Annotated in this window: 93 protein-coding genes and 2 tRNA genes (2 of these 95 running past the window's edge); 63 read left to right on the forward strand and 32 right to left on the reverse strand. The window is 40.8% G+C overall.

Annotation, left to right across the window (positions count from 1 at the left end; translation table 11 throughout):
- The 3 genes in view from DC487_RS09305 to DC487_RS09315 are tightly spaced (at most 18 nt apart) and all read right to left on the reverse strand, a layout consistent with a single transcriptional unit that may run on beyond the window.
- Window positions 1–117: the beginning of an alpha/beta fold hydrolase gene (locus tag DC487_RS09305; RefSeq protein WP_116775705.1), read on the reverse strand. Its footprint begins 711 nt before the window's first position; only the first 117 of its 828 coding nucleotides appear in the window; its start codon is at window positions 115–117; its stop codon lies beyond the left edge, outside the window.
- Window positions 118–135: 18 nt separating this feature from the next.
- On the reverse strand, window positions 136–573 hold the full coding sequence (locus DC487_RS09310) for a DoxX family protein (protein ID WP_239016355.1): 438 nt from the start codon (window positions 571–573) through the stop codon (window positions 136–138).
- 14 nt (window positions 574–587) lie between these two features.
- Window positions 588–2,720, reverse strand: a complete 2,133-nt coding sequence (locus DC487_RS09315; protein WP_116775706.1) for a catalase — start codon at window positions 2,718–2,720, stop codon at window positions 588–590.
- A 326-nt stretch (window positions 2,721–3,046) separates the two neighbouring features.
- On the opposite strand from DC487_RS09315, the gene DC487_RS09320 reads away from it, so the two are divergent.
- Window positions 3,047–3,946: an SDR family oxidoreductase gene (locus tag DC487_RS09320; RefSeq protein ID WP_116775707.1), complete on the forward strand. Its 900-nt coding sequence runs from the start codon at window positions 3,047–3,049 to the stop codon at window positions 3,944–3,946.
- Window positions 3,947–4,065: 119 nt separating this feature from the next.
- Window positions 4,066–4,347, forward strand: a complete 282-nt coding sequence (locus tag DC487_RS09325; protein WP_116775708.1) for a hypothetical protein — start codon at window positions 4,066–4,068, stop codon at window positions 4,345–4,347.
- 11 nt (window positions 4,348–4,358) lie between these two features.
- Here DC487_RS09325 and treY read toward each other — a convergent pair whose 3' ends face one another.
- From treY to glgX, 3 genes are read right to left on the reverse strand one after another with little or no spacing between them, the layout of a single operon-like run.
- A complete protein-coding gene (gene treY, locus DC487_RS09330; RefSeq protein WP_116775709.1) occupies window positions 4,359–8,549 on the reverse strand; it encodes a malto-oligosyltrehalose synthase in 4,191 nt (1,396 codons plus the stop codon).
- Between the two features lie 22 nt (window positions 8,550–8,571).
- Window positions 8,572–10,389, reverse strand: coding sequence for a malto-oligosyltrehalose trehalohydrolase (treZ, locus tag DC487_RS09335; protein ID WP_116775710.1), 1,818 nt, complete (start codon window positions 10,387–10,389; stop codon window positions 8,572–8,574).
- 11 nt (window positions 10,390–10,400) lie between these two features.
- Window positions 10,401–12,527 carry a glycogen debranching protein GlgX gene (gene glgX / locus DC487_RS09340; RefSeq protein WP_116775711.1) on the reverse strand — a complete coding sequence of 709 codons (2,127 nt, stop codon included), beginning with the start codon at window positions 12,525–12,527 and terminating at the stop codon, window positions 10,401–10,403.
- A 625-nt stretch (window positions 12,528–13,152) separates the two neighbouring features.
- Between glgX and DC487_RS09345 the strand changes: the two genes are divergently transcribed.
- From DC487_RS09345 to DC487_RS09355, 3 genes are all read left to right on the forward strand, one after another.
- Window positions 13,153–13,644: an adenylyltransferase/cytidyltransferase family protein gene (locus DC487_RS09345; protein WP_116775712.1), complete on the forward strand. Its 492-nt coding sequence runs from the start codon at window positions 13,153–13,155 to the stop codon at window positions 13,642–13,644.
- A gap of 15 nt (window positions 13,645–13,659) precedes the next feature.
- Window positions 13,660–14,091 carry an adenylyltransferase/cytidyltransferase family protein gene (locus DC487_RS09350; protein ID WP_116775713.1) on the forward strand — a complete coding sequence of 144 codons (432 nt, stop codon included), beginning with the start codon at window positions 13,660–13,662 and terminating at the stop codon, window positions 14,089–14,091.
- A gap of 141 nt (window positions 14,092–14,232) precedes the next feature.
- The gene (locus DC487_RS09355; RefSeq protein WP_116775714.1) at window positions 14,233–17,094 is read left to right on the forward strand and encodes a M16 family metallopeptidase; all 2,862 of its coding nucleotides are present in this window, start codon (window positions 14,233–14,235) and stop codon (window positions 17,092–17,094) included.
- Between the two features lie 62 nt (window positions 17,095–17,156).
- Here DC487_RS09355 and DC487_RS17415 read toward each other — a convergent pair whose 3' ends face one another.
- Window positions 17,157–17,336: an LPXTG cell wall anchor domain-containing protein gene (locus DC487_RS17415; RefSeq protein WP_116775715.1), complete on the reverse strand. Its 180-nt coding sequence runs from the start codon at window positions 17,334–17,336 to the stop codon at window positions 17,157–17,159.
- 67 nt (window positions 17,337–17,403) lie between these two features.
- Entirely contained in the window at window positions 17,404–19,110 is a 1,707-nt protein-coding gene (locus tag DC487_RS09365) for a M3 family oligoendopeptidase (protein WP_116775716.1), read from the reverse strand.
- A gap of 133 nt (window positions 19,111–19,243) precedes the next feature.
- Between DC487_RS09365 and lepA the strand changes: the two genes are divergently transcribed.
- The 6 genes from lepA (at window position 19,244) to DC487_RS09395 (ending at window position 24,047) form a co-directional block, all read left to right on the forward strand.
- Window positions 19,244–21,034 carry a translation elongation factor 4 gene (gene lepA, locus DC487_RS09370; RefSeq protein ID WP_116775717.1) on the forward strand — a complete coding sequence of 597 codons (1,791 nt, stop codon included), beginning with the start codon at window positions 19,244–19,246 and terminating at the stop codon, window positions 21,032–21,034.
- Window positions 21,035–21,065: 31 nt separating this feature from the next.
- Window positions 21,066–21,950 (forward strand): bifunctional 5,10-methylenetetrahydrofolate dehydrogenase/5,10-methenyltetrahydrofolate cyclohydrolase, encoded by an 885-nt coding sequence (locus tag DC487_RS09375; RefSeq protein ID WP_116775718.1) that lies wholly within the window; start codon window positions 21,066–21,068, stop codon window positions 21,948–21,950.
- A 25-nt stretch (window positions 21,951–21,975) separates the two neighbouring features.
- Window positions 21,976–22,452 carry a hypothetical protein gene (locus tag DC487_RS09380; RefSeq protein ID WP_116775719.1) on the forward strand — a complete coding sequence of 159 codons (477 nt, stop codon included), beginning with the start codon at window positions 21,976–21,978 and terminating at the stop codon, window positions 22,450–22,452.
- Between the two features lie 26 nt (window positions 22,453–22,478).
- Entirely contained in the window at window positions 22,479–22,898 is a 420-nt protein-coding gene (locus DC487_RS09385; RefSeq protein WP_116775720.1) for an SH3 domain-containing protein, read from the forward strand.
- Between the two features lie 82 nt (window positions 22,899–22,980).
- Window positions 22,981–23,340, forward strand: a complete 360-nt coding sequence (locus tag DC487_RS09390) for a DUF6686 family protein (RefSeq protein WP_116775721.1) — start codon at window positions 22,981–22,983, stop codon at window positions 23,338–23,340.
- 179 nt (window positions 23,341–23,519) lie between these two features.
- The gene (locus tag DC487_RS09395; RefSeq protein ID WP_116775722.1) at window positions 23,520–24,047 is read left to right on the forward strand and encodes a ferritin; all 528 of its coding nucleotides are present in this window, start codon (window positions 23,520–23,522) and stop codon (window positions 24,045–24,047) included.
- A gap of 84 nt (window positions 24,048–24,131) precedes the next feature.
- Here the strand turns inward: DC487_RS09395 and DC487_RS09400 are convergent, their stop codons facing one another.
- The 6 genes from DC487_RS09400 to DC487_RS09425 form a co-directional block, all read right to left on the reverse strand.
- Window positions 24,132–25,403: a glutaminase gene (locus DC487_RS09400; RefSeq protein WP_116775723.1), complete on the reverse strand. Its 1,272-nt coding sequence runs from the start codon at window positions 25,401–25,403 to the stop codon at window positions 24,132–24,134.
- A 99-nt stretch (window positions 25,404–25,502) separates the two neighbouring features.
- Window positions 25,503–26,390, reverse strand: a complete 888-nt coding sequence (locus DC487_RS09405) for a helix-turn-helix domain-containing protein (RefSeq protein ID WP_116775724.1) — start codon at window positions 26,388–26,390, stop codon at window positions 25,503–25,505.
- Between the two features lie 8 nt (window positions 26,391–26,398).
- A complete protein-coding gene (locus tag DC487_RS09410; RefSeq protein WP_116775725.1) occupies window positions 26,399–27,403 on the reverse strand; it encodes an aldo/keto reductase in 1,005 nt (334 codons plus the stop codon).
- Between the two features lie 95 nt (window positions 27,404–27,498).
- Window positions 27,499–28,611: a Gfo/Idh/MocA family protein gene (locus tag DC487_RS09415; protein ID WP_116775726.1), complete on the reverse strand. Its 1,113-nt coding sequence runs from the start codon at window positions 28,609–28,611 to the stop codon at window positions 27,499–27,501.
- 54 nt (window positions 28,612–28,665) lie between these two features.
- Window positions 28,666–29,076 carry a nuclear transport factor 2 family protein gene (locus DC487_RS09420; protein WP_116775727.1) on the reverse strand — a complete coding sequence of 137 codons (411 nt, stop codon included), beginning with the start codon at window positions 29,074–29,076 and terminating at the stop codon, window positions 28,666–28,668.
- 11 nt (window positions 29,077–29,087) lie between these two features.
- Entirely contained in the window at window positions 29,088–29,663 is a 576-nt protein-coding gene (locus DC487_RS09425; RefSeq protein ID WP_207774357.1) for a TetR/AcrR family transcriptional regulator, read from the reverse strand.
- Between the two features lie 177 nt (window positions 29,664–29,840).
- On the opposite strand from DC487_RS09425, the gene DC487_RS09430 reads away from it, so the two are divergent.
- The 3 genes from DC487_RS09430 to DC487_RS09440 are packed head-to-tail and all read left to right on the forward strand — an operon-like array spanning window position 29,841 to window position 30,718.
- Complete coding sequence (locus DC487_RS09430; RefSeq protein ID WP_116775729.1) at window positions 29,841–30,086, forward strand: DUF3253 domain-containing protein; 246 nt, start codon at window positions 29,841–29,843, stop codon at window positions 30,084–30,086.
- 13 nt (window positions 30,087–30,099) lie between these two features.
- Window positions 30,100–30,588 carry a DUF4385 domain-containing protein gene (locus DC487_RS09435; protein ID WP_116775730.1) on the forward strand — a complete coding sequence of 163 codons (489 nt, stop codon included), beginning with the start codon at window positions 30,100–30,102 and terminating at the stop codon, window positions 30,586–30,588.
- On the forward strand, window positions 30,575–30,718 hold the full coding sequence (locus DC487_RS09440) for a DUF2256 domain-containing protein (protein WP_116775731.1): 144 nt from the start codon (window positions 30,575–30,577) through the stop codon (window positions 30,716–30,718). The genes DC487_RS09435 and DC487_RS09440 overlap by 14 nt, the downstream gene beginning before the upstream one ends.
- Before the next feature lie 458 nt (window positions 30,719–31,176).
- Here DC487_RS09440 and DC487_RS09445 read toward each other — a convergent pair whose 3' ends face one another.
- Entirely contained in the window at window positions 31,177–32,088 is a 912-nt protein-coding gene (locus tag DC487_RS09445; RefSeq protein WP_116775732.1) for a HEPN domain-containing protein, read from the reverse strand.
- Window positions 32,089–32,462: 374 nt separating this feature from the next.
- Between DC487_RS09445 and DC487_RS09450 the strand changes: the two genes are divergently transcribed.
- The 5 genes from DC487_RS09450 (at window position 32,463) to DC487_RS09470 (ending at window position 36,790) form a co-directional block, all read left to right on the forward strand.
- Complete coding sequence (locus tag DC487_RS09450) at window positions 32,463–32,783, forward strand: hypothetical protein (RefSeq protein ID WP_116775733.1); 321 nt, start codon at window positions 32,463–32,465, stop codon at window positions 32,781–32,783.
- Between the two features lie 414 nt (window positions 32,784–33,197).
- Window positions 33,198–34,166, forward strand: a complete 969-nt coding sequence (locus DC487_RS09455) for an AbiH family protein (RefSeq protein ID WP_116775734.1) — start codon at window positions 33,198–33,200, stop codon at window positions 34,164–34,166.
- Between the two features lie 265 nt (window positions 34,167–34,431).
- Window positions 34,432–35,277 carry a hypothetical protein gene (locus DC487_RS09460; protein ID WP_116775735.1) on the forward strand — a complete coding sequence of 282 codons (846 nt, stop codon included), beginning with the start codon at window positions 34,432–34,434 and terminating at the stop codon, window positions 35,275–35,277.
- 93 nt (window positions 35,278–35,370) lie between these two features.
- Window positions 35,371–36,060 (forward strand): Ig-like domain-containing protein, encoded by a 690-nt coding sequence (locus tag DC487_RS09465; protein ID WP_116775736.1) that lies wholly within the window; start codon window positions 35,371–35,373, stop codon window positions 36,058–36,060.
- 52 nt (window positions 36,061–36,112) lie between these two features.
- Window positions 36,113–36,790, forward strand: a complete 678-nt coding sequence (locus tag DC487_RS09470; protein WP_116775737.1) for an Ig-like domain-containing protein — start codon at window positions 36,113–36,115, stop codon at window positions 36,788–36,790.
- Window positions 36,791–37,168: 378 nt separating this feature from the next.
- On the opposite strand, the gene DC487_RS09475 is transcribed toward DC487_RS09470, so the two are convergent.
- The 4 genes from DC487_RS09475 to DC487_RS09490 all read right to left on the reverse strand — a co-directional run bounded on the left by DC487_RS09475 (window position 37,169) and on the right by DC487_RS09490 (window position 40,386).
- Window positions 37,169–37,241: transfer RNA gene (locus DC487_RS09475), tRNA-Lys, on the reverse strand.
- A 108-nt stretch (window positions 37,242–37,349) separates the two neighbouring features.
- Window positions 37,350–38,045, reverse strand: a complete 696-nt coding sequence (locus tag DC487_RS09480; protein WP_116775738.1) for a carboxypeptidase-like regulatory domain-containing protein — start codon at window positions 38,043–38,045, stop codon at window positions 37,350–37,352.
- 2 nt (window positions 38,046–38,047) lie between these two features.
- On the reverse strand, window positions 38,048–40,006 hold the full coding sequence (locus DC487_RS09485; protein WP_116775739.1) for a M1 family metallopeptidase: 1,959 nt from the start codon (window positions 40,004–40,006) through the stop codon (window positions 38,048–38,050).
- Window positions 40,007–40,020: 14 nt separating this feature from the next.
- A complete protein-coding gene (locus tag DC487_RS09490) occupies window positions 40,021–40,386 on the reverse strand; it encodes a Spx/MgsR family RNA polymerase-binding regulatory protein (RefSeq protein WP_116775740.1) in 366 nt (121 codons plus the stop codon).
- 158 nt (window positions 40,387–40,544) lie between these two features.
- Here DC487_RS09490 and DC487_RS09495 point away from each other — a divergent pair, with 158 nt between their 5' ends.
- From DC487_RS09495 to DC487_RS09505, 3 genes are all read left to right on the forward strand, one after another.
- The gene (locus DC487_RS09495; RefSeq protein WP_116775741.1) at window positions 40,545–40,973 is read left to right on the forward strand and encodes an SRPBCC family protein; all 429 of its coding nucleotides are present in this window, start codon (window positions 40,545–40,547) and stop codon (window positions 40,971–40,973) included.
- Between the two features lie 2 nt (window positions 40,974–40,975).
- Window positions 40,976–41,257 carry a GNAT family N-acetyltransferase gene (locus DC487_RS09500; RefSeq protein WP_116775742.1) on the forward strand — a complete coding sequence of 94 codons (282 nt, stop codon included), beginning with the start codon at window positions 40,976–40,978 and terminating at the stop codon, window positions 41,255–41,257.
- An 89-nt stretch (window positions 41,258–41,346) separates the two neighbouring features.
- Window positions 41,347–42,162 (forward strand): ZIP family metal transporter, encoded by an 816-nt coding sequence (locus DC487_RS09505; protein ID WP_116775743.1) that lies wholly within the window; start codon window positions 41,347–41,349, stop codon window positions 42,160–42,162.
- A 19-nt stretch (window positions 42,163–42,181) separates the two neighbouring features.
- Here the strand turns inward: DC487_RS09505 and rpoN are convergent, their stop codons facing one another.
- On the reverse strand, window positions 42,182–43,645 hold the full coding sequence (gene rpoN / locus DC487_RS09510) for an RNA polymerase factor sigma-54 (protein WP_116775744.1): 1,464 nt from the start codon (window positions 43,643–43,645) through the stop codon (window positions 42,182–42,184).
- Between the two features lie 220 nt (window positions 43,646–43,865).
- Between rpoN and DC487_RS09515 the strand changes: the two genes are divergently transcribed.
- The 11 genes from DC487_RS09515 to DC487_RS09560 all read left to right on the forward strand — a co-directional run bounded on the left by DC487_RS09515 (window position 43,866) and on the right by DC487_RS09560 (window position 64,433).
- On the forward strand, window positions 43,866–46,181 hold the full coding sequence (locus DC487_RS09515; RefSeq protein WP_116775745.1) for a transglycosylase domain-containing protein: 2,316 nt from the start codon (window positions 43,866–43,868) through the stop codon (window positions 46,179–46,181).
- Between the two features lie 87 nt (window positions 46,182–46,268).
- Window positions 46,269–49,379: a basic secretory protein-like protein gene (locus DC487_RS09520; protein ID WP_116776046.1), complete on the forward strand. Its 3,111-nt coding sequence runs from the start codon at window positions 46,269–46,271 to the stop codon at window positions 49,377–49,379.
- 742 nt (window positions 49,380–50,121) lie between these two features.
- Window positions 50,122–50,295, forward strand: a complete 174-nt coding sequence (locus DC487_RS17230; RefSeq protein ID WP_165799057.1) for a hypothetical protein — start codon at window positions 50,122–50,124, stop codon at window positions 50,293–50,295.
- Between the two features lie 153 nt (window positions 50,296–50,448).
- Window positions 50,449–52,299: a fimbrillin family protein gene (locus DC487_RS09525; protein WP_165799058.1), complete on the forward strand. Its 1,851-nt coding sequence runs from the start codon at window positions 50,449–50,451 to the stop codon at window positions 52,297–52,299.
- 706 nt (window positions 52,300–53,005) lie between these two features.
- Window positions 53,006–53,200, forward strand: coding sequence for a hypothetical protein (locus tag DC487_RS09530; protein ID WP_116775747.1), 195 nt, complete (start codon window positions 53,006–53,008; stop codon window positions 53,198–53,200).
- 24 nt (window positions 53,201–53,224) lie between these two features.
- Window positions 53,225–55,231, forward strand: coding sequence for a hypothetical protein (locus DC487_RS09535; protein WP_116775748.1), 2,007 nt, complete (start codon window positions 53,225–53,227; stop codon window positions 55,229–55,231).
- A 277-nt stretch (window positions 55,232–55,508) separates the two neighbouring features.
- Window positions 55,509–56,075 carry a sigma-70 family RNA polymerase sigma factor gene (locus DC487_RS09540; protein WP_116775749.1) on the forward strand — a complete coding sequence of 189 codons (567 nt, stop codon included), beginning with the start codon at window positions 55,509–55,511 and terminating at the stop codon, window positions 56,073–56,075.
- An 84-nt stretch (window positions 56,076–56,159) separates the two neighbouring features.
- Entirely contained in the window at window positions 56,160–57,212 is a 1,053-nt protein-coding gene (locus DC487_RS09545; protein ID WP_116775750.1) for a FecR family protein, read from the forward strand.
- A gap of 7 nt (window positions 57,213–57,219) precedes the next feature.
- On the forward strand, window positions 57,220–60,441 hold the full coding sequence (locus tag DC487_RS09550; RefSeq protein WP_116776047.1) for a SusC/RagA family TonB-linked outer membrane protein: 3,222 nt from the start codon (window positions 57,220–57,222) through the stop codon (window positions 60,439–60,441).
- A gap of 11 nt (window positions 60,442–60,452) precedes the next feature.
- Window positions 60,453–61,943, forward strand: a complete 1,491-nt coding sequence (locus DC487_RS09555; RefSeq protein WP_116775751.1) for a SusD/RagB family nutrient-binding outer membrane lipoprotein — start codon at window positions 60,453–60,455, stop codon at window positions 61,941–61,943.
- A gap of 24 nt (window positions 61,944–61,967) precedes the next feature.
- Window positions 61,968–64,433, forward strand: coding sequence for a phosphocholine-specific phospholipase C (locus tag DC487_RS09560; protein WP_116775752.1), 2,466 nt, complete (start codon window positions 61,968–61,970; stop codon window positions 64,431–64,433).
- Between the two features lie 124 nt (window positions 64,434–64,557).
- On the opposite strand, the gene DC487_RS17370 is transcribed toward DC487_RS09560, so the two are convergent.
- The 3 genes from DC487_RS17370 to DC487_RS09570 form a co-directional block, all read right to left on the reverse strand.
- Entirely contained in the window at window positions 64,558–64,680 is a 123-nt protein-coding gene (locus DC487_RS17370) for a hypothetical protein (RefSeq protein WP_262508158.1), read from the reverse strand.
- Between the two features lie 131 nt (window positions 64,681–64,811).
- Entirely contained in the window at window positions 64,812–65,579 is a 768-nt protein-coding gene (locus DC487_RS09565) for a DUF3050 domain-containing protein (RefSeq protein WP_116775753.1), read from the reverse strand.
- A 136-nt stretch (window positions 65,580–65,715) separates the two neighbouring features.
- Window positions 65,716–66,534, reverse strand: coding sequence for a DUF4394 domain-containing protein (locus DC487_RS09570; protein WP_165799059.1), 819 nt, complete (start codon window positions 66,532–66,534; stop codon window positions 65,716–65,718).
- A 429-nt stretch (window positions 66,535–66,963) separates the two neighbouring features.
- Here DC487_RS09570 and DC487_RS09575 point away from each other — a divergent pair, with 429 nt between their 5' ends.
- On the forward strand, window positions 66,964–69,699 hold the full coding sequence (locus DC487_RS09575) for a TonB-dependent receptor (protein ID WP_165799060.1): 2,736 nt from the start codon (window positions 66,964–66,966) through the stop codon (window positions 69,697–69,699).
- Between the two features lie 118 nt (window positions 69,700–69,817).
- On the forward strand, window positions 69,818–71,395 hold the full coding sequence (locus DC487_RS09580) for a calcineurin-like phosphoesterase C-terminal domain-containing protein (protein ID WP_116775756.1): 1,578 nt from the start codon (window positions 69,818–69,820) through the stop codon (window positions 71,393–71,395).
- Window positions 71,396–71,439: 44 nt separating this feature from the next.
- Here the strand turns inward: DC487_RS09580 and DC487_RS09585 are convergent, their stop codons facing one another.
- The gene (locus tag DC487_RS09585) at window positions 71,440–71,760 is read right to left on the reverse strand and encodes a GIY-YIG nuclease family protein (RefSeq protein ID WP_116775757.1); all 321 of its coding nucleotides are present in this window, start codon (window positions 71,758–71,760) and stop codon (window positions 71,440–71,442) included.
- Between the two features lie 117 nt (window positions 71,761–71,877).
- On the opposite strand from DC487_RS09585, the gene DC487_RS09590 reads away from it, so the two are divergent.
- The 5 genes from DC487_RS09590 (at window position 71,878) to DC487_RS09610 (ending at window position 80,181) form a co-directional block, all read left to right on the forward strand.
- Window positions 71,878–72,651, forward strand: a complete 774-nt coding sequence (locus DC487_RS09590; protein ID WP_116775758.1) for an XRE family transcriptional regulator — start codon at window positions 71,878–71,880, stop codon at window positions 72,649–72,651.
- 323 nt (window positions 72,652–72,974) lie between these two features.
- Window positions 72,975–75,440 (forward strand): glycoside hydrolase family 31 protein, encoded by a 2,466-nt coding sequence (locus tag DC487_RS09595; RefSeq protein ID WP_449441374.1) that lies wholly within the window; start codon window positions 72,975–72,977, stop codon window positions 75,438–75,440.
- A 100-nt stretch (window positions 75,441–75,540) separates the two neighbouring features.
- A complete protein-coding gene (gene glgB, locus DC487_RS09600; protein WP_116775759.1) occupies window positions 75,541–77,481 on the forward strand; it encodes a 1,4-alpha-glucan branching protein GlgB in 1,941 nt (646 codons plus the stop codon).
- Between the two features lies 1 nt (window position 77,482).
- A complete protein-coding gene (locus DC487_RS09605) occupies window positions 77,483–78,916 on the forward strand; it encodes a glycogen synthase (protein ID WP_116775760.1) in 1,434 nt (477 codons plus the stop codon).
- Window positions 78,913–80,181 carry a glucose-1-phosphate adenylyltransferase gene (locus DC487_RS09610; RefSeq protein ID WP_116775761.1) on the forward strand — a complete coding sequence of 423 codons (1,269 nt, stop codon included), beginning with the start codon at window positions 78,913–78,915 and terminating at the stop codon, window positions 80,179–80,181. Before DC487_RS09605 ends, DC487_RS09610 begins: the two co-directional genes overlap by 4 nt.
- Before the next feature lie 68 nt (window positions 80,182–80,249).
- Here DC487_RS09610 and DC487_RS09615 read toward each other — a convergent pair whose 3' ends face one another.
- Entirely contained in the window at window positions 80,250–81,041 is a 792-nt protein-coding gene (locus DC487_RS09615; protein WP_116775762.1) for a Cof-type HAD-IIB family hydrolase, read from the reverse strand.
- Window positions 81,042–81,122: 81 nt separating this feature from the next.
- Here DC487_RS09615 and DC487_RS09620 point away from each other — a divergent pair, with 81 nt between their 5' ends.
- Window positions 81,123–82,328, forward strand: coding sequence for a class I SAM-dependent methyltransferase (locus DC487_RS09620; protein ID WP_116775763.1), 1,206 nt, complete (start codon window positions 81,123–81,125; stop codon window positions 82,326–82,328).
- On the opposite strand, the gene DC487_RS09625 is transcribed toward DC487_RS09620, so the two are convergent.
- Genes DC487_RS09625 through DC487_RS09635 form a run of 3 tightly spaced genes read right to left on the reverse strand, consistent with a single transcriptional unit; the run spans window position 82,325 to window position 86,644 of the window.
- On the reverse strand, window positions 82,325–84,424 hold the full coding sequence (locus tag DC487_RS09625; RefSeq protein ID WP_116775764.1) for a TonB-dependent receptor family protein: 2,100 nt from the start codon (window positions 84,422–84,424) through the stop codon (window positions 82,325–82,327). The genes DC487_RS09620 and DC487_RS09625 overlap by 4 nt on opposite strands.
- Before the next feature lie 22 nt (window positions 84,425–84,446).
- A complete protein-coding gene (locus DC487_RS09630) occupies window positions 84,447–85,742 on the reverse strand; it encodes a BamA/TamA family outer membrane protein (RefSeq protein ID WP_116775765.1) in 1,296 nt (431 codons plus the stop codon).
- A gap of 17 nt (window positions 85,743–85,759) precedes the next feature.
- The gene (locus tag DC487_RS09635) at window positions 85,760–86,644 is read right to left on the reverse strand and encodes a 1-aminocyclopropane-1-carboxylate deaminase/D-cysteine desulfhydrase (protein WP_116775766.1); all 885 of its coding nucleotides are present in this window, start codon (window positions 86,642–86,644) and stop codon (window positions 85,760–85,762) included.
- 63 nt (window positions 86,645–86,707) lie between these two features.
- Between DC487_RS09635 and DC487_RS09640 the strand changes: the two genes are divergently transcribed.
- The 7 genes from DC487_RS09640 to DC487_RS09670 all read left to right on the forward strand — a co-directional run bounded on the left by DC487_RS09640 (window position 86,708) and on the right by DC487_RS09670 (window position 93,388).
- Entirely contained in the window at window positions 86,708–87,739 is a 1,032-nt protein-coding gene (locus DC487_RS09640; protein WP_116775767.1) for an RluA family pseudouridine synthase, read from the forward strand.
- Between the two features lie 22 nt (window positions 87,740–87,761).
- Window positions 87,762–88,619 carry an aminotransferase class IV gene (locus tag DC487_RS09645; protein WP_116775768.1) on the forward strand — a complete coding sequence of 286 codons (858 nt, stop codon included), beginning with the start codon at window positions 87,762–87,764 and terminating at the stop codon, window positions 88,617–88,619.
- Between the two features lie 111 nt (window positions 88,620–88,730).
- Complete coding sequence (locus DC487_RS09650; RefSeq protein ID WP_116775769.1) at window positions 88,731–89,717, forward strand: glycosyltransferase family protein; 987 nt, start codon at window positions 88,731–88,733, stop codon at window positions 89,715–89,717.
- Between the two features lie 3 nt (window positions 89,718–89,720).
- Window positions 89,721–90,386: an FKBP-type peptidyl-prolyl cis-trans isomerase gene (locus DC487_RS09655; RefSeq protein WP_116775770.1), complete on the forward strand. Its 666-nt coding sequence runs from the start codon at window positions 89,721–89,723 to the stop codon at window positions 90,384–90,386.
- Between the two features lie 306 nt (window positions 90,387–90,692).
- On the forward strand, window positions 90,693–91,568 hold the full coding sequence (locus DC487_RS09660; protein ID WP_116775771.1) for a helix-turn-helix domain-containing protein: 876 nt from the start codon (window positions 90,693–90,695) through the stop codon (window positions 91,566–91,568).
- Between the two features lie 4 nt (window positions 91,569–91,572).
- The gene (locus DC487_RS09665) at window positions 91,573–92,019 is read left to right on the forward strand and encodes a DUF983 domain-containing protein (protein ID WP_116776049.1); all 447 of its coding nucleotides are present in this window, start codon (window positions 91,573–91,575) and stop codon (window positions 92,017–92,019) included.
- 121 nt (window positions 92,020–92,140) lie between these two features.
- Entirely contained in the window at window positions 92,141–93,388 is a 1,248-nt protein-coding gene (locus tag DC487_RS09670) for a TlpA disulfide reductase family protein (RefSeq protein WP_116775772.1), read from the forward strand.
- Window positions 93,389–93,494: 106 nt separating this feature from the next.
- Here the strand turns inward: DC487_RS09670 and DC487_RS09675 are convergent, their stop codons facing one another.
- Window positions 93,495–95,024: a family 43 glycosylhydrolase gene (locus DC487_RS09675; RefSeq protein ID WP_116775773.1), complete on the reverse strand. Its 1,530-nt coding sequence runs from the start codon at window positions 95,022–95,024 to the stop codon at window positions 93,495–93,497.
- A 122-nt stretch (window positions 95,025–95,146) separates the two neighbouring features.
- On the reverse strand, window positions 95,147–95,635 hold the full coding sequence (locus tag DC487_RS09680; RefSeq protein ID WP_165799061.1) for a MepB family protein: 489 nt from the start codon (window positions 95,633–95,635) through the stop codon (window positions 95,147–95,149).
- A gap of 39 nt (window positions 95,636–95,674) precedes the next feature.
- Here DC487_RS09680 and DC487_RS09685 point away from each other — a divergent pair, with 39 nt between their 5' ends.
- The 9 genes from DC487_RS09685 (at window position 95,675) to DC487_RS09730 (ending at window position 102,692) form a co-directional block, all read left to right on the forward strand.
- A complete protein-coding gene (locus DC487_RS09685) occupies window positions 95,675–95,890 on the forward strand; it encodes a hypothetical protein (protein WP_116775775.1) in 216 nt (71 codons plus the stop codon).
- A gap of 165 nt (window positions 95,891–96,055) precedes the next feature.
- Window positions 96,056–96,433 carry a hypothetical protein gene (locus DC487_RS09690; RefSeq protein WP_116775776.1) on the forward strand — a complete coding sequence of 126 codons (378 nt, stop codon included), beginning with the start codon at window positions 96,056–96,058 and terminating at the stop codon, window positions 96,431–96,433.
- 46 nt (window positions 96,434–96,479) lie between these two features.
- A complete protein-coding gene (locus tag DC487_RS09695; RefSeq protein ID WP_116775777.1) occupies window positions 96,480–96,848 on the forward strand; it encodes a hypothetical protein in 369 nt (122 codons plus the stop codon).
- 127 nt (window positions 96,849–96,975) lie between these two features.
- Window positions 96,976–97,830, forward strand: a complete 855-nt coding sequence (locus DC487_RS09700; protein ID WP_116775778.1) for a LytTR family DNA-binding domain-containing protein — start codon at window positions 96,976–96,978, stop codon at window positions 97,828–97,830.
- Window positions 97,831–97,904: 74 nt separating this feature from the next.
- Window positions 97,905–98,675 (forward strand): CPBP family intramembrane glutamic endopeptidase, encoded by a 771-nt coding sequence (locus tag DC487_RS09705; protein WP_165799062.1) that lies wholly within the window; start codon window positions 97,905–97,907, stop codon window positions 98,673–98,675.
- Window positions 98,676–99,052: 377 nt separating this feature from the next.
- Window positions 99,053–99,637, forward strand: a complete 585-nt coding sequence (locus DC487_RS09715) for a hypothetical protein (protein WP_116775781.1) — start codon at window positions 99,053–99,055, stop codon at window positions 99,635–99,637.
- 3 nt (window positions 99,638–99,640) lie between these two features.
- Window positions 99,641–101,764: a cation:proton antiporter gene (locus DC487_RS09720; RefSeq protein ID WP_116775782.1), complete on the forward strand. Its 2,124-nt coding sequence runs from the start codon at window positions 99,641–99,643 to the stop codon at window positions 101,762–101,764.
- Window positions 101,765–101,771: 7 nt separating this feature from the next.
- Complete coding sequence (locus DC487_RS09725; protein WP_116775783.1) at window positions 101,772–102,485, forward strand: hypothetical protein; 714 nt, start codon at window positions 101,772–101,774, stop codon at window positions 102,483–102,485.
- 119 nt (window positions 102,486–102,604) lie between these two features.
- A tRNA-Ser gene (locus DC487_RS09730) sits at window positions 102,605–102,692 on the forward strand.
- 417 nt (window positions 102,693–103,109) lie between these two features.
- On the opposite strand, the gene DC487_RS09735 is transcribed toward DC487_RS09730, so the two are convergent.
- Together DC487_RS09735 and DC487_RS17235 are read right to left on the reverse strand one after the other, a co-directional pair.
- Window positions 103,110–108,068, reverse strand: coding sequence for a hypothetical protein (locus DC487_RS09735; protein ID WP_116775784.1), 4,959 nt, complete (start codon window positions 108,066–108,068; stop codon window positions 103,110–103,112).
- Between the two features lie 415 nt (window positions 108,069–108,483).
- On the reverse strand, window positions 108,484–108,660 hold the full coding sequence (locus DC487_RS17235) for a hypothetical protein (protein WP_165799063.1): 177 nt from the start codon (window positions 108,658–108,660) through the stop codon (window positions 108,484–108,486).
- 520 nt (window positions 108,661–109,180) lie between these two features.
- On the opposite strand from DC487_RS17235, the gene DC487_RS09740 reads away from it, so the two are divergent.
- The 6 genes from DC487_RS09740 to DC487_RS09765 form a co-directional block, all read left to right on the forward strand.
- Window positions 109,181–110,851, forward strand: a complete 1,671-nt coding sequence (locus DC487_RS09740) for an RNA-binding domain-containing protein (protein ID WP_116775785.1) — start codon at window positions 109,181–109,183, stop codon at window positions 110,849–110,851.
- An 827-nt stretch (window positions 110,852–111,678) separates the two neighbouring features.
- Complete coding sequence (locus tag DC487_RS09745; protein ID WP_116775786.1) at window positions 111,679–112,731, forward strand: patatin-like phospholipase family protein; 1,053 nt, start codon at window positions 111,679–111,681, stop codon at window positions 112,729–112,731.
- Window positions 112,732–112,854: 123 nt separating this feature from the next.
- Window positions 112,855–113,820, forward strand: coding sequence for an ROK family protein (locus tag DC487_RS09750; protein ID WP_116775787.1), 966 nt, complete (start codon window positions 112,855–112,857; stop codon window positions 113,818–113,820).
- An 88-nt stretch (window positions 113,821–113,908) separates the two neighbouring features.
- Window positions 113,909–114,094, forward strand: coding sequence for a CsbD family protein (locus DC487_RS09755; RefSeq protein WP_066751133.1), 186 nt, complete (start codon window positions 113,909–113,911; stop codon window positions 114,092–114,094).
- Window positions 114,095–114,354: 260 nt separating this feature from the next.
- Entirely contained in the window at window positions 114,355–115,329 is a 975-nt protein-coding gene (gene sbnA / locus DC487_RS09760) for a 2,3-diaminopropionate biosynthesis protein SbnA (RefSeq protein WP_116775788.1), read from the forward strand.
- A gap of 10 nt (window positions 115,330–115,339) precedes the next feature.
- A protein-coding gene (locus DC487_RS09765; RefSeq protein WP_116775789.1) for an FAD/NAD(P)-binding protein crosses the window boundary here: on the forward strand, window positions 115,340–115,343 show its 5' end (the start). 1,838 nt of this gene lie beyond the right edge of the window; the window shows 4 of its 1,842 coding nt (coding positions 1–4); the start codon lies at window positions 115,340–115,342; its stop codon lies beyond the right edge, outside the window.

Raw genomic sequence — 115,343 nt, forward strand, 5'->3', positions numbered from 1 at the left:
CCACGATGTATGACTTAGTGGCCATCCATGTATTAAAACGACGGGTTTACCCGATCCTTGATCTTGGTAATGAATATCTACTAGCTGTCCGTTACTCTTATTTGTTATTTTTGCCATATTGATGCTGTTAAAAGTTTAAATTTCAATTCGTTTCTGCGATGATGTGTGTATTGCGCCCATGCTCCACAATGCTAGCCAGATCAGTGGCGGCTGGAAAAATAGCCGGATAAAGCGTGCTGTGTCAGTATTGAGACCAAATGCATTTCGTTGATTTTTATATTGAGCCCAATTGCCTGGGAATACAGCCAGCAAGAAGGCACCAATCATCCAACCAATTTTCGGGTCGCGATGTCCCCGAAAGAGTACAAGTAATCCAAGTAGAATCTCAACATAACCAGACCAGAGCACTGTCTGATCTTTTGTTGCCGGCATCCAATTAGGAACTTGCGCTCGAAAGGCTCGACGGCCAAAGGTGAGATGTGCTATGCCGGCATACACAAAAAATACGCCTAGCGCTATTCTGCCGAGATTCCTACCAATTCCTAGTTTTTGCTTATTTTTCCCTTTCATCATGCTGCTTTTTAAATTTATGCAGGCACTTTTCGAAAACATTCACGTGCCCAGATCCGATGTTTCGCCACCGTTTTTACAAACTCGTCTAAGTGCTGATCGGCCGTTTCTACTAAGATTCCCCAATCGTCATCATTTTTTTTGATATAGGTATGACTTAAAATTTCTTCTGCGCCAGCACCAAAAGCCATCGGCTTGCAATGTCTATACACCTCATTAACAAATTGAAACACATCTGGTTCTGCGGATAATACTTTAATTGATCCATCGCCACTTGGTATAAATAATGCATCGTATAAAACAGAAGATTCTGTCAAGAAACTATGCTCTATCGCGAGTATATTGCCCTGTTTACTTTTTACGGAACCTACTTTAGGCCCGATCAATACCGGTGTAGCACCACCTTCTTCCAATGGGATGGTCAATTTCTCCAAAGATTCTTCACAAACACCATCCGCTACAAGTACAGCGACTTTTTTTGTCTTAATACTTTCCACTTTATTGAATTCCATACTCAATGCTTCTGATTTTTCTACTTCGGGCTTGTTTGGGGTTATTGGGTAATCTGCGTGATTCTGCTTGGCGTAAAACAAGGTTTCTTCCGCCAAACCATTTGGCACTTCCAGTCCCAAATTGTCTGCTACTTGCTTTGCTAAGTCTTTGTTTACTTGCGAAAGGATTCCCAAATAGCGTTTTCGTACTTCAACGAGATTTATCTTTCCCAATTCAAAGCTAAACGCGCTGACGATATGCGATTTTTCTGGCTCAGATTGGCTATTATAAAACAAGGTAGCTTGTGTGAAATGATCCGCAAAACTATCCGACCTGCCGCGTACTTTGGTTTCCGTTGTTTCTTCAGGGAAAGAATCAAAACCTTGCCCTTGTATCATCGCGTGGAACGGGCATCCGCCACCCATACTATTCGGAAAGTAATTGGCTTTGCCTTTTGCAATATCATGGCGCATGTGTCCGTCCCGCTGATTGTTGTGTACAGGAGCGACCGATCTGTTGATTGGTAATTCGTGAAAATTAGTGCTTCCTAAGCGGCTGAGTTGTGTATCTGTATAAGAAAACAAACGACCTTGCAAAAGTGGATCACTTGAAAATTCTATACCGGGCACAATATGACCTGGATGAAAGGCAACCTGTTCTGTCTCCGCAAAGAAATTATCTGGATTGCGATTCAAGGTGAGTTTACCAACGCGTTGTACAGGAATCAATTCTTCTGGAATAATCTTGGTAGGATCTAGCACATCAAAGGAAAAGCTATCTGCTTGCTCTTGCGTAAAGATCTGTAAGCCCAATTCCCATTCGGGATAGTTTCCGGCTTCAATGTTTTCCCACAGGTCACGACGATGAAAATCGGGATCAAATCCAGAAATTTTCTGTGCTTCATTCCAGGCTACACTTTGCATACCTAGCAAAGGCTTCCAATGAAACTTGACAAAATGTGATTCATTTTGTTTATTGATTAGGCGGAAGGTATGCACTCCAAAACCTTCCATCGTACGATAATTCTTCGGGATGGCACGATCTGACATCGCCCACATCATCATATGTGCCGATTCGGGCATAAGCGATACAAAATCCCAGAAGGTATCGTGCGCAGAGGCAGCTTGGGGAATCTCATTATCTGCCTCTGGTTTTACCGCATGTACGAGATCAGGAAAGTTCATCGCATCCTGTATAAAAAAGACAGGTATGTTATTCCCGACTAAATCGTAAATTCCTTCATCGGTATAAAACTTTACGGCAAATCCACGTACATCGCGTGCCATATCGGTCGATCCTTTTGAACCAGCAACGGTCGAAAAACGCACGAAAACGGGTGTTTCTTTCGCTGGATTTTGTAGAAAATCGGCTTTGGTATATTTCTCTAAAGACTCGTATACTTGAAACACACCATGCGCGCCGCTACCGCGAGCATGCACTATGCGCTCTGGAATGCGTTCATGATCGAAGTGGAAGATTTTTTCTCTTAATATAAAGTCTTCTAGTAAGGTTGGCCCACGTTTTCCGGCTTTTAGCGAATTGTTGTTGTCATGAATATTTAACCCTTGATTGGTGGTCATGTTGGTCATATTGTTATTCACCAAGTGTGCATCCATCTGTTCTTTCTTCGGGTTTCTTCCGTTTTTATCAATTGCCATATGTTTATTAGGTTTTGAAAGTGTATTTCCTTATCTCTTTTCTACTATTGAGCGCTTGTTATTAATAAAAAATTCCTGACAGACTTTATTATTAATGAAGCTTGTACTATATCATCAAGAAACCAACAGTTGCTACCTACAATAGTTTGAGAATTCAACCATCTAAAACGTATACGGGTAGTATTACGCCTGTATCTGGCGTACATGCCGCAAAATAGAGGAGGTGACTTCGTGATCTGTACTATCTCAAAAACATTCGAGAAGCAAAAGCGTCTATTGTTTCAGAGACTCGTATACTATGATGTACAAACATAAAATTGAAAAACATGGAGAATAAAGAAACACAAGGATTAGTCAATCCACTTACCCGATTTCAACAGCCACCATATCCAAAACAGCAACAACCATTTCCGGGATTAGCCGGTAAGATGGATCCAATTCCAGATCACGGCGAGACATCGTACGTAGGATCGGGGAAGTTAAAAGGTCGTAAAGCTTTAATCACGGGCGGCGATTCTGGGATTGGCCGCGCAGCGGCTATTGCTTATGCTCGTGAAGGTGCTGATGTGGCTATCAATTATTTGCCGCATGAAGAAGAAGATGCACAAGAAGTGATTCGCTATATCGAAGAAGCAGGACAGAAAGGTTTTGCCATTCCGGGTGACATCACAGACGAAGCTTTCTGCGTACAGTTAGTGGAAGATGCCGTAGCGCATTTGGGCGGATTAGATATATTGGTTAATAATGCCGGTAAACAAAAAAGCCACGATTCCATCGAAGATATTGATTCTAGTGATTTCGATCTGACGATGAAAACCAATATTTATGCTCCGTACTGGATTACCAAAGCGGCTTTAAAGCATTTGAAACCCGGTTCTGCGATTATTGCGACTTCGTCGGTACAAGCGTACGATCCGTCGGCTAATCTTTTTGATTATGCGCAGACAAAAGCTGCGAATGTGGCTTACGTCAAAGCATTATCCAAACAATTAGGACCTAAAGGTATTCGCGTAAATGGTGTTTCACCAGGTCCAATCTGGACGCCATTACAGATTTGTGGCGGTCAGCCATCTGATGCGATTCCAGAATTTGGCGCAACGGCACCATTAGAACGCGCAGGGCAGCCGGTGGAGTTAGCTGGAGTATACGTACTATTAGCAGATACGAGCTCAAGCTACTCACACGGACAAATTGTTGGCGTAGCCGGTGGCTATGGCCATCCGTAAAAAAATAATTAGGAGTGATTATTAATGTTGTCTATACGACTGGGTAGTCGGTATGTGGTACGCCCACAGCCGACTACTTTTTTGGTATACTATATGCTGTAATAAAAGAAAGGATTTGCATGAATAACAATCAAACGGTGTTAGATAAGGCAATTGCCAAAGCATTGTCTTTCGTAGATAGTAAACACAACGAGGAATTGGACAATAGCAGTTGTGTACGGGTTGGAATCTATGTACATCGGCGACAACCACCGCTACCACCGTTGGGCATCAATTATATTATCACGTTCAAACGTGGACAAGATCGCGCATGGCAGTATGAAAGCCACGAACGGCACATTCCATCCGTGGATTATGCGAAGGTTACTAACGTAGATCCCATATTGCATTATTGCGGATAATGCACCAAGGATTATCCGCGATTAAATACTTTAACCGTTTCTCTCAGCTCTTTTATTCTGCTTTCGTCAAAATCTCCCGATTGCATTTGCCAGCTCCAGTTTCCTTCGGTCGTTGCCGGCGTATTCATTCGAGCACGCTCATCCAGATCTAAGATATCTTGCATGGGTACGATGGCCATATTTGCGGTAGAGCCGTAAGCTAATCGGAGCAGGGCTTCATTGATTGAGTTTGCATTAACTTGTTGCCCAGCGTAGCGCTTAATATTCTGACGCAGGCTTTCATCCGTTTCCGTCTCGTACCAGCCACGCGTTGTATTATTATCATGCGTACCGGTATACACCACGTAATTCTGCTCATATTGATGTGGGATATGTGGCGATGATGCGATATCATCGCCAAAGGCGAACTGTAATACTTTCATGCCCGGCATATGCTGCTCGTCGCGAAGATCGTAGACCGCATCGTCAATGTCACCCAGATCTTCTGCAATGAAGGGCAGCTCGCCTAATGCCTGGCGGATTTTGGCAAAAAGAGCTTTTCCGGGTGCTTTTTTCCAAGCGCCTGACTTGGCAGATTCGGCACTAGCGGGCACTTCCCAATAAGCAGCGAATGCCCGAAAGTGATCCAGCCGCACCATATCGAACAAAGCAACGTTGCGCGCGATGCGTGCTATCCACCATTTGAAACCTGATTTTTTGTGTGCTTCCCAATTAAAGACCGGCATGCCCCACAATTGGCCATCTGCATTGAAATAGTCAGGCGGCACACCTGCTACCGCTTTGAGACTGCCATCTTCTTCCAGTGCAAAAAGTGACGGATTAGCCCACACATCAGCCGAATCGTGGCTCACGTAAATGGGAATATCACCTAAAATGGATATATCGCGCGCATGACAATAGCGGCGTAATTTTGCCCATTGTTTGTCGAATATATATTGTAACCATTTTTGAAACAAGATGGCAGATTGATGCTGATTGGTAAAGCTTTCCAAGGCGTCTGAATCACGCATGCGATAAGCTTCGTCCCAAGAGTACCAGGCCACATCTCCCTGTTTTTCGCGCAAGACAACGTACAGCGCATAATCATCCAACCATTTGCTTTCTGCTTTGCAGAATTGCTGAAATTGGCGGTCGCTTCTCACATCCGATTGGTCGAAGGCAGCTTGCAAAAGGGACATTTTATAAGCCGCTGCCTGTTCAAAATCTACTCTCTGATGCTTAGACTTCTTTTTTTTCTTTGATAATGATTGACCGTTTTGTGGAATAATCCCAAGCTGTTCCAGATCAATTAATAATGGATTTCCAGCCATCACACTCCATGTACTGTAGGGCGAGTGAAACTGATCTTTTGCGGTAGGCCCGAGTGGCAATACTTGCCACCATCGCTGTCCGGCAGCAGCTAATTGATCAGCAAAGTTATAAGCTTCTTTACCTAAATCACCAATTCCATTTTCGGATGGGAGCGATGTGATGTGCAATACGACGCCTGCACTGCGCTTGTTAACGGTAGATTTTCCTTGTAGCACAGCGATCGGTAAATCTCCGAACAGCGTATTGATGTCCATCTGTTTTGCATCTGTACGCACATCAGACCATGCATGTTGCCAATGGATTTCCTGATCTTCTGGTAAGATAATATGCGTATCCTCCCAATCAAATTTTCGAATATCTTCGGAAGCTGATTTAGCAATAGCAGCAAGGTGTAATGGGATAACAACCACTACCCAGTCTTGGCGATATTTGCGCGCATATGCCAATACATGACGTTTGTATTTGCCAGACACCTCCAAAGGTTGGTACAGGCCATCGCGAAATACATCGGCATGATCGGCTCTCATTCGCAATAAATGATGTAGTAGCGCTAGCTTAATTTTGCCTGAATGCCGTTCTTCCCACAATACAGAAGTTTGATCTTGTAACGGGGAAGCCTTGATTTTTTCCAAATATGTTTGTCGCAGCGCATAATCTACTGGCCGACGGTTATCTGGATCTACAAATCCCAATTCCCACAATTCCGAACCTTGATAGATATCAGGAATACCCGGACAGGTCAATTTTAGCGCTAACTGATTCAATGAATTACTGATACCAAAATCAAGATATTTCAGCAAGAAATCGTGAAATTTCGGAAAGAATACCTGCTTTTTATCCAATAAATAGCTGGCAAAAGATTTGAAACTATCTTCGTATGCTTCATTGGGCGCAGCCCAATCGGAGCGTTCTTTGCCTTCTCTTAAGTACTTCTCTAGATAAGCGTGTAAGCGCGTATCATAATCGTCATACGGTGTATCTGGCATAGGATACGAACCAAATAGGGTCTGATACAAGAAATAACGATCGTTCGCATGTGGTAAATCTTGCATGTAGCTGTCCGCTATATCTGCTTCCCAACATTTCACCGCTTCGATCCATTGCTCAGGTATGGCACTAAGCACTTGTAGTCGTGCGCGTTGATCTTCCCCGCGCTTCGTATCGTGCGTAGCACTACCATTCAGTGCTTCTGGCCATTTGGCTTGTCGATCAAGCATTGCTTGGTGAAATTGCTTTTTCGATAAACCGAAATTCTCCGGATGATCGCCGACCTCATGTCGACCAATATGTCGGTGGTAGGTATACATCAAGGTATCCTCCACACCTTTGGCCATTACCGGACCTGCAAATTGCATGCATCGTGCAAAAAACAACGTAGTTTTTTTGCGTATTTCGCCATCGTCACTCCTTTGCGCCGTATCGAATATGGCTGCAAGTGCTTTTACCGCTTTTTTCTTCGCCGCCTTATCTTTTAACATATGCTCGAAGACAGAATCCATAAGTTTTACAGACGTATCTGCTAGTGGAAATTGCTCATCGTACAAACGATACACGGGAAAGTAAACCAAAAAGCCAGCAATAGCTTCTTTCAGGTCGCTCACCGAGAGGGAGGTTTCTGCGGGTAGCAGCTCCAGATGAAGCAGGTAATGGTACAGATTATCCATTTCACCACCCATATGGTTTTGCAATATGGCGGCCTTTTTTTGGAGTTGTAGCGTAAGCACATCCGCTGTGATACCGGTCAGCTCTTGATAATACGACGTCAGCAACTTTTCGCTTTTCTCGTTCGTTAGTACGTTATTGCATAAGGACAAAAACTCATACCCTGTCGCCCCTTGAATCGGCCATTCCTCTGGCAATTCTTCGCCCGCTTCTAGGATTTTTTCGGCGACGATGTAGGTTTCAGAACCGCATAGCTTGCGCAGATCGCGCAAATACTTGGATGGATTGTACAATCCATCAATATGATCAATACGAAGTCCGTCGAAAACACCTTTATCTACTAATTCTTTGATGAGTGAATGCGTATCTGCAAATACTTCTGGACGATCTACATGCATACAAATCAGACCATTCACCGTAAAGAATCGTCGATAATTGATCTGCTTATCCGTCTCTTGCCAATGGCAAAGACGGTAATGTTGCTGTTCTAATAAGGTGCTCATTGCATTTGCATCCAATCGGAAATGAGCTAAATGTCGCTGTAATTGGTTACGGGCTTTTGCGCCAGCAAATAATTTAGCCAGGGATTGATACACGTTTTTTTGTGCTGACATTTCCGAACTAGGCTCTCCTTGCAATCGTTGCATCAGCTCCGCCAAATCATCATTTTTATCGCTATCATCGGACAATCCCTGTAACAGGTACGTGTAGCTAGATGGAGCGAGTGGAAAAGACTGATCGTAATACTGAATTAAGAATTTTCCTTTATCAAATTGGATGCTTAATTCTTCCTCTTCGCATGCTTGACGCAAAGATTTCCCTAATACAGGCACCATCATCTTGCCGTCCATCAGCTCGCTGCTAAAGCTGGTATCGAAGTACGATTGATAGGCAGAATCCATGCCATTTTCCAACAAATCCATCAACCACGTATTGTCCGGATGAAAAGCCATATGATTGGGCACGATGTCTTGCAACCACGCCATTTGATGCTGGCTTAGTTTCTTTTTAAGCTGGATCAATTGATTTTTCGTGCCGATCTCAGGGTTGATGCGGTGACTACTGATACCATCATAACCGTGCGTGCTACCCGGCGTAGCAGCTAATAACGGAGATGCATAAATAGTATGAACGCCTAATTGTTGTAAGTAGGACGTGATTTGCTCCAAATTGGATAAATTGAAATTCTGATGGAATTGAATGCGATACGTATTGTGAGGATGAGGCATGACAAAGTCCTAAATAAATAATTTATAGTTGTTGAAAGAAAACGCCAGTAGCTGCAGGAATTGTAATTTCGCCATTAAAGAGATCAGCTGTTGGTCCAGTGCCGCCCCATGCTGGATCAGAAGTATCCCAAATCCGTTCCCACGAGTAAGCACTATCTAAACTCACCGTTTGTGCTGCTGATGAAAAGTTGAGTAACCCGACCATTAATTGATCTTCAAAGGCATAACTTAAAACAATGACCGATTTGGATTCATCGTATTGGACGGTAACCAATGATCGATCTACTTGACGAAGGATGCTATTTGCTTTGCGGAAACTGATTAGGGCTTCGTAATAAGCCAACATCTGCTGATGTACCCCTGAATCTACTTCATGCCATTTCAAAACACAATCGGCAAAAGTGGTCTCCGACTGCGGATCGGGCGCTTCGGCATCCGATTGAAATGATTTGAACTCTTCTTTGCGACCTTTTCGTACGGCTTCGATCAGCTCTTCATCGCTATGATGTACGAAGTATTGGAATGGGGTAGAAGCCGACCACTCTTCGCCCATAAACAACATCGGTACAAACGGTGAAGCCATCACGGTGAGTGCCATTAATCGCTGCATATCGGCGGAGAAAAGCATACTAGAGCGTTCGCCCAACATGCGATTGCCTGTCTGATCATGGTTTTGAGAAAACACCACAAAATGGTCTCCCGTAATACCAATAGTATCCGTTCCGAAAAATTTCTGCCGATGTTCAGAGTATTGACCAGTATATACATACCCATGCTGCAAGGATTTCGCCAAATCTGCGACACCGTGAAAGTCGCTGTAGTAACCTTCGGGTTTTCCACCAGCTGCTACGCGTAAAGCATGGTGAAATTCATCGACCCATTGCCCATCCATCGCAAAGCCATTTTTCTCCAAAGATTCCAAATAACGTTTGTCATTTAGGTCGCATTCCACGATGAGATAATGATCTCGCTCTTGTTCCTCGATCCAAGCATTGGTCTCTTTCCGAATATCTTGCAAAATATGCGAGGCGCTCCAATCCTTTAAGGCATGAGCCGCATCGATCCGCAAGGCATCAACGTGATAATCCGCAAACCACATACGCACATTTGCCAGTACAAAATCGCGCACGCCATGGCTATAAGCATCATCAAAATTGATTGCGCTACCCCAAGGTGTGCCATATTTATCGGTAAAATAAGGGCCGTAGTTGGGTGCGTAATTTCCTTCTGGTCCGAAGTGATTGTATACTACATCCAATACAATAGCGATGTCCTGGGCGTGCGCCGCATCAACGAGCTGTTGAAATCCTTTTGGCCCACCATACGAGTCTTGCACCGCAAAAGGGAATACGCCATCGTAACCCCAATTGCGTTCGCCAGGGAATTGTGCAATCGGCATGATTTCAATCGCATTAATCCCCAATTTTTTAAGGTAAGGCAATTTGTCGATCGTTCCTTGGAAATCGTGTGTATTAGTAAAAGTGCCTATATGCAGTTCGTAGATGATCAAATCTTTCATCGCTGGCACTTTATATTCTCCGTCCGTCCAATTAAACGACAGATCTACTACTTGCGATGCGCCATGTACGCCATCTGGTTGATAGTACGAGGCAGGATCTGGATAAGCTTCGCCATCTAAGACAAATTGGTATTGATCGCCCGCTTTCAAGGCATTGGTCTTGGTTTCCCAATAACCGTATTCTTTCCGATCAAGTGTGATAAGCGTTTCTTGATCTTCCACTTGGCATTGCACCGCTTCTGCCTCTGGCGCCCATACCGAAATATGGGTGCCGTCGGCTGTGGGACGAACACCGATTTGATGTCTATTTGGTGTATTCACAACTACTTGCTTTAAAGGTTGCTATTTGCTTTCAGTACGATGATGGAGCGACCTTGTACGGTTACTTCATCTCCGGGATAAAAAGTATCGTGCTCATCAATGGTGTCATATTCGGTGTTGATCACCTTCGTCCATTCTTTTCCGTATTTGTCTGAAGGCAATTTGTAATTAATTGCTTCGTGATACGCATTGAATAGGATATAGAAGTGGTCATCGGTAATCTTTTCGCCATCGTCGTTGAGGGAGCGGATACCATTACCATTTAAGAATACCGCTAAAGAACGCGCAAAGTCATTTTGCCAATGTTCGTCGCTCATCTCGTCACCTTCTGGTAAGAACCAAGCAATATCTTCTAAACCGATTCCTTTGATCGGCATGCCTTGAAACCACTTACGGCGGCAAAAAGAAGGATGCGCCTTGCGGAACGCAATCAATTGCGCGGTGAAGTTTTGTAAGCTTTCATCCCGATTTGCCCAGTCCAACCAAGAGATCTCATTGTCTTGACAATAGGCATTGTTGTTACCGTCTTGTGTGCGTGCAAATTCATCTCCCGCCACGATCATGGGGACACCTTGTGATAGCAACATCGTGGTGAGCATATTGCGCATTTGTTTGCTACGTAAAGCATTGATTTCGTTATCTTCCGTTGGTCCTTCAGCACCACAGTTCCACGATCTATTGTGGCTTTCTCCGTCTTGATTGTTCTCACCGTTGGCATCGTTATGCTTTTCATTATACGACACCAAATCATGTAAGGTAAAACCATCATGTGCTGTGATGAAATTAATACTGGCAGTCGGCCGGCGATAATCATCTTGATATAAATCAGAAGAGCCCATAAAGCGCTCCGCAAATTCACCCAACATAGAATCTGCTCCAATCCAATAATCACGCATACAATCGCGGTATTTACCATTCCATTCTGCCCATCCAGCTGGGAATTTGCCCACTTGATAACCACCTTCTCCAATATCCCAAGGCTCGGCAATTAATTTGACCTGAGAAATGATCGGGTCTTGATGAATCACATCAAAAAAGGAACTTAATTTATTCACCTCGTGCAGTTCACGCGCCAATGTAGATGCCAAATCAAAGCGGAATCCATCGACATGCATTTCCTGAATCCAATAGCGTAAACTATCCATGATCAACCGTAAAACATTGGGCATCATCGCGTTTAGCGTGTTACCCGTACCAGTATAGTCCATATAATAGCGTGGATCTTCGGTCAAACGGTAATACGCCGCATTATCAATTCCGCGGAAAGAAAGCGTTGGTCCCATTTGGTTACCTTCGCCTGTGTGGTTATACACCACATCAAGGATCACTTCTATACCTGCTTGGTGCAATGCTTTGACCATTTCTTTAAATTCGCGGACTTGCTCACCTTGTATACCATTCGCAGCATAACGAACATCCGGAGCGAAGAAACCAATCGTATTGTAACCCCAATAGTTGGTTAAACCTTGATCTTTAAGATGGCGATCGGTGATAAAATGATGAATCGGCATCAATTCGATCGCAGTTACGCCCAGATTTTTCAAATATTCAATAGTTGCAGGATGCGCCATAGCCAAATAAGTTCCGCGTATTTCTTCCGGAATATCTGGATGCATTTGGGTGAAACCTTTGACGTGTGTTTCATAAATAATGCTTTTGTGCATCGGAATTTTTGGTGATTTTACACCTTCCCAGTCAAAAGATTCATCCACCACCACACACTTTGGTATATATGGCGCGCTGTCTAATTTGCTAAAACTTAAATCTTCTTTTTCATGGCCAACTTCATATCCGAATAGCGAGTCGTCCCATTCTAAGGTGCCTGCGATGGCTTTGGCATAAGGATCAATTAATAACTTATGCGCATTAAATCGATGACCGGATGCTGGATCAAATGGTCCGTGTACGCGATATCCGTATAATTGTCCAGGCTGTATTCCTGGAATAAAGGCGTGCCAAACCTGATGTGTGCGTTCTTTGAAGCGAATTTTGACGCTCTCTGTTGGGTCGTCGGTTTTATTAAATAAACATAATTCTACACCTTCTGCATTTTCTGCGTAAATAGAAAAGTTTACGCCTTCACCATTGTAGGTGGCGCCCAGTGGGTAGGGTGATCCCGTTAATACCTTTGTTTCCATGTGAATGTTAGTGTCTTTATCCGTTTGGTTTTGATCCTATAGATCTATTGTCTATGAAAGCCTATGTCTCCTGCGAGATTTATCTTGCGTTATAACATATGTTTTGGCAATTTGTTCGTCGGTAATCATTATATAATTTTCCTATTGCTTGTAGTAAATATTCCTATCTTCGGATATATCCTAATCTGACCTCCTTTTGGAGTGTTCATCAAGTCACAAGAACACTTTCAAATAAGTACGCAAAGTGTGCAATTAATAGATGATAAAAATTGGGTGCAAATTGCGTAATGTACGGTATTTAGTGAGCGTAATACCTGTTTAACTATTCCCCGAAAACAGTTCGTGCGATGCTGAAATGTGATAGATTGTCTATAAAACTGTGTGTAGTATATAGCCAAGGCATTCTTTCTAATTTCCGGTTCGTCATCGGAATGTCTAAAGCATATTTTCCGACTGTTGTGCCGTAAACTTTGTGGCGTAAGGTTTGTTATAAAGATAATGGTCAAGTAGATCAACTTTTTTGGTGGATTTGTAGGTGAGGGGGTCCCAAGGAATAAAAAAAGCTAGGCGCAATGCCTGATCAAGATATAAGGAAAATTGTTAGATACTATAATTAGGAAATATTATGCGAATCGGAATTACATTCTCATCCTTTGACCTACTGCACGCAGGTCACGTTAAAATGCTGGAAGATGCGAAAGATCAATGTGATTATTTAATCTGCGGCCTACAAACAGACCCAACTTTGGATAGAGCGGAGAAAAATAAACCTACTCAAACGGTAGTAGAACGCTACATTCAATTGAAAGGTTGCAAACATGTAGACAAGATCATACCATATGCAACGGAGCAGGATTTGGAAGATATACTACGCTCCTTTAAGTTTCATGTGCGCATATTAGGAGATGAGTACATGCACAAAAACTTTACTGGAAGAAGCTACTGTGAAGAAAAGGGCATAGAATTATATTTCAACCGTCGCGAGAATCGGTTTTCCAGCTCTGCACTAAGACAAATAGTATTTGAGAAGCAAGGTGAAATGGAAGGAACAATCTTGCCATTCAAAGAGCCGATAGCGTTGCAGAATAATATTAAGAAAGTGTTGTTAAAAGGATAGAAAGAGGGATAGGTGATGAAAATAGGAATTACATTTGGTGCATTTGATATGCTTCACGCAGGACAAATCATGTTTTTGGCGCAAGCACGAAAACAGTGTGATTATCTAATCGTAGGTCTTTGTACAGACGGGCAAGTAGATTCTGCACGCAAAAGCAAACCTGTGCAATCGCTCGTTGAGCGTTTCATACAATTAGAGGGGAATCCGAGTGTGGATGAGATTATTCCCTTTGAAAATGACGACGATCTAATGGATTTGTTGCAAACGATGCCAACAGATATCCGCTTTGTAGGCAGTGAATACGAAAATATAACTTTCACCGGAAAAGAGTATTGCCAAGAGGCAGGAATTGAGATTTGCTACATCAATAGAGCACACCGATTCTCCGCAAGATCATTGCGTAAGATTGTAGCAGAAAAACAGGCTGCTAAACTGATGTCTCAATAACAAATTTATAGTTAGGCACGAATCACACTAATACGATCATATTTGCAAAAAGGCATTCATTTTTTTGAATGCCTTTTTGCATGTTGCAGTATTTCGGTATTTTCGATAAATTGCCTCCTTCAATTTTACAACCAAACAAACATGAGAATACTTAAACCTTTAGCGTTAGCATTTCTGTTGCCAGCGCTGGGCGCAAATGCGAGATCGCTTGCTACAGAATCTACGGGATTGAATCCGCAAGCTTTGCAAATTTTGGCACAGGATACCACATCGTGGACGCAACCCTTACCATTTGATGATGGTGTAATTACCGGCAAATTAGAAAATGGGTTTCAATACTACATCCGCAAGAACGTAGAACCAGAGAATCGCGTGACGATGTTTCTTGCGGTTAAAGTGGGTTCTATCTTAGAAAATGAGAAAGAATTAGGCTTAGCCCATTTCTTAGAGCATATGAACTTTAATGGGCTGAAACATTTCCCCAAAAATGAGTTAGTAGATTACTTACAGCGTGCTGGAGTACGTTTTGGTAGTGATCTCAATGCGTACACCAGTTTTGATGAAACGGTCTATCAGTTACCTATCCCTTCTGATGATCCAGAATTGCTCAAAAACGGCTTGCAGGTGATGCGGGATTGGGCACAGGATGCCTTATTGGACGAAGAAGAAATAAATAAAGAACGTGGTGTCGTATTAGAGGAGATGCGCGGATCGCGTGGTGCACAGCAACGAATGCGCGATCAATATTTTCCGTTGATGCTCAATGGTTCTCGCTACGCGGAACGTTTGCCCATTGGTACGGAAGATGTTGTCACAAACTTTAAACCAGAAACCATTCGTGAGTTTCATCAGAAATGGTATCGCCCCGATTTGCAATCTATCATCGTAGTCGGAGATATTGATCCCAAAATGATCGAGCAGGAAATCAAGCGCCTGTTCGGTGATATGAAACAGCCGAAATCTCCGCAGGATCGTGAGAAGTACACGGTTGATTTGTTAAACAAAAATCAGTTTATGGTAGTTACCGATCCCGAAATGCAATATACCGTGGGTCAGATTTTCATAAAGCATCCAGAAGAACAAGTTAAAACAGTAGGAGATTACCGTCGCTCATTGCTCAAATCTACCTACAATGAGATGATCAACAGCCGACTAAGCGAACTGATGCAATCTGCTGATGCGCCATTCTTGCAAGCTGGTATCGGTATTAGCGAGTTTTTAGGCGGATTAGATAATCTCTCTGCCTATTATGTAGCTAAGCCCGGTGCGATTGGAGATGGATTTAAATCTATCGTACGCGAACTAGATCGTGTAGACCAATTCGGTTTTACGGAATCAGAGTTTGCTCGTACAATCGTATCAATGCAAAAAAATAATGAACGCGCCTACACCGAGCGCGACAAACGCCGTTCAGACAGCTATGTTGATGCTTACTTAAATCATTTTCTTAAAGACAATCCCGCTTTGAGCGATGAGGATAGCTATCGGATCACTAAAGAATTGCTACCTACTTTGACTTTAAGTGAGGTAGAAGCGATCGGCAAGCAATATTACGTAGATCAGAATCGCGATGTTCTATACCTAGCTCCTGATAAGGAAAAAGCCAACTTACCAGACGAAGCAGCTGTAAACGCTTGGTTTCAAGAAGTGAATCAAGAAACATTAACGGCTTATGATGATAAAGTTTCAGACTTACCACTGCTCGCAGCAGAGCCTGCAAAAGGTACGGTGGTAGATCGTAAAAACATCGATGTGATCGAGGCAAAATCATGGAAATTGAGTAATGGTGCTACGGTAGTTTTAAAACCAACCAAGTTTAAAAATGATGAAATTTTGATCCATGCCTTTGGTCCAGGTGGTACATCTTTGTATGCTGATGCCGATTATTTTGATGCTTCTAATGCTGCTTCCCTAGTAAATAGCAGCGGGTTAGGGCAGATGACTACCGTTGAGCTACAGAAATATTTGTCGGATAAGAAAGCGAATATCAGTCCGTTTATCGGAGAGCGCACGCAAGGTGTAACTGGTTCGGCAGATAAGGAAGGTTTGAAAACCGCTTTCGAAATGATTTATGGCTATTTTACAGCACCTCGTATCGAAGATGATGTGTTCAAAAGTACCATTAGCCGCGCGGTATCATCGATGGAAAATCGCGAAAACAATCCTTCATTCGTATTCAGCGAAACAATTCAAAAGAGTTTGTATGGCAATAATGTACGTCGTGTCCCAGCCAATGCGGCCGATATACAATCGATCAGCAAAGATAAAGCGTTAAGTATTTTTCAAGAGCGATTTGCCGATGCTTCGGATTTCACTTTTATGATCGTTGGCTCGTTTACTGAAGAGGAAATCACGCCATATATTGAGCAGTACCTAGCCTCTCTGCCTACGACCAATCGCGATAATGCTGCAAAAGATCTTCAAATTGTAGAACCAGAAAAAGGTTTTGAGAAAATCGTAAACAAAGGCAAAGAAGAAAAGGCTCAAGTACGTTTGTCATTTTATGGTGATTATGCCTTCAACGAAAAGGAAAACCTAAATATGGACGCACTGGAATCGGTCTTGTCTATCAAATTGATTGAGCGTTTGCGCGAAGACGAAAGTGGTGTATACGGCACAGGTGCTAGTGCGAGCTATCGTAAACAGCCAAGTGGACGATACGGCTTCCATATCGGATTTGGTACTAGTGTAGATCGGTACGAATCATTAATTCAGTCTGCATTAGATGAAATTCGGAAGGTGAAAGAAAATGGACCGACGCAAGTGGATTTGGATAAATTCTTTATCGAGCAAAGACGCCAGCACGAGGTCAACTTGAGAGAAAATAGTTTTTGGCTTAATTCCTTGAATGAGGTAATCAGTAATGAGGAGGATTTCAAATCGATTATCAACCTTCAAGAGGATATTCAGAACGTAACCGTGGAATCGGTGAAAGCAGTAGCCAACAAATATTTGGACGAGACGAAGTTGTTCAAATTTATCTTGTTGCCAGATGCTAAATAAGCGGTAATAGGATCATAGATCACGAAAAAGGGCTTTCAAATGAAAGCCCTTTATTATGTACATTAATCGTTGAATTTTCTCTTTTGTCGCCGGTACAACATAAATATAACGATAGCCAGCAACAGAATGCCAATTAAAACATAACCGGTTGGTGATGATTCAGTTCTATTCACAGATGGAGTTTGCGCAACCAAATTGGAAAGAAACCCGCTCAAGACCAACCCACACAACCAATTTTTCATAATTATACGATTTAATAACCAATTTGAATTTACTCAAATTAGCTTTAAAAAGCAATAGTGATGCCAACTAATTTTTATTTCGCTCAGATTTAACAAATCTTACCAGATCGGCCACGTATTCTGAAGAAAAATCAAAACGAATCCCTGCTGCTTCATATATTTTACCAATAGGTTGTGTGTAACCTAGCTTCAATGCAGCAAGATATTGCGTTAGTGTCTTATCACGATCGGATAAGTAATTTTTCCAAACAGAAATAGCTCCCAATTGCGCAAAACCGTATTCGATATAGTAAAATGGAACTTCGAAAATGTGTAATTGCTTATGCCAAAGGTATTGTTCTGCTTCTTCGTGGCTCGTCCAGTCGGCAAAACCGTGCCCGAACTCTGCATAAATATTCTTCCAAGCTTCCGTGCGTTGCACTGGCGTATGTTCTGGATTCGTGTATAGCCAATGTTGGAACTTATCTACCGTAGCCACCCAAGGTAAGGTAGATAACACGTCGTCCATCTGTTCTTTCTTGGCACGAGCGAGATCATCCGGGTTTGGAAGGAAGTGATGCCATTGTTCCATGGATAACAACTCCATCGACATTGAGGCCAATTCTGCTACTTCCGAAGGCACATCTTTAAAATCATTCATGGCCAACTCTGCACTAATAAAGGTATGGATCGCATGGCCGCCTTCATGCACCATCGTGGTGAGATCGCGCATCGTACCCGTCGCATTCATAAATATAAAAGGTGCTCCTGACTCGTAAAGCGGATAATTGTAGCCACCTGGCGCTTTGCCTTTTCGGCTTTCTACATCGAATAACCCATTCGCTTTCATGGTCGTGATGCATTCGCCCATATAAGTGTGCATTGCTGCAAAAGCTTGTTCCGTTTTGTCGATCAATTCTTGACCTGAATGGAAAGGTTTTAGCGGCGCAAGATTATCCGGATCTACCTGCGTATCCCAAGGTTTTAACGTATCCAATTGCAATTTGTGTTTGCGTTCTACAGCTAACTCCTGCATTACTGGCACGACATGATCAGCGACAGCAGTGTGGAAAGCTTCACAATCGGCTACGCTGTAATCAAAACGGCCCATAGCCACAAACATATAATCACGGTAATTATCAAATCCAGCATTCAGCGCCACCTGATGACGAAGACGCAGCAAATCCTGAAAAATATCTTCTAAGGCTTGAGCCTGTTCCAAGCGCACCGCACTAATAGCCTCCCAAGCTTCTTGGCGAACGGCGCGATCGGTATCCAACAATCGTGTGGCAGCCTGTTGCATTGTATATTCTTCGCCTTGGAGCTTCACGGTCATACCGCCTACGATCGCCTGATACGCTTGTTGTTTCAGTTGTATATCCGTAAATAGGGGAATATTTTCGGCACGAAAGATCTCTAAAGCTTTTTTGACCTTACGCAGATAGATGAAGTATTGATCTTGATCGAGTTTAGCCGTCCATGGATTAGCCATCAGCTTCTGATCTAATTCATTTTGGATAGGAGCAATTTTAGGCTCAATTTCCGTCGTGAAATAGCGAAAGTTTTCTGCATATTCTTCATTGTCGGTATGGCAGGTCATCTGGATGTAGCGCCAAGCCTGATCTTCTTGTAGTACAGCCTCCAGTTCATTGCGATCGAGCATCCACTTTTCTAAACTTGCTAAATCGTTGATTTCGCGGCTCAATAATTCATGGTATAAAAGATCCAAATTCTCCCACACGATGGGTAGATCATGCGGCACATATGTTCTTGGCTTTGCCAGTGTAGTCTTCATATTATCTTTATTAGTAATGATGCACGAAATTACTTATTTTTTAGATAGCTTAATTGCTGGATCAAGCATGCAAAAAAGCGCATTGAAATAACTATATTTGCCGATTATAAAAAGAGAGACTGTAGAACCTAGTATGGAGCATATACGCAATTTTTGCATCATCGCGCACATTGATCACGGAAAGAGCACCTTGGCCGATAGATTGTTGGAATTCACCAACACCATTACGCAGCGCGAAGCGCAAGCGCAATTATTGGACAACATGGATTTGGAGCGGGAGCGGGGCATCACGATCAAAAGTCATGCAATCCAAATGGATTTCATCCGCGACGGGCAAAAATATACGCTCAACTTAATTGATACGCCGGGCCACGTCGATTTTTCGTACGAAGTATCACGTTCTATCGCAGCTTGCGAAGGCGCTTTACTGATTGTAGATGCGTCGCAAGGTATACAAGCACAAACAATTTCAAACTTATACTTGGCGCTAGAGCACGATCTGGAGATTATTCCGATCTTAAACAAGATGGATTTGCCAGGGGCGATGCCCGAGGAAGTGAAAGATCAGATCGTAGATTTGATCGGTGGCAAGCGCGAAGATATTATTCCAGCTTCTGGAAAAACAGGATTAGGTATTCCAGCTATTTTGGATGCCATTATTGATCGTATTCCTGCGCCAGTCGGCGATCCAAAAGGCGAATTGCAAGCCTTGATTTTTGACTCAGTATTCAATTCTTTCCGCGGTATCATGGCCTATTTCAAAGTAGAAAACGGCGAAATCCGCAAAGGCGACAAAGTGAAATTTGTGGCTACAGGAAGAGAATATTTTGCAGACGAGATTGGTACGTTGAAGCTCAATCAAGTTGCTAAAGACGTCATCAAAACGGGTGACGTAGGTTATATTATTTCTGGAATTAAGGAAGCCAGAGAGGTAAAGGTAGGAGATACCATCACGCACAAAGATCGTCCTTGTGCTTCTGCTATTCAAGGTTTTGAAGAAGTAAAGCCGATGGTTTTCGCCGGTATCTATCCAGTAGATACCGAAGATTACGAAGAGTTGCGTGAATCAATGCATCGCTTGCAATTGAATGATGCGTCGTTGGTATTCGAACCCGAATCTTCCGCGGCCTTAGGATTTGGTTTCCGATGTGGATTTTTGGGAATGCTTCACATGGAGATTATCCAAGAACGTCTGGAACGCGAATTTAATATGACGGTGATTACCACCGTACCCAACGTGTCGTACAAAGCTTATCTGACGAAAGATAAGGAAGAAATCGTGGTGCATAACCCATCTGATCTTCCAGATCCAAGTAAGCTCGACATCATCGAAGAGCCGTATATCAAAGCCAATATCATTACCAAATCTGATTTCGTAGGGCCAGTCATGTCTCTATGTATTCAGAAACGTGGTACGATCGTCAATCAATCGTACTTGACGTCGGATCGGGTAGAATTGGTTTTTGAAATGCCGATGGGAGAGATTGTATTCGATTTTTATGATAAATTGAAAACAATATCTAAAGGCTATGCTTCGTTTGATTATCATCAAATAGGTTATCGCACATCGGATTTGGTTCGTTTGGATATTCGATTGAATGATGAGCCGGTAGATGCGCTATCCTCGCTTATCCACCGAAGCAATGCGTATGATTTTGGTAAGAAGATCTGTGAAAAACTAAAAGAACTTTTGCCTCGTCAGCAGTTTGAAATTCGTATTCAAGCTTCCATCGGTGCTAAGATTATTGCGCGCGAAACCATTTCGGCATTACGTAAAGATGTAACGGCTAAATGTTATGGTGGTGATATTTCCCGTAAACGTAAGTTGCTGGAAAAACAGAAAAAAGGAAAGAAACGCATGCGTTCGGTAGGTAACGTGGAGATTCCACAATCGGCGTTTATGGCGGTGCTCAAATTGGACTAATCTAAAATTTTAAGATCATAAATTATACAATATGCAATTACTAGACGGTAAAGTCGTATCGGCCAAGATAAAAGAAGATATTAAGCAGGAAGCTGCCGAATTTTTACAGGAAAAAGGTCGTAAACCGCATTTGGTCGCTATTTTGGTGGGGAATGATGGTGGAAGCGAAACTTACGTGGCCAGTAAAATGCGTAATTGTGAAATGGTGGGATTCGACTCGACAAATATTCGCTATGATGTAGAAATCAGCGAAGCGGAATTGATCGCTAAAATCGAAGAAATCAATACGGACGCTACGATCGATGGCTTAATTGTGCAATTGCCATTGCCACCGCATATTGATCCAGAAAAAATTACAGCAGCCATCGACTACCGCAAAGATGTGGATGGTTTTCACCCCGTAAACTTGGGTAGAATGCAGCGCAATTTGCCTTGCTTCATTCCGGCTACGCCGTACGGAATTATGTTGATGTTGGAACATTATAACATTGATACAGCAGGCAAGAAGGCAGTTATCGTAGGGAGAAGTAATATTGTGGGTTCGCCGATGAGTATCTTGCTAGCACGCAATACTCAACCAGGAAACTGTACCGTAACGATAACCCACAGTCGCACGCAAAATCTTCGTGAAGAAGTATTGCAAGGAGATATTGTCGTTGCTGCGATTGGCAAGAAAAACTTTGTCACCGCTGATATGGTTAAAGAAGGCGCTGTCGTGATCGATGTCGGTATCAACCGCGAGACCTCTACCGAAACCAAATCGGGCTTCAAGTTATTTGGTGATGTGGATTATGAAAATGTAGCGCCAAAGGCATCTTGGATTACTCCAGTTCCCGGAGGTGTCGGTTTAATGACGATAGTGGGTTTACTCAAAAACACACTAGAGGCTGCTAAAGGCACCATCTACAAAGACTAATATTTGGTATAGAAATTGCCTTAATATGAGCGTAAACTTAAATTTTACGCTCATGTATAAATCTTCCCTTTTTATCGCCGCACTATCTGCGACTATGCTCGTCGGGTGCAATCAAAGTCAACAACAGGATGATTCTGTTGCGAAGGATGCAGATACTATATCTGCCACACCTGGGCAGCGCTTGGATCATGCTATCGAAAAAGTAGAGCAAAGTGCCGATCGCACGAGTCAACTAGCAAAAGAAGAATTGGACAAAGCGGAAGCCGCTATGGAAAAAGCGAAGCGAGATCTGGCAGATGCTAAAAAACGGGGCGATGCCAAAGCGGAGAGCGAAGCCCAAAAAGCTTTGGACAAAGCAACTGGCATTTGGGAAAACACCAAGAAAGCAGCTAATCGTGCCGTAGATGCGACTGAAAAAGCAGCACGCAAAACTGGCGCAGCAGTAGATACATCGGTACAAAGAGCCAGCCGTAAAGTGAATGATCTGTTCGATAAAGACTAATTTATTTACTTCTCAATTGCTTATCTATGCCACTAACTTCTAAATACGCCGCATTAATTAATCTTTTGAATGATCTAAAAGTAGATCAGCTGAATATACAGGAGGAGAACAATGTATTGCACATTTCAGGTGTTACTTCTTCGGTAGATGCCAAGCACAAGGCTTGGGATTTGTACAATCGCATTGATCCCAATTATATTTCTGAAGATCTAGCCCTCGAGTTGAGCGTAAAAACCGATGAAGAGCTGAAAGTCGTTAGCATCAATTGTGTAGACGAACCTTTTGTAGCTTTACGACGTGGACCAGGCGTCAATCAGCCTGTGATTGCCGAACTGAAACATGGTGATCGTGTTCAGATCTTGGGATTGACTGGGCAAAATTGGTGTCTGGTTAGGATTACTGATTTATTGGAGGGTTACGTTTACGTCGATTATCTATCAGTATAGATGTTATTTATTTTACGGAAATAAGATCTTACGATTTGGATTTATTCCAAATAGTATTTAGATTTGTTCCAGTTAGATAAATATGATCTGTCCCTTAGCAAACGTAGAAAAGGTGTTCGATACAGAACACGGTGTGGTATACCAATGTAGCCGTCAGAACTGCTATTGGTTAGAATTTCAGGGAACAACAACTGCATTCAAGATTTCTGATCTTTTCTTGTTCAAGAAACGCATTGATGCGATTGATATTGAAGCGATGCTATCTGAATCCTCTAGATCATATGATTTTGAAATCGTGATGCCTTTCCGTACGGAACGGTGTTATTTGCTAAACGTATCTGACATCCTCAATCTCAGAGAAATTCTTGCTGGTACTAAGTTTATGATTCAGCTCAATAGCGAAGTAAAACGCTGTTTACGTCGTGGTTGTGTGATTGCCTAAGTCGCATTTATAATTATACTGATTCTAAAGAACTTACAGATCTAAAGCGTAATTTAGACTGAATTCGTATTGTATTTTTTTTATCCTAATTGTTTCCTGCCGCTGTATCTTTGTATCAAACAAAAGCGAGATACATCCTGTTATCACGGTGTATTTAGTTTTTATAAAATAGATATAACATGAAAGATTTATTAAAATTAAAATCTTCTTTAGCAGAAGAAATAGAAAACATATTGAATGCACAGATTAAGGTGGAAGCTCATGCATCTGCTTTGTACCTAGCGATGTCTAGCTGGTGTGATGATCAAGGTTTTGATAATGCAGCAGCTTTCTTCGCACGTCAATCTGACGAGGAACGTGCGCACATGTTGAAATTATTTAAATATGTTGGTGATCGTGGTGGTCGTGCCATTTCTCCAGAAATCACCAACGTACCTACAGACTTTGAGTCTTTCCGTGGTGTATTTGAGCAAACTTTGGAGCAAGAAATGTTCGTTACCGAGCAGTTCAATAATATTGCTGACGTTTGTATGAAATCGAAAGATTACGTGACGTTTAACTTCGTACAATGGTTCTTAGAAGAGCAAGTAGAAGAGGAATACGTAGCACGCCGTATCATCGAATTATTTGATGTGATTGGTGAGCAAGGAACTGGCCAGTGGGAAATTGACAAACACTTGGTGAAAGTAACTTTTGACGAAGCTTAGTTATCACTGAGTTTTAATAAGAACAAAAAATGGTAGTGAGCAATAGCTGACTACCATTTTTTGTTTTTGACAGAATGATAAGTTCTACTTAGCTATATCTTCCAAATCCTGATATACATGTGGTTCGAAGTCTGATGGCGTTTTTGCATGAGGTACGATGTTTTCAGGATCGACCAAAGCAACATTGTGTCCATCCGCCCTCAACCGGTCGATACCATCTAATAACATGCGTCGGCCTACATCGTTTACCAAGGAGATATGACTTAGGTCTAAGATTATGGTGCCGCCGTCTTGCTCTTCATCTTGTAATTTACGTAATAGACGTTCGGCGTCTGTAAATTGCAAAACGCCATGCAGTTTGTACACTTTTAACCCAGGTCGAATTTGTTCGACATCATGATCATTGACGATCACGCGCGAAGATGGAACGCCTTCGAGCAAATGCAAACCCATATCGCGAGACATCTGCTGCATAATATCTATACCACGAACACTATTGCCAAAGCGATCTAGTTTTGGTGAAAAAACCGCAAGTCCAACTTGACCAGGAAGCACACCAATAATACCGCCTGATACACCGCTTTTGGCAGGGATCCCCACATTGGCCAACCAATCACCCGCCGCATTGTACATACCACAAGTGGTCATGACCGTCAATACTTGGCGTACTGTTTTGTGGCTGAAAATGCGTTCACCAGTTCTCGGAAGAATGCCATCATTGACCAAAACACTCATCATATTAACCAGATCTTTCACCGTCACATTGATTGAGCATTGTTTCAAATAGCTTTCTACGATTTCGACCGGGTCGCTTTCCAGAATATTAAAATTTCGTAGGGAGTAACCAATCGATAGATTTCGAAAAGCCGTTTCTTTTTCAGATTGGAAAATAGCAAGATCAAAAGACAATTCACGTCCGGCCAACTGACTAAAAAACTGACGAACGGTTTCTGCTCGACAATCGTTTTCTGCTTTTGGTATCAAAGAATGTACGGTAATAGCACCCGAATTGATCATCGGATTTTTGGGTTTTATCCGATCATCTGTCTGATCGAGCGAGATCTCGTTAAATGCTTCGCCAGAAGGCTCAACGCCTACTTTCTGCATCACAGCCTCCAGTCGGAGCTTTTCTACGACGTAGGCATAGGTAAATGCCTTCGAGATGGATTGTATACTAAACTCGTAATCATCGTCGCCAACGCTATAAAGCAAACCATCTAGTGTTATTAGTGCGACGGCTAACTTATTAGGATCTGCCGAAGCAAGCTCTGGAATATAATCGGCCAACTCGCCACCGTGGGCGGTTTTACAATTTCGCAAAAGGTCGGCTAGGTAATCAGGAACAGGTGTATTCATTTAAAATAATGTCTAGTGATGGTACATAAAGCATTTTGTGCCTGCTTTGTTACCACAATATCCGATCCTAATTTGGTGTGGACAGATATTTAGCACCGATTAGTGGAATGTTTGACGGAATTCTAATGGCGATAAGCTTGTTTTCTTTTTGAAGAGCGTGCTAAAAGATTGCGCATGTTCGAAACCTAAGGCATAGGCGATTTCGCCCACCGATAGGCTTGTTGTAGATAGTTTTTCTTTCGCTTTTGAGATCAACTTTTCGTGAATATGCTGTTGTGTATTTTGGCCAGTATGCATCCGGAGCAGGTCGCTAAGGTAATTGGGGGAGAGGTTCATTTGCTCCGCTAAATAATGTACCGTCAGCAAAGCATTGACATCGTCTTTGAAGTACTCATCTAGTAGTTGTTTGAACTTAGTGAGCAGTCCCGAGTTATTGTTCTTCCGAGTCAAAAACTGCCGCTCATAAAACCGATCAGCGTATTTCAATAAACTCTCGATATGCGTTAGAATAATATCTTGCGTATGCTTATCAATATGCTGGCACTCTTGGTCAATTTTGAGCAAGATACAGATTAAATTATCTTCTTCTTCCGCAGAAAGATGTAGCGCTTCGTTCACAGAATAATCGAAAAAGCCGTACGCGTGAATGCTATTTGCCAGTGTGTGTTGCAAGAGCAAGTCTGGATGGAAGATGAGCAGGTAACCGGATCCGCATTCTATATTTTGCAGATCCAGCTGTTGCACTTGATTAGGACCAGTAAAACTCAATACTCCTTTATCATAATCGTAGTGCTGTTGTCCATACCTTATCTTGCCTTTCACATCGCGTTTCAGTGCTACGCAATAAAAGCGATTTACGAAACCATTCCAGATATCATCTTCCAAGAAAATACTTTCAGTGAGATTAATCACCGTCACTAAAGGATGCCGCGGTTCTGGCAAAGAAAGCAAGCGGTGAAATTCGGATATGGAGTTGATCGATTGCATACTCAAATCTAATCAATTAATCCCATACTGAAATCGTCATATGCCGCACCTGTATCTGTGCCGAGCGGTACAATACTTTCCAGCTTCTCCAGATCAGACGAGGTAAGCTCGATATGCGTAGCTGCTATATTCTGTTCCACATATTTTCGACGCTTTGTACCCGGTATAGGTAGTATCCCTTTGCGGATAACCCAAGCTAATGCTAACTGCGACGGCGTAATGTTTTTATCTTCCGCCATGCTTTTGATCGCATTCACCAGCTCCATGTTTTTTTCGAACATTTCTCCTTGAAAGCGGGGAATCGCGCGGCGAAAATCATCCTCTGGTATATCATCCAACGTTTTGATATCACCCGATAAAAATCCACGACCTAGTGGGGAGTACGCCACAAAGCCAATACCCAACTCTTTTAACGTCTCTAATACGCCTCGAGATTCTACTGTTCTTTCGAACAAAGAATACTCGCTCTGTACTGCTGTGATTGGATGTACAGCATGCGCGCGCTTAATGGTTTCCGAAGACATTTCAGATAGACCGAGGTAGCCTACTTTTCCTTCTTTGACCAACTCACTCATCGCTTCCACCGTTTCTTCGATTGGCGTGTTTTTGTCCAATCGATGTAGATAATATAGATCAATGAAATCCGTGTTCAGGTTTTTTAGCGAGCGCTCGATGGCCTTTTTCACATATTCTTTTTTACCATTGATAGCCCAAGTTATTTTATTGTTGTCATCGATTTCCCAACCAAATTTCGACGCTAAAATAAATTGATCTCGCTTTCCGCTGATAGCTTTCGCGATTAGTTGTTCATTTTTAAATGGGCCGTAAAGATCTGCGGTGTCCAAAAAATTGCCACCTAACTCCAGCGAACGGTGAATGGTCGCGATGGCTTCCTTTTCATCAGCTGCACCATACATGTGTCCGTCTTCAAAACCGGTCATGCCCATACAACCTAGACCGATCGTTGGCACTGTCAATCCCTGACTGCCCAATGCAATTTGTTTCTTTATCATAATTCAAAATTCAACAAATCATACAAGGCTTATGTAAGCAAATCACGGAAGCATGTAAGCGAATCAGGGAATGAAAGAAATCACAAAATAGTTCACTACTTCATAAGCACGCGTCGGCCTGTCTTGGCCGACTCTTTTGCTGCTTCAAGAATCTTCACCACGATCAGATTGTTTTCTAAGCTGGATAAATCCTGTCCAGGATCGATCTCGCGGTTTAATACCGCGGCTAGATAATCTAGGTGATTGCTTTGATTAGTTGGGAGAGAGGCGGCAGTTGATTCTTGGTAAGGAGCATTTTCATTTGCCTTGATTCTAAGCTTGGTTGGGTTTACCGCCTGGATATATCCCGTTTCGCCAAATACTTCCATATCCTTAATGGAAAATGGCCAATTCCACGATGCCTCTACAATTCCGGTTGCATCCGGATATTCTAAAAGAATAGTCGCATCATCATCTACATTCGGATATACGTCTTTCTTGAGCTGTCGCGTAATCGCGGTGACTGCTATCGGTGCTTTGCCATCCATGAGCCATGTCATTAGATTGGCACCATAACAACCAAAATCCACAATCGCACCGCCACCATTCTGTACGGGATCTGTTAGCCAGCTCAAAAACTCCTTGCTTACATTGATTTCTTTTGGACCTTGATGCCCATCGTGTACCACCATTTTCCTGATCTTTCCGATCTCTCTGTTGTTTTTGATTTTCTGATACGCTTCCTGATTACTGGCGTACCAAGTCGTTTCATAATTGGTCAACAAATGAATATTATGTTGCTTGGCCAGTTGCGCCATACGCTCCGCTTGCTTTACTGTTGTTGCTAAAGGCTTTTCTACCATGACGGATATGCCCAATGGTGCAGCTACTTCCACGACGGCCAGATGCTCGTTTATCGCATTGTAAGCCAATACGACATCGGGTTTTCGCGTTTTGAGCATGGTAGATAAGTCACCTTGAAATAGCGAATCTGCCAGTACATACCGCCGCTTGAACCTTATTATCAAGTCAATGTTAGGTTCCGAAATTCCTACAATGTTTACAAGACCTTTTTCATAACTATTCAGAATGAGGTGCACATGGTCATGACTTAGGCCAGCGACCACCACGTTCAATTTTTTCTGTGCCATGGCATTCATTCCGGCAGGGGCTAAAAGGATCATACACAATGCGCATAAAGTAATGATGGAAAAATTCTTTTGCTTCATGCTTATCAGGTTAGATCGCAATGTAACGTTTTCTGTGCAGAATACATTTTAGCGTTATAAATATCTATCCGTTTCCTTTATTTCAAGATCATTAATGCTGGCATAACGTCTTTTCATTAGTCCATTCTCGTCAAACTCCCAGTTTTCATTGCCATAAGCTCTAAACCATTTGCCTTCTTTGTTTCGGTATTCGTATTCGAACCGAACGGCAATCCTGTTGTCGGTATGAGCCCAATATTCTTTTCTCAGTTTGTAATCCAGCTCTTTTTCCCATTTACCAGTTAAAAATTGCACAATTTCTTCGCGTCCGTTTACAAAAACGTCGCGATTGCGCCACTCACTATCTATGGTATACGCCAAAGCAATCTTTTGCGGATCTCTAGTGTTCCAAGCGTCTTCTGCCATTTGGGTTTTCTGTTTTGCGGTCTCCACGGTGAATGGAGGCAAAGGGTGTTTCTGTTCCATTGCTGTAAAATTTAAATTAAACTATCTATTATTTTTTTTGATTTTTCGACCAATTCATTTGATTTAAAAAGTTGACTTTCGATGATGGCACTTTCAAATAGGAGATAGATATGCGCGGATAATAATTCGTCTCCAATTTCTTTTTCAAAAAAGCTTCTTAAGTCATTTTTGTGAGCCTGTATCACAGAAAGTATGTCATCTTGCTCTTTGGATATTTCCGACAGGATATTTAAAAAGCTACATCCTCTAAAATTCTCTTTCTGGTTCATCTGGATGATGAAATCAAAGGCGTTCAACAGTTTTGCTTTGCTATGCTCAGCCTTTGCGACAAAGCTTAACAGCTCAGAAAACCAGTATTCATGTCTGGCATTTAAAAAGGCAATGCAGAGGGCTTCTTTTGATTTAAAGTGCTGGTAAAAGCTTGCTTTGGCTACATTAGCTTCGCTAATAATTTGATTGATTCCAGTGCTATTGTACCCTTGTTGGTGAAACAGGATGGAAGCGGTATTAATGATTCTTTCTCGCGGACTGCTCATGCTTTTTGCTATTATATAAGCAAACGTATAAATAATATTATAAACAGACAAGTCTGTCTGTAATATTTAACATTTTGATTTCTACGCATGCAGCCGACTTTTAAGAACTACTCAACTATTATGCATCAGCAAGATAATTACTCACACAGCTTCACACTACAATTAAAGAGGAAATTTTATCGCAAAATAAATGCGAAACCAATCACGTGTGTTCTTTGTTGAGTTTCTATGTCACTCGATCCTGAAATTGTAAAAGCCATCTTGTCTACGACTGCTGCGCGCGGTGCGGATAAAAGTATTTGTCCATCGGAGGTGGCGCGTCAGCTTTATCCGGACAATTGGCGCGATCGAATGCAAGATGTGGTGGAGGTTGCCATTGCCTTGCATCGTCAAGGGAAAGTGGTGATCGTACAGCACGGCGAACCGGTAGATGTAAACCAGATCAAAGGGCCAATACGCATTAAAACAACCTGATTCGACCAATTCTATGGTAAAAAACCGCAAACCCAGTTATCTCAACTTTGACAAGGAAAGTTACCCTTGGAAATCAGATATCGATTATCGCCAAAATCCAGAACAATATCGCGTAGGCAAAGGGGAGCAGGGTGTGCTGATTTGCGAACCCTACAAATCAGAAATTGGACAATATTGGCGATTTAAAACAGAGCAGATTGCTTTAGAAAGCAGCGACAAAATATTTGAACTATTTGAAGCATATGTGAAAGCAGAAGATTTGGTAGGTGCTGACATGGCGCGCAAGTATTTGCAGATGGGGTATACGCGAGCCCGGCGCTATGCAAACTACAAAGGCGGGAAGAAATATGACGAGCAAAACGATTACGCGATGCTGGAGCGTGGTACAGGCGATCTTGAGAAAGCAGCGGCAGCCGACGTATTCTATGAACGATGGAAACAAGCCGAAGCGAACGAAAAATATGCAACCATGAAAAAACAGTGGAAGGATGAGAGGGGTTAATAAATCGAACTTACCGCAAAAGACCTGCGCGACTTGTGGGCGACCATTTACGTGGCGCAAAAAATGGGAAAAGGTGTGGGATGAAGTCAAATATTGTTCACAACGATGCAAGACAACACGAGCAAAGTAATTGCGGCATTATTTATTCGCTCTGCGTAATGCCTTGCCGTTTCCTCATTTTACTTCTCTTATCCAGCACGTGCCCGATATACCTATATGAAGCTTCTCCCATGACGATAAATAGGATAAGAGGCGGCATATTATATTCTTCTAAAAAGAATACCTAGTGTAAATAGTATTAGAAATGCAATAATAACATAGCCTAGATGGGGGATAGATTCACGTTAGATGCGCCATTACTTCACCTTTTCCCCAGTGTAAATGTATTAAGAGTGTACTATTATAGTACTTGAGCATGGCTATTACAAGCCAATATATAGCCAATGAAGCACGCCTTTGATGTGAAGGAATTGCGGCTTGCACGACGACTATATGAAGTAAATACAACTTTGATTCGATCCTTTATTTCATCGTTTTCAAGACGCACGATTATGTTTCGATATTTTCTTTATATGCTTTTCTATAAATTCAATACTCTATCTGCTCCGTAATTCCGACTTGTACAGCATCTTTATTTTTTAGGACTGCATGAAGTGCAGCATTCTGTGCTAGCAATTCTATTTTATCAGCGCACATTTCTTTAACCAACGCAAGGAAAGACTTGACTCGTTGGTATAGGCTATCCGCATCCTGCCGAGAAACCGAAAAATCATCTTTGTAGCGTGAACCAGCATAACTTTTTGCCATTACATCAAACAGTCTTTCATCTTCGGGACTAGAAAGAAATAGTTGAAACGGCTTTTCAGAAAAGCACTGGCACAAACGGAGCAGGCGGTAAAGGTTATGAAACTCCGAACGGTAGGCGATATGAACGCTTAGCAGACAGATGCAGGCCTGTTCTACGGCCTGATGGAGCATAAAAGCACAAATCTCGAACTGTTCCTTATCCAAACATTCGTACGCGCACATCAAAAATCCATCTGCCAAAGGCATGCGGTGATCATAATGTTTGAGAGCCTTTGTCGCACCGTTTGTTGGTATGAACGGTGCTACTGGAACGCAATCTAACATTCCATCCTTGCTGTAAAGCAGTTTTCCAGTAGCTAGTACCGATATGAAAAAGCGGCTGTTTTGCTGTACTGCATCCATGACAGACTGCCTGCCATGGCAGAGGATGGTCATTGTGCCTTTTCGATAATTCGTATTAACGAACTCCTGCATTTCGTAATCAATCCGGGTTGCACTTTCTGTAATTACGAGCAGGCAATAATGGCATTTAAAATCGACTTTGCTCGGTTTAAAGCAACTTTGGGAATTACTAGTATAGCTGTTTTGCGAAAAGCTGAAGATTTGAAGCGGTTCAAACTTTTGCACCATTTGATGGATGAGCTCCTTGAAATGGACAGCGTGTCCGGTTTCTGCTGATAATTTTGGTTCCATATTGATCTCATTTAATTAATTGCGTTTAAATGAGTCTTGGAAGTGGGAGGGAAAAAATAACGAGTGAAACCCACTTTTGTCTTAGTAGCCCTGAGAAGACTTGTATACGGAAATGCAGGTTCACGCCTATGACGTGAGCACTAAACTTACCTCTCGTATCCATTTGAAATTTCTCATGTTTCTAAGACGAGACTCGAAGTGCGAAGACTTCAATATTTTGTGAAGTAATCGCTAAAATAATTCTTTGTTCTATCATACCCAAATGTAGTGAAAAGTCTTTAAAAAACAACTATTCGTATTTTTAAATTTACTAATAGTTCTTTTTTATAAATGAATAGTGATCTATTGACGACTTTAGTCACAAACATATTAATATGGCTGATTGGAAGAGTAGCGATAAAAGTCCCGAAAAAGATCTTTCGTCTATAGGTGCAATGTTTGAAACCAAGAAGATCAAAAAGATGTATGATATTTCTGAATTGTATCCAACAAAGATTATTAAATTGTTAGGCATTAATTCTGAACGTTACTCTGTGAAGTTGGCAGATCCTGAAAAGTTCACCGTTTCTGAAGTACTACGTTTATCATACATACTAAATATTGACCCAAATCTGATCATCAATGTGATACAGGCAGAAACAGAGAAAAAGATTCAGGAGAGAGTAAACATTGTAAAATTCAAGTTCGAAAAATAATTAAGTTTTAAATTTATTTAAACAGCCAGCATACTGTAAAGCCCGATTAGGTTGAAAGGAATTCGGCAAGGTTAATACCCCTTAAAACACCCGCCATCATTTCTGTCATGGTTTTTATTTTGGCAAAGCAGTCGCCTCATGAATGCTTTCTCTATCTTTATCCAGGAGTTGTTTCGCTACATCTTGGATAATTCTAATCGCATGCCACTTTTCAGCTCACCATTAGTTCTGGAAACTGCTTCTCAACTGTCATAATATTCGATACAAATATTATTACAGTTGCTTTTGTAAATACTTAGTTCGAATCCCGTTGCGATGCAATTGCTGATTATCACACATATTCTCAGTTCGCAGGCGGTGAGCATTTAATAAATTTTATATTTGTTAATCACATAATCAACGCTTAAATAATAAATGAATATATTATACATAATTGGAAATGGATTTGATATAAACTTGGGCTTAAAAACGCGATACTCAGATTTCTACAATTATTATGAAAAACAACAATCGGATGATGTCCTCGTCAATAAATTAAAGGAAAATATAAAGTTAGACCTTGAAAATTGGTCGGATTTGGAGCTAGCATTTGGAATGTTTACAAAGAATTTAAATGATATCGATGAATTTGATAGAGTTTATGAAGATATTGTTGACAAACTATGCGATTATTTGGAAGCTGAAGAGCTTAAATTCGAGCATAAAAATGCAGATACAAGTAAATTATTAAACGATTTATATACACCAGAATCATCATTAGCCCTTGGTTTTAAGGAAGAGCTGATTAATTTTAAACAGCGGTTCGGAGCTACAACTTGGAAAGTTGATGTTATCACACTTAACTATACCCGAACAATGGAGAGAATTCTAAATGATAAATATTCTAACACTTTCATTGGTTCACATACGCATGGCAAAGTGAAGTTTGGTGATATTCAACACATTCATGGATACACTGACGATAGGGTTATTCTTGGCGTCAATGACGAAACACAACTTGGGAAGATTGACTTTCGAACGAATCGAGAAATTTTAGAGGCACTAATAAAATCTGTCGGGAATCAGGCTCAACAGCATCAGGTAGATAGAAAATGTGTTAATTACATCAATTCTGCACAAATTATATGCATTTTCGGGTCTTCTATAGGAGAAACTGATAATTATCTGTGGATACAAATTGGTGAACAACTGAAAAGAGACTTTAGGCTAATCATATTTAAGAAAGGTGAAGCGATTAAACAACGATTTGGGCATAAACCGGCGAGATCTCAAAGGGCTATAAAAAAGCTATTTTTAGATAGAACCAATTTGACCGATGAGGAGAAATTACAGGTTGAATGTAAAATTTATGTCGCGTTGAATACGGAGATGTTTACACTATAACCCCAAGAACCCTACATAAATCTACTTAAAATAGTAGCCATCAAAATGTTTAAGATATAAAACAATGCGTGGGGGGGGGCTTACCTGTTTTGGAGACACTTACATCTTATCCATCAATAGATTTACAGTTTTTAAGTAGCCAACACACTCACTTCACAAAGGATCCTTTCTCTGGTTCTACAATAACAGAGGAAGTTAAGATACCATGGTAAACCGTAATGGCTAGTGTCACCTATTTTTCTATATTTGCTGAAATTATGAAATTATGAAAGCACTGAAATGTGTACTATCAATGGCAATACTGATCATTGCAGTAGGCGGTTGTTCCAAGGATTCTGCCATTTCAAAAGATCCTGTTATCGTAGAAGAAAACAATCCCGGTAAATTGATCGAAGTAAAGTCATGGTATCAGAGCTACACAAATGGCAGCATTAGTACAAGTAAGAAAGAATGGGAATATTGGAAGTATGATAATTCTGGTAAATTGTTGAGTAGTAAGACTTATGAGACTTACAGTTACGACAATAGCTCAGGCTATCCCATCACTAAAGTTTTCACGTACGACACTGACGGAACTGTCAATCACTGTAACATCGAGCAAGGAGCTTCCAAGTTTACTAAGAAATACTATTATAATATGGATAAATCGATCTCTTCAGAAGAAGATTGGATTAATTCCCGCTTGATGGATACACATACTTTCACATATAAAGAAGGTAAGATATCTGAGATACATACTGATAATTGGTTTGCTATTTATAAATACGATGCCAAATCGCTACCTGTCACTATCGATTATTTTAGAAGTGATAAGAAACCATGGGTTACCCACACGTATACTTATGACGATCGTGGTAGTTTAACTAAGAAAAGTTACCATAGCTTAGAGACAGGTGCTAGAATGGTTTATTATACCGCTGCCTATGAATATGATAACAAGGGTCGGGTTAGTAAAAAAACTTTTAGAGATGGAATCGGCTTGGACTTTGATTATGAAGTAGTATCACAATATAATGACAAAGATCAACTCCTTTCTCAAAAAATAAGGACAATAAGCAATGCTGTCTATAGCGATTGGATGTATATAACTTATGATTATACCTATCAGTAATTTACTGAAATTACTGTAGGTGGAGTAGTCTGGAAAGTGAGGTAATCAGTCTGTCCTAAATATTTTCCTATATTTATAGAAAATTATGATGCCATGACTAATTTTCTAAAAATAAGCACGTACCTATTCCTTTGCATTTCCATTGTCGCCTGCTCCAAAGACGATCCGCAGCCTGTCCCAGCATTAAGCAGGAGTGAAGCGGTAATTAAATATGATGAAGATGTCCAGTTTAGAGTCCCAAATTTTTCTGATGTAACGTGGTTCAGTAGTGATGAGTTTGTGGGGACGGTTGATGAGTCTGGCAAGTTCACCGCGCAACACATCGGAGAAGCCACGATCACAGCGGAAGTAGACGGAAAAACCCTTATTGCGCGTGTCGTTGTCGAGCCATATGTTACCAGTATGGTAGAGCCATACGTCAATTTTGGAGGTAGTGTCCAGAGTATAAAAGAGTATGAAAAGCGCGAAATATTCTCTGAAAACAATACTTTTCTTGTTTACTACGGCCAAGGGGATCTTGAAAACACCGTAGGTTACATCACCTACCAAGGAGTAATGACCGGCGCCCATATAAATCTTAAATTTGAGCACAGTGTCATTCAAAGTGCGATGACCTTTTATAAAGAACGATATAATTATCTAGGAAAGGTTGAGAATGGTAGAGAATATTTCGAGAGTAAAGATGGTTTATATCGCGTTTTCATAAGTAATGAATATGCATACTACACGAAAGACCTTTTCCCTGGTTCAACAGTTATCAAGGAAGTAAGCATGGAATGGTAAACCGTAAGTGCCGAGTGAATTAATTTCCTATATTTGCTGAAAATATCTAATTATGAATTACGCTGTCAAATTCGCTACACTTATTTCATTACTGTTACTGTTCCTAGGCTGTTCCAAAGATGATTCTTTCGAACTCAATCAATCCGAAGTTCTCTTGCACTACGATGAGGGATTTGTTTTTAACCTGCAAGGCGCTTCTAATGTAGAGTGGTCTTCAAGTGATGAGTTTGTCGGGACTATAGGACAGAATGGTAATTTTTCTGCAAAGCATATTGGGGAGACGGAAGTTACAGCTAAGTCGGGAAGTCGCACATTTACAGCCATCGTCAGAGTTGAGCCCTACATTACCGACATCATTGAACCTGTACTAAAGTACGGTGTATATAGTGAGACCATAAGAAATGAGGAAACTAGAGAATTTATCAGCGAGGATGCTTCACAAGTACGGTTTATGGGGCAGGGAGAACGCGAGTATAGGGTCTATTATAATTTGAGAAATGGAGTTGTAGATAATAGCGTCATAGTATTTACTCCAAAGGAAAATCTCCGAGATGAACTCAGCGTCTTTTTTGGAGAGAGATACGAGTTAATAGAAAACACAGCGGAACGAATGACCTACATTAACAAGGAAAAAACTATAGGAATAAATATCCAAGCTACCTTCGCTGTGGGAGTTCATGCAACATGGGTTCCTAGTTCATATACTGTACCGGCTGACAATGGTAAGTAGACAGTTGCAATATTTTGTTCGATGATGTTTGATTATGAAACTACTTTAATACTTACCTCTACTCGTTGCCGCACTGCTGACGCTGCTTGGATGGTCTAAAGACATTGAGCAGTATAATACACAGATTGTTGGAACCTGCGAAATGACCGACTGGAACGGCAGAGCTGTAACCAGATGATGAGGAGGTAGTTGCTAAACTCATGAATCGGGCGGAAACAAAGAAAGCAACTCTTTCGTTGAGGCTTTTCGTGATCACGCTGGGAGTGGCTCAGTCCCACAATTCCCGCACACTAATCCTGAGCCTTCTCTGAATCGAACCCTTGGGTTCTCATCCCAGCTATAAACGACGAAAGCCTCAACTTTCGTTGAGGCTTTTCGTGATCCCGCTGGGATTCGAACCCAGGACCACTACATTAAAAGTGTAATGCTCTACCAGCTGAGCTACGGAATCGAACTTCTTATTTTCGAAGTAACCTTCGTTGTTTGAAGTGATGCAAAGGTACGTTTTTATAAGACAATTGCAAATATCTTTTTCAATTTTCTCCCGATGCGCTATTATTTACTTGGGGTTTTCTTTACGATATTGTGTATAAGATTCACTGATATAGATTCTTAAGTCTTCCGGACTGGCGCTTTGAATAAATGACAAACTTGGTCGATAGCCATCGCGAAATAGCGGAATCTCATCATCTGTAAGTGGCGTCATGGATCGAATCAGCTGATTGGTAAACACGCGATCTACCGTGCGATTGTCGCGTTCTGTAATCAGGATATCCAAATTGCTGCGTGCTTGCTTGCCGCGTCTTCCAAATAAGCGGGAAGGAGAGACCCGAAGTCCGCCGCGCTGCTGGCTTGCTTCTGCAGCTTTACCATCATTCTTGGCGCGCGCAATTTCGGATGCTAGCCGACTGTCGGATAAACGGGTTACGTATACTTCATTGATCACTAGTGTTTCCTGATCTCTTACCAGATATACACGGCGCAATCCTTGTTCATAGATGAAGATGGTATCCGCTTCGTAGCCACCGCCCGAAAGCCGGAGATAATCATTAGCTTTTGCTTCGATTTTAAAATTACCTTCGCTATCGGTCTCCGTTTGCTTATTTGTACTTAGGTTTTTAACTAGTATACCGCGCAGCTTATTACTGCTTTCGAGGTCATACACTACGCCTTTTAGTTCCTGACCAAAGGCGCTTAGCCCAGAGGTCAGGAACACAATTGCCATAATGGTAATTGATAAATACGTTCTTTTCATTTTTAGTTGGCTCTCCAAGTATTGTTTTCTTGATTAACATCTGGATACACGTGATCCGGATCGATAGTGACTGACGTCAATCTCTCTGTAGTTTCTAACGCAAATGACCAGCTTTTGTTTCGTTCCCAGATATCCACAGGCAATTTTTTACGTATTTTTTTTCCGCTCTCGGTTGTCGCTTCTATCACCACCGGAAGAGCCAGTTTTTGCAAGTTGCTAATCTTGATAATGGCACCTTTTTCGGGCGACATTTCTACATAGCGTACTTCATCGATTGCTTGATCCAACAGCCAGTTGTGCTGAAACCATCCACGCCAAAACCAAGCAAGATTTTCACCTGTTTCATTTTCGATCGTGCGGAAGAAATCTTCTGGTGTTGGATGTTTGAAAGCCCAAGCATGTACATAGGCGCGGAAGGCGGCATCAAAGCGTTTTGCACCAATAATCTCATCACGTAATAAGCGTAAACCAAAACCAGGTTTGTAATATGCCAGAATTCCTAAGTTGCGCTCACGCATATTTTGAGGTGAGCTCATAATAGGCTCCAATCCCGGTACGGCAAAAGCCGCCGTCATGCTATTGCGATCGCCCATCCGGCGCTCATACTCGCCATTGTTGAATGCCGCTGTAGAAAGATCGTTAATGAAGGTGTTAAATCCTTCATCCATCCATGCATGTAGGCGTTCGTTGCTACCTACGATCATCGGAAACCAATTGTGCCCAAACTCATGATCCGTCACACCCCACAAGCTACCCGCTTTCGCTTGGCTAGAACAGAATGAAATACCCGGATACTCCATACCACCTACATTCGAAGCAACATTCACGGCCGCAGGGTAGGGATATTCGAACCATTTCTTAGAATAATATTCGATCGATGCTTTGGTGTATTCTGTAGAGCGCTCCCAAGCATTGCCGCCGTTACTCTCTGCTGGATAAGCAGACATGGCTAATGATGTTTTGCCGCTCGGAAGGTTGATCTTCGCTGCATCAATGATGAATGATTTGGAAGATGCCCACGCAACATCACGTGCATTTTCCAATCGGTATTTCCAAGTGAGTTCTTTCTTACCACTTGGGCGAGATTGTTTATTGGCTACCTCAGCAGCGCTGCGAATCATCACCGTTTTATCACTCTTTTGCGCGTCTTTGTACCGTGTCAGTTGGTCACTCGTCCATACGTCTTGTGGGTTCAACAATTCACCACCCATCACTACAATGTGATCAGCAGGAGCGGTGATCTCTAGATTGAAATCTCCGTATTCACAATAAAACTCGCCTGGCCCTGTGTAAGGAAGTGTATTCCAACCTTGCACATCGTCATAGACATACACGCGTGGATACCATTGCGCGATCGCGTAGATATTACCCTGTTTGGTTTCTAATATTCCGGTACGATCTGCGCCGTACATCGGGATGTTGTACGCATAGTCAATAGTCAAAGTGGTCTTTCCACCGTTTGCGGCCAATGGCTTAGCAAAATCAACACGCATACGCGTATCGTTGATCGTATATCTAGTGTCGTTTTGCCCGGTCACACCAACAGAAGCAATCTCATAGCCACCTTTGAAGTCGTTGCCAGCGCTGCCGTATCGACTATTGGATAGCGGTATGACTGCCTGTCCGATTGAATTTGGCTCAAAAAGATTTTGATCCAACTGCAGCCAGATAAAGTCCAAAGCATCCGGACTATTATTGGTATAGGTAATGGTCACCTGACCTGAGATTCTGTTTGCTTGATCATCAAGACGAACCTTCAAATCATAGCTTGCGGCATTCTGCCAATAACTGTGCCCCGGACGACCACTCGCAGAGCGATATGCAGAGCCATTATTGTTATAGAATATTGGATGGAAAGCTTCTGTATAATTGTATAGTGACTCTGTAGTCTGCTGTGCTTGTAGCGTTAAAGTGCTAATGGCCATCCCAGCCATCGCTACACAGGATAATAGTTTATTCATTCGTATGCGGTTTTCTATAAGGTTGTTTCGTAAGTTTTTTCGTCAAATCCAACGATCAAGCCCGATGCATGTTCGATGACCGGACGCTTAATCATGCTATTGTGCGCGGCAAGTACTTCATTCGCCGACGGCGCATCCACGATTTGCTGCTGCACCTCGGGCTCGAGCTTTCGCCAAGTCGTACCTTTTTTATTCAATAATGTTTCGTAAGAAACGTGTTTTTCCCACGCGGCCAACTGAGTAACCGTGGCTTGTTCTTTTTTGAAATCGTGAAATACAAAAGGTTTGTCATGCTGTGTGAGCCAATCCAGTGCTTTTTTTACAGTGCTGCAATTTTTGATGCCGTAAACGTGCAGTGGAGAATTATTGGATGCTGTCATGTTATAAAGATATCAAATTATCGTTTATATGGACATACGCGTAGCTAAAACTTGTTGAGAGCTTATGTGTTTAATGTATGTATGTGGCCTTGCACAAAAATATACAATGATTGTAAATCTCGAATAAAATTTGTATTTTAATAAGAAATTTTGAACAGATGCATCTAGACACTATTCACCTCGAAGTTACCTACAATGCGCCAGTAGAACGTGTATGGCAGGCATTAACCGAACCGGATCAAATTCGGGAGTGGTGTTATGATGTGCCCAACTTCTTAGCGGAGCAAGGCACTGAATTTGAGTTTAACAAATTAGGGCATAAAAACATGTATTTGCATCGTTGTAAAATTTTAGATGCAAAAGACAAAAAGCGTTTGCAATACACTTGGAGCTATCCGGATTTGCAGATTGGCGAGTCCGTCGTGACTTGGGAACTGATCCCACGCGGACCTATTACCTCTGTGCGATTGGTACACGAACACCTGCTTAATCATAAAGATGGCGGAGATGCGTTTACCGTAGATAGTTTTGATTCGGGTTGGAATAACATATTGAAGCGTTCATTAGCAGACTATTTGGAAAAATAATTATGGAATTTAAACATATAAATAAAGGTAAAAACGGAATTGTTTTGGCCTTAGAAGATGATGTACAATATGGTGAGATAACTTACGTATCTCAGGGTGATAATCAAATTGTTATAGATCACACCGGTGTTGAATCTTTTGCGCGTGGTAAGGGGATAGCGAAAGCATTAGTAAGTGAATTAGTAACTATCGCGCGAACAGAAAATTGGAAAGTGGTACCCTTATGTCCTTTTGCAAAGGCGGAGTTTGATAAAAATGCATCGTACGTAGATGTACTAGCATAATCTTTTTTTATGCGATAAAGTGAGGTGACTCACTTTTTTTGTTTTCTTTGTAATCGTACAGATTTCAGAATTGGCACCCCGATAACAAAATGGATGATATAGTTTCTTATTTCGCCGCGCTAGATCCGCTGATGGCGGCTTTATTTGCTGGTTTATTTACCTGGGGCGTTACTGCGCTCGGAGCTGCGTTGGTTTTCTTCTTCAAAGATATCAATCGCAAGTTTTTAAACATGATGCTTGGCTTTACCGGCGGCGTGATGATTGCGGCAAGTTTCTGGAGCCTGCTGCAGCCGGCTATTGAGATGAGTGCAGGCGAGGGGTTCAAAAAAGTGATGCCTTCGGCGATTGGTTTTGTGGCAGGAGCCTTATTTATTTTTGGTCTCGACAAGTTGATGCCGCATTTGCATATCAATTTTGCTAAATCTGAAGGACCCAAATCGTCGTTGCATCGTACGACTTTATTAGTAATTGCCATTGCACTACACAATATTCCAGAAGGATTAGCCGTAGGCGTACTGTTTGGTGGTGTGGCTTACGGATTGGGTGACGCTACAATTACGGGAGCGGTACTATTGACAATTGGTATTGGTTTGCAGAACTTTCCAGAAGGGGTGGCAGTTGCCATGCCGCTACGAAGAATGGGGTTGAGCCGTTGGAAAAGCTTTACCTACGGGCAATTATCCGCAATTGTAGAGCCGATCTTTGCGGTATTGGGTGTGTTGGCTGTCGGTTTTTTTGTGCCGGTGCTTCCTTATGCACTTGCTTTCGCTGCAGGTGCCATGATTTTTGTAGTGATCGAAGAAGTGGTGCCAGAAACTCAAGCAGAAGGGCATTCCGATGTGCCGATATTAGGATTTGTGCTTGGATTTGTCGTGATGATGGTATTGGATGTAGCGCTTGGCTAACATCCAATACTTATGAGCATTATAGTTCTTTACGCAAACGCGCAACAGGGATGTTCATTGCTTCACGGTATTTGGCCACTGTGCGACGTGCAATAGAATATCCTTTTTCTTTCAGAATATCTGTTAGCTTCTCGTCTGCTAATGGTTTGCGCTTATCTTCGTTAGCAATACATTCTTCCAAGATTTTCTTCACTTCTTTATTGGAAACTTCTTCACCAGAATCGGTCTGTATCGCCTCTGAGAAAAAGGACTTTAGTAAAAATGTGCCAAATTCAGTCTGAACATATTTGGAGTTAGCCACGCGCGATACAGTCGAAATATCCATCTCTATACGCTCAGCAATATCTTTTAAGATCATAGGTTTGAGCAAGCGATCATCACCTTTCAAGAAATAATCATATTGATACTCCATGATCGCATTCATGGTCTTTAACAGTGTTTGTTGTCGCTGTTTGATCGCATCAATAAACCATTTGGCAGAGTCCAGCTTTTGTTTTACAAACTGAACTGCATCCTTCATCTTCTTGTCGTTCTTTTCTGCCTTTTCGTAATGCGCAAACATTTCTTGGTAAGATCTAGATACGCGCAATTCGGGTGCATTTCTGCCATTTAATGTCAAGTGAAGCACTCCATCATTGTTAGAAATATGAAAATCAGGAATCACATGCAATTGTTTGCCCGCTACAGCGCCCGAATCACCTGGCTTCGGATTCAATTTTAAAATCTCCCCAAAGATTTCCCGAAGCTCTACCGAATCCACGCCCAACTGCTTCTCAATTTTATCGTAATGCTTCTTAATGAATTCTTCCAGGTACTTTTCAATCACGATCACCGCCTTTTGAATGATTGGGTTGGTCGTATCTTTTTTTCGAAGTTGGATTAGCAAACATTCTTGCAAATCTCTCGCACCTACACCAGCAGGATCAAACTCTTGCACTACTTGCAAGATCTCTAACACATCTTCTTCTTCGGCAATTACATTCTGCGAAAAAGCCAAATCATCAATTAGAGAATGGATTGGTCTTCTTAAGTATCCATCATCATCAAGACTGCCAATGATTTGTAATCCAATCTGATATAATTTATCACTTAAAGCCAAAAGATCCAATTGGTTACGAAGGTTTTCGTAAAAAGAATCCTGTATGGCCACTGGAATTTCTTTGCGGTCATCCTCATCATCTCCTGAATAAGATGAGCTGTAGTCATTAAAATCGTCTTCTTGTATGTATTCTTCTACGCTGAATTCGTCGTCCGTAGCGCGCTCTTCCATTTCAAAAGTATCATCAGGATCGCGATCTGGATATTCTTCTGCTGGCTCGCTCATATTGGTAAGACTGCCGTCTTCCAGGGCGGGATTTTCCTCAAGCTCCTCCTTTATGCGCGCATCTAATGAAACTGTCGGCACCTGCAATAGCTTAATAAACTGAATCTGCTGGGGCGATAGTTTTTGTAAAAGTTTTTGTTGTAAGGTCTGCTTTAACATTAGATGGATACGTTTGATGGAGTAAAAATAGATAATTTATACCACAATAGTTAAGTTGCATGTGGAAAATACTTTTTTAGGTACAATTATTGCTATATCGCGCTCTTTCAGATAAGATGACTGGGACAATTAGTTAAAAAGCCTTAAATTACTGGAATAGAGCAGATATTTTTTTAATATTGGATCGCTGTTTATCAAACTAATTACCCATTTTTACCACATGTTTAAAAGAGTAAAAAATCAGGTTTTGCGATGGATACTAATTCTTGTGTATACCGTTATTTTAGTCACCTGTGCGATACAGCTCAATTTCTTGGGTTTGTTTGGTTATTCACCAACCAAGACTGATATTGTCTTACCTACATTAAACGTAAGTTCGGAGTTATATACCGCCGATTCTGTTTTGATTGGCCGCTATTTTCAGGAAGATCGTGACCCAGTCGCATTCGATAGTATTTCTCCAGCTATTTTAGATGCTTTAATCGCGACCGAGGACGTACGCTTCTATCAGCATAGTGGAGTAGATTTTCGTGGTTTACTTGGCAGCATTGTATCTACATTGCGCGGTAGCGACCGCGGTGGTAGTACCATTACCCAACAATTATCCAAAAATCTTTATAAAACGCGTTATCAAGAGTCACAAGGCTTATTAGGTCGAATTCCCGGTATAGGTATCCTGATTACGAAGTACAAAGAATGGATGACCGCTTTTAAACTAGAAAGCCGCTATTCTAAGCAGGAGATTATTACCATGTATTTAAATACGGTGTCATTTAGTAATAATGCCTACGGTATCAAGTCTGCTTCGCTTCGTTATTTTAATAAACTCCCGTCGCAGATTGTAGAAAAAGAAGCAGCCGTTTTGGTCGGAATGCTAAAAGCGACTACTTTATACAACCCAATACGAAATCCGAAAAACGCCTTCAATCGTAGAAATGTGGTGCTCGGACAGATGCTGAAGGAAGGTTATTTAAGCGAAGCCGAGCATCAGCAACTTGTGCAAGATTCGTTGGGATTAAATCTTAATTATAGTGAGGTGTCCAGTTCCAATGATTCTTATTTGCGCAGTGCAGTAGAGAAATGGTTGGATAAATGGTCTAAAGAGAATAACATAGATATTTACACTAGCGGCCTTAAAATCTATACCACCATCGATTCGCGTATGCAGCGCATCGCAGAAGAAAATATGGCTGAAAAGATGGGTGAACTGCAAAATCGGTTTGATAATGTTTGGCGTGGTAAGATGCCTTGGCGTGATAAAAGTGGTGAAGTAGTGCCCAACTTCTTGGAAGATCAAGCGCGAAATCTCCCTATCTATAAAACGCTGATGGCGCAGCACGGCAACAACGAAGAACAAGTGTTCGATATCCTGCGTCAAACCAAAGAGATGAATGTCTTTACGTGGAACGGCATGGAAAAGCGCGAGCTATCTACGATGGATTCTTTGCAGCATTATCTGACCATGCTTAATATGGGTATGATGGCTATGGATCCGTATTCGGGCGAAGTTAAGGTATGGATCGGTGGCATAAACCATCGTTTTTACCAGTTTGACCACGTAAATCAGGCAAAGCGTCAGGCCGGTTCTACTTTCAAGCCATTTGCGTACATGACCGCATTGGAGTCGGGAATGGCACCTTGCGATAAGTATGAAGATAAGCCTGTACGGATTGAGTTTGTCAATGACAAGAATGAAAACGAGGTCTGGGAACCGAAGAATGCCGATTGGAATTTTTCGCATCAGCAGATGTCGCTTCGTTGGGCTATGGCTCGTTCGCTTAATAGCGTAACAGCACAAATTACGAACGACGTCGGTTGGGATAATGTGGTGAAGATGGCGCACAAATTGGGTATCACGAGTCCGCTGGCTTCTGTGCCTTCGGTGGGTCTGGGTTCCAATGATGTATCTGTTTTTGAGATGGTTCGCGCTTATGCGTCATTTATGAATAAAGGCAAGCGCACTGAGCCTATTTTGGTGTCTAAAATAGTAGACTCTAATGGTCGGACAATTGCAGAATTTGAATCAGAACAAAAACAGGTGATCTCGCCTGAAAATGCGTGGCTAATGAGTTACATGTTGCGCGGTACGATCGAAGAACCAGGAGGCACCTCACAAGCATTATGGGAATGGGATCTTTTTCAAAACGACAACGAGATCGGTGGCAAAACAGGTACTTCATCCGATTATGTGGATGGCTGGTATATGGGCGTTACCAAAGATTTGGTAGCAGGCGTGTGGGTTGGTTGTGATGAGCAAAGCATACATTTCACCAGTTCGGCTAATGGTGAAGGGTCCAAAACGGCCTTACCGATTTATGCTTCATTTATGGAGCAATTGTATAAACATCCTGAATTGGGTGTGACCTTTGGTAAATTTCCTGAAGCCAGTGTGGATATTAAAAAATCTTACTTGTGTCCTAGTCCGCGGATTCGAGTGCAAACGGATTCAGTTAGCACAGAGTTGGATGAATTTGATATGGAAATGCCAGACTTTGAGGAAATCACTTTTCCTGATATTATCGGGCCAGAGTTATAATAGCGTTTTCTCGTGAGCTCGCTGTGTAGTACATAGTGCACTTTATTTGATCTGTTGCCACAGGTCGATCCTTATATTATTAAATATATGAATGATATGATTCGCCATCGTTCCTTTATCCCTGTGCTTTTGGGATTTGTATTTTGTCTGCTTACACCTTCTGTTGGATGGAGTCAGTATTTTGGTCAGAACAAGATGCGCTATAAGAAGCTGAATTTCAAGGTGTATGATACACCTCACTTCAACGTTTACTATTACTTAAATAATGATTCGATGATGCATTGGTTGGCCAAAGAATCAGAGGTATGGTACGAGATGCATCAGCAAGTTTTTCAAGACACTTTCCTGCGCAAAAATCCCATTATATTTTATAATAATCATCCCGACTTTCAACAGACAACGGCTACACAAGGTGAAATTGGGGAAGGTACGGGTGGATTCACCGAAGCATTCAAGCAGCGTGTTGTGATGCCTATCGCACAATCCAATCATCAGACGCGTCATGTGTTGGGGCACGAATTAGTGCATGCTTTTCAGTATCGGATGCTGATCGAAGGTAATGATAGTACACGACTCGAAAACGTGGGAAATTTGCCACTCTGGATGGTAGAAGGTATGGCCGAGTATTTCTCAATCGGTAAAAAAGATGCATTCACCTCGATGTGGATGCGTGATGCATATGCGAGAAAGGATTTTCCTTCCTTACAACAGATGACGCAACAGTCTCACCGTTACTTCCCATACCGATATGGACAATCATTTCTGGCATTCATCGGCGCTACGTATGGCGATACGGTGATTATGCCCATGTTTATTGAATCGGCCAAATACGGTTATGAGACAGGGATGAAACGCGTGTTTGGCTACGATGCGCAAACCATTTCTACGCTTTGGAAGAACTCCATGGAAGATACGTATCGTAAGCTTGGTAAAGACACCACCACGCGCCCAATCGGTACACCACTGTTGACACGATCTAATGCCGGCCGAATGAATGTATCGCCAGCTATTTCACCAGATGGCAAATATGTGGCTTTTCTATCGGAGTTGGATCTATTTGGTATCGACCTTTTTCTAGCCGATGCAAATACCGGTCAAGTACTGAAAAAACTGGGTAGTCGGCAGACCAATAAGGATATTGATGCTTTTAGCTTTATCGAATCTGCGGGTGCCTTCTCGCCAGATAGCAAACGATTCGCTTTTAGCGTATTCAACCAAGGTAAGAATAAGCTGATGATCATCGATGTCGAGAAGAGAAAGCAGGTGGGCTTGGTAGAGATGGAGGGCATTGCACAATTTGCCAATATCACCTGGTCTCCCGATGGGGAAACGGTCGCTTTCTCTGGGCTCAAAAATGGACAAAGTGACATCTATACCTACCACTTTTCTAGCAAGAAATTGGTGCAATTGATGGATGATTATTACTCCGATGTGCAGCCTAGTTTTTCGCGTGATGGAAGGTACATCGTATTCAGTACTGATCGTGTGGCTTTGCAATCCGACAATCGCTCGGTTGATATTCCGATGAATTTGGCGATCTACGACTTACAGGAAAGTACTTTCAGAAATCTAGATATCTTCCCAGGAGCGAACAACCTCAATCCACATTTCTCGGCAGATGGATCAGCAGTCTACTTCTTATCGAATAACGATGGCTTTCGCAATATGTATCGGCTTACGTTAGCATCTACACAAGTAGAGCGACTCACGGATTACTTTACAGGTATAAGTGGTATTACAGAGTATTCGCCCGCCATGAGTATTTCGGCACAAGATGAGATTGTGTATTCTTTCTTCAAAAATAATGAATACAGCGTTTACCGTGCTCATGCTGCAGATTTTAATCCAGTTTCAGTGGATCATCAAGTGGTAGATCTTAAAGCAGCCATGCTATTTCCAGATGAAGACCGTGGCGTAGATATCGTGAACTATAATTTGAGAAACTTTAACGCCTATCAACGTATTTCTTCTACGCAGGTTAATCCAACACCTTATCGGCCGCAATTTAAATTGGACTACCTCGCTAATACAGGTATGGGCGTAGCCGTAGGTAATCGCTATGGCGCAGGCATGGCCGGTGGAGTATTTGGGACATTCTCCGATATTTTGGGCTATAATCAGATCATGGGCGCACTTAATGTGAATGGCGAAATCTATGATATTGGTGGGCAAGTCGCCTATATTAATCAACAAAACCGCTGGAATTGGGGATTCTCTGCTTCTCACATACCTTTTCGCTATGGGTTCACCGAGTTTAATGTACAAGATTTAGGTGCAGGTAACGAGTTGGTCGAAAACACATACCTCATGCGTCAATTTCAGACACAACTTGAGGGCTTTGTCGCCTATCCATTCAATCGCAATCACCGTTTTGAAGTGGGGGCAGCCTACGCTCGTTATGGTTTTAGAGCGGAGCATTGGCGTTTCGGTCGAAATACGGGTATTAACGATCGCCGTGGTATGAGTGCCGACGATGCTATGCGATTAGGATTAGGAAATTTAGAATCTTTTGCCATGCCGCAGGTTACTGCTGGTTTTATCGGCGACAATACCGTCTTTGGAATTGCAGCACCTTTGCAAGGTTACCGCTATCGGATGACGGTTGGACAAAGTTTTGGCGAATACAATTTCCAAGTGTACAACTTCGATTATCGACGTTATGAACGTATCAAACCGATTACTTTAGCTGCACGAGTCTATTCTTATATGCGTGTCGGCGAGGGCGAAGATCGCTTTCAAGGATTGTACATCGGTTATCCTTTTCTGATGCGTGGTTATGAGCGTATTCAAGATCTTTCTGGTCGCGTCACATTTAATGATTTGGTGGGCTCGCGTATGGCTGTAGCTAATTTTGAGGTTAGACTGCCATTCACCGGGCCGGAAGGTTTAGCGATGTTCAAATCGGGAATCCTCTGGTCTGATCTCAACCTCTTTTTTGATGCAGGACTAGCATGGAGTCGCGGCAATACCGTACGATGGAGCAAGAATGATTCGGATCGTATTTCGGTCAATAATCCAAATGGCGAATCAATATACGAGTACGATCCACAGGTGCGCGCACCTTTGTATAGTGTAGGTATTTCAATGCGTGTTAATTTATTTGGCGCAATGATATTAGAACCTTATTACGCCGTACCATTATTACGTAGTCGTTCGCAGTTTGGTCACTTCGGATTAAACTTTGCCCCAGGCTGGTAGTCTATATATCAAATAGTTATATAATAGGTTTGTTTGAGTCGCCGTTTATGCAGTTCGCTGTACAAACGGCGATTTTTTGTGTCGGCATTGAAGCGTCCTTTAGTGCAAACCTAAGTCTTTTTGGATTTGAATTGTAAGAAACAATTAATCCAGTCGCATTTCTTCCTTAACGATCAAAGTTATTTCCATACCTAGCGATACTTACTGTTGGTTCTTGCATTATTCCACTTGCTACTGCGTACGATAAGTATTGCTTAGCGATCTTCAACTACGAACAAGCGTTAAGTTGTAATAATAATATGACTAGAATTAGTAATATAGGAAGACTCATAAGAGACTTTAGAGCAGGTATTTTTTTATGCATAGAATGTTAGCCAATAGATTGAAGAAATTTACTCCAAACATAACATCCAAGCACACCAATTGTTTACGGTTTTCCATAATAAGGCGTTTATGAATAATCGACCGAAAATGAGATAGGGTGGAGCCGATCCACAACAGTAACTACACTATGTAGTTGGAGATCTACAAACTAAAATTACTCGCGTCTCTACAAGACATTTATTAATAGCAATCTACACATATTTGCTAACTAAAAATCGTGAATAACTTTCTCTTCACTAATTTTTAGAATTTTTAAAGCAAGAATGACACGGAAGTAAATACTAAAAATATTATAGCAGGATATTGATGATGCTATAATCAATACAGTAAGATCGGTTTCAATAAATAAAAGAACATCATGAAAGGTTTACGGAAAAAAGTTTATGTATCTCCAGGTATAATATTGTCTTATGTCGCCATGGAATCTGATTTTTCAGCAGGATCGGTAGTAGTCGTAAGGGTAGGAAATAATGGAACTCCAGATGTAACAGATTGGCAAGAACGAGAAACAGACCAAACATGGAACTTTTAGGTAGCTAAAAATTACTAAAATCAAAAATGAAAAATTTCATATATCTATTCATTATCGTTAACATTATTTGCTTAGTCAGTTGTTCTAAGAAAGAACTTGAAAAACAACCCGAAAACATGATGTTACGCGTTGATATTCAAGGTATCGGAAGCCTTGAATATTGATGCTAATACAGATCCTCGTAATGTTCGAGATCTAACAACAACAACAGCTGGAGCCTCGAAAAACATACCTAGAAGCGAAAATGGTTTTAGTATAGATTTTTCAACAAATCAAGATGCTATAAAGTCGACGTCAATACCAAAAGAGCTATCTGATGATCGCTCAACAACTATCAACAGAGCTGCCCAGCCAATGCAAACTGGATACACATACAGGCTGCTTTTGTACAACAAGGCAAATGGTCAACTATGGCGTACAAGTCAAGGCTCAGCAGGTTCTCCCTTGTCAATCGATGGGCAAAAGGGTGAAAGTTATTTATGGTATGCGTACTCTTACAACAACAGCGATCAGTTACCAGAACCCACGAATGCCAGTAACCCAACCGTAGAAACAGCTATTTCGAAAGATTTTCTTTATGCATCAGGTGAGATAAGTATTCCCGCAAATTCTGAGGTAGACTATAATCTAGGTATAACTTTCCAACATAGAGTGACGCAAGTGCGTGTTAAAATTGACGCCTCTGTACTAGCTCGATTTGCCAGAATAGATAATCTCAATGCTTCTTTTGATAATAGTAATTATATAAAAAAGGGAATTTTTGATATAAAGAATAATCAGATAAATAGTATTACGGTCGTGCCTACCGAGACTATTTTTAATGCGCCATCGTCAACGCATATCTGGGAAACAAGTTATTATACTGTTGACCCTGACGCTGTAAGCAGCTATAAAATTGTTATAAATGATTTACCTGTTAAATTCGACGAAGTAAGTGAGGACATTTCTGTCAGAAATTTAGCAACATACTATGGTGTAGCCAATAAGCCTAATTTTACTTCAAATTTCACTTCACCCGCTTTTGGTCAACGTCTTTCCAGTATTTTGAACTTGAATTATCAAGTAGCACCTTTAAGAATTTTGCATGTTTCAAATAATACATCTTTTGGATACGCCCTTCAACAAGGTCCTTCTTGGGATTTTTTAAATTCGAAAGTAAATTTTGGTGATCTACCAGAAAGCGTGATAAAAATGGGGTCGTGGGCAGTTGGACAGGGAAGTTGGTCTGGAGGTAATCAAGCAGATAATAAATCACAAAATTGGTTATTATTTTCGGCAACTACTGCTTTCGATAACCAACTAACAAATAGATTGTCGGCAACAAATACAACGAATAGACCAGATATAGTTATTTTGGGATATGATATGATCAGTATTAGACCAGCAGTAGCGCAGGCACTAAATAATTATTTAAATGACAAAGGGGTAGTTATTATGATGCTTCAAGATGCTGCTAACGCAAATACCCAATCTTTTTTCAACACGATGTTTGGTGTATCCAATATTGGAACAAACAGCAGTGGTACTGCTGGAGCGATGTACCCAATCGAGGGTACTAACCCAAATGACGAAATACTGAATGGGCCATTCGGTGATGTACGTGGCAGGCATTGGGGCGAAGATGCTGGTACAACGCTTGGCATTACAAATCTTCCATTATCTCAGATTACAGTTTACTCATACGGCAATGCCATTAATAGGTCATCTGTAGCATCCCGAGTTACTATGTTTAAACATAATACGAAACACTTCTTTTACATAGGAGACGGTGGCTTTGTCTCCTATAATGGTGGTAGCAGCAACACAATTTGTCCATTCAACTACGATGCAGTTGCGAAGCGTCCGCTACCGAAATCTTACGGGAATTCTGGAAATGGATATGCCGCCGGTTCATTTGGTGCGTACAATAGCATGCTCATAGCAAATGTGATGGCTTGGGCTGTCGAAAAAGCGGAGCTTAATGGAGTTAGAACGTGGAAATACGCGGGGCCACCGACACCTTAAAATTGACGTGGTCGAATGATCTACGGCCCACGGACTATTGATGTAGTAAAACTGCAATAGCACTTATTAGCATACATTTGTATACAATTTGAAATGCAACTATTCTTTTATAAGATAATACATTCAATGGTGACCCCAGCACAGACAAATCCGTTCTAAACACTAAAAATTTTGTGTAAGCCTGACTGGTTGTGGCTTTCGCATATCAAATATTATTATTCCGTTATCAATCACGTTGTAATTATCCCACATCATACAATAATCACACAATAAACCACTGTATGTGATTTTTCATCAAAATACATAACGACTTTTTTTTGCTTATATAGCATCTAAATAATGTTTTGATTAATAAAATAGAAATTAATTAGACTTAGTTTAGAAATTTTAAATATTCTGAATTGAATAATGTACTGTTATTTTCCTATATAAGTTAGTAGAAAAATTAGCTTTTAAAATAGTATGAAGGCAGATTGCGTACTGTAGTCTTAGCCCTACAAAATGAAATTATATTAACGAATGTAGGTGTAGAATATCAACAGACTACAGATATTTGTCGTCGGTTAATGACTATTGTGGTTAAAATATTTTCAACACACACTCAAAGGAAAATAAGCAAGCATGTAAATTAACACTCATTAAGTTTACATGTTTAAACATATAAATAAAAGTATTTTTTCTAAACAGTAACTATCAATCTTACAAAATGGATTTAAATAAAGAAATTACGAGAGCAGTACCTAAAAGAAACTACTTATCGCCATCTATTGCGATAACTATAGTCGCCATGGAATCTGCCTTAGCAGCAGGGTCGACTGTCATTATTACGATCGAAAACAACAATACACCCTATGTCGTGGAATGGGAAGAAAGACAATCGGAGCAGACTTGGAATTTTTGATACATAAGTATTTAATTAAATATTATGAAAGGACTTATTTATATACTTGGCTTTATAAGTACAATTAGTTTGGTCGGGTGTTCGAAGGACTATCCAGTAGCAAAGGTAGGTGGTGACATGATGTTACGAATCGATGTTGCGGGTATAACCGAAAGTACTGTTGTCGCTAACTATGCCAATGCTAGAGCCGCCACAAATACTACATTTAGCAATATTTCGCGTACTTCTACCATCAGTATGGGCGATGATAAAGGTGGGTTTTATGTAGACCATGTGATGAGTCAAACTTCCGTAGGCACTATTGTCGAAAGTGTGCTGCCAACATCAGAAATATTATCTTTTTCCGATAGATCCGCGACTATAAGTCCTGCTGCTATTCCTATGCAAAATGGATACAGATACAGAATCTTTTTATACAACAAAAATAACGGACAACTTTGGCGTACTCTCCAAGGTACGGCAGGTACACCTTTGTCAATGGAGGGACAGAAAGGTGAGACTTACCTGTGGTATGCTTACTCTTACAACGATAGCGAGGCACTACCAGAGCCATCAAACATCAATGACCCATCTATTGAAACCTCTATTAACAGAGATTTTTTGTATGCTAGTGGTGAAATAACTATAGCTTCAAACTTGCAAGAAGATTATATACTTGGTATCACTTTCGAACGTAAAGTCGCTCAAGTACACATAAAGATTGACGGAACTGTTCTGGCTAGATTTGCTACGATCAATAATCTAAATGCGGCGTTCGATAGGAACGATTATTTGAAGAAAGGCAGGTTTAGTGTACGAAGCAATCAAATGAATACAATAGATGTTGTACCCACAGAAATTATTTTTAATAATCCATCTCCTGACAATACTTGGGAAAGAACGTATTATACTGTTGACCCGGCATCAATAAGTAAATATAACGTGGTGATAAATGACCTCCCAGTAAAATTTGATGAGGTAAGAGAAGAAATATCACAGCGAAATCTAGCAACTTATTACGGAGCAGCTAATAAACCGACCTTTACAACTGAATTTGAAAATGCGGCGATCGGCCAACGCTTATCTAGCGTATTGAATCTTAATTATCAAGTCTCTCCCTTGAGGATTTTGCATATTTCGAGTGGCGCATCCTACGGTTATGCATTAGAACGAGGACCTGCTTGGGATTTTTTAAATGCTTCTGAGAATTTTGGCGATTTGCCGGAAAGTGTCATTAAAATGGGATCATGGTCTCCGGGTCAAGGAAGCTGGGCGGGAGGAAATCGTACTCAAAATGCCGATGAAAATCGTATGGTATATGCCGCTACTACGGCTTTTGATAATCGCTTAGCAGAACGGCTAGCAGCTACAAACACCAATAATAGACCCGATATCGTAATCATAGGATACGATATGACCAATATACGGCCATCAGTAGCTAGGTCTCTGAACAATTATTTGAATAGTAATGGTGTTGTGATCATGATGCTACAAAATGCTACGAGTAACGATACACATTCATTCTTCAACACGATGTTTGGAGTATCAAATATCGGTACCGTAAGTAGCGGTAGTGCTGGAGCGATGTACCCTATTGAAGGAAATAATCCTACTGATAAAATATTAAATGGTCCTTTTGGAGATGTTCGCGGTCGGTATTGGGGCGAAGATGCTGGTACAACACTAGGACTTACAAATTTGCCTCCATCTCAGATTACGATATATTCCTACGGTAATGCCATCAATAGGTCATCGGTTACACCTCGCGTGACGATGTTCAAACACAATACTAAAAATTTCTTCTTCATTGGCGATGGTGGTTTTGTTTCTTACAACGGTGGTCGCAGTTTTGTTATTTGTCCATTTAATTACAACACAGTTTTGAAGAGACCATTACCGAAAGCTTACGGTAATGCTGGTTCTGGTTATTCTGCAGGCTCAAGAGATGCCTATAATAGTGTCGTAATTGCCAACATAATGGCTTGGGCTGTAGAAAAAGCCGAATTGCAAGGAATTAGACAATGGAGATACGCCGGACCGCCTACTCCATAAGAACTTGTTTATTTCTAGTTGCTGTGTACATATTTATGCTCCGATTAGATTAATTGCTGAACGTAAACTAAAAACAGAGAATTCAAACTAAGGGTTCTCTGTTTTTTTGTACGCGGTAAATTCGATAATTATCAACCCCATGCAACTTGTTAGAAGGTGTCTTAATCATTTATGAGGTATTGGCGTAATACCTGGTATTTATCAAGAGTTAATATGTACTTAATCCGCATATAATACTAATAGGTCAATTTTGGTGCTGACCATACAAAAGCACGTCATGGTATCATGTGATTTCGATTTTGATCTTCTTTATAAAGCACACGCAGCAACATTACTGAATATTGCCATCCGCAAGTTGGGCGATAAAGATCAAGCGATGGATGTGGTACAAGATTTATTTGTCGATCTGTGGCAGCGAAAATCCATGATCAACATTACTTCTGAACCGCGAAATTATTTGATTTCAGCGCTTTACCATAAGATATTCCAGCATTTCCGAAAAGTGGGTGTCAATGATAAACATATCGCCCATTTCACTTTATTACAAACTGTCGACCATGAACAGTTGGAAGAAGCGGATATAGAGGAAAGTCATGAATCGATGATTCAACACATTGACAATTCTGTAACGCAGATGCCTCCCCGAATGCGTAGGATATTCCAATTGAAGTATTATCAATCATATTCCAATCAGGAAATTGCTTCTTTACTCGGCATATCCAATCAAACCGTCAAAAACCAACTCTGTAAATCACTTGATCAGGTCAGGAAAGAACTAGCCAAGAAGAAGGTGCATGATACGGTTTTCCTATTGCCGATGCTCTCGTACTTCCTGCTACGATAGTTGTTTTTAAATTAAAATAAAGTTGATCTTTTCTTAATACCATTTCTATGGTACGATCGCACTGTTTGAGCTACTACCTTATGTATGTCCAAACAATCACCCGAATTACAACAGTTGATCCAGCGCTATCTGGAAGGAAAGTGTACTGCCGAAGAAAAAGTCCAACTACAACATTGGATCGCATCTTTGAAAGTTTCCGACAAATCGGCCACCACAGAAGATCTGCTGCAACTTAGAAACCGTATTGATCGTATTACACAACCAAACGAAGTGCGTGTAAAAAGAATCCAATGGCCAACAAAGTACGTTGCCGCAGCAGCTTTACTATGCATAGGCGTAGCAAGTTTCTTTGTATTACGTCATGACCTAGGTAACAAACACCCCGCAGTAACACAGCTTTTGGCATCCAAATTTTCTGACGATGTAAATCGACTACGTGTATACCACAATCATGGTACAGATAACAGATCCGTCATGCTTTCCGATGGCACTAATGTCACCTTGACACCACAGAGTAGCATTCATTTTCTCGACAATTTTGAAGTGGATAATCGCCAAGTGACTTTGTGCGGAAAAGCACGATTTGATGTCGCTAAAGATGCATCGCGTCCATTCTCTGTCATCACTGGAAATATCCATACTACGGCACTCGGAACGGTGTTCTGGGTTACCCGTTTACGCGAAGAATCGCTTCCCATTGTAGAGCTTCTGTCTGGAAAAGTGGCCATCACCAAAAATTCTAGCTTAGGCAATCGGGAATTACTCGTGGCACTAAATCCGGGCGATAGCTGGGATAGCAAAGGATTGCACCTAGCGCCAAATATCTTACCAACACCAAAAGCCAGCAGGAAGAAAGAAACTGCACAAGAGGTAGAAGTTATCATGTTAGCCTTTCACCATACGCCATTAAAGGAAGTATTCGACACGCTTTCTGCGCATTTCCAAACCCAATTCTCGTATACGGAAAGCGACTTAGAAGGCATGACTTTCTACGGCAATTATACCGATAAAGTTGTCTTAGACGACATCATCAAGCACATTATGTTGACCCACGAAATACAAATTAATTATCAAGAAGATACCGCTACGTATGCCGTATCTCTATCATCCAATTTCCAAACAAACGATCAAATTTAACAAACCAATGCGTACAAAACTCAATCCCAAGCCCTTTCTGAAATTTGGGCTCATCGGTGCATTTTTAAGTTTGCTATTATCCACCGTGCAAGCACAACAGCAGGGCGAACTCGTCGTTCTCGTTCAGAACAAAGAAAACAGCGCGATCTCCAGTGCGACCGTGCGAATTCACAATGCCAATCTCAAATTGGAGCGATTGGGCTCAACCGATGCCGATGGTCGTGTCCTTTTTCAGAATCTTCCAACAGACAGTAATTATTGCATTACTGTTAGTTATGTCGGTATGTTGCCGAAAGATGAATGCGCTGTCATTATTTCTAATGGCAAACGAAGTAGTGCCATCATCGTGCTTAAAGATCCTGCGCTTAATGAAATGGATCAAGTAGTCGTGACCGCGATCGGTATCAAGCAGCAAAAGCGGAAGCTGGGCTACGCCACACAAGAAGTGAATACCGAAGTGCTACAAGAAGCAAAAACAATGAATATCGGTACAGCTTTAACGGGTCAAGTGGCCGGTTTGATTGTGAATAATCCCACCGGTATCTTCCAAGCACCGACATTCAATTTACGTGGTCGCAGTCCAATGATCGTGGTAGATGGTATCCCCGTCGAATCTGAATTGTTTGACATCCCAGCACAGCATATTGAAAATATCAACGTATTAAAAGGTACTGCTGCCTCCGTACTTTATGGTTTTCGCGGTCGGGATGGTGCGATTATGATCACCACCAAAAATGCGAAAGTAGAAGGTTTGGAAGTCACGATCGGAACCACCAACATGATGTCCGCTGGATTTACCGTCTTTCCAGAATCTCAAACCGAATTTGGTAGCGGATCGAACGGCCAATACGAATTTTGGGATGGTGCCGATGGCGGTATTTCCGATGGCGACATGACATGGGGACCAAAGTTAAATACCGGATTATTGCTGCCACAATGGAATAGTCCTATCCGCGACAAACAAACTGGCACTGTAATTCCTTGGTATGGCGATGTAAGTGGAACGATCTACGACGACAAATCGCGCTACGAACGCGTGCCGATCGAATGGCGATCATACGACAATTTGCGTGATTTCTTAGGAACGGGTATCGTGACTGAGAATAACTTTACCTTATCGCACAAGTCAGAAAAACTAAGCTTGTTTACATCCGGTAAATATGCCTATCAGAAAGGTCAAGTGCCCAATACAAGCTTGAATTCTGGTGGTATCAACATCAATTCCAATTATCGTTTTACACCGAAGTTGAATTTGGACATCAACTTCTCCTACAACAAGGTGAAGTCGCCAAACTTCCCACGGTATGGTTACGGACCAAAAAACCACATGTACACCATCTTACTTTGGATGGGAAATGATGTAAACGGACAAGATTTGGCTAACAACCTGTACATTCCCGGACAGGAAGGATATCGCCAAGCCAACTACAATTATGCTTGGTACAACAACCCTTACTTCGCTGCCAATGAGCTAAATCAGGTATTCGACCAAGACGTGGTACACGCACAATCCAGATTGAACTGGCAAGTCACCCCCAAGTTCAACGTTCAAGGACGTATTGCAGCTCGTCAAAAAACCACGTTCGAAGATATGCAAAGTCCGAAATCATACATGAATTACGGCGATTCGCGAAATGGAGATTACAAAATGTGGAACAACGGGCAGCTGAACTTCGACGCCGATGTATTGGCTACCTACAGCGATCAATTTGGCGACAATTTTGGCTTGAATATTAATGCTGGTGCATCAACCTTCAAACGTACCTTGTCCAATACGTATCAATCCACAGATGGATTGGTTGTACCTTTCATTTACAATTTAGGTAACACCCAAGGTCCAGTACGCGCTACCAATGCCAATCATACATCTATTACCAGAAGTGCCTATGCGTCCGTTAATTTCGATATTTTTCGCTCCACGTATTTGAATTTTTCTGGTCGTAATGATTGGTCATCGACTTTGTCGGCCGAAAACAATTCTTATTTCTATCCGTCGGCGTCCTTCAGTACGATCGTGTCTGACTATATCCCGATGCCACGTGCAATTGATTACGTAAAGCTCTATTCTTCTTGGGCTTCGGTATCGTCTGCCTTAGATCCATACAGTATCCGCGCGGTGTACAACAAAGCGCTGACATATGGTTCTACGCCATCGGTTAGTTATCCAAGCGGTATCATCAATCCTAACATTTTGCCCGAGCAATCCAATACCTGGGAAATGGGTATGGCATTTGCCTTCCTCAAGAATCGCCTAAATATGGATGTGACCTATTATGATATGCGCGATCGCAACCAGATTATTCAACTAGAAAACTCCGATGCTTCTGGATTCGCTACGCGAATGGTAAATGGCAATGTCTATCGTACGCAAGGTGTGGAAGTAATGTTGGGTGCTCGGATCATCGAAAATGATAATTTTTCGTGGCGTACAGCGGTCAACTGGACGCGTTCTGTACGCAGACTGCAATCGATCTACGGCGATCAAGCGCGCTTTGGTAATCTCTATCAAGGAGATCGTGCCGACGCCTATTACGATCAAGTTTGGCAGAAAAATGCGGATGGTCAGTTGATTCTAAATCCCACCACAGGTATGCCGATTCGTGATCCTTTCCCACGTTATTTGGGTTATTTCAATCCAGATTGGCAGTTTGGTTTCAGCAATACTTTTATGGTCAAAAACATTCGCGTACAAATGGATATCGACGGATCTATTGGTGGTGTAATGCGCTCGCAAACGATCGAAAAAATGTGGTGGGGCGGTAAGCATCCATCTTCGACACAGTATAGACAGGAAGAGTATGATGCAGGGCAAAATGTTTATAGGCCATCTGGCGTCATTGTTACAGGAGGCGAAGTGAAGTATGATGTGCAAGGAAACATCACGGAAGATACGCGTACCTATGCACCATTTACTGATGCGGTAAGTTGGCAGACTTGGTCGCAGATTTATCCTTATCAGGCACGTGTTACGGAGAGCGAAAGCAGCACATTTGCCAACGTATATGATCGTTCATTTGTGAAATTACGTAGACTTTCTGTAGGATATGACTTAAATAAATGGTTGAAATCAAGCAAATTCAAAGCGTTAGATGCATCCGTATTCGGCACGAACCTATGGGTTTGGAAAAACATACCATACATCGATCCAGATTTCGGTATTGGTAATGACGACAACTTGCAAGATCCATCTACCAGATACCTTGGTGTATCTCTTAACCTTACTTTTTAATTTTTCGAATCATGAAAAAGCTTAGAAATACGATTACCATCGGCAGCTTGCTGCTGCTAACCACCTTGTCTTCCTGCGAAAAGTTGACGGAGGTTAATATTGACCCGAACAATGCTTCATCCACACATCCACAAGCCTTGTTGACTAATGTAGAGTGGAATGCCTTCAATACTTGGAGAGGTACTTCGCCATTATACACGCTCAAGATGATTCTTCAAACTGATGGAGAAAATGCAAATCAGATTTATAATTGGCAGCGCGGCAGTTTCGATCAATACAACCATCTTCGCAATGTGACCAAAATGATGGAGGAAGCTTCCGCTATTGATGAGCCAACTTATTTGGCTTTAGGCAAATTCTTCCGTGCCTATTATTTCTACAACCTGACGCTAACCTTCGGAGATATCCCGTATAGCGAAGCGTTGCAAGGAGAATCAGCCGGGCTGTACTTACCCAAATACGATGAGCAAAAGGCTGTTTTTGTGGGTATTCTTGGAGAGTTAGCCGAGGCCGACGAATTGCTACAGGCTAATCCTGATCTGATCGCAGGTGATATTATCTATGGTGGCAATTCGAGCAGCTGGCGCAAACTGATTAATAGTTTCCGTCTGAAAGTGCTGATGACCCTGTCTCGCAAAACCGCTGATACGGATTTAAATATTGTGCAGCAGTTTGCACAAATTGCGGGCAACGGCATGTTATTGGAATCCGATGCCGATGATGGACAATTGGTTTACCTAGATCAGCAAGACAATCGCTATCCAGAGTTTAACTCCAGCGGTTACGGATCAGGCATGTATATGGATTCTACCTTGATTCGTCGTTTGCAAGATCATCAGGATCCACGCTTATTCGCTATTGCGTCACAAACCCGCTTAGGCCGTGAGGCCGGTGCTGCATTAGATGATTTCACCGCTTATGAAGGCGGCGACCCGATTGTACCTTATGCTTTGGTCAACGACAAAGCCATTGCTGGAAGACTTTCAAAAGTGCATGATCGCTACACCATCGACCCTACATGCGAACCCATGGTATTGATGGGGTACGCCGAGCAACAGTTTATCTTAGCAGAAGCGGTTGTACGCGGATGGATTCCAGGCGATGCGGTTACGTATTATAATGCTGGCGTGCGCGCGGCTTTCAACTTCTACGCGAAGTATGCCAAAAATATGGGTCAGTACTTCAGTGCCGAGCGTGTAGATGCTTATTTGCAGTTGCCGCTTGTTAATTTAGCAAATGCGACGACTACGGAGCAGCGTATCGAACGTATTATGATGCAGAAATATTTGAGGTCCTTTCACCAAGGTGGTTATTCAGCTTACTTCGATCATTTGCGCACCGGTTATCCAACGATGCGCAAAGCAGCCAATGTGCGTACCGCTTATCGTTGGATGTATCCGCAGAAAGAATACAATCAGAATACAGCACAGGTAGATGCAGCGATCCAAAGACAATTTAACGGCAATGATGCCATTCAACAGGAAACATGGTGGACAAAATAATGGTATCTTACACAGAAAAACAGCATGGATAGTAGAAGAGCATTTTTAAAGAAAGCAGCGATGTTGGGTGGCGCAACGGCTGCTTATCAATTCTTGCCGAGTTCCATCGCACGTGCATTGGCCATTGAAGTCGAAGCGGGCACGACGTATTTGGATGCCGAGCATGTGGTATTCCTCATGCAAGAAAACCGATCATTCGATCATTGTTTCGGCACCTTGCGTGGGGTTCGCGGGTTCAACGATCCGCGCGCCATTCGCGACGGCGACGGATTACCTGTTTGGGTGCAAAAGAATGCGCAAGGTGAAGCTTACGGGCCATTTCGCTTAGACATTGAGCAAACGAAGGCCACTTGGATGGGCTCTTTGCCACACAGCTGGAAAGATATGGTCGAAGCCCGGAATAATGGCAAGCTCGATACTTGGCTAGAAGCTAAAAAAGCCGGCAACAAAGCGTACCAGCATTTGCCTTTGACGATGGGTTATCACACGCGCCAAGATATTCCGTTTTACTACGCCTTTGCGGATGCATTTACGGTGTGCGATCAACATTTCTGCTCCTCACTAACGGGCACGAGTGCAAACAGGTCGTATTTTTGGTCTGGCACGGTTCGCGAAGAGCCGCACAATCCAGAGTCAGTGGCGCACGTGGATAATGGGCAGATCAATTACCGCGATGTGTCCTGGACGACCTATCCCGAACGATTAGAAAAGGCAGGTATTTCATGGAATGTATATCAAAACGAATTGAGCTTACCCGTAGGATTTGAAGGGGAGGAGGAAGATTGGTTATCCAATTTCACCAATAACAATCTGGAGTTTCACGAGCAATATAAAGTACGATTTCATCCAGCGCATCGGCGCTGGATGGAAAATACGCTAATATCTTCCAGAGCAGAACTAGAAAAGATAAGCGACCAGCAATCGGAGCAGTTTACTATATTGACGCAGCAAATCGATCGGCTCACGCGCGACATAGAAACCTATTCCGCTGCTAATTTTGAGAAGCTCAACTCTTTTAGTAAGAACATCCATCGGAAAGCTTTTTGTACCAATATAGCCGATCCAGATTACCACCAATTAGCTTCGCTAAAATACCAAGATCAAGAAGGAGAGAAGGAAGTGCAAGTACCCAAAGGCGATATCTTTCACGAGTTTCGAAAAGATGTCGATGCCGACAATTTGCCAACCGTATCTTGGTTAGTCGCACCTTGTCGATTTTCTGACCATCCCGGTTCGCCATGGTTTGGCGCATGGTATGTATCCGAAGCGTTGGATATTCTGACTAAGAATCCAGAAATCTGGAAAAAAACCATCTTCATTTTGACCTACGATGAGAATGATGGTTATTTTGACCACGTGCCACCGTTTGTGCCAGCACATTCCGACCGACCATTCTCGGGAGTAAATCCCGATGGCATGGATACCCGCTCAGAATATGTGACGGCAGCACAGGAGAAAGTGCGAACTGGAAAGCCAGAAGCATCCTTAGACAGTCCAATTGGCTTAGGGTTTCGCGTGCCGATGGTTATTGCTTCTCCTTGGAGCAAAGGTGGTTGGGTGAATTCTGAAGTACTTGATCTCACTTCCAACATTCAATTTCTAGAGCACTTTATTCGGCGAAAATTTGGCAAAGAAGTATTGGAAACCAACCTGTCTGACTGGCGAAGGTCAGTTTGTGGCGATCTGACTTCGGCTTTTCGCCCAGCATCATCCAACGACAGAGTACCGAATGTAACATCCGTAGATCGCGACGCCGAAGTGGCGCGTATTTATGCGGCAAGCATACAGCAATTGCCTGGAGATGTAGCAGCTTTCTCCCAAGCAGAATTAAAAAACATTCATCAAGGTATCGTATCACCACGACTTCCGCAGCAAGAAAAAGGGACGAAATCAGCCAATGCATTGCCCTACGATGTCGATGTCAATCTATCATTGGATGCCGCAAAACAAGAAATAGTGTTGGAGATGCATTATCACGGTCGATTAAAGCTTGTTAAAAAAAACAAGGCAGTTCCACTTTGTGTGCGAGCGCTAGCTCCATATCAGGATGATGCTAACCCAGCAGCGATTTGGAATTTTACCATTCAAAATGGCACATCTATCACATACCGCTGGCCTTTACAGAGTTTTTCGACTGGACGATATCATCTGGATCTGCATGGTCCGAACGGATTTTACCGTTCATTCGTGGGTTCGACGCAGCATATTCCATCCGCGGCAGCGCATATTAGTTTACAACATGGAGTTGAAGCGCTAGAAATTGCATTGGCAGGCGGGAGCGGAGATTGGAAAGTATCCGATTTATCGTACGATCATCAAACTACTATCCAGAAAAAGGGATCAACAGGTTTTGCGGTTAATTGTGAGAAAACGAATGGCTGGTATGATTTATTAGTAGAACATCAAAAAGATCCGGCACTGCATTATCGCTATGCTGGGCATGTGGATACTGGGAATCATAGTAAAACAGATCCATTCATGGGAAGTTGATCCTTTAAATAGATTGAGATGTTGAATTTGGCGCATTTCCTATGCCCAGCTTACATATCATTATAAATAAAAAGAGCTTTTGATCATTGATCAAAAGCTCTTTTCTCTGATGTATGTTATGATTTTAAAATTGTTGCTCGTTGGTATCTCCCTCAGGGATATCGAGGATGGCTAGTAACAATAGGTATTCGCCTCTATCTAATCCTAGTGCTTGTGCGCGGTTCTCTTCGTTGTTTGCTTCTTTCATATCCTTAGTGATTATATGTTCGTTTCCTAAGGATTTGCAAAGCCAATGCCAAATATCTGGCAGTTGGGTAGATTACGTAATGTCGTTCATTACTTCACGTATTGTGAATCAATAGCACGTAAAATCCGCAATTACCCGACGCGATCAGCAATAGCGTCCCACAATTTGGAGCGAACCTGCAGTGCTTGCAGGGCGATATCTTGCATTTCTTGCCATTTCTTATCGTCGTCGCCGGCCAGCTCAGAGATCATTTGCATCGCCAATGGACCATGCTCATCACCATCTAATTCGATATGGCGCTGGAAGTAATAAATAAATTTGGACATATCTACAGCTGGCGATTTGGCCTGTAACTCGTTAAGTATCGAAGTAAACATATCTGGAATCAAGTCTTCGCGACCGAATGTGAATGCTGACGCAATCTGATGGGATTTTCCACTTTGGATAACCGAAAAAGTAAAATTTAAAAAGTCTTTGATACGAGCATCTAATTCAGAGTCAACTATTGCCTTTTGGATGTCGGAAGACGCCTTTGCACGAACCACAAAGTCTTCGATTCCTTTTACGTTGGCACCCATCGTTTCCATGGCATCTAAGTACATTTCAAAGTGACTTAATCTACGACCATCAATATACTCGTCAGATTCTTCGGCCAACACAATTTCGTTGATCAGGTAGCGTGTATTTGGCATTCTACTGGCAAACCATGGCACGGAAGTACAGGTGAGTTGTATCTGTAAAGCTTTTAATAAAGACATAAAGTCCCACACGGCATACACATGTCCTTCTGTAAAAGCTTGCAAATCTTCTACAGTAGTAATTCTCGCATACAATGGATGGTGTAGGAGCTGTTCGCGTTCCTGGGCGATAGCTGCTTGTAATTTTTCGATCCTAGACATGGGTGCAAAGATATTATAAAGTTAAGTCTAGAATAAAGTGATAAACGAGCTGATGTATGTTTTTAACACTTAGCTGATAAATAAAGAACCACGAATGCGATCGCATTCGTGGTTCTTTTATAGTATTGATTAATGATTACATCGTTGGGAAAGCCAAGCCCATAATCGGCTTGCTAAAATTGCTAGATGCTCTCGTCGCTTTTCCTGTTTCTAGGTTGATGCTGTATAAACTGTGTCTGCCATCTACTTCCAATGAAGCCATAATGTGTTGGCCATCAGCGCTGATGTCAAAACCGCCAGCAGCAGTAATATTCATTCCTAAATCACCAACTAACTCCAATACACCATCGTTAGGCGGCGATTGTTTGTATAATCTATTCGTTGTCACATCGATCACATATAAGTCTGTAGTTGTTGCATCAGATGTATTATTGGTATAAGCAGCTGCTGTTACTTTTGCATTAGCCACACCATTCAACTCGCCGTCTACGAAAGCTACTACTCCAGTTTCTGGGTGCAAGCGTAGGTTTTGACCATTTGCTGTAACCAAGCGAATACGATCTACAGTAGGATTGAAGTCAAATCCAACCTCGGTAGCATCCACTCCTGGTGTGAAAGGAACTAATCCAACCGCTGTAGCTGCGCCAGTTTCCTTATTGATGGTGTAAATTCTATTGCTACTACCTACCGCATACAATTCTCCACCCACTGGACGAAAATCGATGCCTAGGATTTTTTCATTACTTTCTGTTCCAGTAATTGTCCATTCTTGAACTGAGTTACGCACGTTTTGCGCATTGTAGCGAATCAAATGATTGTCGCCATCAATCGCGTAAAACTCAACATTTGGCCCCATAATGTCATTGTCGACGCTGTTGTCATCCGAACAAGAAGTAGTAATTACGGCCCCAGCCAACGAGGCTAACGCCATCGATAAGGTAGTTCTCTTTTTCATAGTAGTTTTATTATTAATAGTATTTGTGTGCTTCTCAATAGGTGTCATTAAAGACTAATGCTGGAACACGCGCAGAGATCTTTTGTTTGGAATAGGTCAATTATACCAAGTTTATGCTACTACAAATAGTTTGTTCTGAGGACCATTCCTTATCATACGATATGGAGACAAAAGTTGTTCTTCTTAGCAAAAAACTTTTCATCTATTAGGTTATAACACGTGTCACTCAACAAGTTCGTCATACTATCTCTTATAACATGCAGTTGTATACCGCTACCACATTATGGAGCACCCAAGATGTCAAAAAAAGCTTTATTTTTACCGTGTAGGATTTTTTTGACACAATAATTTCAGGATACAGCGTTATAGTGTTAACTTACAATTATCGGTTAACGAATATTTTGTGTCACTGCCTTTTAGTTTGTGCGCGTGCCTGTTAGACATTTAATCTTAGTCATATCATTACTATTTTTGGTAGGTCTTGCAAGTCAGGGTCAGGCCCAAGTGCGAGGTAAAGTTATTACGGGTACAGTAATAGATTCTTTAGGAATTGGACTAAAAGGTGTGAATGTGTACTTGCAGACCGATCAAGATACTTTATACACGGTAACGAATGCACAAGGAATTTATCGTTTGCGAGGCGTGGTGGGATCAGAAGTCAAACTAATTTATTCTATGTTGGGCAAAGAGCGTCAAACTGCTTTTGTCAGTTTGTACGAACACGATCCTAGTCCTTTGGTCTTATCGCCAGTCGTATTGGTTGCTGGCGTTTCTTTTATCGATCCAGTACAGGTATTGCGCACGGTTCCGATTGTGCATAAAGGCGATACCACAGTTTTCAATATGTCTGGCTTTTCTTACATGAAACAATCTTTGCTAGAAGACGTATTACGAAGTTCACTACCAGGATTCAACGTTCTGCGGGATGGTACCACATTTTACAACGGTCAAGTCATTACTTCGGTACAGGTTGATGGTCGCAAGTTCTTTGGTGGTGATGTGCTTACCGCGACACGTAATCTGCCTGCCGATTATATTAAGCAAATTGAAGTAATCGACCATTATGGTGATGTAGCCGAGATCAAAGGGATTAAAAATACGACGCCAGAAAAGGTCATAAATATTATTCTACATGAAGATCGCAAGAAGATTATGTTTGGACAAGCTACTGCTGGTGGCGGTACCAATGACCGTTATCTGGGTAGCGTAGGATTGAATAAGTTTGATCGCGGACAGGAAGTTTCCATTATTGCTTCCGCAAACAATACAAATACCAGTTTATTTACATTTGGCTCTCCAGATGGCGCTGGTGGTAGATCTGCCAGCCTTTCGGATATTGGAGATTATGCTGATCAGGCGGATGGTCTAAACACCGTTAACTCCTTTGGTGTCAATTTCTCAGACAATGTCGGTCAGCGAAGTACTTTAACGGGAAGTTATTCATATTCGCAGCGAAAGAACGAAACTAAAGGTAATTCTTTGCTGCGCTCCACTTATGATGGTTATCAAATTACGAAGGCAGATGATTTTACCTCCGTGAGTGATGATAGAACTCATAAATTTGATTTTGAACTAAATTCCCGTTTCAAGAATAAGGATTTGTTGAAAATTACGCCATCTATGACTTTGAGTCGCTCAGTCCGGGATAATAAGCGAAATATTTTACTCAACAATTTTCGCCTTAGAAATGATGGTTGGTATCAAGATTCATCTACGATTGAACGGCCTACGTATCAGCTAAATGCATTATATTCTAAGCATTTTCAAGATCCTAGGCGTAAGCTAGTTGGAGACATTCAAGTAGGATATAAACGACATGATAAGGTAGAAAATGTATCGGAACAATACGTTATTTACGATACCACGGGTACTGCACCGATGATCAGTCGTTTCGATCAGGAGCAATTAGTAAATCAATATGATGCTACCAAATCTATCCGTGGTGCCATTTCATACGTCGAACCATTTTTTGATCATAGTTTACTCGAAATTTCGTACGAATACGACCTCACAAATATTGAGATGTCGCGCCGCGTCCGTATGCCTGGCGAAGCTAATATACCGATTATCGATTCGCTCGGACTTAACTATGAGTATCTGTTTGCGAGTAACCGCACAGGGTTACTATATCAATACGAGCCGAATAAGCGATTTCGTGCCAATTTAGGTTTTGGAGTCCAACCTCTACGACTATCTGGCGCAGTTGCCAACGATACTTTACAATACAGATATGACAATATCAATCTAATTCCATCAGCTATGATGCGGTATCGATTCACGGATGAATTCGATTGGCAGTTTACCTATAATGGACGAAATAGTCAACCCAACTTCTTGCAAATTGCACCGATTAGAGATAACACCAATTCCCGCTTGGTTATCGTCGGAAATCCTCTACTACGTGCCGAATTTGTCAATCGACTTTCGACTATATTACGCAAATCGATTGCAAGTAAAGGCCAATATTTAGAACTGAATTTTGCGTATAACTTTACCAGCAACAAAATAGTAACCTCCAAAACAGCCAGTTCTGACGAGACGGTTCAAGAGGTTTCTTTTGTGAATACCGACGGTTATTATGAATTGAAAAGTTACTATACCTTCAATACACCAATATTTAATGATAAGTTTAATCTTGAAACAACTGGTAATCTAGATTATTTTAATAATATCGTTTTTGTCAATGCCGAGCGCAGCCTAACACGGCAATACCTATTTGCCCAAAATCTACAATTGCGCTATAGCTGGGACGAGTATTTTGAGTCCGTATTCAACGCAAACTACTTACTAAATCAAGCCAACTTTGAACTGCCTCGCCGGCAGAAAATTGCGGCGCACTCCGCCTTATTCAGCTTGGGGGGCAGAGGGTATTTGAGTAATCGCTTTATGCTAGGCGCAGAGATGTCTCAAAAACTTTTTCGGGGTTATGTGCAAGATATCACCGATGTGAGCCCTACGATCATCAATACGTATGTAGAGTTTTCTTTTTGGAAAAACAAAATGGCTCTATTGAGGCTAGAATGTTTTGATTTGTTAGACCAAAATAAAAATGTGGGTGTAGTGACTGAGTATGTGGGCAACGATATCTTCGAATCCCGTAACAACCGATTAGGTCGCTATTTCATGCTCACACTCAATATGCGCTTGCAGCGTATGCCGAAGTAAGAAGATAGTACTATCGATCTAATACTATATTTACAGCAATATCACAATTTCTTAATGTTCCCGAGCGCATAGCGAATAGGGTAAATGGTAGTTTTGCAAACAAACTATCTATTTCAAAATGAATATTTCAAGTGTACTTTTGAGTGTAGGATTGTGTCTTTCGCTAGGCGCATACGCACAAAATCAGGTGTCGGGTGTGGTTTTCGAAGACAGCAACCGTAATGGCAAGATGGACAAAGGGGAAACTCGCTTGCCCAACGTTGCGGTAAGTAATGGTCAGGAAGTCGTGACCACCAACAACAAAGGCGAGTACCAACTGCCTGTGGGTAATGACAATATCATTTTTGTCATCAAACCTAGTGGGTATACTTTTCCAAAAGATAAAAACAACCTGCACCACTTCTATTACATACACAAACCACAGGGTTCGCCAAAAGAACTAAAATATGCGGGTTCGGAACCGACAGGACAACTCCCAAAGTCAGTAGATTTTGCTTTGCACAAACAGGATGAATCTGAGCGATTCAATATGTTTGTCTTTGGCGATCCGCAAACGTACGATAAGAGAGATTTGGCCTATTTCCAGAAAGGAATCATAGAAGATATTGAGGCCACAAATCATATTTCTTTTGGATTGAGCTTAGGCGACTTGGTAGGAGACGACTTGAGTTTACATCCAGACTATCAATCCACGATGGCAGCGCTTAACTTGCCATGGTTCAACGTGATGGGCAATCATGACATGAACTACGATGTGACGGTCGATTCCTTGTCTGACGAAACATTTGAAAAGAACTTTGGTCCAGCCAATTATTCTTTCAATTACGGGAATGTCCACTTCATTGTTTTAGATAATATTATTTATCCTAATCCAGCAACGGGTAAAGGTTACACAGGCGGTTTTAGAGACGATCAATTGACCTTTTTAGCTAATAATCTTAAATTAGTACCAAAGGAAAAATTGATTGTTGTGGCTTATCATATTCCATTATTTCTGAATGATAAGTCTTCTACACATTTCCGCTCGGAAGATCGTCAGCGTTTTATGGATCTTTTAGCACCATTTCCAAATACACTGTCACTTTCTGCACACACGCATTTTCAAACTCAGGTATATTTCCAAAAAGAGGATGGTTGGAAGCGGGAAAAACCACATCATGAGTACAACGTAGGTACGACCTCGGGCGATTGGTATTCTGGAGAAATGAATGAGCAAGGTGTGCCGGTTTCTACGATGCGAGATGGTACACCAAAAGGATACGTTACGCTGACGATTGACAACAACAAGTACGCCTTTGATTATAAGGTAGCGGGTAAACCAGCAACCTATCAGATTGCACTAACAGGAACAGAGAAGGTCGCAGAGGAATTTGTAAGGAGTCATGCTTTGTTCGCTAATTTCTTTGTAGGTCAAGAAACAGATAAGGTAGAATACAGGGTGGATGGCGGCAAATGGAAAGATATGGAGTATGTACAAGAAGCGGATCCAGATTACGCCTTTAAAACACTATCGTACGATCAAGCGAAAGAAGTTATGAAATCAGGTAAAAGACCTTCCAATGCTGTACCATCAACTCACTTATGGAAAGTGAGGTATCCTAAATTAGCCGTAGGCAAGCATGAGATTGAAGTACGTGCGACCGATATGTTTGGTAAAGAACATCGCGCAACCAAAACAATTGAAGTAATGCCATAAACAGGCTTATTACTTATTGCATTAACGTATATAACTCCACGTATCTAGCTTGCATAGTGCGTGGAGTTATACATAGATACCACCGGCTTTGTCACTGGGTGCAAATTCAACCAGTTTGGATTTTGCCGTCTTACCAAGCGTTCGCGCTGCATACGAGTATAAGTTTGTAGCTCTTTTAATCGATCGACTGCACCACTTTCCGTCGCGTACGTTTCCTCATACACGATTCTCGACAAATTCGTCGTTAGGTTCATCTGCGTTTGCTGTGCCACACTGATATGATGCAAAACATCCAAAAGATTATTCGTCATAAGCACTTCTAAATATCTTCTGTTGCTATCGGTAAGGATGACTATCTTATACATATTGCTATTTTGTTTGTCAATTGGCAGACTCCAATTTGGTAGTCTATCATATTATTACTAATTTTATTGGCACAATATTACTAATAAATTTAGTCTTTCAAAAATTTACTAAAAAAAATGTCAAACATATCTACCAATCTCAAATACCTACGCAAGAAGAAAGGTCTTACTCAACAGCAGTTTGCAGATGCGCTAGCCATTAAAAGAGCTTCTGTAGGAGCTTATGAAGAGGATCGCGCAGAACCAAAATATGATCTGCTAAAAAAAATAGCAGACTTCTTTGAGCTGACGATGGATGAGTTGATTGATCAAGTCATTGATGAGCATTGGAAACCTACTGCTCGCGGCAATGCAGCCAACTTGCGTGTCCTGAGCATCACGGTAGATCAACATGATAATGAGAATATAGAATTGGTACCCGTCAAAGCAAGCGCAGGCTATATGAATGGCTATGGTGATCCAGAGTATGTGCGCGAATTACCACGCTTCTCTTTACCAATGTTCAATCAAGGTACGTATCGCGCTTTTGAGATCAAAGGAGATTCGATGTTGCCCTTGCCAACAGGTAGTATTATTATCGCCGAATACGTGGAAAATTGGACGGATGTCAAAGTAGGACAGACCTACGTAATCGTTTCTAAATCGGATGGCATTGTGTACAAACGGATCGGTCAAAAATTTAAAGAAGAAAAGGGATTGCGATTGGTATCTGACAACAAATCGTATGAACCTTACTGGGTAGAATCTGCCGATGTATTGGAAGTATGGAAAGCAAAGGCATTTATTAGTACAGAATTACCAGAGCCTAATCCAGAGCCTTCGTTAGAAGCACTGAGTTCTATGATGGCGCAAATGCAGAAAACGATCAATGCTGTAGCCGATAAGAAATAGTTTTAGATACCCAAAAAGGCGTTTGTCAAAGTATCTGCGTATTCCAGCACCTGGAGCGAAATGGTTTGTAAGAAGTGGTACATAATATCGGGATTGAGTTAATAATTCGATGTATTATCAGCAATAATAGGAGTACCTATCACGATGTGGTAGGTATTTTAGGTTAATGAGCTTTGCCTATCGGCGAATGGCTATTATTATTCGGCTAAAAATCCTAACGTTGAATCGATTGAATTTTGCAAAATGAATCGATTCAGATAGTGTCATTTTTACAAATAAGTCGTAATTTAAAGCAGTAATTCGAAAAATTGTACTGCGATAAGATGACAGATATGACGCCCAAAGACGATAAGTTAGAACAGACAAATGCCAATACAAGCCCGGCAGAACTGCAAGAAGAGATACATCACGTTAACAATCCGGTATTAGAACTTCCGACTATTGAAAAGAAATACCTTGGTAAAGTCACCGGATTTGTGAAAGAAGGCTCGTCCTTTTATTTTACCGATGGCAAAGCCAAAGTCGAAATCAAGCTTTTTTCGGACGAGATCATTCGGGTGCGTTTAGCGCCAGAAGGTGTTTTTTTAGCCGATTTCTCCTATGCAACGGTGAACGTATCGAACGGTCCGACATCCTACACAATGGAGGAACGTGAGGATAGTTATCAAATTACTACCGCTCGGACTGCCTGTATCATTCGTAAAGCTGATTTTCATATCTCTTTTGCCGATACCGAAGGCAAGGTCGTGAATCAAGATGCGAAAGCCATGCATTGGGAAGAAAACTCGGACTTTGGTGGCTATTACGTGTACTGCACCAAGTCTGCTCCGCAGGACGAAGTGTTTTTTGGATTAGGAGATAAAGCTTCCAATCTCAACCTGCGCGGTCACCGTGTCAAGAACTGGAATTCGGATACCTATTCTTACGCATTCAACCAAGATCCACTTTATAAAACCATTCCTTTTTACCTTGGCGTTACCGAAGGTCAATCGTATGGTATTTTCTTCGACAATACTTTTAAGACTTATTTTGATTTTGCTGCCGAACAAGCAGACCAGACCAGTTTCTGGTCGGAAGGTGGCGAACTACAATATTACTATATACAAGGACCGCAAATGATTGATGTCGTGCGTCGATATCATCAACTAACCGGTACCCATTATTTGCCGCCGTTATGGGCGATCGGCTATCATCAATGTCGCTGGAGTTATTATCCAGAAAAAATGGTGCGTGATGTCACTACCGAGTTTCGCAAACGGCAGATTCCTTGTGACGCCATTTATCTGGACATAGATTATATGGATGGTTATCGCTGTTTTACATGGAATGCCAAATATTTTCCCGATCCGCGTAAGATGATCGCTGATCTCGCCGCCGACGGTTTCAAAACGGTGGTTATGATTGACCCCGGTATTAAAGTCGACGAGAATTATTGGGTTTTCCAAGAAGGCCAAGCCAACAACTATTTCTGCCGTCGGGGTGATGATTATTTCATGGAAGGATTTGTATGGCCAGGCCGCTGTCAGTTTCCAGATTACACCAATCCCGAAGTGCGCGAGTGGTGGGGCGGCTTGTACAAAGGTCTAGTAGAAGATGGTGTCGCCGGTTTCTGGAATGATATGAATGAGCCTGCCGTCTTTGGCCGTGGCACATTTCCAGACGATGTACGCCATCACTATGATGGCTATCGCGGATCGCACCGCAAAGCACATAATATCTATGGTATGCAAATGGTTCGCGCCACGTATGATGGGCTGAAAAAGCTTTATCGCGACAAAAGGCCATTCACGATTACTCGTGCTGCGTATTCTGGTGTGCAGCGCTATTCTTCGGTGTGGACGGGCGATAATATAGCCACTTGGGAGCACTTACGCATTGGATTGCTGCAGCTACAGCGACTTTCTGTATCCGGTCTTTCGTTTTGTGGTACGGATATCGGCGGATTCACAGGAAATCCAGATGGTGAATTATACACACGATGGATGCAGTTTGGTGTATTCTCCCCATTTATGCGCGTGCACTCCGCAGGTGACACACGCGATCGCGAGCCATGGAGTTTCGGACCAGAATGGGAAGCCATCTGTAAGAAATTCATTGAACTAAGATACCAGCTTTTACCTTATATATACACCGCTTTCTGGCAGCAACACAAATATGGCGACCCAATTTTGCGACCTATTGCCATGCTAGAACAGCACATTCCACAAAACTTACGACGAGAGGAAGAATTCGCCTTCGGCGATCATATTATAGTTTCTCCTGTGCTCAATCCGGGTCAGAGCAGCAAAACCGTGTATCTACCAGAAGGTGATTGGTATTATTACTTCGACGATACGGCTTACACTGGTGGTCAGGAGCATCAGGTGGCAACACCTTTAGATGAAATGCCCATCTTCGTACGCGGAGGAAGCATAATTCCCGAATACCCAATTATGCAATATACCTCTGAAACAAAGATTCCGGTGTTGACTCTTCGTCTGTTCTATGCAGAAGGTCGATTTAACTCATATCTATATGATGATCAAGGAGAAACATTCGGCTACGAGAACAAAGAGTACTCCTGGAAACACTTTATAGTAGAAGGAACATCTGACTCCCTAAAAGTTTCACAATTAGCCGAAGGGCACTACACCTCGTATCATTCGCAGTATAAGATTTACTTAATAGGTCTTTCTGTAGAAGTGTTGGAAATGAAAGTGGATGGCGTTTTGACGTCCGTAGAGAAAGACGAGCGAGGCAGCTATATCGTAGTGGATCCTGCATTTAAGAAAATAGTTTATCAGGCGTAGAACAAACGTTTCATTCCGATGTTGATTATCATGTTGGAATGTAGTAAAAAGGCATCCTACGAGAGTATATTTTTAAGCACAAGACGATAAAATTCAAAATATGGGAGAGCCTGTGGTGGCATTTAGTTTGTTCACCGACTACGACATTATGTTGTTCCGTTCCGGAAAACACTATAAATTATACGAAAAACTGGGTTCACGCACCGCTCAAGTCGATGGCGTCCACGGTGTATATTTTGCGGTGTGGGCACCCAACGCTAATTATGTTTCCATCATTGGAGATTTCAACGGCTGGAATTCGGCATCGCACCCGTTGAAAGTACGCTGGGACGAAAGCGGCATTTGGGAAGGTTTTATCCCTACATTAGAAAACGGTACTGCCTACAAATACCATATTGGGACGTCCAGTGGTGAGCAGCTGGAAAAAGCCGATCCATTCGCGATCCGCACGGAAGTACCGCCGCGCACCGCTTCCATAGTGGATACCACTTGGTACACCTGGGAAGACAACGATTGGATGGGAAAACGCCAAGCACACAATGCTTTGGATAAGCCCATTTCTGTATACGAGATGCATTTAGGCTCCTGGATGCGTGATGCTAATGAACCAGATCGATTTTTGAATTATCGAGAAATTGCCGCTCGTTTGGTACCTTATATTCAAGAAATGGGTTTCACCCACGTAGAATTTATGCCCGTGATGGAGCATCCGTATTATCCGTCTTGGGGCTATCAGATTACAGGTTATTTTGCCTGTTCATCCCGCTATGGAAGTCCACAAGACTTTATGCACCTGATCGAAGCATTGCACCAAGCAGATATCGGCGTCATATTAGATTGGGTGCCTTCACATTTTCCAGGTGATGCGCACGGTTTATACAAATTCGACGGTACACACTTATTTGAGCATGCTGATCCAAAGAAAGGATATCATCCCGATTGGAAATCCTATATCTTCAACTATGGTCGCAATGAAATCAAATCCTTCTTAATTAGCAATGCGTTATTCTGGCTGGATCTATATCATGTGGACGGATTGCGTGTCGATGCCGTCGCATCAATGCTATACCTTGATTATTCGCGCAACTATGGTGAATGGGAAACCAATGAATTTGGTGGAAACGAGAATCTAGAAGCCGTCGCATTTCTAAAAGAATTTAACGAAGCGGTATACACCCATTTTCCCGATGTACAAACCATTGCCGAAGAATCCACTTCTTGGGCTGGCGTTAGTCGGCCAACCTATCAAGGTGGATTGGGTTTTGGCATGAAATGGATGATGGGCTGGATGCATGATACCTTGAGTTATTTCAAAGAAGATCCTATCAATCGTAAATACGCACACGATAAGATGACTTTTGCGACAGTATATGGTTTTCATGAGAACTTTATGTTGCCATTTTCGCATGATGAGGTCGTGTATGGTAAAAAGTCGATGTTATACAAAATGCCCGGTGATGATTGGCAACGCGTGGCCAATCTACGGACTTTGTACTTGTACATGTTTACATTTCTGGGAACGAAGTTACTTTTCATGGGCGGAGAATTCGGACAAACAGCCGAGTGGAATGTGGATCAATCGTTGGATTGGCATTTACTGGAGTACGCGCCACACCAAGGTGTCAAAAAGCTAGTGGCTTCACTCAATGCACTCTATAAATCAGAACCCGCATTATACGAAAAAGCATTTAGCCCCGAAGGATTTGAATGGATAGAGATGGGCGACCGAGATCAAGGCGTATTTGTTTATCTCCGTAAAGGGCATGATCGGGAGAATGATTTAGTTGTTGTCTTGAATCTAACACCCGTGGTGAGATCACAATTCCGTATCGGCGTTCCTCAAGAAGGTATTTGGCAACCTATTTTTAACTCAGACGAGCACGATTATTACGGTAGTGGCATCAGCGCAACAGCATCAAAATCCGAGAAAATTCATTGGATGCATCGCGATCATTCAATCGCGATAGATTTACCACCATTGGCTGGTGTGGTATATAAGCAAAAGCAGACGAAAACTAAAAAAGTTAAGCGCATAAACTAAGATGATGAAAGTTATCCATTTGAGTGTAGAATGTTATCCTGTGGCAAAAGTGGGAGGATTAGCGGATGTGGTTGGCGCACTTCCTAAGTACCAACGTACGATGGGCATCGACGCATCTGTCGTCATGCCTTGGTACGATCGACCATTTCTACAAAATCAAGAAACAATCTCTATTGCTACAGGTAACATTAAGCAAGGTGACGAGCTATTTGATTACGAAGTACTAAAAGAGAAAAATGAAAGTTTGGGGTTTCCGCTGTATTTCATACGGATACCGGGCAAATTAGATCGTCCAGAAGTATACTGCTACCCAGATGAAGCCGAGCAGTGGATAGCATTTCAACATGCTTTTTTAGATTTTCTGAATAAGCAAGAAGCGCTTCCAGATGTGGTACATTGTCACGATCATCACGTGGGATTGACGCCTTTTCTGATGCAACATGGTTTAGCGTTTCGCGAACGCTTGGCAGCCATTACCACGATATTCACGGTACACAACGGTCAATATCAAGGCTGGATCGATTGGAATAAAAGTCCATTGCTACCAGCGTACGATGATTGGAAATGGGGTTTGCTTGAGTGGAATGAAGTCATTAATCCGATGGCAGCTGCCATTAAATGTTGCGCGGCATACAACACGGTATCCGAAGGATATTTACAAGAGCTCTTTGAAGAGGCCAATGGTTTGCAAGACCTATTTAAAATGGAATCGGGCAAGGCCGAAGGTATTGTGAATGGTATTGACGAAACGGTTTGGAATCCAGAAACAGACAGTAGTTTAGATAAAAACTATGGAGTTAGCACGGTACGATCGGGCAAAAATGCGAATAAGAAATGGTTGGGTAAAGCCTACGGGGTTGATTTTGCGAAGCCGCTTATCGTATTTATCGGTCGATTTGCTTTTGAAAAGGGCGCCGACTTACTTCCGGTGATCATAGATGAAATTTTTGCAAACACTGATGAGGATTTTGGTGTATTTATATTAGGATCTGGCGATGAGGAAATTAGCGCACAGCTGGAAGCACGGAAATCGCGGTATGAAGGTAGGTTGGCTACATTCTTCGGCTATAATGAGGAGTTGGCTCACCGAGTGTATGCTGCGGCGGATCTTTTGCTGATGCCATCGCGCGTGGAACCTTGCGGACTAAATCAGCTTTACGCGATGAAATACGGTACGATACCGATTGTGCGCAATACAGGTGGTCTTCGCGATACCGTGATGGACGTAGCTACAGAAGGAGGATACGGATTTGTCTTTGATGAAGCGAATCCAACTGATGCAGCCAACTGCGTCGTCCGTGCGTTAGATATCCTTCAAGACAAGAAAAAGTTGGATCAGATCCGCAAAAAAATCATGAAGTTAAATTACTCTTGGGAGCAATCTGCCTTGAAGTACGAAAAATTATACAACCGTTTTGTTGAAGAGAAGTTATGATACATAAAGTAGTTTCCATTGTGCTAGGTGGCGGTCGTGGTACACGCCTATATCCATTGACAGATCAGCGATCTAAGCCCGCAGTTCCGATTGCCGGTAAGTATCGTTTAGTCGATATTCCCATTTCTAATTGCTTGAGCTCAGGATTCAATAAGATTTTTGTATTGACGCAGTACAACTCGGCATCGCTTAACAAGCATATCAAGAACACGTTTAACTTCAGCGTATTCAGTACCGGTTTTGTTGATATTCTTGCAGCAGAGCAGACGAATGAAGGGGATCGTTGGTACGAAGGAACAGCAGATGCCGTACGACGTACACAAAAAAATCTGATCGGAATCGATTACGATTACATTCTCGTGCTGTCGGGTGATCAACTATACCAAATGGATTATTCCAAATTGATCGACTTTCACGTCGAGTCTGAAGCAGAAGTAACCTTAGCTACCATTCCAGTCACGGCCAATGATGCAACAGGCTTTGGTATTTTGAAAGCCAATGAGAAAAATGAAATTGAATCTTTCATCGAAAAACCATCAACCGATCTGTTGGTTGACTGGGCTTCCGATGTTCCGGAGCATTTGGAGAATGAAGGGCGTAAGTACCTTGCTTCTATGGGTATATATGTTTTCTCAAAAGGCGTGCTGAAACAATTGCTGGAAGAAAATCCGGGGATGGATTTTGGGAAGCACATCATTCCAGATGCGATCGGAGTGAATCGGGTGATGAGCTATCAGTTCGAAGATTACTGGACGGATATTGGTACGATCAGCTCATTTTTCGAGGCGAACATTGGATTGACAGATGATATCCCGAAATTCAATTTATTTGATAATCCGGTATTCACACGTGCACGTATGTTGCCGCCTTCCAAATTTGGTGGCACAACCGTAGACAACAGTATCGTGGCCGATGGTTGTATTGTACATGCGGACAAAATAAGCCGATCAGTGATTGGTATTCGTTCACGCATTGGTATTGGTACGGTAATCCGCACCACGTATATGATGGGAGCAGATTATTATGAAAAGCTCGACGATTTGATTGAGCTATACCACACCCAAGAACCACCTCCGATTGGGGTTGGCGAACGCTGTTATATTGAGAATGCGATCTTGGATAAGAATTGCCGCATTGGCAATGATGTCCGCATCAAAGGTGGTGGAAAACTGCAAGATGGGGATTTTGAGAAATATTCCATCGTAGATGGCATCGTGATCATCAAAAAAGGTGTTATTATCGAAAATGGTTTTACGATAGGATAGATGTCGTAGTTTACTCGGATGCTGTATCAGTATCCGAGTAAATTAAATTTGTGCGTTGAATGATCGGACTAGATCACTTGATAGTGAACCAAGGCATTCCAGATTCCATCCTCATCCACATGGTCAGTCACATAATCAGCATTTTCTTTTACCGCTGGGTTCGCATTTCCCATAGCAACTCCTACACCAGCATATTTTAGCATCTCAATATCATTACCACCATCACCAAAAGCCATCGTTTCGGAGACATCAAGTCCAAAATGGCGGCAAAACGCTTCTATTCCCACTTTTTTACTTTGTCCGCCCGGATTTACGTCTGCAAAGGTCTCTATCCAACGCGTAGCGATGGAGTTAGGCATAATGTTCGCCATGAATTCGGCTTCCTTATCGGGATGAATAAATACGTTCACTTGTAAAATGCTGCCCGTATCCAAGGTATCAAAATTCGTAAGTGGCGGAGTTGGAAGATTCACCGCCTCATACATCATGTCAATTTCCGGCGTAACGTGATGGATGGTTACTTCTTGTTCTGACATCAGCGAGAAGCTCACCGGTGTTTCTTTGCTATACGCAATCAATCGCTCTACATCGGTAGGATCCATCGTAGCGCGATGCAAAATAGTATCACTCTCGGCAACGACACAATAACCACCGTTAAAGGTGCTGTAGCCGTCAAACCCCAAATGTTTGATATGATCCAGATTATTGATGGAACGACCGGTAGAGACGATTACCTTGATTCCTTTCTTTTTCAACTCTCTTATAGCATCTAAAGTAGATTGCGGTACAGCATGCGTGTTAAAGCTAATCAAAGTACCATCGATATCGAAGAAAACTGCTTTTATTGTAGGTAAGTGCATATACAAACATATCACTATTTGCGGTCATATCCTACGTGTTAACATAGGAAGAGCCTATAATTAATAGTAACTTTGCCCTATATGAAATTCATACAGAAGTCGGACGTATTGGAGCTACTGAAAAAGCATGTATCTGGTACAGAATTGGTGAAAGCAACGTTAGGAAGTTACAAGGGGGCAGAGGTGGATCTAAAAAATCTGTATCTAAAACCGGTCAGCATAAAAAACAACTACCAGATATCTTTCACATATCGTTATGCCCGACGCGATATCGTGAAAAACTACGATGTGATTGTAGCCACGGAGATGCTTGTAGCTTTCTGTGAACAAGAAGAGTTTCATTCTATTTCTTTATTTCTTCAACAAGAAAATATCTTCTTGCAGTGGCATCCTAAGAGAGGATGGAGCTACCGCGTAGAAGCAGCAGAAAATTGCTGTACGCCTAATCTGGCGCATAACAAACAGAAAGAGCGCAAGATCACGGATACCAAAAGCGCGTACTGGCACGAATTACGATTGACCGATACTGATGGAAAAGTATATAAGAATGCGCAGGACAAATGGAAGCAGATCAATCACTATATCGAGATCTTAAGTTCGAGCTTGTCTGAATTGCCCGAAAGTGAAACCCTCCGCATCGTAGATATGGGAGCAGGCAAAGGTTACCTAACCTTTGCGCTACATGATTATCTCATGCAGCAAACGACTAAAAAGATTGAAACGGTTGGTGTAGAATTTCGAAAAGATTTGGTCGACCTGTGTAATCAGATTGCTGAAAAGTCAGCCTTAACCGGTTTGCAATTTGTAGAAGGAACGATCGAAGCATACCAACCGGCCGTGCCGATGGATATCTTAATTGCATTACATGCCTGTGATACAGCTACTGACGATGCGATATATAAAGGAATTCAACATCAAGCGAATCTCATCGTTGTAGCACCTTGTTGCCACAAGCAGGTACGGAGAGAGTTAGAACGTGTAAAAGCAAAAAACGAGCTTAATTTTATGACACGGCACGGTATCTTTATGGAGCGCCATGCCGAGATGTTGACCGATAGTATTCGTGCTTTGTTGATGGAATACCACGGTTACCAAACCAAGGTGGTCGAGTTCATATCCGATGCACATACACCTAAAAATGTGTTGATTGTTGGGCTGCGAAAAAAGGTTAATCCGGCTAGACAAAAAGAGATCCAAGCCAAATTAAGGGAGTTGAAAACCTTCTTCGGACTTGAATCTCATTATCTGGAGCATCTACTGAAAGCTGCCAATCTGTTGGCTGATTAGAAGCTTGCGCTTAAGCCGCCGTAGAAATTTCTAGTAGGTGATGGGTTAAAATATCTTCCGCCAAAGGCGTTGATATCGTTACCCAAACTGTAGGTTTGATTGAGCAGATTATCTCCGCCCACAAACACTTGTATTTGCCATTCTCGACCGGTCGGAATCTGCCAATGTGCTTTTGCTTGGAGCAGATTATAGCCATTGGCAAAAGCCGTATTTGCATCATTTAATGGAATCGATGAAGTATGATTGTGCATAATATTGATTCCTGTGCCATGTGGGAATTGCATATTGAGCGAATTGACTGATATCCAGGTCGGGATAGAGGTGACCTTATTGCCACTGTGATCCACATTTTCTCCGCCTTCCAATACGGTATACGTCTGGAATTTATAATCCTGATACGTCAGTGCGGCGGATACATTCATCGCACGAATAAAACCTGTTGAACGCGGCGTGATCAGCTGTCCCATCAATAACAACTCAATGCCTCGTTGATTGATGTTTCCAGCATTCACGAAGAACTCTGCACCATTTTCCCGAAGCTGTCGTACGATTCCTTCTTTCAGTCGATAGTGATAGGCACTTAGATCTACTAACCAACGTCTATTCTTCGTTTCAGCACGAACGCCCACTTCGTAATTATATCCACCTTCCGCTTGTAGATCAGCATTGATTTGGTTGTCTGACGATCGAACTTCAGCGATGGTCGGTGGTGAATACCCTCTAGATACAGAAGCCCGTGCCGCGACTTGTGGCGTAAGCAGATAGGAGAGTGCCAATCTTGGCATCCAAGTCGCACCAAAATTAATGTCACCACGGTTATTATCAACGACTGGAAATCGCTGCGTAAAACGAATATCATTATAATTCAATCCGATAGATGCTTCAGCGGTCAACTTTTGTAAGATGGTAGCGGCGGCTCTATAGAAGTAGAAATGTTGACCATTTCGCAAATCATCAAAGCTTTGCGGATCACCTTTCACACCAGCGAGATTATCGAAGTTTTCAATTTTGTACCAACCGGCTTGTGCTTCCATACCCAGTTGCATCTGCCAACTGATCCAATCATTCTGCTCCGGTGTATATGAAACGTAGGTTCGAAAACCTGCATTGCGCTCATCACGATGCTCGTAGTTGGTAATAAATGGATTTTGGAAATCTGTAAAACTACCAAATACGGAGGCGCTGTGTAGCCACTGATCACTAATTTTATATTCATGTACTAGACCGGATATCAAGGTTTTATTATAGATTGTGGCCTGTTGATCTTCCGCCCCAGGCATGGTAGCCGTAGCTGGTCGTGCTTGTCGCGGATTTGCATCAAACTGTGCTTGCGTGAGTCCGCCCGGCGTATTGTACGATAGATCAGAATAGATGGCTAAGAATTTAAGCTTTGCTTTTGGATGATACTGCCATTGATGTGCTGTCTGGAGATACAATCTTTTCATGCCAGTATGATCTCGGTAGCCATCAGACCGCATGTATGCTTGATCGAATGAAAATTGATACGTATCGCTCACCTGTTGTCGGTGACTCAATTGCTGGTTAAGCGTACCAAATGATCCGCTAGAAAGCAACACTTGTGTGGCGGGATCGAAACTATCAAATCCATAAGGTGATATGCGAACCACACCGCCAGAATTTGGGCCAAATAGCGAACCATCTGGTCCTTTAATGATGGTGATTTGCTGCAATCCCACCGGATCTAAACTATTCAAATAACTATTGCCACCGGCATCTGTTAGTGGAATTTCGTCGATATAAATTTTAGTATTTCGCACGCCGAAAGGAGAACGCAACATACTTCCGCGCAACGCCAAACGATAACTACCAGGCGAGCGCTCTTCCATGCGTACACCTGGTGTGGTATTGACCGCTGGCAAAATGGTGCCCGGCATTTGTGCCGTCAGCAGATCGCGTGTAATCACTTTCGCAGACGAGGTATGCGCCAAGAAAGGTTGGCTGCTAAAGTAAGAACGGATTTTCACTGGCGCGATTTCATGCCGCGTACTATCTTGTTCCGTTTGTGCAAACAATGGGTTTGCAAGACAGCATAATAGGACAGAGCGCCAAAGATGGATTATAGGAGATTGCATCATTAGTTAGTAGTGATCATTAAAATTAAAAGGCTTCATTTAAACCTAAGAAGAATCCACGCTGACCAAATCTCCCCATAGCGTAATCAATACACAGATTAGTACGTGTAGTTTTGTTAAATAAGACCCTTAGGCCGGCTCCACCAGCGGGTTGCCAATACCGGAAAAGTTTGGTTCCCATTTGATCGTTTGCCGTTTGTGCATTTGCAAAAACAACACCGCTCAAAAACCGATTTTCCAAAATCGGAAAACGGTATTCTAATTCCGTATAATAAAAAGAAAGTCCTTTGAAGTAACCAAATGTATAGCCGCGACCGCTTCTTGCGTACGCGTCTTTACCCGTTCCGGGAAGATCCAGATACGGTAAGTAATCATTGCCCAATTTAAAAGATCCTAAGCTCCAAAAAGCCAGCACATGATTCGATTCATCTTTCGAGAGATTCCAATATTTTCTAAAATCGGTGACCAGCTGATAGGCGCTGTGCTGGCTTCCCATCCAAGTTTGATTGGATCGCAATACTACATCGGCATAGATTCCCTTATACGCATTGTTGGGATTATCACGCGTCATGTATTGAAAGTTAAGCATTAGGCCATTATTGTTATTCTGCGTATCATCAAAGCCATTCCACTCACTATAAATCCGATTGGGTGATATATCTTCCTCATTGTTTACGGAAATACCGCGTTTTAATTCAAAAAAGACACCAGCTCCCACAAACATCCCTGGTAATAATTGCTTGTAAAGACGTTCATTGAAGTTGTAAACATTGTAATTATACGTAAATCTAGAACGCTCAGGGTTATTCAAAATCAGTTCATCTGGCGTAGGACTTGGCAGTGGCCTGCCGATGCCTAAGCCATAATCTAAACCAACCATGCGTGCAATATTGATATTGCCTTTCAGGTTCCACTTATTTTCTGTGGTATAAATGTCATGATTGAAGTAACCCACGATAATACCCCGTGTAGTTGCCGATAGTGCGGTCGCAAATACAGACATCGTGGTATTCTCTCGGTCTCCAAAAACGTGACCAGCAACCATCTTTGCGCCGATCTGCGCCCCAATACTCGGATTATAATTAACATTGGGTAGATAAGCCACACCAGATCTTCGTTTTGGCACATCTGCGGTGTCTTTACGTGGAAAAATGCTTCGATATGCATCGACAATATCATAGGCATCTTGATCTCCACGAATGGTATCTGCTCTGCTGATCGTATGCAGGGTATCTTGGGTATTACTCAAGCTATCAGCTTGCGCATACAGCGTTGTAGTAACCAATAAAAAGACAATGAAAGCAAAAAAGCGATTAAGCATGATTTCTTTAAAACGATTTAAAATTTGTCGTACATGCCCAAAAATCCCGTTAGGCCGCCGGTATGAATGATGACTACCTGATCGCCAGGCACAAAGTAATCTTGTTTTACCAGATCAAACAAAGCATAAAAAGCTTTGCCTGTGTATGTTGGTTCAATCATGATGCCGGTATCTTGTACAAATTCTTTCACAAAAGCACGTAATTCTGCCGTATGCTTAGCATATCCACCAAAATGATAATCCAAATGAAAGGTAATATTATCTGGATTTACACCAAGTGATTGCACATCACTTTTTAAGAAATCCCCACCTTTTAGCACCGGAATGCTATGCACCCGTGTTGATAAATTACGCTCGAAAACGCCTGTTGCTAATCCAGCTACCGTAGTTCCAGTACCACTAGCTACAAAAATATGATCATATTCCTGAGATAAATCTTGCACAATCTCCGCACATCCCAACAAAGCTTTATCACCAAAACCACCTTCCTCGATATATACAGCATCCTGTGCTAGAAAGTTTTGATCAAACAGTGTTTTTTTGTCGCGATACGCGGTACGATCCACAAAGTTTAGCTCCATTCCATACAATCTGCACATCGCTAATACTGGATTGTTGACCATTTCTCCACGTACAAAACCATGTGTTTTAAATCCGAATTTGGCTCCGGCGCAGGCTGTCGCTAATAGGTGATTGGACCAAGCACCGCCGAAAGTTACCAAGGTGTTTTTATGGTCTTCACGTGCTTGTGCAAGAATATATTTGAGTTTACGCCACTTATTTCCCGAAATAAAAGGATGAATGAGGTCATCCCGTTTCACCGAGACCTGTACTTTGCGTTCGCGAAGAAGAGGTAGATCAAGTACTTCGACTGGGCTATTGAAATGGAAATCCAAAGACATCAACCAAAGGTACTATTTCTTTCTACATCCTTTATATATTCTAAAAATAGGTACTTTTGCAGCATGGTTGATCACTTAGAGGAAGAACACGACGAGCAAGAGCTTTTTGAGCACATCAGAATTGTCACCGACAAAAAACAAAGTCCACTGCGGATAGACAAATTTTTGATGAATCGTGTGGAAAATACGTCACGCAATCGCATTCAAAATGCGATTGATGCTGGTTCTGTTCTGGTAAATGATAATTTGGTAAAATCCAATTATAAGGTGAAGCCCTTGGATGTTATTTCTGTGGTGTTCCCAGATCCCCCGCGAGACACTGAAGTATATCCAGAAAATATTCCTTTGAATATTGTATACGAAGATGATGACGTGCTATTGGTCAATAAAGATCCTGGCATGGTGGTACATCCAGGTTTCAATAATTATACCGGTACGCTGGTCAACGCGCTTACTTATCATTTGAACCAATTGCCTACGATGCCTGGTAATACGGGCAGACCTGGCTTGGTGCATCGTATTGATAAAGACACTTCAGGTTTGTTAGTGATTGCTAAAAATGAATGGGCGATGACCTACTTGGCAAAACAGTTTTTCGAGCACAGTATCGATCGTAAATATGTCGCGCTGGTGTGGGGAGATATTGAAGAGGATGGTACCATCACTGGATATATTGGTCGTGAACTAAAGGATCGCCGAATCATGACAATGTACGATGATCCAGAAAAAGGAAAATGGTCTGTCACACATTACAAAGTATTGGAGCGATTGGGCTATGTGACGTTGATTGAATGCGTGTTAGAAACAGGACGCACACATCAAATTCGTACACATTTAAAATCTATCGGCCATCCGCTTTTCAATGATGCTGCTTATGGTGGCGCCAGTATCAGAAAAGGCACTGTATTTGCTAAGTACAGACAATTTGTAGACAACTGCTTTTCGCTTTTGCCAAGACAGGCGCTACATGCACGGAGTTTAGGATTCGAACATCCGACTTCCAAACAAAAGGTTGCTTTCGAAGTACCATTGCCAGCAGATTTTCAATCGGCATTGGACAAGTGGCGTGCATACGCCACGACGAAAGAAGAGTAAGTTTCTATTACATAAAACTTATATGCCCATACACTATATAAATTCCAATGGTAGTCTGGTCGCAGAAAATAGCCCGATCCTATCTATAGAAAATCGGGCTTTTCGCTATGGCGACGGTGTTTTTGAAACCATGCTTTGGCGAGATGGCGACATTCGCTTTCTTACACAACATGTGAAACGATTGCAAGAATCTTTACAGATGCTGCACATCGAAGATCACGTACTATACGACGCTTATTTTATTCGCACCAAGACCGAAGAATTGATTCGTAAGAACAATTTAATGGGCAAAGATGTCCGCATCCGTCTTATTGTCTACCGTGCTGGCGATGGCCTGTATGCACCCCAAACGAATAAATCAGCATACACTTTGCAAGCGGACCTGTTAACGACGCCAACCAAAGACAAGAAAGTTGGATTAATTGTAGGACTTTACGATGAATATAAAAAGGCATACAGTGAATTGTCCAAATTGAAGTCTATCAATGCATTAGTGTACGTGACAGCTGGCTTGTATAAAAACAAATTTGGCTATGACGATGTACTTTTACTGAACCAGGAAGGATATTTATGCGAATCGTTGACTTCTAATATTTTCGTGTATTATGATAAAACCCTCTATACACCCGCCATTAGCGAAGGTTGTGTACAGGGCGTAATGCGACAAGTGGTAATGGATATGGCGGCTGAAGAAGGCATTCCTGTAGTGGAAGCGCAAATCAGTCCTGATATTATGAAAGAAGCCGATGAGATATTTTGCACCAATGCCGTGCAAGGTATACAGTGGGTGATGGGATACAAGCAAAAACGATATTTCAACATGATTGCGAGGGTTTTGCAGGATAAGCTTAAGAGCTTTACGTACGACACTTCATTATAAATACATCTTGTTAACCCGATATTAAGCCGGTGTTATGGCTTTTGTCAAAATACGGTTGTATTCGGATAGCTTGATCAGAATTTATTAAATTGGGCATAAAAAAATCACTTTATGAAGATACTGTATGCTGTACAAGGAACAGGCAATGGCCACCTGTCTCGAGCCATGGATATTATACCATGCCTCCAGCAGCATGGTGAAGTCGATGTGTTGATCAGTGGCATTCAAGCCGATCTTACTTTGCCTTTTGAGGTAAAACACAAGCTCCATGGACTCAGTTTTATCTTTGGCAAGCACGGCGGGGTAGATCTGTGGCGTACTTTTATGAGTTCCACTGTTCGCAAACTCTCGAAGGAAATCAATAGCCTACCTGTGGATCAGTATGATTTAGTGATTAATGATTTTGAACCTATTTCGGCGTGGGCGTGTCACCTCAAAGATATTCCGTGCATCGGTTTGAGCCATCAGATCGGGGCGCTCGATCCATTGAGTCCCAAGCCTGCAGAAACAGATACGCTGGGCAAATTCATCATGAAAAATTATGCCCCAGCATCCATTTCTTATGGCTTTCATTTCAAATCCTACTCCAACCGAATTTACACGCCCGTTATTCGTCAATCTGTGCGCGAGTTGGACGTGACTGATCGCGGTCATTATACCGTGTATTTGCCATCGTACGATGACGGTCATTTACTTAAGCATTTGTCTCGATTTGAGGATGTTAAGTGGGAGGTGTTCTCTAAGCACAATAAGAAACCTTTTGTCGTAAAAAACGTACACATCAATCCTATCAATAGCGACGCATTTGTACAAAGCATGGCACATTCTTCTGGCGTATTATGCGGCGCTGGTTTTGAGACTCCAGCAGAAGCCTTATATTTGGGCAAAAAATTATTGGTCATTCCCATGAAGAATCAATATGAGCAGCATCTGAATGCCGCTTCTTTACGAGAGATGGGCGTGCCTGTAATCAAAAGTTTAAAACGAAAATACGAATACGATATCGAGTCTTGGTTGTACAGTAAATCTCGGGTAGCGGTTGATTACCCAGATAATACCGCGCAGATCATTGCCGATATTATAGAAAAACATAAATAATACATGAAAATTATTGCTGGAGCCGCCTTTATAGGTTTATTCGCGCTCAACTCTTCTGCGCAACAATTACAATCAGGTGCCGATTCATTGTCCTACGATTTAGGTCAAGACATTGCTCGTTCTATTAAATCTATTGGTATACCTATCAATGCTCAAATTGTCAGCGAGTCACTCTCGAAAGCATTAGCTGGCGAAGCAAGTTTATTCGGAGAACAAGAAGTGCAACAAATTATTCGCCAGCAATTAATGGCTGCGCAAGAAGCTAAATCTGCTGTATTCAAAGAAGAAAGCGATCGTTTTTTTGCAGAAAATAAAAAACAAGCAGGTGTGGTGGTAGACTCTTCGGGCATACAATACGTCGTTTTACAACCAGGCACTGGCGAACAACCAACAAAGGAAGACGAAGTAACCGTACATTATATCGGAAAACTACTAGATGGATCTACATTTGATAACTCCTATGATCGCGGTGAGCCCATCACTTTCGGTCTGGATGGCGTGATTCCCGGCTGGCAGATTGCGTTGCCATTGATGCAGAAAGGTTCAAAATACCGTTTTTTTATTCCTTATAATTTAGCGTATGGAGAAGGTGGCGCGGGTAAAATTCCGCCTTTTAGTACGTTGATTTTCGATATTGAATTGCTAGATATCACGCCGCAAGAAGGCTAGATATACGCCAAGTTTGGCAAAAAATATGCAACTTTAATGTGGTGTTCTTCTAAAAAGTGACCACATTTTTTGTTTTACGACCTTTTTACTACTTCAAACAGTCGTATAGATTCGCTATTAAGAGTTGTCATCTGCGATAAAAATCTAAATTTAGTCTTTGATTCTATGAATACCGATGATAAATAGGATGATTTCTTTGACAAACCATTGGAAGTTATTAGTACAAGCCAGACAAATCGTTGAAAAATACCATTATCTAAGTAAAGAGTACCACGTTTTGTAGCGATTCTGCCGTAACTTTGAGGCATGAACAATGAGATTCCTATTTACAACATTCCAAGTATCGGCGGCTTTCAACACGATGATATTTATGTAGGTAGGTTCGGTTCATATTCGCAAACACATCGACATTTACATCATCCACATCGACACAGTTTCTTTCATGTAGTTTTATTCACGGCGGGAAGCGGCACGCACTCCATCGATTTCGAACAGTTTGAGGTAAGACCTTGGCAAATTTATTTTATGATTCCTGGTCAAGTCCATAGCTGGAGTTTTGAAGAGCCTGCTGATGGCTATGTGCTTAACTTCTCAACAAACTATTTTCAATCGTTTTTATTGTTGTCTGATTACATACAGCGCTTTAGCTTCTTTCAAGGTGTGATCAAGGATTCTGTCATACAAATTCCGTTGGATAATCAAGACTCGATCAAAATGGGCTTTGAAAAAGTGCTTCGGATCGGAAACGAGAAAACCAACTTCAGCGAAGATCATATTAGAGTGCATCTCTTGGATATGTTTATGCAGATATCAGATATTGCCGTACAAAACTCAGAAAGTTACATTCCAAACTATAACTATCTGCTATTGAAAAACTTTCAAAGATTAATTGAGTCCCATTTCGCAACGCTACGGCTACCGAAAGATTATGCGCAATTGCTTTACATTACGCCTAATCATCTCAATGCTTTATGCAATGATCTATTGGGTATGTCTGCAGGAGAGGTGATCCGCAAACGTGTATTGTTGGAAGCGAAGCGATTATTAGTCAACTTGGATTTATCGATCAGCGAAATTTCATTGCAACTCAATTTCAGTGACAATTCTTACTTCACCAAATTTTTCAAAAAGTATGAAGAAATAACACCGGATGAGTTTAGAAAAAAGACTTTTAAAAAATAAGATCATGGAAAATATAAAAAATAGCGGCAATCCACAGACATTTACAGTCCCGACCGAATTTAACGCAGCGCTGCACGCCAAATGCCCAAAATGTAGACGTGGTGATATATTTGCCAATTCTATGTATGGGTTGAAAGCGCAAAAAATGAATGTGAACTGTCCGCATTGTGATTTCAAATTCGAGCGTGAACCCGGCTATTTTTATGTCTCTATGTTTGTCAGCTACGCTTTTAATGTGGCACAGATGATTACTATTGCAGTAGCAACCTACATTCTGACAGGAAATCTTGAAAATGTGTGGTTGTACCTTGTGACGATCTTTATTGGTGTATTTTTGCTTGCTCCATTCAATTACCGATATTCCCGAGTCGTCTTATTATATTGGTTGAGCCCGGGCTTGCATTATGATCCGGACAAGAGCAGGGACAATCCTTACAAGTATTCTTCATAATGGTAAAACGAAATATGCAAACCAACGAAAAAAACATCTCGCCATGGTGAAATTGTAGCAAATATTAGTTAGATTTAAATGCGGTTTGCCCAAAATCCTTACTGATATACATCTAAACGCAATGAAATCCTATATTCTATTCATCAGCTATATTTTCCTTACACTTCCTTCGGTATATGGTAAAATTGGTTTCAGTGAGCCGCGAATATGTAGGGTCTCAGGAATCGTAATAGACCGGCCTTATAGCACAGAGCTCATTCTCATAAAAGAGGGGGATGATCCAAGATTTCCTTTACAAAATATCTCCGTAAAAAATGGGGCTTTTTCTTTTGAACTAAATAGTGAGGAGATCGAGAGTTATGAGTTAGTGTTCGCAGATGAGCTTGCTCAAGGTCTTTCCAAGCCTATCGTATTTTTTGCAGAATCAGGATCCGTTACGATGGAACTGTACGCTTTGGAAATACATCGAAAAAATAAACTCAGTGGCACGCCAAATAACAATCAACTCGATCAGTATAATAGACTGATGAATCAGAAATTCCCATTTTGGCAGCTAGAAGAAATGATCAATGAGGCTGAGAATCAATTATTATCCCTCCTCGAACCCACAGCTGATTCAGGAAAAAAACCTGTTGAATCTTCGGATAGGCATACTGATCTAATAGTTTTGCAGAAAATGGAGGTTCTGGATAGTTTGGAAAAAGAATACGAGAATCAGTATGCAGATTATCTAGCTTGGATGATCGACAATGTACGCAATAGGAATGATCTGATCGGACTGCGCGATTTAAACAAATTACTAATTCTTGCTGGAAGTAAATCTAAAACCTTTTTAAAAGTAACGATGGCCGATTTGGAATCCTTGTATTGGAATCAATATCAAGCTAATTATGCCAGCAGTGAGCTTTCGAACCAAATTGACACGTATTTAAAAGCCCATAATAGCATCTTTAAAGGAGCTAAATATATTGACTTTGAAGCGCAAGATTTCAATGGTAAAACTTATCGACTATCGGAACTATTAAATGGTAAAGTGACCATTGTACACTTTTGGGGATCTTGGTGTTTACCTTGCCGCAAAAAAGGCATCGAATTGATCTCGCTATACGACGATTTTAAAAGCAAAGGTTTAGAAATAGTAGGTGTCGCACGAGAAAGGTCACTTAATGACGGAATACAAGCGGCCAATCGTGATGGTTATCCTTGGCTTAATCTCATCGAACTGAATGATAAAAATGGTATCTGGGAAAAGTATAAAATGAGCAATTCGGGTGGTGATATTTTTGTTTTTGATCACGAAGGAAAGATTATGACCTATTCGGTGGATGTCGAAGCTCTGCGCGCCATGTTGACTACCTATTTGAATTGAGTTCGTCGAACAAGTTTTAACAAAGCTAAAAGCGGTACTATAATAAACAGCAAATGGCTGAAGTCAAAAACTTCAACCATTTGCTGTTTTATCATACGACATTGAATTACAACAAATTACTTATCTTAAAATAATCAAAAATCGCAGGTTCGTCACCACTTCCAGCATGGATAAGTCCAGGGCGTACAACACGATCCCAACGTGTAAGCGGTGTCGCATCAACCACTTCTTGATTTATTTTTTTCCAATCTTTACCATCTACACTGGTGAAGAAATCGCAATAAACTCCACGGCTCACTTCGACTTTCAGAAAGGCTGTATGGCCGTCATTTTTAACTAACACCATTTCTTTCCCATCTTGTACCGATTTTAATGATATTTCATTGCCTTGTACACTCAGATATATAAGGTTTTTGTGGTCTCCGTAAAGTGTTAGTCCCTTGGACGAGGCGTTTTTATTCGTCACCATGGTCTCGAAGCTATAATGTGACGTTATTGGCCGCACACACATGACGGTGCCATACTGATTATCTGATGTCGGAATGCCATTCAATTGAAGTTGCTGATCTTTGATTTCACACTGATTAGTAGCATATGGATAATTCCAAGTCCATTCGGGCTTCAGTTTTTGTCCATCAAAAGAATCTTCAAAATTTTTCGATTGTTGTTTCTGAGTTGCTTTGCCAATGGCCTGGTTTCTAGCCGCTTCTTTACCAGTTACAAAATATGGCCAACCTTCTTTATTCATCTTTATTTGCTGCAGCATCGGCTGTCGACCTTGATATACATCGTCGCCAGAAAGATAACCATGGCATAAATAATATAGTTCATCGTCTAATCCTCTAACTCCAGTTCCATGTCCCACCGATACATATTCGGTACCACCAACTAAGATTGGATTTCCTTCGTATTTTTCATAAGGACCGGCAAAGTTTTTAGAGCGAGCCACTCTTACATCATAATTACTTTTTGGACCACAACAATCTCGCGCAGCATAGATTAGGTAATGATAATCGCCTTCCTTGTAATGATATTGACCTTCCATTCCAATACCCTCATCGTCGCGTAACATAGAGAAGGGCTCACCTTCTAAGCGTAAACCGTCAGCGGATAATTTACTTCCTACAATTTCAATATTTCTATCATCTAGCCCGTATGCTTTCCAAGTAATATACAATTGTCCATCATCGTCAAAAACAAAGGCGTCAATGGCTTCCTTTCCGTGTTCTATAATGATGCCGTGATCTATGAAAGGACTTTCGGGGGTTTCCGCGACGGCCACACCGATGCAACTGATACCATCACTACGTCGACGAGCGGTGTAGTAACAATATACTTTTCCATTCAACTCATAAAGCTCTGGCGCCCAAAACGAGGAAATTGTCCATTCGGGCTGTACCTCGAAGATATGACCGATTTGTGTCCAGTTTACCAAATCCTTGGATTTGAAGTAAGGATAAAAAGGTGCCCATTCGGAAGATGTAGCAGTAGCGTAATATGTATCATTCACTCGAATAACGCTAGGATCGGGAAGGTCCCCAGAAATCACTGGATTTCTAAAGCTTTCTTGCGCCGAGCACGCTCCCAACAGAAGCCATAAGCACAACGATAAGGAGAAATGGTAGATTTTGTTCATAGTTCGATGGTTTACCTTCCTAAAATAGGGGTATTATTTAATTTTACCTCGTCTTTCACGGATTTATTACACGAACCATCGTAATTGACACCATACAATGTCTTGATTACTTACTCAGATGGCTACAAAAGTCTTAAAAAGCTTTCAACAACCACATTATGGTACTTTTCTACAGTGGCTTTCTGACTATCATGATCGTCTGTCGTATGCCTATCTAATGCTAAGAAATAGTGACACTGCCATTGCTGCGATTTAGTGTCTTGTGCGTTCTTAGTATCGACCCAGGGTGCATATATCCTAAAAGCAAGCTTACCTATTTTGTTCTCAGAGCTTAAAATTCCTTTGTCTGATAGTACATCACGGGAAAAAACAAAAACACCTCGGTGTAGGTCATTATAGGTCGCGATCAAAACAAAATCATAGCCATCATCTACATGAATAGGGACTATTTTGCCTGTAGTAGCCGATCGATTATACAAAGCAACAAATTGTCCTTCTTTATTCGCTGTAGTTTTAGCTACTCGGAATAGGGTTCTTTTACCGTCCAATACAAATGAAGCACCACCATATTCTGCATTTTCAACGGTACGTCGAACATCACTTATCGACAAGCCAGAAGGCCGAATGATTTCTTTTATAAAACTCTTTAATTGAATCGGAATATCTCCAACATCAGCACTGGTTTTCCACTCACTGAAGATCTTGGTTTGAACTTAGCCGTGAATTACCCTGCCGATCGCTCTGGAAGAATTTATTCTGAAAACATTGTTCCAGATATTATCATTACCCGAGGAGATCATTTTGAGGATCTTTCCAAGGATCTTAAAGTACAGAAAGCCGTTACGTGGTTACGCGATAATAGGTGATCAATGAATATCTAGACCTCAGAAGCTACGGGTGTCCTGATCATGTGTAGCTGTGATATGACATTCTTATCCTATGACAATTTTGAGCTGAAAGGAATTATCTATGTTTGTTATTAGACAGGATTATCTACGATCCATGCTACATAACTTAAAACATGATTTGAAATGAATCCAAAATTTGAAGCTGGGGTAAATATTGCAATTAAAATTCCGAAAGCAAAATATGATCAAACGGTATCTTTCTATAAGAATATCCTTCAATTAGTTGTAAGTGAACAACCGATTAATCATAAAACCGTATCTCGAACGCATAAAGTAGAATTTGGACATAATATAATATGGCTGGATTGTGTCGATAATTATACCCATTCCGAAACTTGGCTACAACTAACAGTTACTGATGTGGTGCAAACCAAAAGATACCTCGATGACAATTTAATAAACACCTGCGACGAATTAGAAGAATTGCCTGATAATATGCACTGGATTCAAGATCCAGCAGGTACGGTTTTCCATCTGAAGCAACACACAGAAGATTCATAGTAAATAGAACCTTATAATTGGAACTGCCATTAAACTAAAATACCATATGAAAATTACTACTCCAACAGATTGCGATAACTGTCCCGAAAAACGTTTGGTAAAAGACTTTTTAATAGCGTGGCATCAGGGGCATTGGGATCAAATCAATAATACACTACACACTGATTTTTCCTTTCATTTAGTAGAAAAATCGCAAACACTCTCGAAAGATGATTTGCAATTATACTTAAATAGTCAAAAGAAATTAGAGCATCTAAACCTAGAAAAGATCACATCTTCTGGTAATTTCGGCGCCTGCAAAGGACACATGATCCAAGCAAGTAAAACTACAAACTTCGCCTATTTCATTGAGTTTAGCTCCGTAGAAAGCAATATCATAAAGTCTATCGTGCAATATAATGTCAATCAAATGTGATTTTAAGCCTGAAGCAACAGTTCCAAAAGTAATCTAAAACTCATTTATGCACACTTTTATTCTTAAATTAGAAGTGCCCATTTCGGCAAAAAAGTAAATCATAAACGAATTTCAATTTTTAGAGCATATGCTACGAATCACCTATCCAAATCCTAATTGTGAAACTCGCAAGGAGCTTGTTTGGACATCAGCACTTGCGGGAGTTTTAATTTACATTCTTTTGTTAATCTATCAACCATTTGGCACCAGCCAATTCAATCACGAATACAAATATGTACTGCTTTTCCCATATGCTTTTATAGCCACTATAGCATTCTTAGTTGTTGGACTACTGATTCCTAAACAAAAAAAGACATGGACTCTTGGTTTAGAAATCCTTAAAATGACACAAATACTTTTGATCATTTCGCTGCTGTCATACCTTTACAATACGATCTTTATCAGCAAGATTCCCATGTCTATTGAAAACTATATGTATATGCTCTTATACACATTGGCATTATCTGCTCCGATATTGATCATTTATCTGTTGGGAAGGTATATTTATCTAAATAATAAAAAAGTTGAAATCATAGGCAGGAGCGAGGTTGTGACAAAAGAGTTTGCATCATCCGATCAGGATGATTTAAAACTGTACATTGCCTCTGATTATGCAGTGGATAGTTTAGAAATTAGCTGCAGTGATTTTTTGTATGCCGAATCTGCTGATAATTATTGTAAACTCTATTTCTACCAGAACAGCATGTTGCAGCATAAAATGATTAGAATTTCGTTGACCAAATTAATAGAACAGTTGCATGCTGATGGCATACAACAAGTGCATCGTTCATTAGTGGTTAATCTTAACAAAGTCGTCAGTTTTAAAGGAAATAGCGCTGGCTACAAGATTTCGGTCGAAAATGTGGATAAGCCTCTTCGTGTTTCTAGAAAATATGTTAGTACAACTATCTCATTTCTTAAAAAGTTGAACACTCGTCCCTAAAGCTTGCTAGTCGTCCCTTTTGACTATTTCGTATTGGTCAGGCAGATTACATTTGCCTGAAATACGAAATGAATATGCATAAACGTACCTACTATCTAACCTTTGCTATCGGATTTATTGTTTATTTTTTAGTCGACAGTACTCTCTTTTCGCTCTGCCAAAAACAAGTTACGATTTGGACACAATCCAAAGCATTAGGACATGTTATTGCTTATAGTATAACTATTATTCCGCTATTCCTAACGACAGCTCTGCTGCGGAAAAGCATCCCTGATATACCTAGAAATTTAGGGTTAAATGGCAATCTGCTTCTTGGCGTGTGCTTCGCTTTTTTATGCACTTTGCCGATGTTGGTCGCTTTTACATTGAAATTTGAACTGACTAGTTTATCTGTTGAAACCATTATTATAAATACCATTTCATCGGCGTTTTTCGAAGAGCTTATTTATAGAGGTTTTCTATTTGGTATGCTGTATAGATTCACACGCTTAGGTTTTCTACCCGCTATTTTTCTAGGTTCACTGCTTTTTGGCGTAGCTCACCTCTATCAAAGTACAGATATTACTGAACTGGCTGGAATATTTATGATTACGTTTCTAGGATCTATCTTGTTTGCATGGATTTATACTGAATGGAACTTTAACCTTTGGACGGCCATCTTTTTACACTGTTTTATGAATCTATATTGGTTGATTTTTAATGTGGATGACACAGCTTTAGGTGGAGTTTATGCTAATGTATTTCGGTTTACAACTATTTTTCTTGCTATCGTTGGAACGATCATTTACAAAAAGAAATCTAACATTCCGATGAGTATCGTAAGAAAGGCATGGTGGCTCAAATAAGCTCACTGATCAAAGAGTTGCTAAGTGAAATTCAGTAAAGTTCCTAATTAGTGTTAAAAAATACCTTATTATGGTAAAATTTATATTTTTTACAATATTATTGTGCTATAAATATAATGGCGATTCTTAAAACGTTGCTGTTGATTTACCACCAAAAGTTGATCTCTGTATGTTTACTCATTTTATTAGACTTATTGTTTCTATGTGCGCTTACACGATATTTCCAGATCACGTGGCAGCTCAAAATGGGAACGATTCGTATTTTCAAACGAGCGATGAAAGTCATAGCGATATTATTATGGCAACAGAAAAACAAATGGAGTCATTCCGAGTTAATCAGGTAGACCATATTCTATCAAATCCAAACGAAATTTACGATGCAAAAGACATCTTTATATCTATCTGCAATTGTTATTATTTTCCTATCGGCCTGCGGTGGCGATAACTCAAAATCTGTCGAATTAGATAAACGCGAGGCGGCACTTTTAGAACGCGAAAAACAGATCGACTCCATTACCAAAGATTATCAAGTTCTTGTACGGATGCGAGATAGTTTGTCGCAAATCAATACGGTTCAACTTGACACGATCATCATGAATGCCGCATGGACAGATTCTTTGATTGGAGAATGGGAGAGTAGATTGGTGTGTATATCGACCACTTGTCGTGGTTATGTAATAGGCGATCAACGCACGGAACATTGGAGTTTTCTTTCAGATAGTACGGGTCTTTATTTAGAAGTTGCAGGAAAGGCAAAGTCTCCAAAAACCTATTTGGCGACAGCCTCTGCAAATAGAAATGAACTAACCTTGAAAGAACAAGATCGGGAAAGTGCCAGCCCAGCATCTTTATTGTCATTTTCCGAAATAAGCAGCCGACAGCTACGTGGACAGAAACGCAATACCGGAGCAGACAATTGCAAACTAGTATTTTCCGTACTTTTAACGCCGAGATCAAAATAAAACATGGTAAACTTAGCTATACACGGATTCACTTTGCCGGTAGAAGATCCTATCATCAAGTTTTTAATTGAGTTGGTGATTATTCTCTTTATTCCGATTCTATTAAATAAAATTAAAGTACCCCATCTTTTAGGGCTAATTATTGCGGGTGCAATCGTCGGGCCAAATGGGTTCAATATTTTGCTGCGCGACAGCAGCGTTGTGGTAATTGGTACGACGGGATTGCTTTATATCATGTTCTTAGCAGGATTAGAAATTGATATGGGCGACTTCAAAAAGAACAAATGGAAAAGTATTACTTTCTCTATTTATACCTTTGCTGTACCATTTGCTTTAGGACTTTTAGGAGGATATTACATACTCAATTTCTCCTTGTTAACCTCCATTCTCTTCGCTAGTTTATTCAGCTCGCACACGCTCATTGTATATCCATTAGTCAGCAGTTTGGGGGTGACAAAGAAAATCTCCGTAAACGTTACCGTCGGCGGTACCATGATTACTGATGTGCTTTCGTTACTAGTGTTAGCCGTTGTGGTCGGCATGACACAAGGAGAAGTCGGAACGGCATTTTGGGTGCAGCTTACCGTATCCATGATTCTTTTTTCGTTGATCGTACTTTTTGTATTTCCAATCATTGCTCGTTGGTTTTTCAAAACAATTCACGATAAAATTTCCCAATACATTTTCGTTGTGGTGATTATCTACTTGGGAGCGCTTTTGGCAGAACTTGCGGGAGTAGAAGCTATCATTGGGGCATTTTTTGCCGGATTGGCTTTGAATCGATTAATTCCGCACACCTCACCGCTGATGAATCGCGTAGAATTCGTCGGAAATGCCCTGTTCATACCTTTCTTTTTGATTAGCGTGGGTATGTTAATTGATTTTCGCGCTTTCATTAGTAGCTGGGAAACACTCGGTGTTGCAGCAGTCATGTTGGTAGCTTCTATTGGTGGTAAATATGCGGCAGCGATCTTAACACAAAAAACTTTCCGCTTTACCAAAGATGAAGGGATGTTGATCTTTGGTATGAGTTCCGCATCTGCAGCAGCTACGTTGGCAGCAGTACTCGTCGGTTACAATATAATTTTGGGCGAATCACCCAATGGCGAACCTATTCGATTGCTTAGTGAACATGTACTCAACGGCAGTATTCTACTGATTTTAGTTTCTTGTACCATTTCTTCATTCGTATCGATGTCCAGTGCCCAACGCATTGCGGAAGCAGAGAATGAGAAAACCGTGTCGGATAGTGATGGACAAGAAGAGAAGATCTTGATGCCCATCAATAATGAAGAGATGACGCAAAAGATGATCAATCTAGGTCTGCTGATTAAGAATAAAGGCACAAAAGAAGGCGTGTATGTGATGAACGTAATCAACGAGGAAACCAAAGAATCTTCGTTGAAAAATGCGGAAAAGATTTTGGATAATGCCGTGAAATTGGGGGCTTCTGCCGACACCTTGATTACGCCAATCAAGCGTTATGATAGCTCGGTCGTATCGGGAATTAATAACGTGATCAAGGAAAATGAGGTAACAGATTTGATCATCGGATTGCAGAAGGAGCGTGGCTTTACACCCTCATTTATCTATAATTTGTATAATGGATATCTCAAAAATGAGCATGTCAATCTGATGTTGTATCATGCGATTCAGCCGCTTTCTACTATAAAGAATTATGTCGTCTTGATTCCACCGGGAGCGGATCGTGAACCCGGATTCTTCTACGCATTACTTCGGATCTGGAATATCGCCAAAAACTCGGGCGCTACTATGCAATTCTATGCCACCGCGGCCATGATTGCTGTGCTACAACGCATTCTGAAAAAGTCCAATATCGAAGCTGAGATGAGCGAAATAGCGACTTGGGAAGAGGCGCAGCAAAAGGCGGAAGATCTTGGACGCGATCAGGGACTCATTATTGTGATGGCCGATCGCAATTTATTTAGCTATGCTTCACAAATGCACGCCGTACCGGATTATTTGAATAGACAGGCGGTGGACAACAACTATATTCTAATATATCCGTTCTCTAAAGAACGCGATATTGCGCAAGAATCGAGATCCGTAAATAATATTAATGATTTTGCCACCATCGGTAAGTTGATATCGAAGGTTTTTAAATAGTTTGAACATGAATTCTATATCTGTTCCTATTCTAGCAACGTTATTTTTCGCTGTATTACTCAATAATCCGGTTATAGCACAGCAGGGAGAAATTAATCAAGCGCAACGATCAAACGCGAGCGACTGCAAATGTCCCGAAAATATATATACCAGTTCTGCTCCAAATCAGGTATTTACCTATTCTAATGGGAAGAAAATAGTAGCTTGCGGTTACGTAATGGATGAGCAGCAACCAGATGTGTTATCCGAATTCGTGCTAGCAGAATGCGAAACTGATACCGTAATCGATTTCTGGGGTGCTATGACGATTTCTAGATTGGCGTTTAAACAGGATACGTTATTCGTACAGGAGTTATATGAGTTGCCTATCGGTGATGATTTTAAATCGCGCGAAATCGTATGGACGATAGAGAAATTTTCCTATAATGGTAGCCAATTAATGCGGGAAAAACGGGTGAATCACGACTTGATATTATATGACGACAATACGATCAAAAAAGTATTGGAGCGATACAAAGCTGCAGATGATGTTTTAAATGATGATAAAATGCTATTAGCAGATCAATTATTCACCGCTGCATTAAGTGGTCATACAAAAGCTAAATCTGCTTTCTTGGGTTTTCATCAGCGTTTCCCAGCATTAAGTGGAGCGTATCTACAACAATATCGTATTTTGACGGAGATGCTTACTGCATGGGAAAAAGAAGACGAAGCGCTTTAGATTACTGTTCTTCTATGAAATTACTTTGAAGAGTATAGAATCTTATTTTTTTACAACTAATAAATCTATTTTCAGCTTGTTTTCAATAGGGATAAATACTATATTTGCACTCCATTCACGGATAGGTGTCAGAGTGGTTGAATGAGCAGACCTGGAAAGTCTGTATACGGGATGACCGTATCGAGGGTTCGAATCCCTCCCTCTCCGCAGAAAAAATCCTTTGTCGAAAGACAAGGGATTTTTTGCATTATAGCCATTCGAACGGAAGCATAGGGCAGGGTTCGATCCAAAGGAGGTTTACGACTGAGTTTGGGGAATGTGCGCCTAAACCAATCCCTCCCTCTCCGCAAAAAAATCCTTTGTCGAAAGACAAGGGATTTTTTGCATTATAGCCATTCGAACGGAAGCGTAGGGCAGGGTTCGATCCGAAGGAGGTTTAAGACTGAGTTTGGGGAATGTGCGCCTAAACCAATCCCTCCCTCTCCGCATAACAAAGAGCAGCTTCAAGGAGCTGCTCTTTGTTATTTAAAGGCCTTTTTCTCTTCTTCATTTCAACGTAATTTTAAATAATATACGTTTTTTGGCAGAGTTTTGACAGCCTCTTTTAATTGGATAAAAGCCATTTCAAAAATCAAATGATTCGTATTTTATAGTTTGATCCATAAATTCTTTTAGTCTTTGATGAGCAAATGGTCGTATAATTGTCTCGTATACTGTTTCAACTTCCGTAGATATCATTTTTGAAATTTCGAAAGTCTTTTTTCCAGAAATTCCGTTGATCGACGCCCCTAATCGCAAGCCCATTTTTTTATCATATAATAAAAGGTATCTATCATGAAAAGGAGATTTTTTACCTTGATTCTGTGCTCTGATGAAAGTATTCTCTGGAGGATTATCAAGTGATTCTTCATACCATGCATCTTTATATGAACCTTTGGTAAAGTCCTCGTCTGGTTCTGCCTCTATACTACTTAAAACCGTAGTTGACGATTTATGACACCATTCGTCTACCTTCTTTAAAAAATGCATATCTCTCTTAGAAAAATATGGATCAACTATATAAATCTCTCTAGAATCACTATTTTTAACAAAGCTCTTAATAAAAGAGAATGCTTCGTCTTGCATCCCGGGATTAACAATTATACTGTTATTCCCTGTACCGATGTGATAATTCATTGCGCTAGAATTTTTGTTAGATATATTACAAATCAAGTTATAACATAACCTGCCATTGGCAGTCGCCGAATCATAAAGTGATAAAAGTAAATTGTCTTTATCGTCAGATTTAATAATATTCTCAATAAAAAACTCATACAAAGGTATTGAAAAGAAAAACGGCATAACTGATGCGGAATGTAGGAAAGAAATAGTTTCAGCATTATCTCTTGACTTTCTTTTGTCAGAATTAAGTTGTCCTAACAAACTCCAAGCTAGGTTAGATTTTTCACTTCTTTCCTTAATTTTACCAATATTGGAATAATCCGTTTGAGCCGAGTTTTCAAGATCAAGCTTTTCAAAATGATCATTCGCTGGTTCGGACATTTTTTTCCTTGCAGGGTCTGTATCAAGATTCGAGATTAATCGCTGAGCTATGTTTTTATCACATCTATAAGCAAGGTCGACAAGCTTTTTGAATGTTGGATATTGCTCGGTATCATCCAATTTATAAATATCTCTTTCGACTATCTTTATATATTGATTAAACATTTCGATAGATGATTTAGAAACAAGCTCGAGAGCAGCTTCATACATTGATATTCTTTCTTTTATAGATGGGATTTTTTCTATTTCTAAAAAAGCTAACTTATATAATTCGTTTCTCTTCTTTTTATTTGTTTCATATTCAGATCCAATATTAAGAAACACCACAGCTCTATCAGTAGTATTTTCAATAGCAGGCACCTGATTTTCAATTTCAGATAATTTTTTATTAATTTTTTCTAAGCTTGAATTATTAAAGACTTCTGTACAAGCTAAAGCACTTAATAAATAACCATCGTGTTTTATTCCCTTATCTTTATTAGGAAGCTTACGTTTGATCAAGTCTGTTAATTTTAAATATAAATCACCTTTTTGAATACGCGTAAAATTTGTCGGATTCGCTTTAGCTATTCTAGAAAGATTCCTAATGTAATGGTAAATCATAGAATCTGTCTCTGCATACTCTAAAAGTCCTAAATAATCAATTGCAGTTTGAAAAGTGAAATGAGCTGATCCACCTAATCCGTCATATGGATCTCTTTCATGACAGTTTGTGAGTAATACTGCAAAAATAATCGGTAGAATTATCTCTTTTTCCTCAGTATTCATAGAGTTCAAGTATAATTCTAATGTGGCAGGCTGGGATAAGTGGATTGCTGAAGCGACTCGTGTCAACATTCTGAAAAAATCATCGTGGTTGCAATCCTTCTTATAACTATCCAACGTTGGCAATAATTTTGAACTCACTATTTGCTTCCCAAGATCAGTCTTACCCGCTAAAGATAGGCGTACTGATAATTCAGCCCAGAGCATTAGTTGCTCACCTTTAGTAGGCACCTGTGTTATCAATGAAGATATCTTCTGATGGGTTAGATCATTACGCTTTACGAGGCCAGAAAATATTCTAATGGTTATTCGTATAGATTCGCACAGTAAGCCAAGATGTATCTCATCCTCAAATGTAGTATCCTTCGATGTACTTTCCGCTAAATCAAAATAATCTTCAGCTAAACATTTCTGATAACCACCTAGCGACGATGCAATTTTGTAGCCCATTTTAATTTTTTTTAATGGGTTTTCTATTTTTGAGTAGTGATTTGATAAGAACCTATTGAGTTTTTCTATTAACCCATCATATCGAGGTACGTATTGAGGATTATTTGTTTGAGGCATACCTAACAAAATAATACTAATAGATAACACACGACACCTAGCCTCATGATTTCCAATATTATCGATTAATGGCAGTAAATCAATTATAAACTTCTTATTGTTTTTAGATGTGTCCATCGATTCGTACAAACGAATAAAAACATGTTCTATTGCTTCAGATTTTAAACTTATAGACGATATCTGATTTATGAGATATTCGATATCATCATATTGCCAAATTACAAATTCATTATCCAGATAAGATTCCAAACAACACAAATATGCTCTCTCTCTTCTTTTTAAAGTATTAAGCTTAGAAGAAATGTTAAGTGCAAATCCGAGATCGAATTTTGACAAAATTTGCAATGTAGTTTCAATCTCCTCATACTGATTCGCAATTGATTTTAAAAATACATCCAAAAGTTTATCCATTTCACTTTTAAGGAAATTTTCATCTAAGAGTATATCATCAAGATTAAGTCTTGGGTTTACTCTCATTTCGCTGTACATCCTTAATAGATTAGAGTAGCTTTCTAGCTGTATACATACATCACCCTGATTATCAACAAACGAAATTAGATCTATAGTTCTATTATTTGCTAATTCAACATCCACATTCATCAGTGCCTCTACAATAACAATATGAAGCATGACCTTTCCCACAGTTGGTGAATTTATATTGAGCATAAGCTCATCGACTCTCCTAATCATAGATTTAACAAGATCCTCTTTTACAAAAAACTTTAGCGGAAAAACTATATCAAATAATGTTTCTGTAGAAGGTTTGATCGAAGAAGATTCCTGAGCTAATAAGTTTAATGTAAAATCCATAATCTCTTTAATATTATAACAAGTGGGATTACCTTTTATCCATTTTCTCATTAGAAAAATACGATCAGAAGCCTTCTCCACTTTTTTAATTTCATCGATTATTTCCTCTGGCATTACGTCGCTTATTCCGTAACCGATAGATTTCGCAAATTTGTCCACAAAGGACTCCTTTTTCGCAGAATCGTCTTTCATGCTAAGCGAGTCTTCATTCTGAATGTCTTGATTTTTATGGGCTATCATACCTATAATCCCCATTAGCCACTCTATTGAGTTATTATCAGATTTAAGATTTAGAGCTTTTTCGATCACATTAATCGCTTCATTCGGTAAAAAGTACGCTAGACCAATGGCAACTTCCATCAAATTTTCCCTCAAATAGCTTGCATCTACATCAGATAGAAGATCCTTGATTTCGCCAATAATTGCGGAATCCACTTCCTTCTTTTCTATCTTAGAATACTGAACGAAAAAAACAAGCATTTTCAATCTATCTTCCTTTAAGACAGAATTCGTTATAATACTTAAAGCATCTTCAGGCCTATCAAGGACAATGTATGACCTAATTTTATTTTTTCTGATATCGCTTGATTGTAATCCAGTAAGTACGCTGCGATGAAGCGAAAACCTAAATATTTCACCATAAGCATTTTTTATATTTTTTGCCGCTTTATATCCGTAATTAATTTGTTTTTTTATGTCAGAAAAGGACTTGCTATTAGAGATGATTAGGTCCAAATTATCTACAGTTAATAATTGCACTATGTTTCCCCATTCATTATTCTTTTGAAACAAATTAGGCAAATGAAGAATTGAATTTAAGTCGTCAACTGTTGTATAGAAATTTATAAGCCTACTATTGGTCTCATTCTCAAATTGACCTAATTTATGAATTGCAAATTGCCTATATGAGTTTGAAACAAATGTTACGTTATCCTCATTCTTAGTCAAAAATGAAATTTCTCCAATAGCATTCTCGACGTCAACTGGAGTAACATTTAAGATGCTGGCAATTCTATTTGTGCCTCTTACATTATCGTCGAAAGCAAGAACAGCAATGAGAAAAACCTTAAGAGATTCTAAATTTAAACCATCTATATTGGCTCTCTTCCATTCAATATCTAATAAGTCATTTTTTTCGGAGATACTAAAATCTTTAAGAAAATCATCTTTAGATATACCGCTATCAATGATCCGCTTTACCTGAGTCAAGCTTTCAGGGTGTCCCTTCCAGGTATCATGAACTTCACGTAGGAAAATTTGAGATTCGGTTGAATCATCTAACTCAAATAACTTCTTTGTCTCTGACTCAGTAAATCTTGGGACACGTAGAGATTTTGAGTTTTTTAACCAAGGAATAGGAAGAATTTTTCTTAATTCTTCTAAATTTCCTGATATCAAAAAATAAAAATTATTAGTATTCCAAGGTAAATTTTGAAGGATGTTTTTGAGTAATTCAAAGTCAGATTTATCTATCTGATCCAGGGCGTCCAAAATGAAGTATACAGGCTTGTTTTTTCTTCCTGGACTAGTTGTCAAATCAAATGTCAACTTATTAAATACAGATTCATTGATGTCGAATTCCGCGGGCGCCGCTTCGTTTTTGTTGAAAAAATATAATTGTCTACCGATATCCTCCATTAAATAATCCTGCCTGTATGACGCTCTATAAGAAGGGTTAATAAAAAAACTTATGGAGTCGAATAAGTGTTTTTGAGCAAATTGTAACATTAGATCTGTCTTACCACCCGCTTCTTTTCCCTCTATTACAACTACTTTACAATCTTTCTCAAACATGTCCTCTATTTCATTAACGAGATTCATTCTCGGAATTCTATTTTCATCGAAGATATTTTGATAAGAAGGAGAAAAGCTCCTAAGCGTTACGAGTACTGATTCCATAATTTTAAAAAATTCAATAATAATGTCATAGGTTATTTAAATAGGCAATTTGCGGATATAGATTTTATAATGTAAATCTTGATCTGGCGGAAATAAAGATAGCTTTATTTCCAAAGTGATAAAGATTAAATATTTTTTTTACCAAAAAGAAGAATTTTCAAAAAAAATAGCACTTGACATTTTCTTGTAAAGAAATACTTAAACATCAGATAAAAAAAGTATATCTCTTAATAGGAGAAACCATAATATGTAAAATCGCCTATTGGAATTTAGGGAAGCGCAATGCTGTAAGTCATACAATCAATTGCTAGGAAATTTGAGTAGTCCTGAGTTGTAAAATTATCGTGATTAAAGGATCTAAACCATTATATCTTTTAGTAAAATTGATCTTTTCATCAGTTTTACTTTATCTTCTTTAGATTGTTCCTTTTTTTACGGAATCAAAAAATGCTTTATGAATATCAGAAATCTGCTTATTCTGGGTAACAATAATCTGCTGCATCATAGTCAACATGTCTTTCAAAACAGACACCTCGCTTTGTAGTGCGGAGATCTGAGTAGATTGATCGATATGTTTGCGATTGCTCTTCATTATGATGATGCAATAATAGCACGATCTCAAACCGACAGCGATTTATATTTTTTTATTTAATCAATGAGATAGTTTAAATGCATTTTACTTAGTATTTAGATAATAATTATTAATCTGCATTAACCGATTATTGCTCGCCGACTGCGAGTTGAGCGATGGTCGCTGAAGAGAAGTGTGCTAGCACGATTCAGCGATATATACGAAAGTATACGAAGACCGTTGGTGACATTTTTGAAATGCGAGGAACGAGCTATCGATCAAAAATGATGACAACATCGAAGCCTAAGCGATCTGCAGGCTAGCCAAACTCCAAAGCGGTTGGATTTTTAATACGATTGTAAGGAGTATAGAAAAGACAGAGGAGTTTTTATGACGTAAAGAGTTGCCATAGCTTTAACTATGACAAACTGAAAAGATAAAAATGCCAGTAGTATGAAAATACTATTGGCGTTTTTATTTGTTTGGCGTATCTTAATAGCGGCAATTCGTAAAGGAATGCCATACTACCTACTGATATAAAATGGATTTTAATCGAATATTTGGCTTACTAAAAATAGAGCCTTCAGAAGCGCTAGAAAGTGAAGTAATAGAGTTTAAAAACTTCAAGGATTCTGCTGCATTGTTTAACTCAAAAGATCTATGTAATGAAATTGTAGCCTTTGCAAATACCTTTGGAGGTCACGTGATAATAGGTGTGAGAGATAGTTCTGAATTGACATCAACAAATTACGTCGATCAGCTTGTTGGATTTGATAATGTTGACGTGGACGTAACTAAGGAACGTTTATTAGGTAGAATCAAGCCCAAAATCAATTTATCAATAACTAGCTTCGAATTTGAGAAGAAAAAATACCTTATTATAAGCGTTCAGAAAAATAAGAATTCGTTAGTAAGCACCTCTTCAGGGAAAGTCTACGTGCGAGAAGGCAAATCAAGTGTTCCCGCTGAGCCCGACCAAATCCAGACTTTAGTTCATAATTTACAAACCTATGATTGGAGTAGTCAAGAAATTGATGTGTCAGATTGGTTGTCTCTGATAAATAAAACTGCTTTAGGTGAAGCAAAAAGTGATTTTTGCAGAAGACGGGGTATTCTATTAGAGCATCTAGATGATGTATCATTTTTTGAGAGTATTGGCGGTACTAAAAACGGAATACTGAATTATTCAGGTCTCTTATTTTTGGGCACATCGGAAGCGATAGAGAAATATTTAAGCAATTATGAATATAGGTTCTCATGGAAAACTGCTAATGGCATGTTACTCGTGAATGAAGTTTGGAATGATTGCGTTTGGAACTCAATTAAAAAAGTGAAGCGACATTTTGAGGAACTTAATAAGACTTTGGATTTTCAATACAAGGCAAATATTTATCATTTTTCACTATTAGACAGTCAAGCCTTTCATGAAGCATTTTTAAATTCTGTAGTGCATAGAGATTATTCGATAGATGGGATGGTTTCTATAAATTATGCAGGCGATGAGTTAATTATAACTAATCCTGGACAATTTTATGGAGGAGTAAATGAGGAAAATATATCATTTCATGAACCAAGACATCGTAATAAAATTTTAGCAAAATTGCTAATGACTTTTGAGTTAGTTGATAGGGCTGGTATGGGAGTTCTTCGCATTGGATTAAACTCTTTAAAGTATGGTCGTGATTTTCCAGTTTGGAAGCAGAATTTAAATAATGTTGAAGTCAGAATGCCTTCTGAATACATCAAGCCTGGCATCTTCGTATTAACACAAAATCGACTTAAGGACTGTTCTCTTACAGAACTTCTATTATTGAATAAGCTTCATGAAGTAGGTTTTGTTAGTATTTCCGAATTAGAACGCGATCTCAAAAAGAAATATCGTGATCCTTGGAAAGAGATTGAGAAGGCATTAAACAATGAGGATCTAATTAATTACATCGAATTAAAAGCAAATAATCAAAACGTTTTTATTACGACAACGGAAGCTGGTGATATTGCTTTAGACGTTTCGCGAAAATTTAAAGCGACTACTAATAGTGAAAAGCACGTAAAGCTCTTCAAGCACCTAAAAAAACATAAGTCAGCGAATAACGAGGAGATAAAAAACTTATTGAAATTCTCAAGAGCAAGTGTGACATCGAATTTTCTTAGCAAATTAGAATACTTAAAAAATACAGGAAAAAGTAGAAGTAGTACTTGGAGCCTTAAATAACTTCAATATCCCAACATCAAGCAGAAACCGGGGAAGTTTCAAACGATGATGTTGGGAGTGTTTATCTTTTAATAAATCGGTATAAGAATGCAATTGCGATAAATATTATCAGCAATACACAGGCAAGTATTAGAAAATAACTCAGAATATAGAATACCATAAGCATTACGATCAGAAAAACTGCAAATGACAATATCCATCTAAAGAATTCTCTGATCGGCTTATTTTGATTATTCATATGCTCCGATCTAGATTTCACCTTCAGGAATCTTAACGGAAGCATAGGGCAGGGTTCGATCCGAAGGAGGTTTAAGGCTGAGTTTGGGGAATGTGCGGGTTAAAGCATATATGCCATCTAATAAAAAAACCCTCTTAAAAGATGAGCTTTCAAGAGGGTTCATTTTTGTCATTTTGTATCAGTTGATACACCTTTGATACTAACGAATGTTAGTTGTAATTGTAGCGCAAATATAAAATTATTCTTCATCACAGGAAAGACGAAAAAGCGTAAAGCATGGCTAATTAGCATTAATTTGCTAGTAGCGCACTTGTTCTACCTAACCAGTTTTACAATATTTTACCTCCCATGTAATAATTCCCTCAACCAATATTACACACATATTGCCATAGTTTAGATGAGCTATCATATAGTAGATCAATGTGATAGTACAATTTAAAAAAAATCGAGAAACAGAACACACACCAATGCGTCTTGGGATTGTTTGAAGGAAGTAACTCATGTCATTCCTGTACTATATTTAATATATAGGCATGTAACGTACACAGATCTAATTCATATTTATTAACTTTATCGAAAAACACATAGTATGAAGCGGATCTTATCGATCGATGGTGGCGGGATTCGGGGGATAATTCCAGGAATGCTTTTATTATCCATGGAGCAAAGATTGCAAGAGAAAACCGGCAATCCCGAAGCACACCTTTCCGAGTATTTCGATTTCTTTGCAGGCACTAGTACTGGAGGTATTCTCACCGCTATCTTGTTATGTCCGCATCCTGATGACGCCACTAAGCCGCGCTTTTATGCCAAAGAAGCTTTAGACATTTACTTAAAGTATGGCCCTGCTATATTCTCCACTACACGCTGGCGTCGTTTTCTTAGCAAGTTTGGCTTCCTGACAGAATTATATGATGCTAAAATTTTAGAGTCTATCTTAGATAAGTACTTTGGTGATGTCAAGTTGAGCGAACTGCTCAAACCGGCTATCATGACCGCATATAATATCGAATTACGTAAGAATCATATATTTCGACAGCAAAAAGCAATTTCACATGGCGACACGCGTGATTTCTATATAAAAGATGTTTGTCGCGCGACGGCTGCAGCGCCCACTTTTTTCTCCGTAGCCGAAATCTTCTCCATTGCGGGTACGCGATTCCCCTTATTAGACGGTGGTGTATTTGCACATAATCCAGCCCTGAGTGGACTTCTGGAAATGCTTAAAACCTACGATACTTTTAAGATTGACGATGTTCATATTCTGTCATTAGGAACTGGTGCAGCCAAAAATGTATACAATTACGAAGACTTTAAAAAGAAATGGGCGATCTCCATTGGCCCCGCTTTGGTAGACATTATGACTAGCAGTTCCTCCGAAAGCAATGACTTTTTCCTAAGACAATTATTTCGGTCCGTCAAAAAATCACGACAATACACGCGAATAGAACCTGCCAACGTATCCTCGATATCCCAAGCAATGGACGATGCGTCTCCCGGAAATATTCAAAAGCTAGTCTCTCTCGCCGATAATGTAATTAGTGATTACGATGAAGTACTGAACAAGGTAGTAGATGACCTAATAATAGATAAGAAACAGCATAAAGACAATTCTATGTGGAATTTTCTTCGTAGGGATTAGCGGTGTGCGCGTATCATTTTTTTTATTTTACCATTTTCAAGTGTGTAAAAATCACACAAAGTACCTATATTAGCCATTGAGATACTCGAAAGTGGTATCCCCTAAAAACAAGAAATAAAAAAAATGTCTGTAGTGCAATCGGCTGAACGTGTAGTTCTTGGGATAGATATTGGAGGAACCAATACAAAATTTGGATTAGTGAATGATCAAGGTGTAGTGCTTGATAAAGGATCTATCCGAACCAATATTCATAAAGAAGTAAATGATTTTATTGACGCCTTATATGCGGCGGTAACTCCGTTGTTAGAAAAACATTTGTCGGGGAAAGCTTTGACAGGTATAGGTGTTGGCGTGCCAAACGGTAATTTCTATACAGGTACGGTAGAGTATGCGCCAAATCTTCCTTGGAAAGGCGTTATTCCATTTGGAGAATTAATCTCAGCAAAATTTGGTGTTCCCTGCAAAATCACGAATGATGCGAATGCTGCTGCACAAGGCGAGATGTTGTTTGGAGCTGCTCAAGGCATGAAAGATTTCATCATGATGACATTAGGGACGGGTGTTGGAAGCGGAATCGTAGCCAATGGCAGTTTGATCTATGGGCATGATGGTTTTGCGGGCGAATTGGGCCATACCATCGTAAAACCTGGCGGTCGTAAGCATTGGAGCACTGGGTCGGAAGGAAGTTTGGAATCGTATGCTTCCGCAACAGGTATCGCGATCACAGCTAAAAAAATGCGCGCGGAATTCCCCGAATCTATGCTCAACAATTACCCTGAAGATGCTATCAACTCAAAAACCGTATTTGAATGTGCCTCTCAAGGAGACGCTATCGCTATAGAAGTCTTCCGTTATACGGGTCAGAAATTAGGTGAAGCATTGGCCAACTTTGTTATGTTTTCTTCTCCAGAAGCTATTTTATTATTTGGTGGTGTGATTCGTGCTGGAGATTTTATTTTAAACCCTGCGAAATTGCATATGGAAAGAAATCTATTACCAATTTTCCGCAATAAGGTTAAAATCATATTCAGTGGCTTAGATGAGTCCGATGCGGCTATTCTAGGTGCCAGCGCGCTAATTCTGAGCTAAATCATAATTCACTCAAAAATTTGTGTTTTCAAGCAAACATAATATCAGTGTGCTTGTTGTAATACTAAACAAATTTAAGGAGGATATCATGAGTGAATTAACATGGAAAGGCCGTTGGAACGAGCTTAAAGGAAAAGTAAAACAACAATATGGTAAACTAACTGATGACGATTTGACTTACGCAGAAGGTAAGGAAGATGAGTTGATCGGCCGTTTGCAAAAAGAAACTGGTAAAACCAAAGAAGAGGTTGAAACCTGGTTGAACAAACTATAGATTCTGCTTTCCCTGAGCAGGGGACAGGTCAACGTAGAAAGTGCGGATTATATGTATAATCCGCACTTTTTTATTATAAGAAACCGTACTAATACAGCCTCTTTAAGCCCAAACCTACATCACATAAATTTGTTATTTAATTTGGAAGGCTGCTTTCGCAAATATCAAATACTGATGCAACCTTCTGTACGTTCGTTACCAAGAAGCGATATGGTGATCACAAAGAATGGAAAATAGACAATTTAGCAAGGGAGGTCACGATGCAACTCACACAAATTAAAGAAACTAAAAACGATATCTTATCGTGTATTGGCCATACGCCACTCGTCCGATTCAATAAACTATTTTTAGAATTGAATGCAACAGTATATGGCAAACTAGAAATGCTAAACCCCGGCGGGAGCATCAAAGATCGTACGGCACATAATATCATTCGCCATGCGATGAATCTTGGAAAGATAAACGCTAATAGCGTGATTATAGAATCTACCTCTGGTAATATGGGAATTGGTTTGGCACGAATCTGTCATTTCTATGGATTAAAACTATTTTTAGTAACCGATCCTCACATCAATCCATTAGCAGAGAAGATCTTGCGCACCTTCAACGCAGAGATTGTGAAAGTGTCTACAGATGATGGTACGGGAGGTTATCTTAATTCTAGATTGAAAAAGGTCGAAGAGCTACTACAGGCTATTCCAAATAGCTTCTGGCCAGATCAGTACCATAATATGGACAATCCGGCTGCACACGAGCAAACTTTTAAAGAGATTGTAGAAGATCTCGGGGCGGCACCCGATTACTTATTTATCCCGACCAGTACCTGTGGTACCTTGCGTGGATTTGCAGATGCGATCCAGCAAATGGGCGTGCATACGCGCATTGTAGCTGTTGATGCAGAGGGAAGTTTGATTTTCAAAGACAAGCCAAGTCCACGTCTCATTCCAGGAATGGGCGCAAGTCGCAAATCACACTTCTTAAAACAAGATCACGTACACAATGTCGTACATGTGAGCGATACAGAATGCGTCGCAGGTTGTCATCAACTGCTTGCTCAGGAAAGTATTTTGGCGGGTGGATCATCTGGTGCTGTCGTCAAGGCGATCGCTAGCTATCAACAAAAATTCTTGCCCGGACAGCAGATTGTGGCTATTATTCCAGACAATGGGGAGCGCTATTTGGATACCATTTATTCAACAGAATGGTTAGAAAAACATGGTCTAAAAAAAGATTAGGGCGTAGCGTATGA

The organism is Sphingobacterium corticibacter, from assembly GCF_003076635.1.
GTDB classification, from domain to species: domain Bacteria; phylum Bacteroidota; class Bacteroidia; order Sphingobacteriales; family Sphingobacteriaceae; genus Sphingobacterium; species Sphingobacterium corticibacter.

Coding starts and splice junctions, on each gene's coding strand:
- DC487_RS09620 (WP_116775763.1), top strand. CDS start 81,123: ATGAAATTCATACAGAAGTCGGACGTATTGGAGCTACTGAAAAAGCAT.
- DC487_RS09635 (WP_116775766.1), bottom strand. CDS start 86,644: ATGTCTTTGGATTTCCATTTCAATAGCCCAGTCGAAGTACTTGATCTA.
- DC487_RS09570 (WP_165799059.1), bottom strand. CDS start 66,534: ATGAAAAAGAGAACTACCTTATCGATGGCGTTAGCCTCGTTGGCTGGG.
- DC487_RS09740 (WP_116775785.1), top strand. CDS start 109,181: ATGGATTTTAATCGAATATTTGGCTTACTAAAAATAGAGCCTTCAGAA.
- glgX (WP_116775711.1), bottom strand. CDS start 12,527: ATGGAAACAAAGGTATTAACGGGATCACCCTACCCACTGGGCGCCACC.
- DC487_RS09350 (WP_116775713.1), top strand. CDS start 13,660: ATGAAAATAGGAATTACATTTGGTGCATTTGATATGCTTCACGCAGGA.
- DC487_RS09615 (WP_116775762.1), bottom strand. CDS start 81,041: ATGCACTTACCTACAATAAAAGCAGTTTTCTTCGATATCGATGGTACT.
- DC487_RS09660 (WP_116775771.1), top strand. CDS start 90,693: ATGAACAATGAGATTCCTATTTACAACATTCCAAGTATCGGCGGCTTT.
- DC487_RS09585 (WP_116775757.1), bottom strand. CDS start 71,760: ATGTATAAGATAGTCATCCTTACCGATAGCAACAGAAGATATTTAGAA.
- rpoN (WP_116775744.1), bottom strand. CDS start 43,645: ATGTTAAAGCAGACCTTACAACAAAAACTTTTACAAAAACTATCGCCC.
- DC487_RS09750 (WP_116775787.1), top strand. CDS start 112,855: ATGTCTGTAGTGCAATCGGCTGAACGTGTAGTTCTTGGGATAGATATT.
- DC487_RS09435 (WP_116775730.1), top strand. CDS start 30,100: ATGGTAAAAAACCGCAAACCCAGTTATCTCAACTTTGACAAGGAAAGT.
- DC487_RS09495 (WP_116775741.1), top strand. CDS start 40,545: ATGCATCTAGACACTATTCACCTCGAAGTTACCTACAATGCGCCAGTA.
- DC487_RS17235 (WP_165799063.1), bottom strand. CDS start 108,660: ATGAAGAGCAATCGCAAACATATCGATCAATCTACTCAGATCTCCGCA.
- DC487_RS09705 (WP_165799062.1), top strand. CDS start 97,905: ATGCATAAACGTACCTACTATCTAACCTTTGCTATCGGATTTATTGTT.
- DC487_RS09595 (WP_449441374.1), top strand. CDS start 72,975: ATGACAGATATGACGCCCAAAGACGATAAGTTAGAACAGACAAATGCC.
- DC487_RS09530 (WP_116775747.1), top strand. CDS start 53,006: ATGGATTTAAATAAAGAAATTACGAGAGCAGTACCTAAAAGAAACTAC.
- DC487_RS09445 (WP_116775732.1), bottom strand. CDS start 32,088: ATGGAACCAAAATTATCAGCAGAAACCGGACACGCTGTCCATTTCAAG.
- DC487_RS09590 (WP_116775758.1), top strand. CDS start 71,878: ATGTCAAACATATCTACCAATCTCAAATACCTACGCAAGAAGAAAGGT.
- DC487_RS09645 (WP_116775768.1), top strand. CDS start 87,762: ATGCCCATACACTATATAAATTCCAATGGTAGTCTGGTCGCAGAAAAT.
- DC487_RS09650 (WP_116775769.1), top strand. CDS start 88,731: ATGAAGATACTGTATGCTGTACAAGGAACAGGCAATGGCCACCTGTCT.
- DC487_RS09715 (WP_116775781.1), top strand. CDS start 99,053: ATGCAAAAGACATCTTTATATCTATCTGCAATTGTTATTATTTTCCTA.
- DC487_RS09430 (WP_116775729.1), top strand. CDS start 29,841: ATGTCACTCGATCCTGAAATTGTAAAAGCCATCTTGTCTACGACTGCT.
- DC487_RS09720 (WP_116775782.1), top strand. CDS start 99,641: ATGGTAAACTTAGCTATACACGGATTCACTTTGCCGGTAGAAGATCCT.
- DC487_RS09540 (WP_116775749.1), top strand. CDS start 55,509: ATGGTATCATGTGATTTCGATTTTGATCTTCTTTATAAAGCACACGCA.
- DC487_RS09505 (WP_116775743.1), top strand. CDS start 41,347: ATGGATGATATAGTTTCTTATTTCGCCGCGCTAGATCCGCTGATGGCG.
- DC487_RS09665 (WP_116776049.1), top strand. CDS start 91,573: ATGGAAAATATAAAAAATAGCGGCAATCCACAGACATTTACAGTCCCG.
- DC487_RS09745 (WP_116775786.1), top strand. CDS start 111,679: ATGAAGCGGATCTTATCGATCGATGGTGGCGGGATTCGGGGGATAATT.
- DC487_RS09550 (WP_116776047.1), top strand. CDS start 57,220: ATGCGTACAAAACTCAATCCCAAGCCCTTTCTGAAATTTGGGCTCATC.
- DC487_RS09675 (WP_116775773.1), bottom strand. CDS start 95,024: ATGAACAAAATCTACCATTTCTCCTTATCGTTGTGCTTATGGCTTCTG.
- DC487_RS09755 (WP_066751133.1), top strand. CDS start 113,909: ATGAGTGAATTAACATGGAAAGGCCGTTGGAACGAGCTTAAAGGAAAA.
- DC487_RS09640 (WP_116775767.1), top strand. CDS start 86,708: ATGGTTGATCACTTAGAGGAAGAACACGACGAGCAAGAGCTTTTTGAG.
- DC487_RS17415 (WP_116775715.1), bottom strand. CDS start 17,336: ATGAAAAATTGGTTGTGTGGGTTGGTCTTGAGCGGGTTTCTTTCCAAT.
- DC487_RS09395 (WP_116775722.1), top strand. CDS start 23,520: ATGAAAGATTTATTAAAATTAAAATCTTCTTTAGCAGAAGAAATAGAA.
- DC487_RS09485 (WP_116775739.1), bottom strand. CDS start 40,006: ATGAATAAACTATTATCCTGTGTAGCGATGGCTGGGATGGCCATTAGC.
- DC487_RS09690 (WP_116775776.1), top strand. CDS start 96,056: ATGAATCCAAAATTTGAAGCTGGGGTAAATATTGCAATTAAAATTCCG.
- DC487_RS09520 (WP_116776046.1), top strand. CDS start 46,269: ATGAATGATATGATTCGCCATCGTTCCTTTATCCCTGTGCTTTTGGGA.
- DC487_RS09460 (WP_116775735.1), top strand. CDS start 34,432: ATGAAAGCACTGAAATGTGTACTATCAATGGCAATACTGATCATTGCA.
- glgB (WP_116775759.1), top strand. CDS start 75,541: ATGGGAGAGCCTGTGGTGGCATTTAGTTTGTTCACCGACTACGACATT.
- DC487_RS09480 (WP_116775738.1), bottom strand. CDS start 38,045: ATGAAAAGAACGTATTTATCAATTACCATTATGGCAATTGTGTTCCTG.
- DC487_RS09315 (WP_116775706.1), bottom strand. CDS start 2,720: ATGGCAATTGATAAAAACGGAAGAAACCCGAAGAAAGAACAGATGGAT.
- DC487_RS09700 (WP_116775778.1), top strand. CDS start 96,976: ATGCTACGAATCACCTATCCAAATCCTAATTGTGAAACTCGCAAGGAG.
- DC487_RS09310 (WP_239016355.1), bottom strand. CDS start 573: ATGATGAAAGGGAAAAATAAGCAAAAACTAGGAATTGGTAGGAATCTC.
- DC487_RS09365 (WP_116775716.1), bottom strand. CDS start 19,110: ATGAAGACTACACTGGCAAAGCCAAGAACATATGTGCCGCATGATCTA.
- DC487_RS09405 (WP_116775724.1), bottom strand. CDS start 26,390: ATGCAATCGATCAACTCCATATCCGAATTTCACCGCTTGCTTTCTTTG.
- DC487_RS09555 (WP_116775751.1), top strand. CDS start 60,453: ATGAAAAAGCTTAGAAATACGATTACCATCGGCAGCTTGCTGCTGCTA.
- DC487_RS09735 (WP_116775784.1), bottom strand. CDS start 108,068: ATGGAATCAGTACTCGTAACGCTTAGGAGCTTTTCTCCTTCTTATCAA.
- DC487_RS09375 (WP_116775718.1), top strand. CDS start 21,066: ATGCAATTACTAGACGGTAAAGTCGTATCGGCCAAGATAAAAGAAGAT.
- DC487_RS09610 (WP_116775761.1), top strand. CDS start 78,913: ATGATACATAAAGTAGTTTCCATTGTGCTAGGTGGCGGTCGTGGTACA.
- DC487_RS09320 (WP_116775707.1), top strand. CDS start 3,047: ATGGAGAATAAAGAAACACAAGGATTAGTCAATCCACTTACCCGATTT.
- DC487_RS09515 (WP_116775745.1), top strand. CDS start 43,866: ATGTTTAAAAGAGTAAAAAATCAGGTTTTGCGATGGATACTAATTCTT.
- DC487_RS09625 (WP_116775764.1), bottom strand. CDS start 84,424: ATGATGCAATCTCCTATAATCCATCTTTGGCGCTCTGTCCTATTATGC.
- DC487_RS09390 (WP_116775721.1), top strand. CDS start 22,981: ATGATCTGTCCCTTAGCAAACGTAGAAAAGGTGTTCGATACAGAACAC.
- DC487_RS09355 (WP_116775714.1), top strand. CDS start 14,233: ATGAGAATACTTAAACCTTTAGCGTTAGCATTTCTGTTGCCAGCGCTG.
- sbnA (WP_116775788.1), top strand. CDS start 114,355: ATGCAACTCACACAAATTAAAGAAACTAAAAACGATATCTTATCGTGT.
- DC487_RS17370 (WP_262508158.1), bottom strand. CDS start 64,680: ATGAAAGAAGCAAACAACGAAGAGAACCGCGCACAAGCACTAGGATTA.
- DC487_RS09725 (WP_116775783.1), top strand. CDS start 101,772: ATGAATTCTATATCTGTTCCTATTCTAGCAACGTTATTTTTCGCTGTA.
- DC487_RS09345 (WP_116775712.1), top strand. CDS start 13,153: ATGCGAATCGGAATTACATTCTCATCCTTTGACCTACTGCACGCAGGT.
- DC487_RS09500 (WP_116775742.1), top strand. CDS start 40,976: ATGGAATTTAAACATATAAATAAAGGTAAAAACGGAATTGTTTTGGCC.
- DC487_RS09670 (WP_116775772.1), top strand. CDS start 92,141: ATGAAATCCTATATTCTATTCATCAGCTATATTTTCCTTACACTTCCT.
- DC487_RS09415 (WP_116775726.1), bottom strand. CDS start 28,611: ATGAAGCAAAAGAATTTTTCCATCATTACTTTATGCGCATTGTGTATG.
- DC487_RS09560 (WP_116775752.1), top strand. CDS start 61,968: ATGGATAGTAGAAGAGCATTTTTAAAGAAAGCAGCGATGTTGGGTGGC.
- DC487_RS09325 (WP_116775708.1), top strand. CDS start 4,066: ATGAATAACAATCAAACGGTGTTAGATAAGGCAATTGCCAAAGCATTG.
- DC487_RS09580 (WP_116775756.1), top strand. CDS start 69,818: ATGAATATTTCAAGTGTACTTTTGAGTGTAGGATTGTGTCTTTCGCTA.
- DC487_RS09565 (WP_116775753.1), bottom strand. CDS start 65,579: ATGTCTAGGATCGAAAAATTACAAGCAGCTATCGCCCAGGAACGCGAA.
- DC487_RS09695 (WP_116775777.1), top strand. CDS start 96,480: ATGAAAATTACTACTCCAACAGATTGCGATAACTGTCCCGAAAAACGT.
- DC487_RS09630 (WP_116775765.1), bottom strand. CDS start 85,742: ATGCTTAATCGCTTTTTTGCTTTCATTGTCTTTTTATTGGTTACTACA.
- DC487_RS09465 (WP_116775736.1), top strand. CDS start 35,371: ATGACTAATTTTCTAAAAATAAGCACGTACCTATTCCTTTGCATTTCC.
- DC487_RS09440 (WP_116775731.1), top strand. CDS start 30,575: ATGAGAGGGGTTAATAAATCGAACTTACCGCAAAAGACCTGCGCGACT.
- DC487_RS17230 (WP_165799057.1), top strand. CDS start 50,122: ATGAAAGGTTTACGGAAAAAAGTTTATGTATCTCCAGGTATAATATTG.
- DC487_RS09655 (WP_116775770.1), top strand. CDS start 89,721: ATGAAAATTATTGCTGGAGCCGCCTTTATAGGTTTATTCGCGCTCAAC.
- DC487_RS09490 (WP_116775740.1), bottom strand. CDS start 40,386: ATGACAGCATCCAATAATTCTCCACTGCACGTTTACGGCATCAAAAAT.
- DC487_RS09455 (WP_116775734.1), top strand. CDS start 33,198: ATGAATATATTATACATAATTGGAAATGGATTTGATATAAACTTGGGC.
- DC487_RS09385 (WP_116775720.1), top strand. CDS start 22,479: ATGCCACTAACTTCTAAATACGCCGCATTAATTAATCTTTTGAATGAT.
- DC487_RS09420 (WP_116775727.1), bottom strand. CDS start 29,076: ATGGAACAGAAACACCCTTTGCCTCCATTCACCGTGGAGACCGCAAAA.
- treY (WP_116775709.1), bottom strand. CDS start 8,549: ATGCCTCATCCTCACAATACGTATCGCATTCAATTCCATCAGAATTTC.
- DC487_RS09410 (WP_116775725.1), bottom strand. CDS start 27,403: ATGATAAAGAAACAAATTGCATTGGGCAGTCAGGGATTGACAGTGCCA.
- DC487_RS09535 (WP_116775748.1), top strand. CDS start 53,225: ATGAAAGGACTTATTTATATACTTGGCTTTATAAGTACAATTAGTTTG.
- DC487_RS09545 (WP_116775750.1), top strand. CDS start 56,160: ATGTCCAAACAATCACCCGAATTACAACAGTTGATCCAGCGCTATCTG.
- DC487_RS09605 (WP_116775760.1), top strand. CDS start 77,483: ATGATGAAAGTTATCCATTTGAGTGTAGAATGTTATCCTGTGGCAAAA.
- DC487_RS09470 (WP_116775737.1), top strand. CDS start 36,113: ATGAATTACGCTGTCAAATTCGCTACACTTATTTCATTACTGTTACTG.
- DC487_RS09380 (WP_116775719.1), top strand. CDS start 21,976: ATGAGCGTAAACTTAAATTTTACGCTCATGTATAAATCTTCCCTTTTT.
- lepA (WP_116775717.1), top strand. CDS start 19,244: ATGGAGCATATACGCAATTTTTGCATCATCGCGCACATTGATCACGGA.
- DC487_RS09400 (WP_116775723.1), bottom strand. CDS start 25,403: ATGAATACACCTGTTCCTGATTACCTAGCCGACCTTTTGCGAAATTGT.
- DC487_RS09450 (WP_116775733.1), top strand. CDS start 32,463: ATGGCTGATTGGAAGAGTAGCGATAAAAGTCCCGAAAAAGATCTTTCG.